Origin of the sequence: Sedimentitalea arenosa (assembly GCF_016428585.1) — a bacterium.
Classification (GTDB): Bacteria; Pseudomonadota; Alphaproteobacteria; order Rhodobacterales; family Rhodobacteraceae; genus Sedimentitalea; species Sedimentitalea arenosa.
Map to the genome: position 1 here is coordinate 1 of NZ_JAELVR010000004.1, position 109,255 is coordinate 109,255.

120 protein-coding genes (1 of these 120 cut by a window edge) are annotated in these 109,255 nt (G+C 65.6%); 73 read left to right on the forward strand and 47 right to left on the reverse strand.

All coding sequences use genetic code 11. From position 1 onward, the window contains the following. The 12 genes from JF290_RS06435 to JF290_RS06490 all read left to right on the forward strand — a co-directional run. Positions 1-119, forward strand: a 119-nt coding sequence (locus JF290_RS06435; protein ID WP_199023609.1) for an EF-Tu C-terminal domain-related protein, incomplete at its 5' end; no start/stop codon positions are given. Between the two features lie 163 nt (positions 120-282). Then, a complete protein-coding gene (rpsJ, locus tag JF290_RS06440; RefSeq protein WP_008756422.1) occupies positions 283-597 on the forward strand; it encodes a 30S ribosomal protein S10 in 315 nt (104 codons plus the stop codon). Between the two features lie 18 nt (positions 598-615). Next, positions 616-1,458: a 50S ribosomal protein L3 gene (gene rplC / locus JF290_RS06445; RefSeq protein ID WP_199024025.1), complete on the forward strand. Its 843-nt coding sequence runs from the start codon at positions 616-618 to the stop codon at positions 1,456-1,458. Further along, positions 1,455-2,072 (forward strand): 50S ribosomal protein L4, encoded by a 618-nt coding sequence (rplD, locus tag JF290_RS06450; protein WP_199024026.1) that lies wholly within the window; start codon positions 1,455-1,457, stop codon positions 2,070-2,072. The genes rplC and rplD overlap by 4 nt, the downstream gene beginning before the upstream one ends. Beyond that, complete coding sequence (locus JF290_RS06455) at positions 2,069-2,365, forward strand: 50S ribosomal protein L23 (RefSeq protein ID WP_199024027.1); 297 nt, start codon at positions 2,069-2,071, stop codon at positions 2,363-2,365. Before rplD ends, JF290_RS06455 begins: the two co-directional genes overlap by 4 nt. Positions 2,366-2,598: 233 nt before the next feature. Further along, the gene (locus JF290_RS06460; RefSeq protein ID WP_199024028.1) at positions 2,599-3,198 is read left to right on the forward strand and encodes a PEP-CTERM sorting domain-containing protein; all 600 of its coding nucleotides are present in this window, start codon (positions 2,599-2,601) and stop codon (positions 3,196-3,198) included. Positions 3,199-3,528: 330 nt separating this feature from the next. Continuing rightward, positions 3,529-4,371 carry a 50S ribosomal protein L2 gene (gene rplB / locus JF290_RS06465; RefSeq protein WP_199024029.1) on the forward strand — a complete coding sequence of 281 codons (843 nt, stop codon included), beginning with the start codon at positions 3,529-3,531 and terminating at the stop codon, positions 4,369-4,371. Positions 4,372-4,374: 3 nt separating this feature from the next. Further along, positions 4,375-4,653 carry a 30S ribosomal protein S19 gene (gene rpsS, locus JF290_RS06470; protein WP_106609258.1) on the forward strand — a complete coding sequence of 93 codons (279 nt, stop codon included), beginning with the start codon at positions 4,375-4,377 and terminating at the stop codon, positions 4,651-4,653. Between the two features lie 3 nt (positions 4,654-4,656). Further along, complete coding sequence (rplV, locus tag JF290_RS06475; protein WP_199024030.1) at positions 4,657-5,037, forward strand: 50S ribosomal protein L22; 381 nt, start codon at positions 4,657-4,659, stop codon at positions 5,035-5,037. After that, positions 5,037-5,744 carry a 30S ribosomal protein S3 gene (rpsC, locus tag JF290_RS06480; RefSeq protein WP_199024031.1) on the forward strand — a complete coding sequence of 236 codons (708 nt, stop codon included), beginning with the start codon at positions 5,037-5,039 and terminating at the stop codon, positions 5,742-5,744. Before rplV ends, rpsC begins: the two co-directional genes overlap by 1 nt. Positions 5,745-5,757: 13 nt before the next feature. Then, a complete protein-coding gene (rplP, locus tag JF290_RS06485; RefSeq protein WP_199024032.1) occupies positions 5,758-6,171 on the forward strand; it encodes a 50S ribosomal protein L16 in 414 nt (137 codons plus the stop codon). Positions 6,172-6,372: 201 nt separating this feature from the next. Further along, entirely contained in the window at positions 6,373-6,990 is a 618-nt protein-coding gene (locus JF290_RS06490) for a 2OG-Fe(II) oxygenase family protein (protein WP_199024033.1), read from the forward strand. Positions 6,991-7,195: 205 nt separating this feature from the next. Here JF290_RS06490 and JF290_RS06495 read toward each other — a convergent pair whose 3' ends face one another. Next, positions 7,196-7,522, reverse strand: a complete 327-nt coding sequence (locus tag JF290_RS06495) for a hypothetical protein (RefSeq protein ID WP_199024034.1) — start codon at positions 7,520-7,522, stop codon at positions 7,196-7,198. 284 nt (positions 7,523-7,806) lie between these two features. Here JF290_RS06495 and rpmC point away from each other — a divergent pair, with 284 nt between their 5' ends. The 11 genes from rpmC to rpmD all read left to right on the forward strand — a co-directional run bounded on the left by rpmC (position 7,807) and on the right by rpmD (position 12,102). Beyond that, positions 7,807-8,013: a 50S ribosomal protein L29 gene (gene rpmC / locus JF290_RS06500; protein WP_199024035.1), complete on the forward strand. Its 207-nt coding sequence runs from the start codon at positions 7,807-7,809 to the stop codon at positions 8,011-8,013. 4 nt (positions 8,014-8,017) lie between these two features. Next, positions 8,018-8,248, forward strand: coding sequence for a 30S ribosomal protein S17 (rpsQ, locus tag JF290_RS06505; protein WP_199024036.1), 231 nt, complete (start codon positions 8,018-8,020; stop codon positions 8,246-8,248). A 71-nt stretch (positions 8,249-8,319) separates the two neighbouring features. After that, positions 8,320-8,688: a 50S ribosomal protein L14 gene (gene rplN, locus JF290_RS06510; RefSeq protein ID WP_047996064.1), complete on the forward strand. Its 369-nt coding sequence runs from the start codon at positions 8,320-8,322 to the stop codon at positions 8,686-8,688. Positions 8,689-8,690: 2 nt separating this feature from the next. After that, a complete protein-coding gene (gene rplX / locus JF290_RS06515) occupies positions 8,691-9,002 on the forward strand; it encodes a 50S ribosomal protein L24 (protein WP_199024037.1) in 312 nt (103 codons plus the stop codon). Next, complete coding sequence (gene rplE, locus JF290_RS06520) at positions 8,995-9,558, forward strand: 50S ribosomal protein L5 (protein WP_199024038.1); 564 nt, start codon at positions 8,995-8,997, stop codon at positions 9,556-9,558. Before rplX ends, rplE begins: the two co-directional genes overlap by 8 nt. An 18-nt stretch (positions 9,559-9,576) precedes the next feature. After that, the gene (rpsN, locus tag JF290_RS06525) at positions 9,577-9,882 is read left to right on the forward strand and encodes a 30S ribosomal protein S14 (protein WP_199024039.1); all 306 of its coding nucleotides are present in this window, start codon (positions 9,577-9,579) and stop codon (positions 9,880-9,882) included. Positions 9,883-9,894: 12 nt separating this feature from the next. Next, entirely contained in the window at positions 9,895-10,287 is a 393-nt protein-coding gene (gene rpsH / locus JF290_RS06530) for a 30S ribosomal protein S8 (protein WP_199024040.1), read from the forward strand. A gap of 12 nt (positions 10,288-10,299) precedes the next feature. Beyond that, a complete protein-coding gene (rplF, locus tag JF290_RS06535; RefSeq protein ID WP_199024041.1) occupies positions 10,300-10,833 on the forward strand; it encodes a 50S ribosomal protein L6 in 534 nt (177 codons plus the stop codon). A gap of 11 nt (positions 10,834-10,844) precedes the next feature. Beyond that, entirely contained in the window at positions 10,845-11,204 is a 360-nt protein-coding gene (gene rplR / locus JF290_RS06540; RefSeq protein WP_199024042.1) for a 50S ribosomal protein L18, read from the forward strand. A 127-nt stretch (positions 11,205-11,331) separates the two neighbouring features. Then, positions 11,332-11,910, forward strand: coding sequence for a 30S ribosomal protein S5 (rpsE, locus tag JF290_RS06545; protein WP_199024043.1), 579 nt, complete (start codon positions 11,332-11,334; stop codon positions 11,908-11,910). A gap of 3 nt (positions 11,911-11,913) precedes the next feature. Continuing rightward, a complete protein-coding gene (gene rpmD / locus JF290_RS06550) occupies positions 11,914-12,102 on the forward strand; it encodes a 50S ribosomal protein L30 (protein WP_199024044.1) in 189 nt (62 codons plus the stop codon). 128 nt (positions 12,103-12,230) lie between these two features. Here the strand turns inward: rpmD and JF290_RS06555 are convergent, their stop codons facing one another. From JF290_RS06555 to trpS, 3 genes are all read right to left on the reverse strand, one after another. Next, positions 12,231-12,818, reverse strand: coding sequence for a hypothetical protein (locus JF290_RS06555; protein ID WP_199024045.1), 588 nt, complete (start codon positions 12,816-12,818; stop codon positions 12,231-12,233). Positions 12,819-12,985: 167 nt separating this feature from the next. After that, positions 12,986-13,468, reverse strand: coding sequence for a VOC family protein (locus JF290_RS06560; protein WP_199024046.1), 483 nt, complete (start codon positions 13,466-13,468; stop codon positions 12,986-12,988). Positions 13,469-13,559: 91 nt separating this feature from the next. Further along, a complete protein-coding gene (gene trpS, locus JF290_RS06565) occupies positions 13,560-14,588 on the reverse strand; it encodes a tryptophan--tRNA ligase (protein WP_199024047.1) in 1,029 nt (342 codons plus the stop codon). 100 nt (positions 14,589-14,688) lie between these two features. On the opposite strand from trpS, the gene JF290_RS06570 reads away from it, so the two are divergent. Then, positions 14,689-15,375, forward strand: a complete 687-nt coding sequence (locus JF290_RS06570) for a rhomboid family intramembrane serine protease (RefSeq protein ID WP_199024048.1) — start codon at positions 14,689-14,691, stop codon at positions 15,373-15,375. Between the two features lie 39 nt (positions 15,376-15,414). Here JF290_RS06570 and JF290_RS06575 read toward each other — a convergent pair whose 3' ends face one another. The 4 genes from JF290_RS06575 to JF290_RS06590 form a co-directional block, all read right to left on the reverse strand. Then, a complete protein-coding gene (locus JF290_RS06575; RefSeq protein WP_199024049.1) occupies positions 15,415-15,609 on the reverse strand; it encodes a YgaP family membrane protein in 195 nt (64 codons plus the stop codon). A 99-nt stretch (positions 15,610-15,708) separates the two neighbouring features. Beyond that, a complete protein-coding gene (gene murJ / locus JF290_RS06580; RefSeq protein WP_199024050.1) occupies positions 15,709-17,331 on the reverse strand; it encodes a murein biosynthesis integral membrane protein MurJ in 1,623 nt (540 codons plus the stop codon). Positions 17,332-17,421: 90 nt separating this feature from the next. Beyond that, positions 17,422-20,250, reverse strand: a complete 2,829-nt coding sequence (locus JF290_RS06585; RefSeq protein ID WP_199024051.1) for a [protein-PII] uridylyltransferase — start codon at positions 20,248-20,250, stop codon at positions 17,422-17,424. Beyond that, positions 20,210-21,379 (reverse strand): penicillin-binding protein activator, encoded by a 1,170-nt coding sequence (locus JF290_RS06590; protein WP_199024052.1) that lies wholly within the window; start codon positions 21,377-21,379, stop codon positions 20,210-20,212. The genes JF290_RS06585 and JF290_RS06590 overlap by 41 nt, the downstream gene beginning before the upstream one ends. Positions 21,380-21,464: 85 nt before the next feature. Between JF290_RS06590 and rsmI the strand changes: the two genes are divergently transcribed. The 3 genes from rsmI (at position 21,465) to gshB (ending at position 23,696) form a co-directional block, all read left to right on the forward strand. Further along, positions 21,465-22,325 (forward strand): 16S rRNA (cytidine(1402)-2'-O)-methyltransferase, encoded by an 861-nt coding sequence (gene rsmI, locus JF290_RS06595; RefSeq protein WP_199024053.1) that lies wholly within the window; start codon positions 21,465-21,467, stop codon positions 22,323-22,325. Between the two features lie 4 nt (positions 22,326-22,329). After that, a complete protein-coding gene (locus JF290_RS06600) occupies positions 22,330-22,698 on the forward strand; it encodes a YraN family protein (protein WP_199024054.1) in 369 nt (122 codons plus the stop codon). 62 nt (positions 22,699-22,760) lie between these two features. Further along, positions 22,761-23,696, forward strand: a complete 936-nt coding sequence (gene gshB / locus JF290_RS06605; RefSeq protein ID WP_199024055.1) for a glutathione synthase — start codon at positions 22,761-22,763, stop codon at positions 23,694-23,696. A 3-nt stretch (positions 23,697-23,699) separates the two neighbouring features. Here gshB and JF290_RS06610 read toward each other — a convergent pair whose 3' ends face one another. The 4 genes from JF290_RS06610 to cobU all read right to left on the reverse strand — a co-directional run bounded on the left by JF290_RS06610 (position 23,700) and on the right by cobU (position 27,156). Continuing rightward, entirely contained in the window at positions 23,700-25,208 is a 1,509-nt protein-coding gene (locus JF290_RS06610; RefSeq protein WP_199024056.1) for a YifB family Mg chelatase-like AAA ATPase, read from the reverse strand. Between the two features lie 98 nt (positions 25,209-25,306). After that, entirely contained in the window at positions 25,307-25,993 is a 687-nt protein-coding gene (locus JF290_RS06615; protein WP_199024057.1) for a glutathione S-transferase, read from the reverse strand. A gap of 60 nt (positions 25,994-26,053) precedes the next feature. Beyond that, on the reverse strand, positions 26,054-26,632 hold the full coding sequence (locus JF290_RS06620; protein ID WP_199024058.1) for a histidine phosphatase family protein: 579 nt from the start codon (positions 26,630-26,632) through the stop codon (positions 26,054-26,056). Beyond that, positions 26,629-27,156 (reverse strand): bifunctional adenosylcobinamide kinase/adenosylcobinamide-phosphate guanylyltransferase, encoded by a 528-nt coding sequence (cobU, locus tag JF290_RS06625; protein WP_199024059.1) that lies wholly within the window; start codon positions 27,154-27,156, stop codon positions 26,629-26,631. The genes JF290_RS06620 and cobU overlap by 4 nt, the downstream gene beginning before the upstream one ends. Before the next feature lie 97 nt (positions 27,157-27,253). Here cobU and JF290_RS06630 point away from each other — a divergent pair, with 97 nt between their 5' ends. From JF290_RS06630 to JF290_RS06650, 5 genes are all read left to right on the forward strand, one after another. After that, on the forward strand, positions 27,254-28,132 hold the full coding sequence (locus JF290_RS06630) for an RNA polymerase factor sigma-32 (protein ID WP_199024060.1): 879 nt from the start codon (positions 27,254-27,256) through the stop codon (positions 28,130-28,132). Next, positions 28,129-28,947 carry a ChaN family lipoprotein gene (locus tag JF290_RS06635; RefSeq protein WP_199024061.1) on the forward strand — a complete coding sequence of 273 codons (819 nt, stop codon included), beginning with the start codon at positions 28,129-28,131 and terminating at the stop codon, positions 28,945-28,947. Before JF290_RS06630 ends, JF290_RS06635 begins: the two co-directional genes overlap by 4 nt. 76 nt (positions 28,948-29,023) lie before the next feature. Continuing rightward, positions 29,024-30,220 carry a bifunctional phosphopantothenoylcysteine decarboxylase/phosphopantothenate--cysteine ligase CoaBC gene (gene coaBC / locus JF290_RS06640; protein ID WP_199024062.1) on the forward strand — a complete coding sequence of 399 codons (1,197 nt, stop codon included), beginning with the start codon at positions 29,024-29,026 and terminating at the stop codon, positions 30,218-30,220. Between the two features lie 49 nt (positions 30,221-30,269). Further along, positions 30,270-30,725 (forward strand): dUTP diphosphatase, encoded by a 456-nt coding sequence (gene dut, locus JF290_RS06645; protein ID WP_199024346.1) that lies wholly within the window; start codon positions 30,270-30,272, stop codon positions 30,723-30,725. After that, positions 30,725-31,789 (forward strand): HesA/MoeB/ThiF family protein, encoded by a 1,065-nt coding sequence (locus tag JF290_RS06650; protein WP_199024063.1) that lies wholly within the window; start codon positions 30,725-30,727, stop codon positions 31,787-31,789. Before dut ends, JF290_RS06650 begins: the two co-directional genes overlap by 1 nt. Here the strand turns inward: JF290_RS06650 and JF290_RS06655 are convergent. Beyond that, positions 31,761-32,969, reverse strand: a complete 1,209-nt coding sequence (locus JF290_RS06655) for a trans-sulfuration enzyme family protein (RefSeq protein WP_199024064.1) — start codon at positions 32,967-32,969, stop codon at positions 31,761-31,763. The genes JF290_RS06650 and JF290_RS06655 overlap by 29 nt on opposite strands. 137 nt (positions 32,970-33,106) lie before the next feature. Here JF290_RS06655 and JF290_RS06660 point away from each other — a divergent pair, with 137 nt between their 5' ends. Beyond that, positions 33,107-35,119, forward strand: a complete 2,013-nt coding sequence (locus tag JF290_RS06660) for a M3 family metallopeptidase (protein ID WP_199024065.1) — start codon at positions 33,107-33,109, stop codon at positions 35,117-35,119. Next, positions 35,116-35,931: a TylF/MycF/NovP-related O-methyltransferase gene (locus JF290_RS06665; protein WP_199024066.1), complete on the forward strand. Its 816-nt coding sequence runs from the start codon at positions 35,116-35,118 to the stop codon at positions 35,929-35,931. The genes JF290_RS06660 and JF290_RS06665 overlap by 4 nt, the downstream gene beginning before the upstream one ends. Here the strand turns inward: JF290_RS06665 and JF290_RS06670 are convergent. From JF290_RS06670 to JF290_RS06695, 6 genes are read right to left on the reverse strand one after another with little or no spacing between them, the layout of a single operon-like run. Further along, positions 35,925-36,857, reverse strand: a complete 933-nt coding sequence (locus JF290_RS06670; protein ID WP_199024067.1) for a 2-hydroxyacid dehydrogenase — start codon at positions 36,855-36,857, stop codon at positions 35,925-35,927. The two genes, JF290_RS06665 and JF290_RS06670, sit on opposite strands and share 7 nt — an antisense overlap. A gap of 1 nt (position 36,858) precedes the next feature. Further along, complete coding sequence (rodA, locus tag JF290_RS06675; RefSeq protein ID WP_199024068.1) at positions 36,859-38,010, reverse strand: rod shape-determining protein RodA; 1,152 nt, start codon at positions 38,008-38,010, stop codon at positions 36,859-36,861. After that, positions 38,007-39,950 carry a penicillin-binding protein 2 gene (gene mrdA / locus JF290_RS06680; RefSeq protein ID WP_199024069.1) on the reverse strand — a complete coding sequence of 648 codons (1,944 nt, stop codon included), beginning with the start codon at positions 39,948-39,950 and terminating at the stop codon, positions 38,007-38,009. Before mrdA ends, rodA begins: the two co-directional genes overlap by 4 nt. Then, entirely contained in the window at positions 39,950-40,486 is a 537-nt protein-coding gene (locus JF290_RS06685) for a rod shape-determining protein MreD (protein WP_199024070.1), read from the reverse strand. Before JF290_RS06685 ends, mrdA begins: the two co-directional genes overlap by 1 nt. Further along, positions 40,479-41,381 carry a rod shape-determining protein MreC gene (gene mreC / locus JF290_RS06690; protein WP_199024071.1) on the reverse strand — a complete coding sequence of 301 codons (903 nt, stop codon included), beginning with the start codon at positions 41,379-41,381 and terminating at the stop codon, positions 40,479-40,481. The genes JF290_RS06685 and mreC overlap by 8 nt, the downstream gene beginning before the upstream one ends. Positions 41,382-41,439: 58 nt before the next feature. Next, positions 41,440-42,486, reverse strand: a complete 1,047-nt coding sequence (locus tag JF290_RS06695) for a rod shape-determining protein (protein WP_027263228.1) — start codon at positions 42,484-42,486, stop codon at positions 41,440-41,442. Between the two features lie 260 nt (positions 42,487-42,746). Here JF290_RS06695 and JF290_RS06700 point away from each other — a divergent pair, with 260 nt between their 5' ends. After that, a complete protein-coding gene (locus JF290_RS06700; RefSeq protein ID WP_199024072.1) occupies positions 42,747-43,325 on the forward strand; it encodes a PA14 domain-containing protein in 579 nt (192 codons plus the stop codon). A 28-nt stretch (positions 43,326-43,353) separates the two neighbouring features. Here JF290_RS06700 and JF290_RS06705 read toward each other — a convergent pair whose 3' ends face one another. Next, complete coding sequence (locus JF290_RS06705; RefSeq protein ID WP_199024073.1) at positions 43,354-44,382, reverse strand: calcium-binding protein; 1,029 nt, start codon at positions 44,380-44,382, stop codon at positions 43,354-43,356. 175 nt (positions 44,383-44,557) lie between these two features. On the opposite strand from JF290_RS06705, the gene JF290_RS06710 reads away from it, so the two are divergent. Further along, positions 44,558-45,490: a hydrogen peroxide-inducible genes activator gene (locus JF290_RS06710; protein WP_199024074.1), complete on the forward strand. Its 933-nt coding sequence runs from the start codon at positions 44,558-44,560 to the stop codon at positions 45,488-45,490. Between the two features lie 47 nt (positions 45,491-45,537). On the opposite strand, the gene JF290_RS06715 is transcribed toward JF290_RS06710, so the two are convergent. Next, a complete protein-coding gene (locus tag JF290_RS06715) occupies positions 45,538-47,112 on the reverse strand; it encodes a 2-isopropylmalate synthase (RefSeq protein WP_199024075.1) in 1,575 nt (524 codons plus the stop codon). Positions 47,113-47,408: 296 nt separating this feature from the next. Between JF290_RS06715 and JF290_RS06720 the strand changes: the two genes are divergently transcribed. After that, complete coding sequence (locus JF290_RS06720) at positions 47,409-48,074, forward strand: SDR family NAD(P)-dependent oxidoreductase (RefSeq protein WP_199024076.1); 666 nt, start codon at positions 47,409-47,411, stop codon at positions 48,072-48,074. After that, positions 48,071-49,597 (forward strand): cryptochrome/photolyase family protein, encoded by a 1,527-nt coding sequence (locus JF290_RS06725; protein ID WP_199024077.1) that lies wholly within the window; start codon positions 48,071-48,073, stop codon positions 49,595-49,597. The genes JF290_RS06720 and JF290_RS06725 overlap by 4 nt, the downstream gene beginning before the upstream one ends. A 21-nt stretch (positions 49,598-49,618) precedes the next feature. On the opposite strand, the gene JF290_RS06730 is transcribed toward JF290_RS06725, so the two are convergent. Next, on the reverse strand, positions 49,619-51,091 hold the full coding sequence (locus JF290_RS06730; protein ID WP_233155200.1) for an MORN repeat-containing protein: 1,473 nt from the start codon (positions 51,089-51,091) through the stop codon (positions 49,619-49,621). Between the two features lie 159 nt (positions 51,092-51,250). Between JF290_RS06730 and JF290_RS06735 the strand changes: the two genes are divergently transcribed. Further along, a complete protein-coding gene (locus tag JF290_RS06735; RefSeq protein WP_199024079.1) occupies positions 51,251-52,909 on the forward strand; it encodes an NAD+ synthase in 1,659 nt (552 codons plus the stop codon). Positions 52,910-52,936: 27 nt separating this feature from the next. Here JF290_RS06735 and JF290_RS06740 read toward each other — a convergent pair whose 3' ends face one another. Further along, the gene (locus JF290_RS06740; RefSeq protein WP_199024080.1) at positions 52,937-53,329 is read right to left on the reverse strand and encodes a metallopeptidase family protein; all 393 of its coding nucleotides are present in this window, start codon (positions 53,327-53,329) and stop codon (positions 52,937-52,939) included. 89 nt (positions 53,330-53,418) lie between these two features. Between JF290_RS06740 and JF290_RS06745 the strand changes: the two genes are divergently transcribed. Next, entirely contained in the window at positions 53,419-54,747 is a 1,329-nt protein-coding gene (locus JF290_RS06745; RefSeq protein ID WP_199024081.1) for an NAD(P)/FAD-dependent oxidoreductase, read from the forward strand. A 7-nt stretch (positions 54,748-54,754) separates the two neighbouring features. Here JF290_RS06745 and JF290_RS06750 read toward each other — a convergent pair whose 3' ends face one another. Together JF290_RS06750 and JF290_RS06755 are read right to left on the reverse strand one after the other, a co-directional pair. Next, positions 54,755-55,141, reverse strand: coding sequence for a RidA family protein (locus JF290_RS06750; RefSeq protein WP_199024082.1), 387 nt, complete (start codon positions 55,139-55,141; stop codon positions 54,755-54,757). 56 nt (positions 55,142-55,197) lie between these two features. Next, positions 55,198-56,124 carry an MBL fold metallo-hydrolase gene (locus JF290_RS06755; RefSeq protein ID WP_199024083.1) on the reverse strand — a complete coding sequence of 309 codons (927 nt, stop codon included), beginning with the start codon at positions 56,122-56,124 and terminating at the stop codon, positions 55,198-55,200. Positions 56,125-56,341: 217 nt separating this feature from the next. Between JF290_RS06755 and JF290_RS06760 the strand changes: the two genes are divergently transcribed. The 5 genes from JF290_RS06760 (at position 56,342) to JF290_RS06780 (ending at position 63,646) form a co-directional block, all read left to right on the forward strand. Next, positions 56,342-58,594 carry a molybdopterin-dependent oxidoreductase gene (locus tag JF290_RS06760; protein ID WP_233155184.1) on the forward strand — a complete coding sequence of 751 codons (2,253 nt, stop codon included), beginning with the start codon at positions 56,342-56,344 and terminating at the stop codon, positions 58,592-58,594. A 155-nt stretch (positions 58,595-58,749) separates the two neighbouring features. Further along, a complete protein-coding gene (locus JF290_RS06765) occupies positions 58,750-60,150 on the forward strand; it encodes a selenium-binding protein SBP56-related protein (RefSeq protein WP_199024084.1) in 1,401 nt (466 codons plus the stop codon). 2 nt (positions 60,151-60,152) lie between these two features. After that, positions 60,153-60,821: a hypothetical protein gene (locus JF290_RS06770; RefSeq protein WP_199024085.1), complete on the forward strand. Its 669-nt coding sequence runs from the start codon at positions 60,153-60,155 to the stop codon at positions 60,819-60,821. A 95-nt stretch (positions 60,822-60,916) separates the two neighbouring features. After that, positions 60,917-61,267, forward strand: a complete 351-nt coding sequence (locus tag JF290_RS06775; protein WP_199024086.1) for a RidA family protein — start codon at positions 60,917-60,919, stop codon at positions 61,265-61,267. Between the two features lie 69 nt (positions 61,268-61,336). Further along, on the forward strand, positions 61,337-63,646 hold the full coding sequence (locus JF290_RS06780; RefSeq protein WP_199024087.1) for a Tex family protein: 2,310 nt from the start codon (positions 61,337-61,339) through the stop codon (positions 63,644-63,646). Between the two features lie 7 nt (positions 63,647-63,653). Here the strand turns inward: JF290_RS06780 and JF290_RS06785 are convergent, their stop codons facing one another. From JF290_RS06785 to JF290_RS06820, 8 genes are all read right to left on the reverse strand, one after another. Beyond that, positions 63,654-64,409, reverse strand: coding sequence for a Phenylacetic acid catabolic protein (locus JF290_RS06785; RefSeq protein ID WP_199024088.1), 756 nt, complete (start codon positions 64,407-64,409; stop codon positions 63,654-63,656). Positions 64,410-64,424: 15 nt separating this feature from the next. Then, on the reverse strand, positions 64,425-65,492 hold the full coding sequence (locus JF290_RS06790) for a 2Fe-2S iron-sulfur cluster-binding protein (RefSeq protein ID WP_199024089.1): 1,068 nt from the start codon (positions 65,490-65,492) through the stop codon (positions 64,425-64,427). Between the two features lie 9 nt (positions 65,493-65,501). After that, positions 65,502-65,858 (reverse strand): nuclear transport factor 2 family protein, encoded by a 357-nt coding sequence (locus tag JF290_RS06795; RefSeq protein WP_199024090.1) that lies wholly within the window; start codon positions 65,856-65,858, stop codon positions 65,502-65,504. Between the two features lie 19 nt (positions 65,859-65,877). Further along, positions 65,878-66,336: a 1,2-phenylacetyl-CoA epoxidase subunit PaaD gene (gene paaD, locus JF290_RS06800; protein WP_199024091.1), complete on the reverse strand. Its 459-nt coding sequence runs from the start codon at positions 66,334-66,336 to the stop codon at positions 65,878-65,880. Position 66,337: 1 nt separating this feature from the next. Then, complete coding sequence (gene paaC, locus JF290_RS06805; protein ID WP_199024092.1) at positions 66,338-67,096, reverse strand: 1,2-phenylacetyl-CoA epoxidase subunit PaaC; 759 nt, start codon at positions 67,094-67,096, stop codon at positions 66,338-66,340. Then, complete coding sequence (gene paaB, locus JF290_RS06810) at positions 67,096-67,434, reverse strand: 1,2-phenylacetyl-CoA epoxidase subunit PaaB (protein ID WP_199024093.1); 339 nt, start codon at positions 67,432-67,434, stop codon at positions 67,096-67,098. Before paaB ends, paaC begins: the two co-directional genes overlap by 1 nt. Further along, positions 67,431-68,408, reverse strand: coding sequence for a 1,2-phenylacetyl-CoA epoxidase subunit PaaA (paaA, locus tag JF290_RS06815; protein WP_199024094.1), 978 nt, complete (start codon positions 68,406-68,408; stop codon positions 67,431-67,433). The genes paaB and paaA overlap by 4 nt, the downstream gene beginning before the upstream one ends. A gap of 263 nt (positions 68,409-68,671) precedes the next feature. Beyond that, positions 68,672-69,652, reverse strand: coding sequence for a DMT family transporter (locus tag JF290_RS06820; RefSeq protein WP_199024095.1), 981 nt, complete (start codon positions 69,650-69,652; stop codon positions 68,672-68,674). Positions 69,653-69,820: 168 nt separating this feature from the next. On the opposite strand from JF290_RS06820, the gene JF290_RS06825 reads away from it, so the two are divergent. The 9 genes from JF290_RS06825 (at position 69,821) to JF290_RS06865 (ending at position 78,002) form a co-directional block, all read left to right on the forward strand. Further along, a complete protein-coding gene (locus tag JF290_RS06825) occupies positions 69,821-70,750 on the forward strand; it encodes an ABC transporter ATP-binding protein (protein WP_199024096.1) in 930 nt (309 codons plus the stop codon). Beyond that, positions 70,747-71,508, forward strand: coding sequence for an ABC transporter permease (locus JF290_RS06830; RefSeq protein ID WP_199024097.1), 762 nt, complete (start codon positions 70,747-70,749; stop codon positions 71,506-71,508). Before JF290_RS06825 ends, JF290_RS06830 begins: the two co-directional genes overlap by 4 nt. 120 nt (positions 71,509-71,628) lie before the next feature. After that, entirely contained in the window at positions 71,629-72,426 is a 798-nt protein-coding gene (locus JF290_RS06835; RefSeq protein ID WP_199024098.1) for a S49 family peptidase, read from the forward strand. 168 nt (positions 72,427-72,594) lie between these two features. Beyond that, positions 72,595-73,542: a calcium/sodium antiporter gene (locus tag JF290_RS06840; RefSeq protein ID WP_199024099.1), complete on the forward strand. Its 948-nt coding sequence runs from the start codon at positions 72,595-72,597 to the stop codon at positions 73,540-73,542. A 28-nt stretch (positions 73,543-73,570) separates the two neighbouring features. Beyond that, positions 73,571-74,350: an SDR family oxidoreductase gene (locus JF290_RS06845; RefSeq protein WP_199024100.1), complete on the forward strand. Its 780-nt coding sequence runs from the start codon at positions 73,571-73,573 to the stop codon at positions 74,348-74,350. A gap of 293 nt (positions 74,351-74,643) precedes the next feature. Then, positions 74,644-76,521: an excinuclease ABC subunit UvrC gene (gene uvrC, locus JF290_RS06850; RefSeq protein WP_199024101.1), complete on the forward strand. Its 1,878-nt coding sequence runs from the start codon at positions 74,644-74,646 to the stop codon at positions 76,519-76,521. 130 nt (positions 76,522-76,651) lie between these two features. Further along, positions 76,652-77,317 (forward strand): CDP-diacylglycerol--glycerol-3-phosphate 3-phosphatidyltransferase, encoded by a 666-nt coding sequence (gene pgsA / locus JF290_RS06855; RefSeq protein ID WP_199024102.1) that lies wholly within the window; start codon positions 76,652-76,654, stop codon positions 77,315-77,317. Then, a complete protein-coding gene (gene moaD / locus JF290_RS06860) occupies positions 77,314-77,562 on the forward strand; it encodes a molybdopterin converting factor subunit 1 (protein ID WP_199024103.1) in 249 nt (82 codons plus the stop codon). The genes pgsA and moaD overlap by 4 nt, the downstream gene beginning before the upstream one ends. Positions 77,563-77,564: 2 nt before the next feature. Next, positions 77,565-78,002, forward strand: a complete 438-nt coding sequence (locus JF290_RS06865) for a molybdenum cofactor biosynthesis protein MoaE (RefSeq protein ID WP_199024104.1) — start codon at positions 77,565-77,567, stop codon at positions 78,000-78,002. 25 nt (positions 78,003-78,027) lie between these two features. Here JF290_RS06865 and JF290_RS06870 read toward each other — a convergent pair whose 3' ends face one another. Genes JF290_RS06870 through ubiA form a run of 3 tightly spaced genes read right to left on the reverse strand, consistent with a single transcriptional unit; the run spans position 78,028 to position 81,302 of the window. Beyond that, positions 78,028-78,360: a hypothetical protein gene (locus tag JF290_RS06870; protein WP_199024105.1), complete on the reverse strand. Its 333-nt coding sequence runs from the start codon at positions 78,358-78,360 to the stop codon at positions 78,028-78,030. Continuing rightward, on the reverse strand, positions 78,347-80,281 hold the full coding sequence (locus tag JF290_RS06875) for an OmpA family protein (protein WP_199024106.1): 1,935 nt from the start codon (positions 80,279-80,281) through the stop codon (positions 78,347-78,349). The genes JF290_RS06870 and JF290_RS06875 overlap by 14 nt, the downstream gene beginning before the upstream one ends. Before the next feature lie 58 nt (positions 80,282-80,339). Next, positions 80,340-81,302, reverse strand: a complete 963-nt coding sequence (ubiA, locus tag JF290_RS06880; protein ID WP_199024107.1) for a 4-hydroxybenzoate octaprenyltransferase — start codon at positions 81,300-81,302, stop codon at positions 80,340-80,342. Positions 81,303-81,314: 12 nt separating this feature from the next. On the opposite strand from ubiA, the gene JF290_RS06885 reads away from it, so the two are divergent. From JF290_RS06885 to JF290_RS06895, 3 genes are all read left to right on the forward strand, one after another. Next, entirely contained in the window at positions 81,315-82,043 is a 729-nt protein-coding gene (locus tag JF290_RS06885; RefSeq protein WP_199024108.1) for a 16S rRNA (uracil(1498)-N(3))-methyltransferase, read from the forward strand. A 39-nt stretch (positions 82,044-82,082) separates the two neighbouring features. Next, on the forward strand, positions 82,083-82,610 hold the full coding sequence (locus JF290_RS06890) for a hypothetical protein (RefSeq protein WP_199024109.1): 528 nt from the start codon (positions 82,083-82,085) through the stop codon (positions 82,608-82,610). A 62-nt stretch (positions 82,611-82,672) separates the two neighbouring features. After that, entirely contained in the window at positions 82,673-84,043 is a 1,371-nt protein-coding gene (locus JF290_RS06895) for a glutamate--cysteine ligase (protein WP_199024110.1), read from the forward strand. A gap of 36 nt (positions 84,044-84,079) precedes the next feature. Here the strand turns inward: JF290_RS06895 and plsY are convergent, their stop codons facing one another. From plsY to JF290_RS06920, 5 genes are read right to left on the reverse strand one after another with little or no spacing between them, the layout of a single operon-like run. After that, positions 84,080-84,688 carry a glycerol-3-phosphate 1-O-acyltransferase PlsY gene (gene plsY, locus JF290_RS06900; RefSeq protein WP_199024111.1) on the reverse strand — a complete coding sequence of 203 codons (609 nt, stop codon included), beginning with the start codon at positions 84,686-84,688 and terminating at the stop codon, positions 84,080-84,082. After that, positions 84,688-86,001, reverse strand: coding sequence for a dihydroorotase (gene pyrC, locus JF290_RS06905; protein ID WP_199024112.1), 1,314 nt, complete (start codon positions 85,999-86,001; stop codon positions 84,688-84,690). The genes plsY and pyrC overlap by 1 nt, the downstream gene beginning before the upstream one ends. Then, complete coding sequence (locus tag JF290_RS06910; RefSeq protein ID WP_199024113.1) at positions 85,998-86,387, reverse strand: hypothetical protein; 390 nt, start codon at positions 86,385-86,387, stop codon at positions 85,998-86,000. The genes pyrC and JF290_RS06910 overlap by 4 nt, the downstream gene beginning before the upstream one ends. Further along, positions 86,384-86,917, reverse strand: a complete 534-nt coding sequence (locus JF290_RS06915; RefSeq protein WP_199024114.1) for a hypothetical protein — start codon at positions 86,915-86,917, stop codon at positions 86,384-86,386. Before JF290_RS06915 ends, JF290_RS06910 begins: the two co-directional genes overlap by 4 nt. After that, the gene (locus tag JF290_RS06920; RefSeq protein ID WP_199024115.1) at positions 86,914-87,861 is read right to left on the reverse strand and encodes an aspartate carbamoyltransferase catalytic subunit; all 948 of its coding nucleotides are present in this window, start codon (positions 87,859-87,861) and stop codon (positions 86,914-86,916) included. Before JF290_RS06920 ends, JF290_RS06915 begins: the two co-directional genes overlap by 4 nt. 160 nt (positions 87,862-88,021) lie before the next feature. On the opposite strand from JF290_RS06920, the gene JF290_RS06925 reads away from it, so the two are divergent. The 4 genes from JF290_RS06925 to JF290_RS06940 all read left to right on the forward strand — a co-directional run bounded on the left by JF290_RS06925 (position 88,022) and on the right by JF290_RS06940 (position 94,313). Continuing rightward, positions 88,022-88,807, forward strand: a complete 786-nt coding sequence (locus JF290_RS06925; protein ID WP_199024116.1) for a uracil-DNA glycosylase — start codon at positions 88,022-88,024, stop codon at positions 88,805-88,807. Positions 88,808-88,820: 13 nt separating this feature from the next. Continuing rightward, positions 88,821-89,363, forward strand: a complete 543-nt coding sequence (gene moaB / locus JF290_RS06930; RefSeq protein ID WP_199024117.1) for a molybdenum cofactor biosynthesis protein B — start codon at positions 88,821-88,823, stop codon at positions 89,361-89,363. 93 nt (positions 89,364-89,456) lie between these two features. After that, positions 89,457-90,911, forward strand: coding sequence for an efflux RND transporter periplasmic adaptor subunit (locus JF290_RS06935; RefSeq protein WP_199024118.1), 1,455 nt, complete (start codon positions 89,457-89,459; stop codon positions 90,909-90,911). 3 nt (positions 90,912-90,914) lie between these two features. Further along, complete coding sequence (locus JF290_RS06940; RefSeq protein ID WP_199024119.1) at positions 90,915-94,313, forward strand: efflux RND transporter permease subunit; 3,399 nt, start codon at positions 90,915-90,917, stop codon at positions 94,311-94,313. On the opposite strand, the gene JF290_RS06945 is transcribed toward JF290_RS06940, so the two are convergent. Together JF290_RS06945 and JF290_RS06950 are read right to left on the reverse strand one after the other, a co-directional pair. Beyond that, positions 94,295-94,732 carry an NUDIX hydrolase gene (locus JF290_RS06945; protein ID WP_199024120.1) on the reverse strand — a complete coding sequence of 146 codons (438 nt, stop codon included), beginning with the start codon at positions 94,730-94,732 and terminating at the stop codon, positions 94,295-94,297. The two genes, JF290_RS06940 and JF290_RS06945, sit on opposite strands and share 19 nt — an antisense overlap. Position 94,733: 1 nt before the next feature. Next, positions 94,734-95,549, reverse strand: coding sequence for a protein-disulfide reductase DsbD domain-containing protein (locus JF290_RS06950; RefSeq protein ID WP_199024121.1), 816 nt, complete (start codon positions 95,547-95,549; stop codon positions 94,734-94,736). A gap of 168 nt (positions 95,550-95,717) precedes the next feature. Here JF290_RS06950 and JF290_RS06955 point away from each other — a divergent pair, with 168 nt between their 5' ends. Further along, positions 95,718-96,272: a YqgE/AlgH family protein gene (locus JF290_RS06955; protein ID WP_199024122.1), complete on the forward strand. Its 555-nt coding sequence runs from the start codon at positions 95,718-95,720 to the stop codon at positions 96,270-96,272. 13 nt (positions 96,273-96,285) lie between these two features. On the opposite strand, the gene JF290_RS06960 is transcribed toward JF290_RS06955, so the two are convergent. Next, on the reverse strand, positions 96,286-97,236 hold the full coding sequence (locus tag JF290_RS06960) for an L-threonylcarbamoyladenylate synthase (RefSeq protein ID WP_199024348.1): 951 nt from the start codon (positions 97,234-97,236) through the stop codon (positions 96,286-96,288). A gap of 124 nt (positions 97,237-97,360) precedes the next feature. Here JF290_RS06960 and JF290_RS06965 point away from each other — a divergent pair, with 124 nt between their 5' ends. From JF290_RS06965 to JF290_RS06995, 7 genes are all read left to right on the forward strand, one after another. Next, positions 97,361-99,067, forward strand: a complete 1,707-nt coding sequence (locus JF290_RS06965; RefSeq protein ID WP_199024123.1) for an acyl-CoA dehydrogenase family protein — start codon at positions 97,361-97,363, stop codon at positions 99,065-99,067. 2 nt (positions 99,068-99,069) lie between these two features. After that, positions 99,070-100,116: an MBL fold metallo-hydrolase gene (locus JF290_RS06970; protein WP_425503933.1), complete on the forward strand. Its 1,047-nt coding sequence runs from the start codon at positions 99,070-99,072 to the stop codon at positions 100,114-100,116. 4 nt (positions 100,117-100,120) lie between these two features. Continuing rightward, complete coding sequence (locus JF290_RS06975; RefSeq protein ID WP_199024124.1) at positions 100,121-100,573, forward strand: DUF6173 family protein; 453 nt, start codon at positions 100,121-100,123, stop codon at positions 100,571-100,573. 61 nt (positions 100,574-100,634) lie between these two features. Next, positions 100,635-102,479 (forward strand): glycerophosphodiester phosphodiesterase family protein, encoded by a 1,845-nt coding sequence (locus JF290_RS06980; protein WP_199024125.1) that lies wholly within the window; start codon positions 100,635-100,637, stop codon positions 102,477-102,479. Next, on the forward strand, positions 102,466-103,050 hold the full coding sequence (locus JF290_RS06985; RefSeq protein ID WP_233155187.1) for a hypothetical protein: 585 nt from the start codon (positions 102,466-102,468) through the stop codon (positions 103,048-103,050). The genes JF290_RS06980 and JF290_RS06985 overlap by 14 nt, the downstream gene beginning before the upstream one ends. 114 nt (positions 103,051-103,164) lie before the next feature. Continuing rightward, positions 103,165-103,299: an aa3-type cytochrome c oxidase subunit IV gene (locus tag JF290_RS06990; RefSeq protein WP_199024126.1), complete on the forward strand. Its 135-nt coding sequence runs from the start codon at positions 103,165-103,167 to the stop codon at positions 103,297-103,299. 13 nt (positions 103,300-103,312) lie between these two features. Continuing rightward, entirely contained in the window at positions 103,313-103,921 is a 609-nt protein-coding gene (locus tag JF290_RS06995; RefSeq protein WP_199024127.1) for a hypothetical protein, read from the forward strand. On the opposite strand, the gene JF290_RS07000 is transcribed toward JF290_RS06995, so the two are convergent. After that, complete coding sequence (locus JF290_RS07000) at positions 103,910-104,254, reverse strand: AzlD domain-containing protein (RefSeq protein ID WP_199024128.1); 345 nt, start codon at positions 104,252-104,254, stop codon at positions 103,910-103,912. The two genes, JF290_RS06995 and JF290_RS07000, sit on opposite strands and share 12 nt — an antisense overlap. Next, positions 104,251-104,967, reverse strand: a complete 717-nt coding sequence (locus JF290_RS07005) for an AzlC family ABC transporter permease (protein WP_199024129.1) — start codon at positions 104,965-104,967, stop codon at positions 104,251-104,253. The genes JF290_RS07000 and JF290_RS07005 overlap by 4 nt, the downstream gene beginning before the upstream one ends. Before the next feature lie 16 nt (positions 104,968-104,983). Between JF290_RS07005 and JF290_RS07010 the strand changes: the two genes are divergently transcribed. Genes JF290_RS07010 through JF290_RS07025 form a run of 4 tightly spaced genes read left to right on the forward strand, consistent with a single transcriptional unit; the run spans position 104,984 to position 109,132 of the window. Next, positions 104,984-105,907 carry a formate dehydrogenase accessory sulfurtransferase FdhD gene (locus JF290_RS07010; protein ID WP_199024130.1) on the forward strand — a complete coding sequence of 308 codons (924 nt, stop codon included), beginning with the start codon at positions 104,984-104,986 and terminating at the stop codon, positions 105,905-105,907. Further along, positions 105,904-106,524: a molybdenum cofactor guanylyltransferase MobA gene (mobA, locus tag JF290_RS07015; protein ID WP_199024131.1), complete on the forward strand. Its 621-nt coding sequence runs from the start codon at positions 105,904-105,906 to the stop codon at positions 106,522-106,524. The genes JF290_RS07010 and mobA overlap by 4 nt, the downstream gene beginning before the upstream one ends. Further along, on the forward strand, positions 106,521-107,012 hold the full coding sequence (mobB, locus tag JF290_RS07020) for a molybdopterin-guanine dinucleotide biosynthesis protein B (RefSeq protein ID WP_199024132.1): 492 nt from the start codon (positions 106,521-106,523) through the stop codon (positions 107,010-107,012). The genes mobA and mobB overlap by 4 nt, the downstream gene beginning before the upstream one ends. After that, the gene (locus tag JF290_RS07025; RefSeq protein WP_199024133.1) at positions 107,009-109,132 is read left to right on the forward strand and encodes a molybdopterin-binding protein; all 2,124 of its coding nucleotides are present in this window, start codon (positions 107,009-107,011) and stop codon (positions 109,130-109,132) included. The genes mobB and JF290_RS07025 overlap by 4 nt, the downstream gene beginning before the upstream one ends. Here JF290_RS07025 and JF290_RS07030 read toward each other — a convergent pair. Further along, a protein-coding gene (locus tag JF290_RS07030) for a putative quinol monooxygenase (RefSeq protein WP_328701215.1) crosses the window boundary here: on the reverse strand, positions 109,127-109,255 show its end. The gene runs 207 nt beyond the window's last position; 129 of the gene's 336 nt are visible here — the last part of the coding sequence; its start codon lies beyond the right edge, outside the window; the stop codon is at positions 109,127-109,129. The two genes, JF290_RS07025 and JF290_RS07030, sit on opposite strands and share 6 nt — an antisense overlap.

Sequence of the window (109,255 nt, forward strand, 5' to 3'; positions counted from 1 at the left end):
ACGTGAGCTTCGGCGTCGAGCTGATCGCCCCGATCGCGATGGAAAACGGCCTCCGCTTCGCCATCCGCGAAGGCGGCCGCACCGTCGGAGCCGGCGTCGTCTCCAAAATCATCGAGTAAGCGCTTGATGCGCGGTCCGCGCTGTGCGAAAGCGCGGCGCGGATCGTACAGAACCGATCTGACCTTCGGGCGGGAGTCACTCCCGCCCTTCGGGTTCGAAGAGGGCCGATGGAATGAGCCACCGGTCGTCCTATCAACTCCAAAGCCTTGAAAGGCTGACGAAATGCAAAGCCAAAACATTCGCATTCGGCTGAAAGCGTTCGACTACCGTGTGCTGGACGCCAGCACCCAGGAGATCGTGAACACAGCCAAGCGGACCGGCGCCAACGTCCGTGGCCCGATCCCGCTCCCCAACAAGATCGAGAAGTTCACCGTTCTGCGTGGTCCCCACGTCGACAAGAAATCTCGTGACCAGTTCGAGATCCGCACGCACAAGCGCCTGCTGGACATCGTCGATCCGACCCCGCAGACCGTGGACGCGCTGATGAAGCTCGACCTCGCGGCCGGCGTGGATGTCGAGATCAAGCTGCAATCGTAAGCCGGGAGGGTAATGAGAATGTTGCGCTCTGGTATCATCGCCAAGAAGGTCGGCATGACCCGACTGTTCATGGAAGACGGCAAGCAGGTTCCGGTGACGGTCCTGCAACTGGACAAGCTTCAGGTGGTCGCTCAGCGCACCGCCGAGAAGGACGGCTACAGCGCCGTTCAGCTGGGGGCTGGAACCTCCAAGGCCAAGCGGGTCAGCAAGGCCATGCGTGGCCATTTCGCCACCGCTAAGGTCGAACCCAAGCGGAAGGTCGCCGAGTTCCGGGTCGATCCCGAGAACCTGATCGAGGTCGGTGAGGAAATCACCGCCGATCACTACTTTGAAGGCCAGTTCGTCGACGTGGCGGGCACCTCGATCGGTAAGGGGTTCGCCGGTGCCATGAAGCGGCACAATTTCGGCGGCTTGCGCGCCAGCCACGGCGTGTCGATCAGTCACCGTAGCCACGGCTCGACCGGCCAGTGTCAGGACCCCGGCAAGGTGTTCAAGGGCAAGAAGATGGCCGGCCACATGGGCGCTGCCCGCGTGACCACGCAGAACCTGCAGGTCGTCCGCACGGACTCCGAGCGCGGCCTGATCATGGTCAAGGGCGCGGTTCCCGGCTCCAAGGGTGGTTGGGTCACCGTCAAGGATGCGGTCAAGAAGCCGTTCCCCGAGAACGCGATCCTGCCCGCCGCACTGAAATCCGCAGCCGAGGCCGCGGCGAAAGCGGCCGAGGAAGCCGCTGCAGCCGCCGCAGCCGAAGCCGAGGCCGAGGCCAAGCGCCTGGCCGAGGAACAGGCCGCCGCCGAGGCCGAGGCGCTGAAAGCCGCCGAGGCCGAGATCGAGGCCGAGAAGAAGGAAGGCGAGGAATGAAACTCGACGTGATCAAACTCGACGGTGCCAAAGCCGGCGATATCGAGCTCGACGCCGATCTGTTCGGCCTGGAGCCGCGTGCGGATATCCTGCACCGCGTGGTCCGCTGGCAGCGCAACAACGCGCAGCAGGGCACCCACAAGGTCAAGACCCGTTCTGAAACCAGCTTCTCGACCAAGAAGATCTATCGCCAGAAAGGCACCGGCGGCGCACGCCACGGTGACCGGAACGCACCGATCTTCCGTGGTGGTGGCATCTACAAGGGGCCGACCCCGCGCAGCCACGGTCATGAGCTGACCAAGAAGTTCCGCAAGCTGGGCCTGCGCCACGCGCTGTCCGCCAAGGCGAAAGCGGGCGAGCTGGTCATCCTCGACGAAGCGGCCGCCGACGGCAAGACCGGCGCCCTGGCCAAGCAGGTCAAGAGCCTGGGCTGGAAGCGCGCGCTGATCATCGACGGAGCATCGGTCAACGAAGGTTTCGCCAAGGCGGCGCGCAACATCGAAGGCCTGGACGTGCTGCCGACGATGGGCGCAAACGTTTACGACATCCTCAAGCGTGACACGCTGGTGATCACGAAAGCGGGTGTCCAAGCACTGGAGGCTCGTCTGAAATGAGCGCGAAACCGGAATACTACGACGTGATCCGCAAGCCGGTCATCACCGAGAAGGCCACCATGGCGTCCGAAAGCGGCGCGGTGGTATTCGAAGTGGCGATCGACAGCAACAAGCCGCAGATCAAGGAGGCCGTCGAGGCGCTCTTTGGTGTCAAGGTGAAGGCCGTGAACACGACCATCACCAAGGGCAAGGCAAAGCGGTTCCGCGGCCAGATGGGCAAGCGGAAGGACGTCAAGAAAGCCTATGTGACGCTCGAAGAGGGCAACACGATCGACGTGACGACCGGGCTGTAAGCGCGGTTTCACCCGACGGTAAAGAACCCCGGCTGCGCGAGCGGCCGGGGTTTCACGTTTTCGGGGGCGTTGGGAGGCGAGGTCCTTTGCCGGTCGAGATGCGCGCAGCGGAACTGGCCGACGCAACGTCACAACGGCCGCTGCTTGTTCCGTCCGGGAAACCGATTACGTGGGCGGCGTTGCAATTTCGATCTTGCTGCACCTGCAGCAGAAGATCGGTACGGAGTTCCATCATGTTTTACAGAGTTTTCGCGGCTGCTTTCGTTGCCGTCGCGCTTTCAACCGCAGTTGCATCGGCCGCCACGCTGATCGAGGCGGATTTCGGAGAGTTCGGCGACAGGTTCGACGTGCCGACCGATTTCACCGGGTACGACACGATCGTCGGCAGTTCGAACGAGCGTGAGGATTTCGAGTATTTCCGGTTCGATTCCTTTCTTGAAGGAACGACCAGCCTCGAATTTTCGCTGACGAACGCGGGGCAGGGCTCGAACATGCTGATCCGCTTGTCGTCCACTCCCTTCACGATGAGCGAGTGGGACTGGACGATCGACGAGTTCGAGGCGGGCAGCATGAGCGCGCGCGAGCTTTATGCAAACCAATGGGATCCCGAGGACAGGTATACCTTCGTGCTTCCGGACGGGTTTGAGGGACCGCTTTACGGATTCGTTCGCTTCTACAGCACCAATAGCGACTCGTCCTTTTCGATCAGCGCAACCGGGGCCCAAGGCGGGGGCGAGGTGTCACCGGTTCCGGTGCCGGCGGCGCTTCCGATGATGCTGGCCGCCCTAGGTGCGATGGGCGCTGTCTATGGGGCCCGCCGGCGGTCTGCCTGACGTCCGGACCGGGAGTAGGGCGGCATACGCGGCGGTAACGACGCCGGGATCCGTGCGCCCGCAGGTCTCCGCCAAGGGATTTCTTGCGGCACGGTGCTGCAGGTCTCTTTTCCGGACTGGGCCGATGGGATTATTCGGCCTTTGCCGCTTGACCCGCCCGCCAGTCCTTTATAACAGACACCATCCGCGAGGCCCCGGATTCGTCCGGGGCTTTGCCGTTGTTCCGCACCGGATGCGTCCGATCCGCGGAACGTCAAGTCGGGGACCTTCGGGGCCCTTCATACCATAGGCGGGACCTGTCCCGCCGTTCAGCAAACGGAAGACAGTAACATGGCACTCAAGTCGTACAAGCCGACGACGCCGGGCCAGCGTGGGCTGGTTCTGATCGACCGTTCGGAGCTTTGGAAAGGACGCCCCGTCAAGGCCCTCACGGAGGGTCTGACCAAGTCGGGCGGACGGAACAACACCGGGCGGATCACCATGCGTCGCACGGGCGGCGGGGCAAAGCGCCTCTACCGCGTCGTGGATTTCAAGCGCAACAAACTGGATATGTCCGCCGTGGTGGCGCGTATCGAATATGACCCGAACCGGACCGCGTTCATCGCGCTGATCCAGTACGAAGACGGCGAGCAGGCCTATATCCTCGCGCCGCAACGTCTGGCGATCGGTGACAAGGTCATCGCGGGCAGCAAGGTCGACATCAAGCCGGGCAACGCGATGCCGTTCTCGGGAATGCCGATCGGCACGATCGTGCACAACATCGAAATGAAGCCCGGCAAGGGCGGCCAGATCGCACGTGCGGCCGGCACCTACGCCCAGTTCGTCGGTCGCGATGGCGGCTATGCCCAGATCCGTCTGAGCAGCGGTGAACTGCGCCTGGTGCGCCAGGAATGCATGGCCACCGTCGGCGCCGTGTCCAACCCGGACAACAGCAACCAGAACTTCGGCAAGGCCGGGCGCATGCGTCACAAGGGCATCCGCCCATCCGTGCGCGGTGTCGTGATGAACCCGATCGACCACCCCCATGGTGGTGGTGAAGGCCGCACCTCCGGTGGCCGTCACCCGGTGACGCCCTGGGGCAAGCCGACCAAGGGTGCCAAGACCCGCAACAGAAACAAAGCGTCCAGCAAGCTGATCATCCGCTCGCGGCACGCCAAGAAGAAGGGACGCTGATAGATGTCTCGCTCTGTCTGGAAAGGGCCTTTCGTCGACGCATACGTGTTGAAGAAGGCCGAAGCGGCCCGCGAAAGCGGTCGCAACGAAGTCATCAAGATCTGGTCGCGCCGCTCGACGATCCTGCCCCAGTTCGTGGGTTTGACGTTCGGCGTCTACAACGGCAAGAAACACATCCCCGTCAACGTCAGCGAGGACATGATCGGTCAGAAGTTCGGCGAATACAGCCCGACGCGGACCTATTATGGCCATGCCGCCGACAAAAAAGCGAAGCGGAAGTAAGCCATGAGCAAGGACAAGAATCCCCGCCGCGTGGCAGACAACGAAGCGATGGCAAAACTGCGCATGCTTCGCACGTCGCCGCAGAAACTCAACCTGGTCGCCGCGATGATCCGCGGCAAGAAGGTCGATCGGGCGCTGACCGATCTGACGTTCTCCAACAAGCGGATCGCCGAGGACGTGAAGAAGTGTCTTCAGTCCGCGATTGCGAATGCCGAGAACAACCACAACCTGGACGTCGATGAACTGATCGTCGCCGAGGCCTATGTGGGCAAGAACCTGACACTGAAGCGCGGTCGTCCGCGGGCTCGTGGCCGGTTCGGCAAGATCATGAAGCCGTTCTCGGAACTGACCATCAAAGTGCGCCAGGTAGAGGAGCAAGCCTAATGGGTAACAAAGTCAATCCGATTGGCATGCGCCTGCAGGTGAACCGCACCTGGGACAGCCGCTGGTATGCCGACACCAAGGATTATGGTGATCTTCTTCTGGAAGACCTCGCCATCCGCGATTTCGTCAAGGACGAGTGCAAGCAGGCCGGCATCAGCCGCGTGATCATCGAGCGTCCGCACAAGAAGTGCCGCGTCACGATCCACACGGCGCGTCCGGGCGTCATCATTGGCAAGAAAGGCGCGGATATCGAGACGCTGCGCAAGAAGATCGCCAACATGACGGACAGCGAGCTGCACCTGAACATCGTCGAAGTGCGCAAGCCGGAACTCGACGCGGCGCTGGTGGGTGAATCCATCGCGCAGCAACTCGAGCGCCGGGTGTCGTTCCGTCGCGCCATGAAGCGCGCGGTGCAGAACGCCATGCGGATGGGGGCCCTGGGGATCCGGGTGAACCTCGCCGGGCGTCTCGGCGGTGCCGAGATCGCGCGGACCGAATGGTATCGCGAGGGCCGGGTGCCGCTGCACACGCTGCGCGCGGACATCGATTACGCCCATGTCGAAGCCAAGACCGCTTACGGGATCATCGGGATCAAGACCTGGATCTTCAAGGGCGAGATCATGGAGCACGACCCGGCGGCACGCGACCGCAAGGCACAGGAACTCCAGGACGGACCAGCACCTCGCGGTGCCGGTGGCCGTCGCTAAGGGGGAATGAAAGATGCTTCAACCAAAGCGCACAAAATTCCGCAAGCAGCACAAGGGCCGCATCAGCGGTCAGGCAAAGGGCGGATCTGACCTCAACTTCGGGACCTATGGCCTGAAGGCGTTGCAGCCCGAGCGTGTCACCGCGCGCCAGATCGAAGCTGCGCGTCGTGCCATGACCCGTCACATGAAACGCCAGGGCCGGGTCTGGATCCGGATCTTCCCGGACACCCCGGTGACCTCCAAGCCGACCGAAGTGCGGATGGGTAAAGGCAAGGGCTCGGTCGATTTCTGGGCCGCCAAGGTCAAGCCGGGCCGCGTGATGTTCGAGATCGACGGCGTCAATGACGACATCGCCCGCGAGGCCCTGCGCCTTGCCGCGATGAAGCTGCCGATCAAGACCCGCGTCGTGGTTCGCGAAGACTGGTAACCGACGGCGTCGCCGCTGTGCGCGCTCCGGTTCAGATATTGCCCCCGCCGGGACACCGGCGGGGGCTTTCCTTTTTTGCAGGGGGCGCTGCCCCCGTCGCGGCGGGCCGCGACTCCCCCGCCGTATTTGGACCAAGAAGAAGAGCCGGGTTGCGGCGTGATCTGCCCTCGTCCTCGGTGTTTCGCTGCGCTATGAGGGGGTATGGCCGAGATCGAGTCGCTTTTCGTCACCCGTCTGTACCGTGCCGCCCTGGGCGAGCGGGGCGGGATCGATGTGGCGGAGCTGGAGGCATCCTGTCTTGCGATCGCCGAGGATGACGAGGCGGGGCAGGCGTGGTGCGAGGAGAACGGCTATCCCGGCTACACGAGCTATGCATCGCTGGACGATCTGCCCTGGCGCTTTCCGATCTTCAAGGATCTGGAGGCGGTGCTGGATGCCCATGTGGCGGCCTTCGCCGAGGATCTGGAGTTCGACCTGGGCGCGCGGAAGCTGAAGCTCGACAGCCTGTGGATCAACATCCTGCCCGAGGGCGGGACCCATGCGAGCCATATCCATCCGCACAGCGTGATCAGCGGAACGACCTATGTGGCGATGCCGGACGGGGCGAGCGCGCTGAAGCTGGAGGATCCGCGGTCGGCGCGGATGATGGCGGCGCCGCCGAGGGTGAAGGCGGCGCGCCGGGAGATGCGGCCGTTCATCTACGTGACGCCGGCGGTGGGCGATGTGCTGCTCTGGGAGAGTTGGTTGCGCCACGAGGTGCCGATGAACATGGCCGAGGACGAGCGGATCAGCGTCAGCTTCAACTACGCCTGGGCGTAGGGGGACGCGGCCCGCGGTCGCGACCGCGCTTGATCCGTTACCCGAACCTTAACGCGACCGGGGCGAAAGACGCCGCGCAGCTGCGACTCGCCAGGTTAACAAGGGCGATGCGGGCGACTCCGGGTTGTGCAGGGCGTGCAGACTGCGTGCAGATCGCGTGCATACGCGCTGTGCCGATGGGGCCGGTAAACAGGGCGCGCGCCGGTCAGTCGGGCGCCTTGCAGCCGAAGGGGACGAAGGTGCTGGCCATGCCTTCGTTCATCGTCATGATCGTCAGAAGGTCGGCCAGGGCGATCTCGGCCTCGGTTTCGGCGCAGACCGTTCCCTGCGTGGTGCAGCCCGACGCGATGAAGGCGTCGTTCTGCGCCAGGAAGCCCGGGCGCAGGCCGACAGGTCCGACGGCGGCGAGGGCGTCGCTGAAGGCCTGCTGGTAGAGGTCGCATTTCTCGGCGCTCCAGTCCGCGGGAAGGGGGGCCGGGTCCTGCACGGCGAGGAGGGCGAACGGGGCTGCCGCAAGGATCAGGTCGATCATCGAGATGGGGTCCGTGCAAGGATCAGGGTCGGCCGCAAGTTACGGCCCGACCGCCGGTCTGTCCATCGCGCGGGCAGGGGCGACGACGGTCTCTGGCCGCTCATCGCGGCTGACCGCAGGGGCGTGCAAACTTTCTCTTGCCCTCATCGAGTGAGGCCCCTATAGAGCGGCATCTTGCGGGTTCCTGCCAATGGCGGGGGATTCGCGTGTCAATCTGTCATCCACCAGGTCAAGGGTGACCCGACCGTCGGGGCTCTCTGGTGTTTTGAGAAAGGAAAACGGCGATGAACGCCCAGGAATTGCGTGACAAGACGCCCGATCAGCTTCGTGAAGAGCTGGTCAATCTGAAAAAGGAAGGCTTCAACCTGCGCTTCCAGCAGGCCACCGGCCAGCTCGAGAACACGGCCCGCATGCGGGCTGTGCGTCGCGAAGCCGCGCGCGTGAAGACCATCCTGAACGAAAAGGCCGCTGCCGCGGCATCCGAGGAGTAATCAGATGCCCAAGCGTATCCTGCAAGGCACCGTCACCAGCGACGCCAACGAACAGACCGTCACCGTGTCCGTGGAACGCCGTTTCACGCACCCGGTTCTGAAGAAGACCATCCGTAAGTCCAAGAAGTACCGGGCTCACGATGAGAAGAACGCTTTCAAGGTCGGCGATTCCGTCCGCATCATCGAATGCGCGCCGCGCTCGAAAACGAAACGCTGGGAGGTTCTGGAGGCGTAAGCCTGCGGAACTGACCGTTTAATCGAAACCCTGGGGCAGGACGCCTGTCCCCAAAGGTCGGGAGACATCATATGATCCAGATGCAGACCAATCTGGATGTCGCTGACAACTCCGGCGCACGCCGAGTTCAGTGCATCAAGGTCCTGGGTGGGTCCAAGCGGAAATACGCGAGTGTCGGTGACATCATCGTCGTGTCCGTCAAGGAAGCCATCCCGCGCGGCCGCGTGAAGAAGGGCGACGTCCGCAAGGCCGTCGTCGTGCGCACCGCCAAGGAAGTTCGCCGCGATGACGGCACCGCGATCCGCTTCGACCGGAACGCCGCCGTGATCCTCAACAACGCGGGCGAGCCCGTTGGCACCCGGATCTTCGGACCCGTGGTGCGCGAGCTGCGCGCCAAGAACTTCATGAAAATCATCTCGCTTGCTCCGGAGGTGCTGTAATCATGGCTGCCAAACTCCGCAAAGGCGACAAGGTCGTCGTTCTGGCCGGCAAGGACAAGGGCAAGGAAGGCACGATCTCTTCCGTTGACCCGAAGGCCGGCAAGGCCGTGGTCGATGGTGTGAACATCGCCATCCGCGCCACCCGTCAAAGCCAGACCAGCCAGGGCGGTCGCATCCCGAAGGCGATGCCGATCCAGCTGAGCAACCTGGCGCTGCTCGATGCCAACGGCAAGCCCACGCGCGTGGGCTTCAAGACGGAAGGCGACAAGAAAGTGCGCTTTGCCAAGACCACGGGGGACGTGATCGATGCTTGATACCGCGAACTATACCCCGCGCCTCAGAACCGAGTTCCGCGAACGCATCAAGGCCGCGATGAAGGAAGAGTTCGGTTACAAGAACGACATGCAGATCCCGCGTCTGGACAAGATCGTCCTGAACATCGGCTGCGGTGCCGAGGCTGTCCGTGACAGCAAGAAGGCAAAGTCGGCGCAGGAAGACCTGACCACCATCGCCGGCCAGAAGGCCGTGACCACCAAGGCCAAGAAATCCATCGCCGGCTTCCGGGTCCGCGAAGAGATGCCCCTGGGGGCCAAGGTGACGCTGCGCGGCGACCGGATGTATGAATTCCTTGATCGTCTGATCACCATTGCGATGCCCCGCATCCGCGACTTCCGCGGCGTGCCGGGCAAGTCGTTCGACGGCCGTGGCAACTATGCCATGGGCCTGAAGGAACACATCGTGTTCCCCGAGATCGATTTCGACAAGGTCGACGAGACCTGGGGGATGGACATCATCATCGCCACCACGGCGAAAACCGACGCTGAAGCCAAGGCGCTGTTGAAGCATTTCAACATGCCCTTCAATTCATAAGCGCGGGAAGGATTACACATGGCCAAGAAAGCAATGATCGAACGCGAGAAGAAGCGGGAAGCGCTGGTGAAGAAATACGCCGCCAAGCGTGCCGCTCTGAAAGAGATCGCGAATGACGAGAGCAAGCCGATGGAAGAGCGTTTCAAGGCGCGCCTGAAGCTTGCCAAGCTGCCGCGCAACAGCTCGGCGACGCGTCTGCACAACCGGTGCCAACTGACCGGGCGTCCGCACGCGTATTACCGCAAACTGAAGATTTCGCGGATCGCGCTCAGGGATCTCGGCTCTGCCGGCCAGATCCCCGGCATGGTCAAGTCGAGCTGGTGAGGAGGGCATAAGATGAACGATCCTATCGCAGACATGCTCACCCGGATCCGCAACTCGTCGATGCGCGGCAAATCTACCGTGATCACCCCGGCGTCGAAGCTGCGGGCATGGGTTCTGGATGTGCTGGCCGACGAAGGCTATATCCGCGGCTACGAGAAGCTGACCGGGGCCGATGGCCATCCGGCGCTGGAAATCAGCCTGAAATACTTCGAAGGCGAACCCGTCATTCGCGAGCTCAAGCGGGTCTCCAAGCCCGGTCGCCGCGTCTATATGGGCGTCAAGGACATCCCGCAGGTTCGTCAGGGCCTGGGCGTGTCGATTGTCTCCACCCCCAAGGGTGTGATGTCGGATGCAGCAGCGCGCAATGCCAATGTCGGCGGCGAAGTGCTCTGCACCGTATTCTAAGGAGGTCCATCGATGTCTCGTATTGGCAAGAAACCGGTCGAACTGCCCAGTGGCGTGACCGCCTCCGTCGCGGGCCAGACCATCGAGGTCAAGGGCCCCAAGGGCACGCGCAGCTTCTCGGCCACGGATGACGTGACCCTGGCTGTCGAGGACAATGTCGTCACCATCACGCCGCGCGGCTCCTCCAAACGGGCGCGTCAGCAGTGGGGCATGTCCCGCACGATGATCGCCAACCTGGTCACCGGCGTGACCACTGGGTTCAAGAAGGAACTCGAGATCCAGGGTGTGGGCTATCGTGCCCAGATGCAGGGCAACACGCTGAAGCTGAACCTGGGCCTGTCGCATGACGTGGATTACACGGCGCCCGACGGGGTCACCGTTTCCGCGCCCAAGCAGACCGAGGTCGTGGTCGAGGGCATCGACGAGCAGCTCGTCGGGCAGGTCGCCGCGAACATTCGCAACTGGCGCCGTCCCGAGCCCTACAAGGGTAAGGGCATCCGCTACAAGGGCGAGTTCATCTTCCGCAAGGAAGGCAAGAAGAAGTAAGGACGCAAGACATGGCAAACAGCAAAAGACAACTGTTCTTGAAGCGCCGCCTGCGCGTTCGGAACAAGCTTCGCAAGGTCAACGCCGGGCGTCCGCGCCTGTCGGTGCACCGCTCGAACAAGAACATCAGCGTGCAGCTGATCGACGACGTGAACGGCGTGACGCTCGCGTCGGCCTCCACGCTCGAGAAGGACCTGGGCGTGGTCGGCAAGAACAACGTCGAGGCCGCGACCAAGGTGGGTGCGGCGATCGCCGAGCGCGCCAAGAAGGCCGGTGTGGACGAAGCCTATTTCGACCGCGGCGGCTTCCTGTTCCACGGCAAGGTGAAGGCCCTGGCCGACGCTGCGCGCGAGGGCGGACTGAAGCTCTGACGTCGCTCTGACGTCGCATGGCTGAAGGCGGCCCCGGTGGTGGGGCCGTCTCGATGATCCGGGAGCCGCGTGCTCACCTGGATTGAGACAAGAACAGGGCCGCGTGCCCGAAACCGAAGGAGGCCACATGGCCAGAGATGACAACCGCCGGGGCAACCGTCGCGACCGCGACGAGACGCCCGAATTCGCAGATCGCCTGGTCGCGATCAACCGTGTGTCCAAGACCGTCAAGGGCGGCAAGCGCTTCGGCTTCGCGGCGCTCGTCGTCGTGGGCGACCAGAAGGGCCGCGTGGGCTTTGGCAAGGGCAAGGCGAAAGAAGTGCCCGAGGCCATCCGCAAGGCCACCGAGGCCGCCAAGCGCGGCATGATCCGCGTGCAACTGCGCGAAGGCCGCACCCTGCACCACGACATGGAAGGCCGTCACGGCGCCGGCAAGGTCGTGATGCGCACGGCGCCGGAAGGAACCGGGATCATCGCCGGTGGTCCGATGCGCGCCGTGTTCGAGATGCTGGGCGTCAAGGACGTGGTCAGCAAGTCGACCGGCAGCCAGAACCCCTATAACATGATCCGCGCCACCATGGACGGGTTGAAGAAGGAACAGTCGCCCCGGTCCGTCGCGCAGCGCCGCGGCAAGAAGGTGGCCGACATCCTGCCCAAGCGTGACGAGGCCCCCACGGCGTCGGCACAAGTGGCCGAGGAGGCTTAAACCATGGCAAAAACCATCGTCGTCAAGCAGATCGGCAGCCCGATCCGCCGCCCCGCCAAGCAGCGCGCGACGCTGATCGGCCTGGGCCTGAACAAGATGCACAAGACCCGCGAACTGGAAGACACGCCGTCCGTGCGCGGCATGATCAACAGCATCCCGCACATGGTCGAGATCATCGAAGAGCGCGACTGAGCGGTTTTCGAAGGTGATTGCGAAAACGCCCCGGAGTGATCCTCCGGGGCGTTTTTTCTTTTTGATGAAGGCGTGTTTTTTCGGCGGACTATTTTGCGGCCGCGCGGGATCAATTGCACAAGGGGGTCTCAGAGAGGGAGCTCGACGATGGCGCTGCGCAGCTCTGGATGCATTTTCCAACGGCCTTCCAGGCCCGGAGTGTTCTTTTCCGGAATCCAGAGCGCGATCACGCCCGTTGGGAAGTCTTTTTCGCGAGAGCCAGATTGAGGCACACGGATCGACATGGCGTCGGCGAGCAGTCTTCCCGCTTTTCCGTAGTGTAGATTCGCGGTGGAGAAATCAGAGTAGCCACCCGATCTTGCGAGTTCAGATGCCGTCATTAATTGTTCGTCCGCCCGTGCGTGTGCCCTGAGCATGTCACGTTGGGCTTTGTGCAAATCTGCGATGCCGAGTGCTATCGCGTATTCCGCTTTGGACGGAACATGGAAGTTCATGCTTTCTTCAAATCTGCGCGCTGCTTTGGCGTCGCTATCCCGCGCGTCGAGCTTTTGGCGTATTTCGTCCAGCACCTGTTTTTCGTCAGGTGCGGATGCCTGAGCGACGATACCCGAGCCTTGCTTTGCCTTTGAGAGAAAGGCGCGCGCCTCCCAAGCGTCTCTGACGGGCATGGCCTTGATTGTATATTGCCTGAAATTGACTGTCGTTGCCTTGCGCAATGGTCGTTCCCTTTTTTCAATTCTGACGAATTGAAATCACCATTTCTGCCGCTGGAGAACAAGGCTTTGAAAAGCAGGACTTAGATGGTCCATCTTGATACTTCGACTTGAAGTGTGTTTGTGTCTTTCTCCGAATGTGAACTGGGCAGGTTCGGCTTGCAGTGATCTCACGCCTCGGCGAGCAGGGCCGGGACGTCGAGCGGTGCGTTGATCATCTGCAGTTGGCCGTCGGCATCGCGGGGCCAGTCTTCGGGGGCGCGGTCGCGGTAGAGTTCGACGCCGTTCTGGTCCGGGTCGCGCAGGTAGATCGCTTCGCTGACGCCGTGGTCGGCCGCGCCGTCGAGCGGGATGCCGGCGTCGAGCACGCGTTTCAGGGCCTGGGCCAGGGCGGTGCGATCGGGAAACAGGAAGGCGGTGTGGTAGAGGCCGGTATGGCCCGGGGGCGGGGGCGTGCTGCCGGCGCTCTCCCAGGTGTTGAGCCCGATATGGTGGTGATAGCCGCCGGCGGCGAGGAAGGCGGCCTGGCTGCCGTAGCGCTGGGTCAGCTCAAAGCCGAGCACGCCGCCGTAGAACGCGATGGCGCGGTCGAGGTCTGCGACCTTGAGGTGAACGTGACCGACGCGGGTCTGCGGGGCGATGGGATGATCCATGGTGAGGTCCTTTCGCCCACAGATATGGGCGAAGGACGCGGCCCGTGGAAGGGCGCGCGGCGCGCAGACGGGCTGCGCGCCCGCACAGGGGTCAGCCGACGGGGCCGACCATGCCGACGATGTCGAAGGTCTTGCGCAGGATCGGGGCGGTGATCTCGCGGGCCCGGTGGGCGCCGGCGCTCAGGATGCGGTCGATCTCGGCCGGGTCGGCCATCAGGCGGGACATCTCGGCCGAGATCGGCGACAGCTTGGCAACGGCGAGGTCGGCCAGCGCGGGCTTGAAGGTGCCGAAGGGCTGGCCTGCGAACTGGGTCATCACCGCCTCGGCCGTGCTGTCGTCAAGTGCTGCGTAGATGTTGACGAGATTGCGCGCCTCGGGCCGGTCGGCCAGCCCGTCGAGGCTGTCGGGCAGGGGTTCCGGGTCGGTCTTGGCCTTGCGGATCTTCTTGGCAATCGCGTCGGCGTCGTCGGTCATGTTGATCCGGCTCATGTCCGAGGGGTCGGACTTGCTCATCTTCTTGGTGCCGTCGCGCAGGCTCATCACGCGGGTGGCGGCACCTTCGATGACCGGTTCGGTGATCGGGAAGAAGTCGACGCCGTAGTCGTGGTTGAACTTGGTGGCGATGTCGCGGGTGAGTTCGAGATGCTGCTTCTGGTCCTCGCCCACGGGGACGTGGGTGGCGTGATAGATCAGGATGTCGGCGGCCATCAGCGACGGGTAGGCGAACAGGCCCAGCGAGGCGTTCTGGGCGTTCTTGCCGGCCTTGTCCTTGAACTGGGTCATCCGCTGCATCCAGCCCATGCGGGCGACGCAGTTGAACACCCAGGCAAGCTGTGCGTGTTCGGGCACCTGGCTCTGGTTGATCAGGATGGATTTCGCCGGGTCGATGCCGGCGGCGAGGAAACCGGCGCAGAGCTCGCGCGTGTTGCGGGTGAGCGTGGCGGGGTCCTGCCAGACGGTGATCGCGTGCAGGTCGACCATGCAATAGACGGTCTCGAAGCTGCCTGCCTCCTGCATGTCGACGAAACGCTTCATCGCGCCGAGGTAGTTGCCGAGCGTCAGCCCGCCGGACGGCTGGATGCCGGAGAACACGCGCGGCGTAAAACTGGACTCGGTCATGGGGAACTCCCGTCTGGCATATCTGGCCCGCCTCGCTTACCCATGGGGCGGGGTATCGTCAACAGGCCCCGAACGCAGGCCGCAGAAGGGATTGCACCGCATGGGAAACGATCAGAACATCAGCGCCGTCAACCCGTTGCCGCCCGTGGTCGCGGCGCTGTTTCTCGTCATCCTGGGGATCGAGCTTCTGTTCCAGCTGGGCACGCGCGGCCTGGTCGGCGGGCCCGGCGCGGTGGGCTGGCGGCTGGAGGCGATCCAGACCTATGCGTTCTCGGGCGATATCCTCGACTGGATGCGGGAGACCGGGCAATGGCCGCCGGAGCACCTGTTCCGGTTCCTGAGCTATCCGTTCGTGCACACCTCGTTTACCCATGCGCTGTTCGTTGGAGTGTTCCTGCTGGCGATGGGCAAGATGGTGGCCGAGGTGTTCGGCAGCGTCGCGTTCCTGGTGGTGTTCGTGGTGTCGGGGATCGGCGGCGCACTGGCCTATGGCGTGCTGCTGGACGATCCGGTGCCGCTGATCGGGGGCTTTCCGCCGGTCTACGGGCTGATCGGGGCATTCACCTACATGCTGTGGCGGTCGCTGTCGACGGTGGGGGCGAACCAGGCGCGGGCCTTCACGCTGATCAGTTTCCTGATGGGGATCCAGCTGCTGTTCGGCCTGCTGTTCGGGGGCAACAACGACTGGGTGGCCGATCTCGCCGGGTTCGCCACCGGGTTCGGCCTGTCGTTCTTCGTGTCGCCCGGCGGCTGGGCGCGGCTGCGCTCGCGCATCCGGCACGACTGATCCGGCGGCACGGGGGCGCGCCGGATCGGCGGTGGTCTGTCAGTTCTTGCGCATCGGGCAGGTGTTCATGCCCAGCAGCTGGTAGAGCGGGCAATAGCCGATCGCGCCGGTCAGGAGGGGCACGATCCCGATCAGGCCCCAGGCGGTCTTGGGTCCGACGAAGACCAGCGACAGCAGCACGAGCCCCAGTATGACGCGCAGCGCGCGGTCGAGCGTTCCTTCATTTCGTGTCATTCCATGTCCTTTCCTTGGCGCTTCGGAATGGAGAACATATAGCATAACGGGAATATCTTGTCGCGGCCGAAACGTGCGCCCTGGATGCGGCAATCTGTTTCAGGCGACGGGCGGCCCCGGGTCGACGGAGCGGCGGCGGCGCACCGCGTTGCGGAATTCGGACAGCTTGAAGGCGCCGATCAGCTGGCCGCAGCCGAAATAGGAGACCGCGCCGATGACGATCAGCGCCGCGAGCGCGAGGTAGCGCCAGCCATGGGTCATGAAGAGCGGCGTCATCAGCCAGGACGACAGCCAGAGCGCGCAGCCCATGACGGCGGAGGCGAGGCAGACCAGCCACAGGCGCTTGTGGAAGCGGTCGTCGAAGCGGGCGACGTCGCCCAGCGGCCGGACCCCGCGCATCAGCTGATAGACCATCGCCCAGGCCGCCACGGTGGCGCCCAGAGCGGCACCGACGAAGCCCAGCACATAGGCCATCGAAATCGCCACCACCGCGTTCACGCACATCGACACGAGCGCGAAGCGGAAGGGCGAGCGGGTGTCCTCGCGCGCGAAGTAGAGCGGTTGCAGCACCTTCTGCAGCACGAAGGCGGGCAGCCCGAAGCCGTAGACCGACACGGCGAGCGCCACCGCCGCGGTGTCCTGGGCATCGAAGGCGCCGCGCTGGAACAGGACCGAGACGAGCTGGGTCGGGATCACCACGAGCGCGGTGGCCGAGGGGATCGTCAGGGCGAGGGAGACCTCGCCCGCGCGGCTCAACGCGTATTTCGCACCGGTGTCGTCGCGGGACGCGAGGCGGCGCGACAGGTCGGGCAGCAGCACCACGGCGACGGCGATGCCGACCACGCCGAGCGGCAGTTGATAGAGCCGGTCGGCATAGCTGAGCCAGGCGATCGCGCCGTCAAAGAAGCTGGCCACCTGCCGTCCGACCAGCAGGTTGATCTGCACGACGCCGCCGGCGAGCATCGCCGGGACGGCGATGACCGCGAGGCGCTTGAGGTCGGGAGTCATCCGCGGCCATTGCAGGCGGATGTGAAAGCCGGCGCGCGATGCGGCGACCCAGAGCAGGGCGAGCTGCGCGATGCCCGCGAGCACGACGCCCCAGACCAGGAGCGTCGCGTGGTGCATCCCCGTGCGGCTGGTGCCTTCGCCGGTCTCGACCTGCATGAAGGGCGACAGCCAGCCGGATTCCGCCAGCATCAGCGCCGCGATCAGGATCACGTTCAGCAGGATCGGCGCCGCCGCCGCCGCCGCGAACCGCCCGGTGGCGTTGAGCACGCCCGAGAGCAGCGCAGCGAGCGAGATGAACAGGATGTAGGGAAAGGCGATGCGGCCGAAGAACACCGCCAGGTCGAAGCGGCTGTCGCCGATGAAGCCGCTGGCCATCGCCAGCACCAGCCACGGCATGAAGATCTGCGCCAGCACGGTGAAGACGATCAGCAGGCTGGCCAGCGCGGCGAAGGCGTCGTTGGCGAATGCCTCGGGCGCGTCGCGTTTTTCAAGCTTCTTGGAGAAGAGCGGGATGAAGGCGGTGTTGAACGCGCCTTCGGCGAAGAAGCGGCGGAACATATTGGGCAGGCTGAAGGCGACGAGAAACGCCTCGGCCACCGGGCCCGTGCCGAGCCAGCCGGCGATCAGCACATCGCGGCAGAAGCCGAGCACGCGGCTCAGGAGGGTCCAGACTCCGACCGTGAGAAAGCCGGACATCAGGCGGATCGGTTTCAAGTTCAGACCCCTCAGACGCGATGGGATTGGCCCCGCGTGCCGTAGCGTTTGCGCCGGCACTGCGCAATTCAAATCTGGCGCACCGCCCCGTCAGGTGTCGGCGCGCTCGGCGCCCTCGGCGATGGCTTCGCGCAGCTTGGCCTCGAGAAACCGCTGCTTGGATTCGGAATGGTATTTCAGCCCGAACATGTCCTTGACGTAGAAGCTGTCGACCACCTGTTCGCCATAGGTCGCGATCACCGCGTTGGCGATGTAGACGTTGGCATTGGCCAGCGCGCGGGCGAGGTCGTAGAGCAGGCCGGGCCGGTCGCGGGTATCGACCTCGATGATCGTGTAGATTTCGGAGCCGTCATTGTCGAAGCTGATATGGGTCGGGACGTTGAAGGCCTTCTCGCGCTTCTTGATCTTGTCGCGCGACTTGAACGCCTCGCGCGCGATGACCTCGCCCTTGAGCGTCTTGTGAATCATCTGCGTCAGGCGGGGCAGGCGGGCGGCCTCGAACGGATGACCTTCGCTGTCCTGGATCCAGAACGCATCGGTGATGTAGCCGTCCTTGGTGGTGTAGCTGCGCGCGTCGACCACGTTGGCCCCGACCAGCGCCAGCGCGCCGGCCAGACGCGCGAAGATGCCCGGGTGGTCGGCCATCACGAAACAGGCGCGGGTGGCGTCGCGGTCCTCGTCCGGGTGCAGGTTGATCAGGATCTCGCCCGGATCCTCCGCCGCCTCGAGCTGGCGCAGCATGTGGGCGAAATCCACATGCGCGGTGACATGCAGCCCCTGCCAGTAGGGCGGGTAGTGGCGCGATGTCTCGAGCTTGAGCGCGGCCTTGGGCCAGTCGGGCAGCGCCGCGCGCAGCGCCTTCTTGGCCTCGGCGCCGCGATTCTCGCGGTTGAGGTCCTCCATCCCGGTTTCCAGCGCGCGGCGCGTCTGCCGGTAGAGCCCGCGAAGCAGCGCGGCCTTCCAGTTGTTCCAGGTGTTCGGCCCGACGCCGCGGATGTCGCAGACCGTCAGCACCGTCAGCAGGTCGAGCCGCTTGACCGTCTGCACCGCCTTGGCGAAATCGCGCACCGTGCGCGGATCGGCGATGTCGCGTTTCTGTGCCATGTCCGACATCAGCAGGTGATAGCGCACCAGCCATTCCACGGTTTCGGAATCGGCCTTGCTCAGCCCCAGCCGGGGCGCGACCCTGCGGGCGATCTGGGCGCCGAGGATCGAGTGATCCTCGGGGCGGCCCTTGCCGATGTCATGCAGCAGCAGCGCGACATAGAGCACCTTGCGGTTCACGCCGCGCTTGAGGATGCCGGAGGCGACCGGAAGTTCCTCGACCAGTTCGGCCTTTTCGATCTGCGCCAGGTTGACGATGCACTGGATGATGTGTTCGTCCACCGTGTAGCTGTGATACATGTTGAACTGCATCATCGCCACGATCGGTTCGAATTCGGGCACGAAGGCGCCCAGCACGCCCAGTTCGTTCATGCGCCGGAGCGCGCGCTCCGGGTTGCCGTGTTTCAGCATCAGGTCGAGAAAGATCCGCCGGGCTTCCTTGTCGTTGCGCATCTCGTCGTCGATCAGGTGCAGGTTGGCGCGCACCAGCCGCATCACGTCCGGGTGGATCAGCATCCCGGTGCGCAGCGCCTCCTCGAACAGGCGCAGGAGGTTCAGCTTGTCCGACAGGAAGGCTTTGGGATCGATCACGTCGAGCCGGTTGTTGGTGACGGAATAGCCCGCCTTGACCTTGGGCTTGCGGCGGAAGATCCGTTCCAGCAGGGGTTCGGATTTCAGGTGGATCGCTTCCAGCTTGGTCAGGAAGATGCGGGTCAGGTCGCCGACCGCGGTGGCGTGGCGGAAATACTCCTGCATGAAGATCTCGACCCCGCGGCGGCCGGCGAGATCCTTGTATCCCATCCTGTCGGCGACCTCGACCTGCAGGTCGAAGGTCAGCTTTTCGGTCGCCCGCCCGGTGATCAGGTGCATGTGCGAGCGCACCGCCCAGAGGAAATCCTCGGCGGTGACAAACTGGGCGAATTCCTCGGGGCGGAACACGCCGAGCGGCACCAGTTCGGCGGCGTCCTGCACGCCGTGGATGTATTTCGCGATCCAGAACAGCGATTGCAGGTCGCGCAGGCCGCCCTTGCCCTCCTTGACGTTGGGTTCGACCATGTAGCGCTGGCCCTGCCGCTTGTGGCGCGCTTCGCGTTCCTCGAGCTTGGCCTCGATGAAGTCCTTGCCGGTGTCCGAGAACAGCTCGGCGCCGAGCCGCCGGTCGAACTCCTGGGCCAGCGGCGCGTGGCCGGCCAGGAAGCGGTGTTCGAGCAGGGCGGTGCGGATGGTGAAATCCTCGTGCCCGAGGCGCAGGCAGTCCTTGATGGTGCGGCTGGCATGGCCGACCTTCAGCTTGATGTCCCACAGCATGTAGAGCATCGATTCGATGACGCTCTCGGCCCAGGGGGTGATCTTGTAGGGCGTCAGGAACAGCAGGTCGACATCGGAGAACGGCGCCATTTCGCCCCGTCCGTAGCCGCCGACCGCGATCACCGCGATGCGTTCCTGCGCGGTCGGGTTGGGGCGCGGGTGCAGCATGGTGCTGGCGACCTGCAGCGCCGTCATCACAAGGCCGTCGGTCAGGAAGGTGTAGGAGCGCGTGACCGGGCGCGCGGCGAAGGGCTCCTCGGCGAAGGCGCCGGCGATCGCGTTGCGCCCCTCGGTCTGCATGTCGCGCAGGATGCGCACCGCTTCGGCGCGCAGGTCGGCGTTGTCGGCGGCACTGTCGCGCGCCTCCGCGATGCGGCGCTGCACGGTGTGCGCGTCGAAAATGGCCTCCGGCGCGCAGACCAGCGTGCCGGAGGCGGTCGGGTGGTACCTGTCGGGGCCGGGCGGTTCAGAAACCGGCGCCGGAAAAGCTTCTTGGGGCAGGGTCAATCACAACCACCTGTTTGTTCTGGATCGTGGCCACCGCCAGGCCGCGCTCGTTGGTGCCGTCGGGGCGCAGCCGGAAGATTCCGTTGACGCCCTGGAACCCCGCGCTTTGCGTCAGCGCGCCGCCGGTCAGCGCATCGGCCTTGCCCGCACCGACCAGGGCGCCGATGGCGGCGATGCCGTCATAGGCCAGCCCGCCGATCGGGTGCGGCGCACCGCCATAGGCGGCGGCGTAGCGCGCGTTGAACTGCTGGGTCTGGGTCGGGTCGGGCATCGCGAACCAGCCGCCCTGCACGCCCGGCAGCGCCAGGGTCTGGGGCGGGATGTCCCAGCGGGTCAGGCCGATATACTGGGTGGTCGCCGGGGACACGCCGGATTCCGGCAGCAGCTGGGTGAAGAGCGGCAGCGCGCCGGCGGTGGTCGAGGTGAGGAAGATCGAGGTCGCCGCACCGCTTTCGACCGCGCTGCGCACCTGCGGGACGGTGGCGATCACCGCCTGCTGGGACAGGTCGTAGGGCACGGTGCCGACGAGGCGCGCGCCGCTGCCGGAGATGGCGTTGCGGATCGCGTCGCGGCCCAGCTGGCCCGAGAGATCGGTGCCGTGGACGATCACGATGTCGCCCTTGCCCTGGCGCACGGCATAGCGCGTCAGGCGGTTCGCCGCGGTGTCGAAGAGCTGGCCCAGCACGAACACGTTGCCGCCGGCGATGGTGGGATTGTTGGAGAAGGACAGCACGTTGACGTTCTGGCCGCGCACCGCGAGGCCGACCGCGTTGGTGGCCTCGGCGTAGAGCGGACCAAGAATGATGCGTGCGCCGTCGTTCACCGCCTGCGTGGCCTGCGCCGCCGCCGTGGTGGCGTTGCCGCCGGTATCATAGACGCGCAGGTCGATCTGCACCCCGTTCAGATCGCCGATCGCCAGTCGCGCCGCGTTCTCGAGGCTGCGTGCCAGCAGGGCGTCGCCGGCCTGTCCCGAGTTCTGCGGCACCAGCAGGGCCACCGGAACCGGCGCGTTGGTGTTGATCGTCGGGCCTCCCACGGGGCCGGTTTCGCAGGCGGCCAGGAACAGCAGGGCGAACAGCGCGAGCCAGCGAAGCGCCACCTTGCGGGGCAGGGCGAAAACGGCAAACATGGATGGACAACTCCCTTTACTGGCGGAACGAGGCCGCAAGTCTGTCAGGTCGGGATAATAAACGTCAACAGGGGCGGGTCCAGCGTTGAATCATCAAAAGGTCAGATTGGACCCGGGGCTGCATTTCGTGGCGACGCCGATCGGGACGGCGCGGGACATCACCCTGCGGGCGCTGGATGTGCTGGCGTCGGCGGACATGATCGCCGCCGAGGACACCCGCAGCCTGCGCCACCTGATGGACATTCACGGCGTGCCGCTCGCCGGGCGGCGGGTGCTGTCCTATCACGATCACAGCGGCGCGGGGGCGCGGCGCAAGCTGCTCGACGCGCTGGGCGCGGGACAGTCGGTCGCCTATGCCTCGGAAGCGGGAATGCCGCTGATCGCCGATCCGGGCTTTGACCTTGCGCGGGCGGCGGCAGAGGCGGGCGCGCGGGTCACGGTGGCCCCGGGCCCATCGGCGGTGCTGGCGGCGCTGACGCTGGCCGGGCTGCCGACGGATGCGTTCTTTTTCGCGGGCTTCCTGCCCAACGCCAAGGCGGCGCGGCGGACGCGGCTCGAGGCGTTGAGGGCGGTGCCGGGCACGCTGGTCTTTTACGAATCGCCCAAGCGGGTGGCGGCGAGCCTTGCGGACATGGCGGAGGTGCTGGGCGCCGGACGGGCCGCCGCCCTGTGCCGGGAACTGACCAAGAAATTCGAGGAGGTGCGCCGGGGCAGCCTGTCCGAACTGGCGGCTTCGGTCGCCGAGGAGAAGGTCAGGGGCGAGATCGTGCTGGTGGTGGATCGCGGGGATTCGGAAACTGTTAGGGATTCGACGATAGAAGAGGATCTGCGGGTGGCGCTGGCGCGCGAGTCGATGCGCGACGCGGCGGATTTGGTGGCGCGGATGCACGATGTTCCGCGGCGCAAGGTGTACCAGATGGCGCTGGAACTGACGAAGGACGGGTAGCGACATGCAGAGGGTGAGCCGCGGGCGGATGGCGCAGTGCAAGGGCGACGCGGCCGAACAGGGCATCGCGCGCGACTATGAGCGGCGCGGCCACAGCATCGCGCGGCGGCGCTGGCGCGGGCGGGCCGGCGAGGTCGACCTGATCACCCGCGACGGCGACGCGCTGGTCTTCGTCGAGGTGAAGGCGAGCCGCAGCTTCGCGCAGGCCGCGCGCAGCCTCGGCGCCCGGCAGATGGCGCGGCTCTGCGCCGCGGCCGAGGAATTCATCGCTGGCGAGCCGCGCGGGGCGCTGACCGAAATGCGCTTTGACGTGGCGCTGGTCGACGCGACCGGAGCGTTCGAAATCGTGGAAAACGCTTTCGGCGCCGCCTGAACGGCATTGATCCCCCCGCGTGCCTGCGCCATGTATCATGCGCGCAACCAGGGGGCAGCCGCATGAAGATCGCCTTTCAGATGGACCCGATCGGGGCCGTGGACATCAATGCCGACAGCAGCTTCCGCCTGGCCGAAGAGGCGCAGGCGCGGGGCCATTCGCTGTTCTACTACGGCCCGGATCACCTGGCCTATCAGGAGGGGCGGATAACCGCCCGCGGGCAGGACATGACCGTGCAGCGGGTGGCGGGCGACCCCGCCAAGCTGGGCGAGATGCGCGAGGTCGACCTGGCCGGGTTCGATGTCGTCTGGCTGCGCCAGGACCCGCCTTTCGACATGCATTACATCACGTCGACGCACCTGCTGGATCGGCTGGCGCCGGATACGCTGGTGGTCAACGATCCGTTCTGGGTGCGCAACTACCCCGAGAAGCTGCTGGTGCTGGACTTTCCCGACCTGACCCCGCCCACGGCCATCGCGCGCGACCTGGCCACGATCAAGGCGTTCAAGGAGCGTCATGGCGACATCATCCTGAAGCCGCTCTACGGCAACGGGGGCGCGGGGGTGTTCCGGCTGGATGCGGATGACCGCAACCTGACCTCGCTGCACGAGCTGTTCACCGGCTTTTCGCGCGAGCCCCTGATCGTGCAGAAGTTCCTGCCGGACGTCGCCAAGGGGGACAAGCGGATCATCCTGGTCGATGGCGAGGCGGTCGGCGCGATCAACCGGGTGCCGGCGGAGGGCGAGACCCGGTCGAACATGCATGTGGGCGGGCGGCCCGAGAAGATCGGGCTGAGCGATCGGGACCGCGAGATCTGCGCGGCGATCGGCCCCCTGCTGCGCGAGAAGGGACAGATCTTCGTGGGGATCGACGTGATCGGTTCGTACCTGACCGAGATCAACGTGACCTCGCCCACCGGGATCCAGGAGCTGGAGCGGTTCGACGAGGTCAACATCGCGGCCAAGATCTGGGACGCCATCGAGGCCAGGCTGGCCTGAGCCTCAGGTCGCCTGGGTCAGCCGGAAGCTCAGCGCCTCGGCGACGTGCGGTCGGCGCACCTCCTGCGAGCCGTCGAGATCGGCGATGGTGCGCGCGACCCGCAGCACCCGGTGATAGCCGCGGGCCGAGAGGCCGAAGCGTTCGGCGACCCGGCTGAGCAGCGCGCGACCTTCGGCATCGGGCGTTGCGATCTCCTCGAGCCGGGCGCCTTCGGCATCGGCGTTCTGGCGCAGGCCGGGCTGGTCCTGAAAGCGCATGGCCTGCACCTGCCGCGCGGCGGCGACGCGCTGGGCGACCGTGGCGGAGGTTTCGCCGTCGGCGGGCAGGTCGAGATCGGTGAAGGCGACGGGCGGTACCTCGATCCGCAGGTCGAAGCGGTCCATCAGCGGGCCCGACACCCGGCCGAGGTAGTCCGCGCCGCAGACCGGCACCCGTGCGCAGGCGCGCGTCGGGTCGGTCATGTAGCCGCATTTGCAGGGATTGGCCGCGGCGATCAGCATGAAGCGGCAGGGATAGCGGACATGGGCGTTGGCGCGCGCGATCATGATCTCGCCGGTTTCGATGGGTTGGCGCAGGGTTTCCAGCACCGCGCGGTTGAACTCGGGGAATTCGTCCATGAACAGCACGCCGTTATGGGCGAGGCTGATCTCGCCCGGCTTGGCGTTGCGGCCGCCGCCGACGATGGCCGCCATCGAGGCGGTGTGGTGCGGTTCGCGGAACGGGCGGGTGCGGTTGATGCCGCCCTCGTCGAGCAGCCCGCAGAGTGACTGGATCATCGAGGTCTCCAGCGCCTCGGGCGCGGTCAGGGGGGGCAGGATGCCGGGGATGCGGGCTGCGAGCATCGACTTGCCCGATCCGGGCGCGCCGACCAGCATCAGGTGGTGCCGCCCGGCGGCGGCGATCTCGAGCGCCCGCTTGGCGCGCTCCTGTCCCTTGACCTCGCGCAGGTCGCGGTCATGCTGCGCCGGTGCGGTCTCGCCCGGTTCGGCCGGGGGGATCGGAGCCTGTCCGGTGAAGTGGCGGACCACGTCGCCGAGGGTTTCGGCGCCGATCACCTGGGCGGCGCCGACCCAGGCGGCCTCGGCCCCGCAGGCGCGGGGGCAGAGCAGGCCGCGGTCTTCCTCGGCCGCCGCCATCGCCGCGGGCAAGGCCCCCAGCACCGGCACCAGCGAGCCGTCGAGCGACAGTTCACCGAGCGCCACGGTGCCTTCGATCTCGTCCGCCGGCACGATTTGCAGCGCCGCCAGCAGGGCCAGCGCGATGGGCAGGTCGAAATGGCTGCCCTCCTTGGGCAGATCGGCGGGAGACAGGTTGATGGTGACGCGCTTGGAGGGCAGCGCGATGGCCATCGCGCTGAGCGCGCTGCGCACCCTGTCGCGGGCCTCGGAGACGGCCTTGTCGGGCAGGCCGACGATGGAGAAGGCCGGCAGGCCCGGGGCGACCGCGCATTGCACCTCGACCAGCCGGGCGTCAACCCCCTGAAAAGCCACCGTGTAGGCGCGCGCGATCATTCGAACCCCTGCCCATCCCTGCAATGGTTAACGGGTAGCGGGTTCGTGGTTGATAAACTGTTAACGGAGACCGGGAAAGCGACCGGGAAAGCGCGGGCTCAGTCCCATTCGGGCCAGGGCCGGGTCGGCAGGTCGAGCGCGTACGGGTCGGGATCGTAGCTGACCTGCTGCGCCAGCCGCCGCCACTGCTGCACCGGCGGGTCGGACAGGAGTGCCGCGCAATAGGCCTGCGCCGTGTCGCCGACCGGCAGGCCGTAGCCGATGATCCGCGCCGCGACCGGCACGAAGAAGGCATCGGCGGCGCAATAGGCCCCGAAGAGCCAGGGCGTGTCGCTGCCGGACAGCGCGCGGGCATGCGCCCAGAGCTGCTGCAGGCGGTCGAGATCGGCCAGCACGCCCTGTCCGGGGGCAAAGCCGACATGGCAATGCCGCAGCTGCATTGGGCAGTCCGACCGCAGGGCCGAGAAGCCGGCGGCCATCTCGGCGCAGAGCCAGCGCGCGGTCGCCCGCGCGTCGGGCGCCGTCGGCCACAGCCCGGCTTCGGGATGGCGTTCGGCCAGCGTCTCGGCGATGGCGAGGCTTTCGCCGACGATCGTGCCGTCGGGCGTGCGCAGCGTCGGCACGAGCCGGGCCGGGGCCAGCGCCGCCATGTCCTGCGCCATCGTGCCGGAATAGAGGCCCACCATGTGCACCCGATGGGCGATGGCGAACCGTTCCAGCAGCAGCCAGCCGCGCAGGGACCAGCTGGAGAACATCCTGTCGCCGATATAGAAATCATAGGTCATGGCGCGGAGGGTAGCCCGGCCGGTCGTCCGGCGACCACCGAATTTTCGTGCGCAGCCGCATCACGGGCGGTGATTGATCCGCCCGATCCGCCAGCCCGCGGTCCCCGCCCGCATGTCGGTGACCGAGAGGTTGTCGATGCGGTGGCCGAAGGTGTCATAGGCGGCGAGGCCCGTGGCGCGTTGCAGCTGGGTCAGGATCACGCCGAAATGGGCCACGACGATCACGTGCCGCCCGTCATGGGCGCGGATCAGCCGATCGATGGCGGCGTCGACGCGGGCGCGCACCTCGTTCCAGCTTTCGCCGCCGGGCGGACGGATATCGCCGGGAGTTTCCCAGTAGGCGCGGATCAGTGTCGGATCTTCCGCCTCGATCTCGGCGGCGCGGCGCAGTTCCCAGGCCCCGAAATTGATCTCGCGCAGGTCGGGATCATGCGGCAAGCGTTCGCGGCTGTCCTGGATCGCGTCGGCGGTGTGCGCGGCGCGGGACAGGTCCGAGGAGATCACCACCGCGTCCGGCGGGAGATGTCCCGACAGGCGGCGCAACGTTTCCGTGTCGCTGAGATCGGCAGGCAGGTCGGACCAGCCGACCATCGATTTCGCATGAGTCGGGCCATGCCGGACGAGGTGCAGCGTGGTCACAGCGGGGCGCCCTTGAGGATCAGCGGCAGGCCGGCGACCACCTGGATCACGCGGTCGGACCGGGCGGCGAGGGCGATGTTGAGTCGCCCCTGCGCGTCGCGGAACCGCCGTGCCAGCGCATTGTCCGGTACGATTCCCTGCCCGACTTCATTGCTGACGACGACCAGTTCGGCGGCACAGCCCGCGAGCGCGGCCAGAAACTTGTCCTGGGCGGTGGCAAGATCGTCCTCGGCGAGCATCCGGTTGCTGAGCCACATGGTCGCGCAATCCAGCAGGCAGACCTGATCGGTGTGCAAGCCGGACAGGGCCGGCGCGACATCGTGCGGGGCCTCGAGCGTCGTCCAGTCGGGGCCGCGCTGATCGCGGTGGCGGTCGACCTTGGCGCGCATCTCGTCATCGAACGCCTGCGCGGTGGCGAGGTAGACCCTCGGTTTTCCTGTCGCCATCACCAGCGTCTCGGCAAAGGCCGATTTGCCGGATGCCGCCCCGCCGAGCACCAGGGTCAGGGTTTGCCGCACGTGCATTTGACCTTTGAGTGATCCAGTTTCCGTTAACCTGCGTAAACGTCACAAAAGCGCAAGACAAGACGCGCTTCCGAATGACAACGACTGGGGGTACCTGATGGCACTGGATGCGTCTCGAGAAGTCTCATTGTCACGCAAGGCGATGAAGGCCGAATTGCTGGATGCGGAGACCGAGTTGAGGCTGGCCTACGCTTGGCGGGACCAGCGCGACGAGGCGGCCCTGCATCGCCTGATCACCGCATACATGCGACTGGCGATCTCGATGGCGGCCAAGTTCCGCCGGTACGGTGCTCCGATGAACGACCTCGTGCAGGAGGCCGGGCTCGGGCTGATGAAGGCCGCGGACAAGTTCGACCCGGATCGCGGTGTGCGGTTCTCGACCTACGCGGTCTGGTGGATCAAGGCGTCGATCCAGGATTACGTGATGCGCAACTGGTCGATGGTGCGCACCGGGTCAACCTCGTCCCAGAAATCGCTGTTCTTCAACATGCGCCGGGTGCAGGCGCGGCTGGAGCGTGAGGCGGCCGCGCGGGGCGACAAGTTGGACCGGCACCAGTTGCACCAGATGATCTCGACCGAGATCGGCGTGCCGCTGCGGGATGTCGAAATGATGGAAGGTCGCCTGTCGGGGTCGGATTTCTCGCTCAACGCGACCCAATCGGTCGAGGACGAGGGCCGCGAGTGGATCGATGCGCTGGAAGACGACAGCGCGCAGGCCGCAGAACTGGTCGAAGACACTCATGACCGCGAGCAGCTGCGCGAATGGCTGCTGGCCGCGATGCAGACGCTGAGCGATCGCGAGCGATTCATCGTGCGCGAGCGCAAGCTGCGCGACCAGGCGCGCACGCTGGAGAGCCTCGGCGACGAGCTGGGCCTGTCCAAGGAGCGGGTGCGCCAGCTCGAAGCGGCGGCGTTCCAGAAGATGCGCAAGAGTCTTGAAAGCCAGTCGCGCGAAGTGCAACACTTTCTCGCATGAGATCCTTTCGCAACATCCTGATCGCCCTTGTGGCATGTGTGGCCGCCCCGAGTTGGGCGGCCTCTTTGTCTGATGACCTGTTGGAGCGGATGTCAGAGGCGGACGTGGTCCTGCTGGGTGAAATCCACGACAACCCGGCCCATCACGAGACCCAACGCGCGGCACTGGCCGCGTTGCAGCCCAAGGCGGTGGTCTGGGAGATGCTGACCGGCGTGCAGGCCGGCCGGATCGGCGCGCAACTGATCAACCGTCCCGAGGAAATGGCGCGCATTCTGGACTGGGCCGAATCCGGCTGGCCGGCCTTCGCCATGTATTACCCGCTGTTCAAGGCGGTGCCGGGCGCCCGGATCTATGGCGGCGCGGTCCCGCGCGAGGCGGCGATGGCGGCGATGCAGGCGGGCGAAGCGGTGGCCTTCGGAGCGGATGCGGCGCGCTACGGGCTGACCGTCGATCTGCCGCCCGCGGAGATGGCGGAACGGGTCGAGCTGCAATTCGCCGCCCATTGCGAGGCGATCCCGCGCGACCGCTTGCCGGCCATGGTCGGGATTCAGCGCCTGCGCGACGCGGTTCTGGCGCGCGAGGTGCTGATGGCGCTGGAAGAAACCGGCGGGCCGGTGGCGGTGATCACCGGCAACGGTCATGCGCGCCGGGATTGGGGCATCCCGGTCTATCTCGACCGGGTGCGTCCGGGCCTTGCCGTCTTCGCGCTCGGCCAATCCGAGAACGGTGGCATCGACGGGGTGTTCGACGCGGTGCTGGACAGCCCGCCGGTCGAGCGCGACGATCCCTGCCTCGCCTTCACGCGCAGCAACTGAGCCGGCGCGGATAAGCGCTGGCGGATCGCAAGTGCCGCGCCTATGGTCGGGGCGGTTCGGACCGGAGACGTGCGCCATGCTGGCTTCAAAACGCATTCTGCTGATCATCGGCGGCGGCATCGCCGCCTACAAGACGCTTGAACTGATCCGGCGGTTGAAGGACGCGGGGGCCGCCGTGACGCCGGTTCTGACCCGCGCCGGGGAGGAATTCGTCACGCCGCTTTCGGTGGCGGGGGTGGCCGGTCACAAGGTGTATCGCGACCTGTTCGATTTGGGCGACGAGGCCGAGATGGGCCATATCCAGCTGTCGCGCAGCGCCGATCTGGTGGTGGTGGCCCCGGCGACCGCAGACCTGATGGCGAAGATGGCGACGGGGCTGGCGAACGATCTGGCCTCGACGCTGCTGCTGGCCACCGACACGCCGGTGCTGATCGCGCCGGCGATGAACGTGCGGATGTGGGAGCACCCGGCGACACGGCGCAACCTCGACCGCTTGCGCGGGGACGGCGTGCGGGTGATCGGGCCGAACGAGGGATCGATGGCCTGTGGCGAGTTCGGCCCCGGCCGCATGGCCGAACCGGCGGAGATCCTGGCCGCGATCGACGCGGGGCTGTCGGACGGGCCGCTGGCGGGGCGGCGGGTGCTGGTGACCTCGGGGCCGACGCACGAGCCGATCGACCCGGTGCGCTACATCGCCAACCGCTCCTCGGGCGCGCAGGGCACCGCGATCGCGCGGGCGCTCGCGGCGTTGGGGGCGGAGGTGATCTTCGTGACCGGTCCGGCCTCGGTGCCGCCGCCCGAGGGGGTGGAGATCGTGCCGGTGCAGACCGCGCAGGAGATGGCCGACGCGGTGCAGGCGGCGCTGCCGGTCGACGCGGCGGTGTTCGCGGCGGCGGTGGCCGACTGGCGCATGGCGCAGGCTTCTGAGCGCAAGCTGAAGAAGACGCGCGACGGGATGCCGGTGCTCAGGTTCGCCGAGAACCCGGATATCCTGGCGGGCGTGGCGCAGATGGAGCAGGGCCGCCCGGCGCTTGTCATCGGATTCGCCGCCGAGACCGACGACGTGGTGGCGCATGCCACCGCGAAACGGGTGCGCAAGGGGTGCGACTGGATCGTCGCCAACGATGTCAGCCCGGCGACCGGGATCATGGGCGGGAGCGAGAACGCCGTGGTTCTGATCTCGGCGGATGGTGCTGAGACCTGGCCGCGCATGGGCAAGGATGCGGTGGCGCGACAGTTGGCCGAGCGGATCGCCGATGCCTTGAGCGGGTGACGCCGCCTTCGGCGAGAGTATTTTCGCAAAGATGAAGCAGGTTCAGGACATGGTTTCGATCCGGGTGACACGTGAGGAGGGGGCGGATGAGAGCGTCGCCCTGCCCAGCTATGAGACCGCCGGCGCGGCGGGCGCGGACCTGCGTGCCAACTTCGCCGATCGCGGTGTGATGCGGCTGGCCGCGGGGGAACGGGCGCTGGTGCCGACCGGGCTGCGGCTGGAGATTCCGGCGGGCTACGAGGCGCAGATCCGGCCGAGATCCGGGCTGGCGCTGAAGCACGGGATCACCTTGCCGAACGCGCCCGGCACCATCGACAGCGACTATCGCGGGCCGCTGGGGGTGATCCTGATGAACGCCGGGGAGGCGCCGTTCGAGGTGCGTCATGGCGACAGGATCGCGCAGATCGTGATCGCCCCGGTGGTGCAGGCGCGGTTCGACCTCGTGGCGGAGCTGGGCGGTTCGGCGCGGGGCGCCGGCGGGTTCGGATCGACGGGACGGTTCTGATGCTGCTGGTTCTGGCACTTGCCGCGCTACTCTGGGGACTGGGCGCGTTGATGAAGGCGCCGCGGCGGGCGCGGTTCGTGATGATCGCGATCCTGTTCGGGGGCGTGCTCTTGCTGCAGCTGGTTCTGCCTGACGGGCACCCGGTGCGGCAGGCGACCGGGGAGTCCCCCGCGTTGTGGCTGATCCTGGGTGGGTTCGCGCTGATCGGTGTCGGCTATGGGCAGGTTCTGAAGCGGCTGAGGCGGCGGGCGGAGGCGAGCGAGGCACCGCCCGCCGGGGCGACGGTCGGCGCGTTTTCCGAGACCGAGCTGAACCGCTATGCGCGCCACATCGTGCTGCGCGAGATCGGCGGGCCCGGGCAGAAGCGGATGAAACAGGCGCGGGTTCTGGTTATCGGGGCCGGCGGTCTGGGCGCGCCGGCGCTGCAGTATCTGGCGGCGGCCGGGATCGGCACGATCGGGGTGATTGACGACGACGTGGTCGAGAACGCCAACCTGCAGCGGCAGGTCATTCACCGGGACCGGGATATCGGCATGCCCAAGGTGTTTTCCGCGCAGGCGGCGATGGAGGCACAGAATCCGGCGGTGATCGTGCGGCCCTATCACCGGCGGCTGACCGGGGAGATCGCCGCCGATCTGTTTTCGGATTATGACGTCATCCTCGACGGCACCGACAATTTCGACACCCGCTACCTGTCCAACGCGACCGCCGTGGCGGCAGGCAAGCCGCTGATTTCGGGCGCGTTGTCGCAATGGGAGGGGCAGTTGAGCGTGTTCGACCCGGCGCATTCCGGCCCCTGCTATCAATGCATCTTCCCGGAAGCCCCGGCGCCGGGGTTGGCGCCGTCCTGTGCCGAGGCGGGGGTGATCGGCCCGCTGCCGGGTGTGATCGGCGCGATGATGGCGGTGGAGGCGATCAAGGTGGTGACCGATGCCGGCGCGCCCTTGCGCGGGCAGATGCTGATCTACGATGCGCTTTACGGCGAGACCCGCACCATCCGGTTGAAGCCGCGCGCCGACTGCCCGGTTTGCGGCGTCACAACGCGCGGTCAAGATCCGCGATGAGATCCTCGGGGTCTTCCAGACCGACGGACATGCGGAAGATGCCGTCGCCCGCATAGGCGCGGTAGTCTTCCTGCGAGGCGCCTGTCAGGCGGAAGGAGGTCTCCATCAACCCGGCGGTTTCCATCCAGAACATCAGGCTGCGGTGATGGCCGAGCGAGACGGCGTAGTGGATGACCTCGAACCGGTCGATCATCTGCTGGGCGATGCGCTCTCCGGTGGCCGCGTCGCCGACCTGGAAGCTGAGCATGCCGGAGCAGTTGGACATCTGCCGCTGCGCCAGGTCGTGCTGCGGGTGCGTTTCCAGTCCCGGATAGATCACCTTGGTGACGGACGGGTGGGTTTGGAGCCATTCGGCCACCGCCTGGGCGCCGGCAGCGTGCGCCTTCATGCGCAGGGGCAGGGTCGCGGCGCCGCGGGCGATGAGCCACGCGTTGAACGGTGACAGGATGCCGCCATGGTGGATCGAGGCTTCGAGCCGCATCCGGCGGATCAGCTCGGCCCGGCCCGCGACCGCGCCGCCGACCGCGTCGCCATGCCCGCCGACATATTTGGTGGTCGAGTGCATCACCAAGTCGACGCCGAGCGCGCCGGTGTCCATGCCAAGTGGCGACGCGAAGGTGGCATCCGTCGAGTGGAGCGCGCCGGCGTCATGGGCGAGCCTGGAAATCGCGGCGAGGTCGGTCAGGCGCATGATCGGGTTCACCGGGCTTTCGCTGTGCAGAAGCCTGGTGTTCGGCCGGATCGCGTCCGCGACGGCGGCCGGATCGGACATGTTGACGGTGGTGACCTCGATGCCCAGCCGGGGCAGCGTATCGCGCGCCAGTTCGCCGACGCCGGCATAGGAGACATCGGAAATGACCGCGTGATCGCCTGCCGACAGGAAGGTGAAGAAGATCGCGCTGGCGGCCGCCATGCCCGAGGCGGTGGCGAGGCACTCCTCGGTGCCCTGCATCGCGGCGATCTTGGTTTCCAGCATCGCAGTGGTCGGATTGGCCCAGCGGGCATAGGCATAGGGGCTGTCGGGCGTCAGGTCATGGGCGGAAAAGCCGGAAACGTCGCCCGAGACGAAGGTCGAGGACATGTGGATCGCGGGTGCCGAGGCGCCGTTCGCGGGATCGGGGCTTTCACCGGCGTGAATGGCGGTGGTCATCGGTCCGTGCGATGCGTTGCGACGGCTCATGTGGGGCTCCTTTCTGACATGTCGCGGCACCGTGGCGGCGCCACAGGCCTGTTGCAACCTGTTTTTGCTCGTGTCGCGACCGCTGGCACTGGACCCCGGTCGGGTGCGCGCCTAGCTTGGGCGCAAAGGAGATCCGCATGACAAATCCGATCCTGTCCGACTGGGCGACACCGTTTGAGATCGCCCCGTTCGACGACATTTCCGATGACGATTTCGCGCCGGCGCTGGACGAGGCGCTCGCCGCCCACGAGGCCGAGATCGACGCCATCGCGAACAATCCGGACGCGGCGAGTTTCGCCAACACGGTCGAGGCGCTGGAGGCCGCGGGCCGGCAGCTCGACAAGGTGTTGTCGGTGTTCTTCACGGTGGCGGGCGCTGACAGCAACCCTGCGCGGGAGGCCTTGCAGCGCGAGTTTTCGCCGCGTCTCGCGGCGCATTTCTCGGCGATTTCGTCGAACAAGGTGCTGTTCGCGCGGGTTGCCGACCTGTGGGAGCGGCGCGACAGTCTCGACCTGACCGAAGAACAGGCGCGGGTGCTGATGCTGACCCATCGCGGCTTCGTGCGCGCGGGGGCTGCGCTGGACGGGGCCGAGGATGCGCGGATGAAGGAGATCAAGAGCGGTCTTGCGAGCCTTGGCACGCAGTTCACCCAGAACCTTTTGGCGGATGAGCGCGACTGGCACATGGAGCTGAGCGAGGCCGATCTGGAAGGGCTGCCGGGCTTCGTCGTCAATGCCGCCCGCACGGCGGGCAAGGAAAAGGGGCTGGACGGTCCCGTGGTCACGCTGTCGCGGTCGATCATCGTGCCGTTCCTGCAATTTTCGCCGCGCCGCGACCTGCGCGAGAAAGCCTATCTTGCCTGGGCCGCGCGCGGGGCCAATGGCGGCGACACCGACAACAGGGCGATCGCGGCAGAGACGCTGGCACTGCGCGAGGAACGCGCGGCGTTGCTGGGTTATGACAGTTTTGCCGACTACAAGCTCGAGACCGAGATGGCGCGCGAGCCCGCCAAGGTACGCGAGTTGCTGATGGCGGTCTGGGGGCCGGCCAAGGCACGGGCGGATGCGGATGCCGAGGTGCTGACCCGGATGATGCAGGAGGACGGCATCAACGGACCGCTGGAGCCGTGGGACTGGCGCTATTATGCCGAGAAGCGGCGCAAGGCCGAGCATGACCTCGACGAGGCGGCGCTGAAACCCTACCTGCAGCTCGATCGGATGATCGAGGCGGCGTTCGCCTGCGCCAACCGGTTGTTCGGGCTCGAGTTCAGGCAACTGGACATCCCGCTCTACCATCCGGATTGCCGGGCCTGGGAGGTGACCAGAAACGGCGCGCATGTGGCGGTGTTCATCGGCGACTATTTCGCGCGCGGCAGCAAGCGGTCGGGCGCGTGGTGCAGTGCGATGCGCAGCCAGGCGAAGTTTCCCGCGGTGCAGGCGCCGGTGGTCATCAACGTGTGCAATTTCGCCAAGGGCGATCCGGCGCTGCTGTCCTACGACGACGCGCGGACGCTGTTTCACGAGTTCGGCCACGCGCTGCACCAGATGCTGTCGGATGTGACCTATGAGAGCATTTCCGGCACCTCGGTCGCGCGGGATTTCGTCGAACTGCCGAGCCAGCTCTACGAACACTGGCTGGAAGTGCCCGAGGTGTTGCGCGAATTCGCCACTCATGCCGAGACCAGTGAGCCCATGCCGCAGGACATGTTGGACAAGGTGCTGAAGGCCGCGAATTTCGACATGGGGTTCCAGACGGTGGAATACGTCGCCTCGGCGCTTGTCGACCTGGCCTTTCACGAGGACGCGGCCCCGGCCGATCCGATGGCCAGACAGGCCGAGGTTCTGGCCGATCTGGGCATGCCGCACGCCATCGGGATGCGCCACGCCACGCCGCAATTCGCGCATGTGTTTTCCGGCGACGGCTATTCCAGCGGCTACTACAGTTACATGTGGTCAGAGGTGATGGACGCCGATGCCTTTGCCGCGTTCGAGGAAGCCGGCGGTGCCTTTGACGAGGAGCGCGCGCGGGCGTTGGAGACCCACATCCTGTCGACCGGCGGATCGCGCGAGCCCGACGTGCTCTACACCGCGTTTCGCGGCCGGCTGCCGGGGGTCGAGGCGCTGCTCAAAGGCCGCGGGCTGGCGGCATGAGCGATGGATCGGAACCCGGCGCGGACGCGCGGGAGGTGCCGCCCGACCGCGCCTTGCCCAGCGATCCGCCCTTCGAGATGTATGTCGATCTGATGGCGAAATGCCTGACCGACATGATCTATGGCGCGGACCGCCCGATCGTGCGGCGCGGCAAGCGGGTGCAGTTCGATGCCAGGAAGCGGTTCCAGGGGCGCGATTGGCCGGTCGTGGGGCACAGCATGGCCGGGATCAAGCGGTTGCAGAACGTGGCGCACCTGACCGACCGGGCGATCGCCGAAGGCGTCCCCGGGGATTTCATCGAAACCGGCGTTTGGCGCGGGGGCGCGTCGGCGATGGTGCGCGGGGTGCTGAAGTTTCGCGGCGTGACCGACCGCAAGGTCTATCTGGCCGACAGTTTCGAAGGCCTGCCGCCGCCCGACGAGGCGGCGTTTCCCGCCGACACGGGCAGCCGCTATCACACGCGGGGTCGGCTGGCGGTCGGGGTCGAGGCGGTCCGGAAGACCTTCGAGGCCTACGATCTGATGGACGAGCAGGTCGAATTCGTCGTTGGCTGGTTCAAGGACACATTGCACAAGCTGGACGTGCCGCAGTTCGCGCTGATCCGGCTGGATGGCGACATGTATGAATCCACGATTCAGGCGATCACCGCGCTTTATCCCAAGCTTGCGCCGGGCGGGTTCGTGATCGTGGACGATTACGGCGGCATCAAGGCCTGTCGCGCGGCGATCGAGGACTACCGCGCGGCCGAAGGCATCGCCGCGGAAATCCACCGCATCGACCACACCGGCGTGTGGTGGCGCAAGCCTCAGTAGCCGAGGTCGCGATTCACAAGATGCAGGAGCGGTTCGCCCGCCTCGCCCCGGCGGACGTTCTCGGCGATGACACGGCTGGCGCTGTCCGCCCGTGTCGCCGAAGCGATATGCGGCGTGACGGTCACCTTGGGATGCGCCCAGAACGGATGCACGGGCAGCAGCGGCTCGGTGCGGAACACGTCGAGCGTGGCGTGGCCCAGCCGGCCGCTGTCGAGCGCCTCGATCAGCGCCGTGTCGTCGATCAGCGTGCCCCGCCCGGGGTTGATCAGGACGGCCCCCTCGGGCATCTGGGCCAGCCTGTCCGCATTCACGAGGTCTGTGGTATCGGGCGTGTCGGGCAGGAGCAGCACGAGGATGTCCGCGCGGGACAGGGCCTCGGCGAGGCCGTCATCGCCGTGGTAGGTGGTCACGTCGGGCAGGCTCTTGGCGCTGCGGCTCCAGCCCGAGACCGGAAAGCCCAGCCGGGCGAGGCTGTCGGCGCAGGCGCGTCCCAATTCACCCAGCCCGAGGATCGTGACGCGCCGATCCTGCGCGAGAGGCGGCACCTCGGTGCGCCATTGCCCGTCCTGGCCGAGGATATGTGCGTCCATGCCGAGGTGATGGCGCAGCACGTGGCCCGTCACCCATTCGACCATGCCCTGCGTCAGACCGTGATCGACCATGCGGGCCAGCGGCACGCTCAGCGTCGGGTTGAAGACCACGTCCTCGACCCCGGCCCAGAGGTTCAGCACCGCCTTGAGCCGGGTGTAGGGCTTGAAGTCCTGCACTTCGCTGTTGGGCGCATAGACGATGTAATCGACCTCGTCGGGCGGGAAATCGGTGCGCAGGTCGAAGGCGACACCGGCCTCGCGCAGCGCTTCGGACAGCGGTGTTTCGTATTCGGCCCAGCGGTTCGCCGTGGCCGCGAAAAGGATATTGGCGGTCATTTCAGAGTCCCTGTTGACGGGGGCGGTGGATATGCGCGCTGTGAACGAGGCCGAAGGCGACCATCAGGACCAGCATGGCAGAGCCGCCATAGCTGACCATCGGAAGCGGTACGCCGACCACGGGCGCAAGGCCCATCACCATCGACATGTTCACCGCGAAAAACAGGAAGAAGTTGATCGCGATCCCCAGCGTGACGAGCGACGAGAACCGGTCGCGCGTGGCCAGCGCCGTGGCGATGCAGAAGACGATGATGAGCGTGTAGAGCGTCAGCAGGGAGAAACCGCCGACGAAACCGAATTCCTCGGCCAGGGTCGTGAAGATGAAATCGGTGTGCTTTTCAGGCAGGAAGTTCAGCCGCGACTGGGTGCCCTGCATGAAGCCCCGCCCTGTCCAGCCGCCGGAGCCGAGCGCGATCTTGGACTGGGTGATGTGATAGCCGGCGCCCAGCGGGTCGGTCGAGGGGTCGAGGAAGGTGTCGATGCGGCGATACTGGTAGTTCTTGAGCAATTGCCAGTCGGTGCCGCGGCTCTGGAACACCGCCGTGACGAGGCCGACGCCTGCGGCGATCACCGCGGCGAAATAGGCCCAGTGCACCCCGGCGAGGAACATCAGCCCGCCGCCCGCCGCCAGCAGCAGGATCGAGGTGCCGAGATCGGGCTGCCGCAGCACGAGAAACGTGGGAAACAGGATCATCAGGACCGGGATCAGCACCCAGAACGGGCGCGAGGTGCGCCGGGCCGGCAGCCAGTCGTAATAAGCGGCCAGCAGCATCACGAGGGTGATCTTCATCAGCTCGGACGGTTGCAGCCGCATGAACCCGAGGTCGATCCAGCGCTGCGCGCCCATGCCGACCGTGCCCATCACCTCGACCAGGATCAGCAGCAGCACCGACACGCCATAGGCGACGACGGCCATGTTGCGCCAGAACCAGATCGGCACCATCGCGACAAGGGTCATCACGAAGAGCCCGAGCGCGAAACGTTCCATCTGTGGTTCGGCCCAGGGCGTGAAGGAGCCGCCCGCGACCGAGTAGAGCATCAGGAAGCCAACCGAGGCGACGCTGATCAGAAGCAGCGTCAGCGGCCAGTTCATGTGCAGCAGCTTGCGCAGACCCGTCGGGGTCGACTTGAGATTATGCTCGAGATAGCTCATGCGCGGTCGCTCACCGGGGCGCCGATATTGGGATGCTCGCGGTGCAGCCGCTCCTGCTGGGCCTTGATCGCGCTGCGGTCGCCGGCGGGATAGGCCGACAGCGGCGGGGTGCCGCCGTAAAGCGCCTGCAGCATCACGTCGCGCGCGATCGGGGCCGCCGCGGTCGAGCCGCCGCCGCCATGTTCGACCACCACCGACACAGCGTAGCGCGGGTTCTCGAAAGGCGCGAAGCTGACGAACAGCGCGTGATCGCGCCGCTCCCAGGGCAGGTCGCTGTTGCGGATCACGCCTGCGGCGCGCTCGGCCTTGGTGATGTTGCGCACCTGGCTGGTGCCGGTCTTGCCGGCCATGCGCAGATCGTCCGCGATGATGCGGCTGCGATAGGCGGTGCCGCGCCGGTCGTTGCAGACCGCGTACATGGCGCGGCGGATCTTGCGCAGGTTGTTTTCGTTCATCCCCATCGAGATGCCGGCGCCGCTCGGCTGCTCGATGCCGTTGATCGTCTTGACCAGGCGCGGGGCGACGTCGCGGCCGGTGGCGATCCGCGCGGACATCACCGCCAGTTGCAGCGGCGAGGCCAGCATGAAGCCCTGTCCGATCGAGGCGTTGGCGGTGTCGCCGACGCGCCAGACATCGCCATGCACGCGCTCTTTCCAGGCGCGGTCGGGGGTCAGCCCCTGCGCCACCGCCGACATCGGCACGTCATGGCGCACGCCCAGACCGAAGCGGTTGGCCATTTCCGAAATCTTGTCGATCCCGACCTTGAGCGCGAGGTCGTAGTAATAGACGTCGCAGCTCTGCTTGAGCGAGTTCAGCAGGTCCATATGCCCGTGCCCCGCGCGTTTCCAGCAGTGGAAGCGGCGGCCCGACACTTCCAGATGGCCCGGGCACCAGACGGTTTCATCCGGCCCCACAAGGCCGTTTTCAAGGGCCGCCATGGCGGTGATCATCTTGAAGGTCGATCCCGGCGGGTAGGTGCCCTGCACGGTCTTGTTGGCCAGCGGGCGATAGGGATCCTCGGTCAACGCGCGGTAGTCCGCGACCGAGATTCCGCGCACGAAGAGGTTCGGGTCGAAGCTGGGCGAGGAGCAGATCGCCGCCAGGTCGCCGTTCTCGCAATCCATCACCACCGCGGCGGCGCTTTCGGTGCCGAGCCGCGCCTGCACATAGCCTTGCAGGTCGGCATCGACTGCCAGTTGCAGGTCGGCGCCCGCAACGCCCTCGCGCCGGTCCAGTTCGCGCATGACGCGCCCCGTCGCGTTGACCTCGACCCGCTTGGCCCCGGCGACGCCGCGCAACACGTCTTCCCGCTTGGATTCCAGCCCCACCTTGCCAATCTGGAAGCGCGGAATCCGCAGCACCGGTTCCGGATCCTCGAGCTGGCTGAGATCGTAGTCGCTGACCGGGCCGACATAGCCGACCACATGGGCAAGGTCCGCGCCGCGCGGATAGACGCGCGTCAGGCCGACTTCGGGGGTAACGCCGGGCAGGGCGGGGGCGTTGACGGCGACCTTGCTGATCGCGTCCCAACTGACCTGGTCGGCGATGGTGACGGGCAGAAAGGGCGCGCTGCGGCGCATTTCGGTCATCGCCCGGTTCAGGTCTTCTTCGTTCAGTTCGACGAGCCGTGACAGATCGGCGATGGTCTTGTCGACATCGCCCGCGTCCTCGCGCACGATCACGATACGATAGCTGGGAGAGTTGCGCGCAACGATGGTTCCGTTGCGGTCGAACACCTCGCCGCGCGCCGGCGGGATCAGGCGGATGTTGATCCGGTTCTCCTCGGCCAGCAGGCGGAACTGGTCGGCCTGGTCGACCTGCATGTAGCGCATCCGCAGCCCGAGCGCGCCCACGAAGGCCAGTTGCACCCCGCCCATCAATGCCGCGCGGCGGCTCATGGTGCGGTGGGTGGCGTCCAGTTCGCGAGGATTGCGGCGCATCAGCGGGCTCCCAGGGTTTCGGCGTCACTGGGAGACAGGCGGCGCACTCCCATGACACCCTGGGTGATCAGCACCACGAGTGGATAGACCAGCATGGTCAGCGCCATCTGGATCAGGTTGAGCACGAACGGGGCCTGGTCGACCAGCAGCAGGCTGAGGGCCAACCGGTTGAGCACCGTGATCGCCACGAGAACGAGGCAGACCGAGGCCCATTCGCCCGCGAAGCTGGTCTCGCCCGGGGTCGTGGCGCGCGATTTCAGGTACTCGCTGCCCAGCAGCACCAGCAGCGCCATCAGCCCCGGCGGGCGCTGCAGCAGCAGATCGGCCGTCAGCATGACCGCCGCGATGCTGGCCGCGGGCACGAAATCGGGCCGGCGGATCGCCCAGGCGAAGGTGAAGGCCAGCAGCAGGTCCGGTGGCGCCCAGCGGCGCGGCTGGGTGTCCAGCGGCAGCAGGTGGAAGAACAGGATCAGCAGGGCCAGGCCGATGAACCAGACCCGCATGAGCCAGACATGGGGAGAGGTCAGCCTATCCATCGGTGGGCTCCTCTGTCGACAGGGGAACCGCAGCCGTGGCGGGCGCGACGATGGTGCCGGGATCGGTGATCCCCTCGGTACCGTGATGGCGCAGAACGCGCAGGAACTCGAGCCGCTCGTAGTCGGCCGACAGCCGCACGCGCAGCCGCCCGGACGGATCGGCCGCGACCTGCCCGATCAGTAGACCCGCGGGAAAGACGCCGCCGTCGCCGGAACTGATCACCCGGTCGCCCGGGCGCACGAGGTCGGGGCTTTCGAGAAAGTCCAGGATCGGCGCGGCCGAATTGTCCCCGGCGACCAGCGCCGACTGTCCCGACGGCTGCACCTGTGCGGGCACCGAACTGGCCGGATCGGTCAACAGGATCACCCGCGCGGTCGTCTGCCCGGTGCCGGAAATCCGGCCGACCAGGCCGATCCCGTCCATCGCGGCCCAGCCATCCATGATGCCGTCGCGCGCCCCGACGTTCAGCAGCACCGATTGCCGGAAAGGCGAGCCCGAATCCGCCATCACGACGCCGGTGACATAGGTCAGGCGCGGGTCCAGCCGGACATTGTTGAGGTCGAGAAGGCGGGCGTTTTCCTGTTCCAGTTGCAGGGCGGCCTCTTTCCAGGCCTGCATCTGGCGCAATTCGCTGCGCAGGTCGCGATTCTGTTCGGACAGGCGCTGGTAGCTCTGGAAATCGCGCACGAGGTTGATGACCCCGGTGACCGGCGCCATCGCCCAGTCCATCCGCGGCACGACCGCGTCGGTCACGCGCGCGCGAAACTGTTCGACACGCGGACTGTCGATGCGCCAGACGAGGAAGATCGCCAGCAGACACAGACAGAGCGCCCCGAGCAGCAGCCGCCGCAGGGGGCCGGTATAGTCATCACGCTGTGATCGGTTCTTGGCCAATGGACCCTCGTTTGCCGCGCCGGGACGCGGATTACCCGATGATCAAAGGGTGCGCGCCCTAGCTGTCGTAGTCAATCGCGTGGCGCAGCTGTTTTTCGTATTCCAGCGCCTTGCCGGTTCCGAGCGCGACGCAGTTCAGCGACTCGTCGGCGATCGACACGGCGAGGCCGGTCTGCTCGCGCAGGGCGAGGTCGAGATCGCCCAGCAGCGCGCCGCCACCGGTCAGCATGACGCCCCGGTCGACGATGTCGGCGGCGAGGTCGGGCGGCGTGGTCTCGAGCGCGGTCATCACCGCCTCGCAGATCTGTTGCACCGGTTCGGCAAGCGCCTCGGCGACCTGAGCCTGGCTGATCTCGATTTCCTTGGGCACACCGTTCAACAGGTCGCGGCCGCGAATCTGCATCGATGCGCCGCGTCCGTCATCGGGCATGCGCGCGCTGCCGATGCTGGTCTTGATCCGTTCCGCGGTGCTTTCCCCGATCAGCAGGTTCTGCTGCCGGCGCAGGTAGGAGATGATCGCCTCGTCCATCCGGTCGCCACCGACGCGGACCGAGCGGGCATAGACGATGTCGCCCAGCGACAGCACCGCGACTTCGGTGGTGCCGCCGCCGATGTCCACGACCATGTTGCCGGTGGGATCGGTGATCGGCATGCCTGCCCCGATGGCCGCCGCGATCGGTTCGGCGATGAGGCCGGCCTTGCGGGCCCCCGCGGACAGGACCGACTGGCGGATCGCGCGCTTCTCGACCGGGGTGGCGCCATGGGGCACGCAGACGATGATCTTGGGCTTGGAAAAGGTGGACCGCTTGTGCACCTTGCGGATGAAGTGCTTTATCATCTCTTCGGCGGTGTCGAAATCCGCGATCACGCCTTCGCGCATCGGGCGGATTGCCTCGATGCTGCCGGGGGTGCGCCCGAGCATGAGCTTGGCGTCCTCGCCCACGGCCAGCACCTTCTTGACCCCGTCCTTGACGTGGTAGGCGACGACCGATGGTTCGGACAGGATTATCCCGCGCCCTTTGACGTAGACCAGGGTGTTTGCCGTGCCGAGATCGATCGCCATGTCGGCCGCGAAGAGTCCGCCAAAATTTCCAAACCAAGACATGCGATCGATCCTGTAGACAACTGCCATTGGGCCTGCGACTCGGGGAGCCGAAGGCCGAGGCTGTTATAGGCTTCTGACCAGGTGGGTGAAAGCAGGTAATGGCCACCGGTAAGCGCCATTTCGCCAGACTGCCCGGTCTTGCGCGCGTGTTCCGGCGTCAGCTTGCGGACTCGGGTCTGTTCGAATGCCGTGGCGCTTGCTAGGCTGAAATCGGGCCGGCGCAGGTTCTTGCGCCGTAAGTTGCAAACGGAGAGATCGCAATGAAAACCGGGATGATCGCGATGGTTGTCGCCTTGGCGACGCTCTGCGCTTCGGTGCTGTCGGCGGCACCGCTGAAACTGACCCCGGCCAATCCTCAGCCGGGGTCGGTCAAGAGCGGGTTGGACGTCAGGTACGGCTATGCGTCGGACAAGTTCAAGTCGATCGATCTGGCGCGGAGCATCTACAACTCGGGCCAGAAGAAGGCGGGTCCGCCGCTGTCCGGACTGGACTATCGCGACACCGATTTCGGCGATATGACGCTGACCTCGACCGCCGCGTGGTACATGACGGCGCAGATAAACGGTTACTACTATTTCCCCGCCGCAGGGGTCTATGACATCGAGTTCTTCGTGAATGACGGGCTGGATGCGCGCATCGGGGGCCAGCGGGTCGGGTATTTCGATGGCATCCAGGGGTGCGAGAGCACCGTCGTGACACAGGTCGAAGCGCCGCAGGCCGGATGGTATGACCTCGACATCTTCTATTACCAGAATGCCGGCACGGCCTGCCTGATGATGAAGATGGGCCCGGCCGGCGGCAAGCGTTCCTGGGTCGAGAACGCCGCCTTCGGCCGGTAGGGCGGCGCGCACGCCGCCCCGGGTGGGGTCAGATGAACACGAAGTCCGATTCGTTGAGGCTGGCGAGCGCCGTGTCTTCGAGCCGCAGAGAGTTGCCGCCGCCGAAATCGAACCGCACGTCGTCGCCGTCGCCGACCACGCGGGCGGTGGCCATCAGGTCCGAGAAGCTGGCGACGCCGACCTCGGAGGCATCGATCCAGATCGTGTCCTCGGCGCTGAAATCCTCGATCTCGTCGCGGCCCTGCGAGAAGATGAAGATGTCGCTGCCCGCGCCTCCCAGCATCTCGTCATTGCCCCGGCCTCCGTCCAGCACGTCATCGCCCGCGCCGCCGACCAGATCATCGCGCCCGGCCCCGCCGTTCAGCGTGTCGTCGCCGTCGCCGCCGGTCAGATCGTCCCGTCCACCACCGCCTTCGAGCGTGTCGTCGCCAGCGCCTCCGTTGAGGTCGTCATTGCCGGCATTGCCCCTGAGGACGTCGTCGCCGCCGAGACCGTCGATATCGTCGTTGCCACGCCGCCCGTTGATCACGTCGGCACCCGATGTGCCGGTCAGATCGTCCGCGCCGTTGGTGCCGGTGATCGGACCGGTCGGTGGCGCAGGGGGCGTGGGCGGCGTCGGAGGCGTGCCGGGACCGTCGAGAAAGACGAACTGGCTTTCATAGGACGCATCCAGTCGAACGTCTTCCAGCAAGAGGCCATTGCCGTTGCCGAAATCGATGCGGGTGCTGTCGCCACCGTCCACGATGGTCGAGGCGGCCAACAGCTCCGCGAAGGACGAGACGCCTGACCCGGCCAGGATCTCGACCGTGTCTTCCCGGCGCAGCAGGTCGATCGTGTCGAAGCCTTCTCCGACAATGAAGATGTCGGCGCCTCGGCCGCCGAACAATTCGTCGTTGCCAGCCCCTCCGTTCAGAATGTCGTTGCCGCTGCCGCCGTTGAGTTCGTCGTTCCCGGCCCCGCCGAACAACTGGTCGCGTCCACCCCGACCGTTGAGTTCGTCATTGCCGGGCGTCCCGTTCAGAATGTCGTTTCCGGGCGTTCCGTAAATCTCGTTCATCGCTTTCAATCCTTGGTTGGTCGCGCAGTCTGGCGGGAAGATCGTTCGACACCGCGTGCAGGGTTTCGGTGAAATTCAGGTATGCCGGCATCGCCGTTTTGGAATATGATTTTGCATGAGCCTCTGATCGGAATTCCCTATCGGAGACACCAGAACCGGATCGGGATGCGGGCGCATGGACACACGGATCACGCTGAAACAGTTGCGGTTTTTCCTCGCCGTTGCGCAGAAACGGCATTTCCGCAAGGCGGCCGAGAGCGAAGGGGTGACACAGCCGTCACTGAGCGCGCAGATCGCCAACCTGGAACATGAACTGGGTTTGCAACTGGTCGAGCGGGGCGGGCGAGAGATCATGCTGACCGCGCCGGGGCGCGAAATCCACGCCCGCGCACAACGCGTGATGGAAGAAGTGCGGGGTCTTGCGGATCTGTCGGTCAGTTTGCGCGCCGGAACGTCCGGCGTTCTGAATGTCGGTGTGTCGTCCACGGTCGGCCCGTACCTGATGCCGCATGTCGTGCGCGACCTGCACCGCAGCTATCCCGACATGGGCCTGTTCATCCGCGAGGGCGCGCCGCGCGCGCTGGAGGTCGAACTGCTGCAAGGCGAGCACGATATCATCATCTCGCAGCTGCCTCTGCGCAGCTCGGATGTGATGACGGTTCCGGTGTTCCGCGAACCGCTGTTCCTGGTCGTGGCCGACGATCACAGGCTGGCCGGGCAGGGCGCGGCGCAGGACAGCGACCTTGCGGGTATGCCCGTTCTTACCCTGGGGCAGGGATATGCGCTGAACGATATCGTCACATCGCTGTGCGCGGATCTCGGGGCGACCCTGATGGTGAACTACCAGGGCACGAGCCTGGACGCGCAACGCCAGATGATCGGGATGGGCATGGGCTGCGGGTTTCTACCGGCGCTCTACATAGAGTCCGAAATCCGGGGCAGGGATTCCTCCGTCGCGATCGTGCCGTTCCGGCCCGGGCGGTTGAACCGGACCGTCGGATGCGCCTGGCGGCGCTCGACCGGGCGGATGCGGTTGATCGAGCTTCTGGTAGAGCAGTTGCGCGGCACGATCCGGGACAAGTTCGGCCCCATCGTGACCGCGCTCTGATCACGGCCCACCGGGCGCGGACCAGAGCGGCCCGCGCCCGGTGGGTGTCAGGACACGTCCTTGTAGCTGATCTCGCGCGTGTCGCTGCCCGGCGCGGATTTCTCGCGCCGCACGATCAGCCGGTTCAGCGCGTTGACATAGGCCTTGGCGCTGGCGACCACGGTGTCTGTATCCGCCGACTGGCCGGTGACGATGCGCCCGTCCTCTTCCATGCGCACGCTGACGGTGGCCTGTGCGTCTGTGCCTTCGGTCACCGCGTGCACCTGGTAGAGCTGCAGTTGCGCAGTGTGCGGAAACAGGGCCTTGACCGCGTTGAAGGTCGCGTCGACCGGACCGTCGCCGGTCTGGGTGGTGGAGTGTTCGACGCCGTCGATCTCCATCACCAGGTCCGCCTTCTGCGGTCCCTTGGTGCCGCACACCACCTGCAGCGACTTGATCTTGAGCCGGTCGTTTTCCGGGTCTTCACCGACGCGCATCAGCGCGATCAGATCGTCGTCATAGACTTCCTTCTTGCGGTCGGCGAGTTCTTTGAAACGCACGAACACGTCCTTGAGCTGGTTGTCGCCCAGTTCGAACCCGAGATCGGACAGCTTCGCGCGCAGCGCCGCGCGTCCGGAATGCTTGCCCATCACCAGGTTGGTTTCCGACAGGCCCACGTCCGAGGGGCGCATGATCTCGAAATTCTCGGGGTTCTTCAGCATCCCGTCCTGGTGGATGCCGCTTTCATGGGCAAAGGCGTTCTTGCCCACGATGGCCTTGTTGAACTGCACCGGGAAGCCGCTGACGGTCGCGACACGACGGCTGATGTTCATGATCTTGGTGGAGTCGATGCCGGTGGTCCAGGGCATGATGTCGTGCCGCACCTTCAGCGCCATCACGACCTCTTCCAGCGCGGTGTTTCCGGCCCGTTCGCCGAGACCGTTGATCGTGCATTCGATCTGGCGCGCACCGCCCGCCACGGCGGCGAGGCTGTTGGCGGTCGCCATGCCCAGGTCGTTGTGGCAGTGGGTGGCGAACACCACCTCGTCGGCGCCGGGCACGGTGGCGATCAGGCGCTTGATCAGGTCGGCGCTTTCCACCGGGGCGGTATAGCCCACCGTATCGGGGATGTTGATCGTCGTGGCGCCGGCCTTGATCGCGATCTCGATCACCCGGCAGAGATAGTCCCATTCGGTCCGCGTGGCATCCATCGGCGACCATTGCACGTTGTCGCAGAGGTTGCGGGCGTGGGTCACGGTTTCGTGGATGCGGTCGGCCATCTCGTCCTGGGTCAGGTTTGGAATGGCGCGATGCAGGGGCGAGGTGCCGATGAAGGTGTGAATGCGCGGCTGACGCGCATGTTTCACCGCGTCCCAGCAGCGGTCGATATCGGCGATATTGGCGCGGGCGAGGCCGCAGATGACCGAATTCCTCGCGTTGGCCGCGATGTCAGACACGGCCTGGAAATCACCCTCGGAGGCGATCGGGAAGCCAGCCTCGATGATGTCCACGCCCATGTCGTCGAGCAGCCCTGCGATTTCGAGCTTCTCGTCATGGGTCATCGTGGCGCCGGGGCTCTGTTCGCCGTCGCGCAGGGTCGTGTCGAAGATCAGGACGCGGTCCTTGTCTGCAATCTGTGTCATGTCGGAGTCTTTCGTTTCTGTCCTATAGCCATGGCGCGCGGGCTGCATCCTCTGAGCGGGCGCGCCTGAATGGCACGCTCAGAGGCGCATTAGGAACAGCAAGCCGCACGCGGAACATCCGCAGAGCGCGGACGAAACGGCGATATGGGCGGCGTTGGTCATGGGGACAGGTTATATCGGCCATGGCACAAATGGGAAGGCCGAATTTTCTCATCATTCGGCGAGTGCGCGATCGGCACGGGGTTTTCACCGGCACGAGGCTGGACCTCGCGCCGAACCCGGTTAAGTCCAAGGGCATGGAACGTGTATTGATCATCGGAAACTCGGGTGGGATCGGTTCGGCGCTCGAGTCCGCGCTGCGCGCGCGGGGCAGCGAGGTAACCGGCCTGTCCCGGTCGCAGGACGGGTTCGACGTCACCGACGAGGCCGCCGTGGCCGAGGGGATGGCGCGGCTTGACGGAGAGTTCGATCTGATTTTCATTGCGACAGGTGCGCTCGAGATCGGGGGCGCGGGGCCGGAAAAGACGGTCAAGGCGATATCGGCAGAGGCGATGGCGGACCAGATGGCACTGAACGTCATCGGGCCCGCGCTGGTGATGAGACATGCCTTTGACCTTATGCCGCGGAATCGCCGGTCGGTCTTTGCGGCGCTGTCCGCACGGGTCGGCTCGATCGGCGACAACCGGTTGGGCGGCTGGATCAGCTATCGAGCCTCCAAGGCGGCGTTGAACCAGGTGATCCACACCGGCGCGATCGAACTGGCGCGCAGCCACAAGCAGGGGGTCTGTGTCGCCTTGCATCCCGGCACGGTCAGAACCGCCTTCACCGAGAAATATCTGGGTCGTCATCCTTCGGTCGCTGCCGAGGACGCGGCGCAGAATCTGCTGGGGGTGCTCGACGGGCTGACGCCCGAGCAGAACGGTGGTTTCTACGACTGGGCCGGAAAGCCGGTGCCCTGGTGACCCGGCTGGTTCTTGTTCTCGGCGATCAACTGTCGAAGAGCCTGTCCGCTTTGCGAAAGGCCGATCCGTCAAGCGACGTGGTGGTGATGGCCGAGGTCGCGGACGAGAGCGTCTATGTCCGGCACCATCCCAAGAAGATCGCGCTGATCCTGGCCGCGATGCGCAAGTTCGCGGCGCGACTGGAACAAGATGGCTGGCGCGTGGCCTACACGCGGCTCGACGATCCGGAGGCCGGTAGCTCGATCTGCGCCGAGATTTTGCGCCGGGCCGAAGAGCAGGGCGCAGACGAGGTTCTGGTCACCACGCCCGGAGAATGGCGCCTGATCGAGGCGCTCAGGCATTGCCCGATCAAGATTCGGTTTCACGCCGACGACCGCTTCATCGCGTCGCGCACGGATTTCGAAACCTGGGCCGAGGGGCGCAAGCAGTTGCGCATGGAGTATTTCTATCGCGAGATGCGCAGGAAGACCGGTCTGCTGATGGAGGAGGACGAGCCCGCGGGCGGGCAGTGGAACTTCGATTCCGAGAACCGCAAACCACCGCCCGAGGGGGTCGACCATTCCGGGCCCATGCAGTTCACGCCCGACGAGGTCATCGAGGAGGTGCTCGATCTGGTCGAGTCCCGGTTCTCGGATCATTTCGGTGACCTGCGCCCGTTTCACTTTGCCACCGATCAGGCACAGGCGCGCCGCGCGCTTGCGCATTTCATTCGCCACGCGCTGCCCCGCTTCGGCGACTACCAGGACGCGATGATGCGCGGCGAGCGCACACTCTATCACGCGGTGATCTCGCCCTACCTGAATATCGGGCTTCTCGACCCGATGGAGGTTTGCAAGGCGGCCGAACAGGCCTGGCGCGACGGGGATGTGCCGATCAACGCAGCCGAAGGCTTCATCCGGCAGATTCTCGGCTGGCGCGAATTCGTGCGCGGGATCTACTTCCTGCAGGGCCCGGACTATACCGGGCTGAACGCGCTTGGACACGACGCCGACCTGCCATCGGTCTATTGGGGCGGCGAGACAGGGATGCGCTGCATGGAACAGGCGGTGACCCAGACGCGCGAGGATGCCTATGCGCACCATATCCAGCGCCTGATGGTAACGGGAAACTTCGCGCTTCTCGCGGGCATCGACCCGGCGCAGGTGCATGAGTGGTATCTGGCGGTCTATGCGGATGCGTTCGAATGGGTGGAAGCGCCCAACACGATCGGGATGAGCCAGTTCGCCGATGGCGGGATCGTCGGCTCAAAGCCCTATGTCAGCAGCGGCGCCTACATCAACCGGATGTCGGACTACTGCAAGGCCTGCGACTACAAGGTGAGCGTCAAGACGGGCGAGGGCGCCTGTCCGTTCAACCTGCTCTACTGGCATTTCCTCAATCGTCACCGCGATCGCTTCGAAAGCAACCCTCGCATGGGCAACATGTACCGCACCTGGGACCGGATGGACGCCGAGCGGCGCGATACTGTGCTATCGGACGCCGGCGCGCTTCTGGCTCGGTTGAACCAAGGCGAGCCGGTGTAGGTTCGCGCGCAACGTGCGGTGTCAGCCGTCCGAGGCGGGGGCCTCGTCAGGCGCGGCCGGGGTGTCGTCCTCGGCGGCCGGCGGGGCGCCGTTCGTCAGCGCGCCGTTGTCCCAACGCCCGGTTTCCTCTTCGCCGCTGGCATAGCGCATTGTGCCCGGTCCCTGGCGTTTGCCGTTCTCGAACATGCCTTCATAGACGTCGCCATTGGCATAGGTCGCGATGCCTTCGCCGCTGATCTCTCCATCCTTCCACGTGCCCGAATAGCGAAAGCCGTCCGCCATGACGATTTCGCCCGTGCCGTCGCGCTGGCCGCGGCGGAAACTGCCGGTATAAACCGATCCGTCGACATAGGTCGCCTTGCCTTCGCCGTGTCGCTGACCGTTCTCCCACTCGCCTTCATAGCGATAACCGTCGGCATAGGTCATGACGCCCTGCCCGTGGTTCAGCGCGTTCTTGAACTCGCCCTTGTACACGACGCCATTGGCGTAGATCGCGGTGCCGCTGCCCTCGATGACGCCGGCGACCCAGTCGCCCTCGTAGGAGGAGCCGTCGGTGTAGGTGATCTTGCCGACCCCATGAGCGAGATCGTTGCGGAAATCCCCGACATAGATCGAGCCGTCCGGATAGGTGACCTGTCCGACGCCCTCGATCTGCCCATTGGTCCAGGCGCCGGTATAGACATAGCCGTCCTGGCCAGTGAAGGTACCCGTGCCTTCCCGACGGTCCTCGACGAAGCTGCCCTCGTAGACATCGCCATTGGCGTATTCGACGCGCCCTTGGCCTTGTCGCCGACCGCCGACGAATTCGCCCGTGTAGACATCGCCATTGGGCTGGGTCAGCGTTCCGGTGCCGTCGAACTGGCCGTTCTTCCAGCCGCCGGAATAGGTCACTCCATCGGGCAGGGTCAACGTGCCCTGGCCCCACCGTTTGCCATCCTGCATCTCGCCGTCATAGACAGCACCATCGGCGAAGGTGATTTCGCCCTTGCCCTGCTTGACCCCGTCGACCCAGTCGCCGCGGTATTCATAGCCCTCCGCCGTGCGCATCACGCCGGTGCCGTGATGCCCGGCATTTCGAAAGCCGCCCTCATAGCGGGAGCCATCGGCATAGATCACCGTGCCGCGCCCGTTGATGGCCCCGTCGCTCCATTCGCCGTCATAGGTGCCACCGTCTGCAAAGGTGATCTTGCCGGCGCCATGCGGTTTGCCCTTGGCGAATTCGCCCTCGTAGACCGAGCCGTTCGGGAACCAGGCAGTGCCGCGGCCCTTGATTTCGCCCTCTTCCCACTCACCGGAATAGCGGTAGCCGTTGGGCAGGGTATAGGTGCCCGTGCCATGCTGAAGACCGCCGCGGAAGGTGCCCTCGTAGACGCCCCCGACATCGTCCTGGGTGGTCAGAACCTGGCCGTTCTCGTTCTGGGCCTGAGCCGCGAGGGACCACAGGGTCAGGCCGAAGGCGGCGGCGCAAAGCCGGAATGTCGCGCTGTGCTGCATCGTCATGCGTGTCCTGTTGCCTGCTCGCGGGCATTTTGACCCGTTTGTGTTGAAATTAGGTGTTCGTGCTCCGGGGAGCAATGTCTTTTGCCCCGTCTCCCTTCCCCTCCGGCGGCGATCTGCTAAATGGCAGCAGATGGTTTTGGGCAAGAGGGCAGGATGACCGAGCGATTTCGCGTGACCTTGGCACAGTTGAACCCGGTCGTCGGCGACCTCGCCGGAAACGCCGCGCAGGCCCGTGACGCGTGGTCCGAGGGACGCGCGGCCGGGGCCGACCTGGTGGCGCTGCCCGAGATGTTCATCACCGGGTACAACGCGCAGGACCTGGTGCGCAAACCGGCGTTCCACACCGCCGCGATGGAAACCGTGCGCCAGCTTGCGGTCGACTGCGCCGACGGTCCGGCGCTGGCCATCGGCGGGCCCTGGGTCGAAGGCACGGGTCTGTTCAACGCCTACATGATCCTCAAGGACGGGCGGATCGCCAGCACGGTGCTGAAACACCACCTGCCCAACGAAACCGTGTTCGACGAGGTTCGGATCTTCGACGCGGGACCGCTCGGCGGGCCCTATTCGGTGGGCGACACCCGGATCGGCAGCCCGATCTGCGAGGATGCCTGGCACGAGGATGTAGCCGAAACGCTGGCCGAGACCGGGGCCGAGTTCCTGCTGGTGCCCAACGGATCTCCCTACTACCGCGGCAAGTTCGACACCAGGCTCAACCACATGGTCGCAAGGGTGGTCGAGACCGGTCTGCCGCTGATCTACCTGAACATGGTCGGCGGGCAGGATGACCAGGTGTTCGACGGTGGCAGTTTCGCGCTCAATCCGGGCGGTGCCCTGGCGGTGCAGATGCCGCTGTTCGACCGTGCGATCACCCATGTCGACCTGGAACGCGGCGATGACGGCTGGCGCATCGTGCCGGGAGTCGAGCACAGGCATCCCGATCCGTACGAGCAGGACTATCGTGTCATGGTGACGGGGCTGCGCGACTACGTGGCCAAGTCGGGCTTTCACAAGGTTCTGCTGGGCTTGTCGGGTGGGGTGGACAGCGCCATCGTCGCGGCCATCGCTGTCGACGCGCTGGGGGCCGAGAATGTGCGCTGCGTGATGCTGCCGTCGGAATACACCAGCCGTGAGAGCCTCGCCGATGCCGAGGCGGTCGCCGAGGCGCTGGGCTGCCGGTATGACCACGTCCCGATCACCAAGGGCAGGGCGGCGATCACCGAAACGCTGGCGCCGCTGTTTGACGGGCTCAAGCCGGACCTGACCGAGGAAAACATCCAGTCCCGCCTGCGCGGGCTGCTGCTGATGGCGTTGTCCAACAAGTTCGGCGAGATGCTTCTGACCACGGGCAACAAGTCCGAGGTGGCGGTCGGCTATGCCACGATCTACGGCGACATGGCGGGCGGCTACAACCCGATCAAGGATCTCTACAAGACACGGGTGTTCGAAACCTGCCGCTGGCGCAACGCCAACCATCGCGACTGGATGATGGGGCCCGAGGGCGAGGTGATTCCGCCCAACGTGATCTCCAAACCGCCGACGGCGGAACTGCGCGAGGATCAGAAGGACAGCGACAGCCTGCCGGATTATCCCGAGCTGGACGCGATCCTCGAGATCCTCGTGGATCGGGACGGGTCGATCGCCGATTGCGTCGCTGCGGGCTTCGCGCGCGAGACCGCGCAGAAGGTCGAGCGGCTGATCTATCTGAGCGAATACAAGCGGTTCCAGTCGGCACCCGGGCCGCGCCTGACCAAGCGAGCGTTCTGGCTGGATCGCCGGTATCCCATCGTCAACCAGTGGCGCGATCCCAGCTGATGATGACGAGCGTGCCCTGACCGGCGCTCACTCCCACCAGCGATCGATTCGGGCGATGTCGTCGTCCGACCAGCCGAAGTGGTGCGCGAACTCGTGAATCGTCACGTGGGCGATCAGGTCGTCCAACTCCACATCCCCGCGCGAGCGCCACTCGGCCAGGATAGGTTCGCGGAACAGCCAGACCGTGTCCGGCCCCATCGGCTGGTCCCAGACCGATTTCTCTGTCATCGGCACGCCTTCATACAGGCCGGTGAGATCCAGCGGATGCGCGACGCCGAGCTCGCGCAGAATCTGCCGGTCGGGCCAGTCCGCCACGCGCAGTGCGACCTCGCGCGCCGCCGGAAGGAAGGCGGATGGCAGCGCATCGACGGTGGTGCGGGCCACGGTCTCGAAATGGGCGAGCGATTTGTCCGGTGTCATGGTTCGCATATGGGCCAATCCGGTGCCGTCGAAAAGGGCTGTTTGCGCCGGGGCTTTACGTCGTCCGGCACCCGTGTCTAGGTGGTGCCATGCCCGGTCCGGCCCTTACCCCCTTTCACAGCGATCCATCCCTGCCCGCGCGGGTTGACGTGGTCGTGATCGGTGGCGGCATCATCGGCGTCAGCACGGCGCTGGAACTGGCCGAGCGGGGGCAGTCAGTTCTGCTTTGCGAGAAGGGCCAGATCGGCGGCGAGCAATCCAGCCGCAACTGGGGCTGGGTACGCATCTCGCGTCGAGATCCGCGAGAGATCCCGATGATGATCGAGGCGATCCGGGCTTGGGACGACATGGATCGCCGCACCGGGCGCAAGACCGGCTATACCCGCACCGGTATCCTGTTCACCGCGCCGACCGACAGGACCTATGCCCAGTTCGATCGCTGGACGCGGCACCTTGCTCCCCACCAGATCGAATGCCGCATGGTGTCGGGCGACGAGCTCGACCGCCTGTTGCCGGGACACCGGATGACGGTAAAGGGCGCGCTCTACACGCCGCTCGACGGGCGGGCCGAGCCGCAATGGGCCGCACCTGCCATCGCCGAGGCGGCCCGTGCGGCGGGCGCTTCGGTTCTGACGGGCTGTGCGGTGCGGTCGCTCGACATGGTGGGCGGTCGCGTCGCCGGCGTGATCACCGAGCGCGGACGGGTGGCCTGCGACGCGGTGGTGCTGGCGGGCGGTGCGTGGTCGCGGCTCTTTGCCGGCAACGCGGGGATCGACCTGCCGCAGCTCAAGGTGCTGAACACGGTCATGCGCACGACGCGGGTCGAGGGGCCGGAGACCTCCGTCTGGGCCGACGGCTTTGCGCTGCGCAAGCGCGCCGACGGAGGCTATACCGTCGCCTCGGGCACCGAGAATACGGTCGATCTGGTCCCCGACAGTTTCCGCCTTGCGCGGCGTTTCCTGCCCGCGTTGCGCGAGGATTGGCGCAGCCTGCGTTTTCGGCTGTCTTCGCGCTGGCGCGAAGAGGCGCGCGAGCCGCGCAGTTGGCGGCCCGACGAGGAAACCCCGTTCGAGCGTACCCGCGTGCTCGACCCCGCCCCCAGCCAGCGCGCGCTGCGACAAAGCTGGGCCGACGCCGGACGCGCGTTCCCGTTCCTCGCACAGGCTGAAGTCGTGCAGAGCTGGGCCGGGCTGATCGACGTGACGCCGGATGCGATCCCGGTCATATCGACCATTGATGCGCTGCCCGGCCTGCATATCGCGACCGGCTTTTCCGGTCACGGCTTTGGCATCGGCCCCGGCGCGGGGCGGCTGATGGCCGACCTGGTGACGGGTGCGCCGCCTATCGTAGACCCGGACCCATTCCGGTTTTCGCGATTCCTCGATGGCAGCGTCGTGCGGCCGGATCACGGGTTCTGAGCCGGGCTCAGCCCTGCGCCGCTGCCGTGACGGCGATTTCGACTTTCCAGTCGGGGCTTGCCAGACCGCAGATCAGCAGTGTCGAACACGCCATGTGACCTTCGAGCATCCGGTCGCGCACCTGGCGGAAGATCGGCACCCCGGCCGGATCGCTGACCATCGCCAGTACATCGACGATATCGGTCTTGGTCATGTCGGCGGCCGCGAGAATGGCGAAGATGTTGATCCAGGCCTGTTCGTGCTGCGCTTCCGCATTGGCCGGGAGTGTGCCGTCTGTGGAGACGCCGACCTGGCCCGAGACGCGCAGCGTGCGTGCGCCTGCCGGGACTTCGACGGCCTGGCTGTAGGCGGAAAACGATGCCGGCGCGTTCGGGGTCTTGATGGTCCTGTTCATTCCGTCGCCTTTCAGGGGGGGGCGAGTCCGCGCTGCGGTCTCGCCCGGTGGTCGCGTCAGAGAAGCAACTGGTAGCTGTGCGGCGTGTAGTGATAACCATCGCCTTGGGTTTCGACATAGCCGATCCCGGGCCAGGGCATGTGGTAGCCGATCATCGGCACGTTGTCGGCGGCCAGCATGTCCAGCAGTTTGCGCCGCGTCTTGGCCGCCGCCTCCTTGTCGCGGTCGAACTTGACCTCCCAGTCCGGATGCGCCAGCGACCACACGTAGTGGTTGGTGAAATCCGCGCCGATCAGCAGCTGCTTGCCGTCGTTGTCCAACATGTAGGCCATGTGACCGGGCGTGTGGCCGAACGCCTCGACCGCCGTGATGCCGCTGGCCACGTCGGTTCCGGGATCGATCATCGTCGTCTGTTCGGCCAGGGGGCGCATCTGCGCCTCGAAGGTTTCATTGCCGGACATGTCCCAGGCATCGAACTCGGCCGCGCCTGTCACGTAGCGCGCGTTGGGATAGGTCGGCGCTCCCTCGTTCATCAGGCCGCCGATATGGTCGCCATGCATGTGGGTGATCACCACAACGTCGACCATGTCGGGCGTATATCCCGCCGCCGCCAGCGCCGCCGTCGTGCCCGCGGCACTGAGCCCGGTGTCGAACAGCACGAGTTCGGAGCCGGTATTGACCACGGTGGGGGTAAAGAAGAACTGCGCCTGGTCGGTCGGCAGGTTGGCCGCGGTCGACACCTCGGCGAATTCTTCGGGCGTGGCGTTCATGCCGAAAATGGTCTGCGGGTCCGGAACCGCCCGAGTGCCCGCCAGGATGGTCGTGACGTCGAACTCGCCAAGCTTGACCCGATTGTAGGGAGCGGACCCCGCGTCCATCATCGGGGCCGCGGCCTTGACGCGGCTCGCCGTCGCCGCGAGGGGCAGGGCGGCCGCCCCAGCGAGGGCTGCGCGTCGGGTGAGTTTGGCACGTATGAGGGACATTCTGGGACCTCCTGTTACTTCCTTCATGCGCCGAAGTTAGCACGGCCGTTGAAAAAGGCGACACGCCCGATGCAAAAGCCTCGCACAATCGCTGTGCACGGAACACTGCGAGTCACTTCCCGCGTGAAATAGGCGACGCCGGGGTGTATCAAGGTCATGGAGTGAATGCATTGCGGTCCGGCGCTGTTACGAACACGGATCGCGTTGGAGGTGAGCGATGGAATCCAAGGATGCAATGCGGACGCAGGTGACATCAAGCCATTGGGGGGCGTTCGAGGTCGATGTCGAGGACGGCCGCATCATTGCGACACGTCCCTTCGCCGAGGACCCGCATCCCAGCGCGATACCCGCGATCCTGCCGGAGGCCGTGCACCACAGATCCCGCATCGCGCGTCCGTCGGTGCGGCGCGGATGGCTCAAGTCCCGCGACCGTGGCGGGCGGGGCAGCGACGACTTCGTCGACCTGCCCTGGGACGAGGCGCTCGACATCGCGGCGGACGAGCTCGACCGGGTGCGCAAGACCCATGGCAACGAGGCGATCTTCGGCGGCTCCTATGGCTGGGGCTCGGCCGGGCGGTTCCACCATGCACAGAGCCAGGCGCACCGGTTCCTCAACAAGATCGGTGGCTATGTCGCATCGTTCGGCAGCTATTCGACCGGCTGCGCCCAGGCGATCATGCCGCATGTTCTGGGCGGCCCGTTCCTGAAGTTCCTCTACGAGCACCAGGACGGATGGGAGACCATCTGCGAGCACACGGAAACGCTCGTGATGTTCGGAGGGATCAATCCGAAGAACGCGCAGGTCAGCATGGGTGGTGTCACACGGCACGAAACCGCACACTGGTTCGACCGCTTCGCCGAAAAGGGCATGCGCTGCATCAACGTTTCGCCGCAAAGGACCGATGCGCCGGAGGGCTGCGAGTGGATACCGGTCACGCCCGGATCGGACACCGCCCTGATGCTGGCCCTCGCGTATGTGCTCGAGACAGACGGGCTGACCGACCGGTCTTTCCTCGATCGCTGCACGGTCGGCTTCGACCGGTTCCGCCCCTACTTGATGGGCCAGAGCGACGGCGCGCCCAAGTCACCGGAGTGGGCGGCCCCGCTCTGCGGCGTCGACGCCCAGACGATCCGGGCGCTGGCGCATCGGATGGCGTCAACCCGCACGCTGATCACCGTGGCGTGGTCGTTGCAGCGGGCCGAGCATGGCGAGCAACCCTACTGGATGTCCGCGGTGTTGGCGGCAATGCTGGGACAGGTGGGGTTGCCGGGTGCCGGCGTCGGATATGGCTATGGTGCCATCGGCGGCGTTGGAAAGTCGTTCAAGGGGCTGCGGGGCATGACCTTTTCGCAGGGTGAAAACCCGGTGCAGACAGTCATACCGGTCGCGCGGATCGGGGACATGCTGCGCAATCCGCGGCAGCCCTATGATTTCAACGGGCGGCGCGAGCCCTATCCGGATATCAAGCTGATCTACTGGGCCGGCGGCAACCCGTTTCACCATCACCAGGACCTGAACGCGCTGCACGACGCCTGGACGCGTCCGCAGACGATCATCGTGCATGATCCGTGGTGGACGGCGACGGCGAAACGCGCCGACATCGTGTTCCCGGCGACCACGCCCTATGAGCGCGCTGATATCGGGCGCGCGAATCTCGACGATTACATGTTCCACATGCCGCAACTGATCCCGCCGGTCGGCGAGGCCCGCGACGACTACGAGATTTTTGCAGCCCTTGCCGAGCGGTTGGGGCATGGCGAAGAGTTCACCGAGGGCCGCTCGTCCGCGGAGTGGATAGAGCTGCTCTACGAAGAGTTCCGCGGCCTTGCGCGCGAGGAAGGGGTCGATGTGCCTGACCTCGACACGCTGAGGGAACGCAACTGGATGCGGCTCCCGATTGCCGCCAGGGGGCCCAACCGCACGCTGCTGGCGCCGTTCCGCGAAGACCCCGAGGCGCACCCGCTGCAGACTCCTTCGGGCAGGATCGAGATATTCTCGGAAACGATCGAAGGCTTCGGATATGCCGATTGTCCGGGCCATCCGGTCTTTCTGCCCCCGGGCGAGTGGCGTGGAACCGCGACGGGCGCCGCCCCGCTGCACCTCGTGTCGCCGCAGCCCGGCGACAAGCTGCACAGCCAGCTCGAAAGCGCGCTGGCCGATGTCGCGGGCGCGCGCCCCGAATCCGTGATCATCCATCCGGCGGATGCCGCGGCCAGGGCGATCACCACGGGAGATCTTGTGCAGGTGTTCAACGCCCGCGGCGCCTGTCGCGCCCGCGCGGTCCTGTCCGAAGACATCCTGCAGGGCGTCGTTGCCTTGCCGACCGGCGCCTGGTTCGGCGATCCGGGCGACAACATCGACCCGCATGGCAACCCGAACGTGCTGACACGCGATGTCGGAACGTCGCGGCTGGGCCAGGGATGCAGCGCGCACTCCGCGCTGGTCGATGTCGCACCGCTGAACGACTGATGACGGTATTGATCGGTCGGCTGATCCAAAGGGCGTGCCGCTCCCTTTGGATTTGTTGACGGCCGGCGGACGAATCGCGCTACTGTTCGGAAAAAGTCAGTTTCGAGGGACGAGTGACAACAGGCGGCAGGATGCCGCTGGGAGGAGACTGCGACATGAACCTGAGACCCGATCCGACCTTTCATGCAACTCCGAAACTGGCCATGGCGGCGCCGCCGGAAACGCTTGCCTTCACCCTGATGCTCAGTCCCGACGGCGCGCAGCCCGACGGTCTTGCAGTGGTCGACGTGAACCCGAACTCCGACACTTACGGCCAGATCGTCCACAAGGTGATCATGCCAAACACGGGCGACGAGTTTCACCATTTCGGTTGGAACGCCTGTTCCTCGGCGCTGAGTCCGCTGACCGGCCACGCCTTTCTGGAACGCCGCTACCTGATCATTCCGGGCATCCGGTCCAGCCGCATCTACATCATCGACGTCAAGGAGCCGCTGAAGGCGAAGATCCACAAGATCATCGAACCCGAGGAGGTCTTTGCCAAGACCGGCTATTCGCGGCCGCACACGATCCATTGCGGTCCCGAGGGCATCTATGTTTCGACGCTGGGCGGAAGAGGCGAAGACGGCACCGACGGGCCTCCGGGCATCTTCATCATGGATTGCGAGACCTTCGACATCCTCGGACGCTACGAGATGGATCGTGGCCTCCAGGACAAGCACTATGATTTCTGGTGGAACCTGCCACGCGACTACATGGTCAGCAGTGAATGGGGGCTACCGCCGCAATTCGAGAACGGGATCGTCGCCGAGGACTTGCTGAGCAACAAGTACGGCCACAGCATCCATTTCTGGGATTTGCGCGGCCGCAAGAACATCCAGACCATCGACCTGGGCGAGAATCACCAGATGGCGCTGGAGATCCGCCCGGCGCATGATCCGGCCAAGCAGTACGGCTTCTGCGGCGTGGTCGTGGACACGACCAACCTGCAGGGCGCGATCTTCACCTGGTGGCGCAACGAGGATGGCAGCTTCGAGACCAGGAAGACAATCACCATCGATCCGCAACCCGCTTCGGCCGACGACCTGCCCGACCTGCTCAAGGGGTTCGAAGCGGTGCCGCCGCTGGTCACCGATATCGATCTCAGCCTCGATGACCGGTTTCTCTACGTCTCCTGCTGGGGCACGGGCGAGATGCATCAATACGACGTGTCCGACCCGATGAACCCGAAACTGGCCGGCAAGGTCGAGATCGGCGGAATCGTCAAGAAGACGCCGCACCCCAACGGCAAGACCTTCGGGTACGGTCCGCAGATGGTCGAGATCAGCCGCGATGGAAAGCGGGTCTATTGGACCAACTCGCTCTATTCCACTTGGGACGATCAATTCTATCCGGGCGACCGGGGCGGGGCGATGGTCATGGCCAACGTGGGTGACGATGGCGGTTTGACCCTGGCCGAGGATTTCTGGGTCGAGTTCCCGAAAGGCTATCGCAGCCACCAGATCCGGCTTGAAGGGGGCGACTGTTCGACCGACAGTTTCTGCTATCCCAACACCTGACCGTGGCGGCCGAACCTTCGCTGGCGGCCCTGTGGTGGGCCGTCATCGGCGTCGGGCTGTTTCACGGGGCCAATCCCGGCATGGGCTGGCCCCTGGCGGTTTCCGCCGCACTCATGGAACAGCGCCGCAGCGCGCTGCTCATCGCGCTGATGATGCTCGGCCTCGGGCATTTCCTCGCGATGGCGGTTATCCTGGTCCCGTTCTCGGCGATGTATGCCCTGGTCGAATGGCAACGTGAGATCAGGATAGGTGCCGGTGCGCTCGTCATGGCCGTCGGCGTGTATCTCCTGATCAGCCGCCGTCACCCGCGGTTTCTGGCGCGGATCAAACCCGAACGGCTGGCGCTCTGGTCGTTCCTCGCGGCGATCGCCCATGGCGCGGCGCTGATGCTGGTGCCGATCTATCTGGGCCTTTGCCGCCTTGACGAACTGGATGCGGGGCATCGCGCCGCCACCGGCCTGATGGCCGAGAATTTCAGCACGGCGATCGCGGTCGCGATGGTGCACACCGCCGCAATGACAGTTGCCGGCGGCGTGATCGCGGTTGGGGTCTATGCGTGGATGGGCCTGAGCGTGTTATCGCGCACCTGGTTCAACCTCGACGTTCTGTGGGCGTTGAGCCTGATCCTCGTCGGGGCGCTCGGCATCTGGCCGGCCGTCCAGGCGACGTGATCCGCGCGCGCGATCGCCCGTTGTGACCCCGCATCCGCCACGCTAGCGTGGCCGCACACGTGCAATCCGTCGCGCCAGACCCCAAGGAGACCGACATGACAGATATCATTCGCGCCCATACCAACGACCGCATGAGCCAGATCGTGCGACATGGCGACACGATCTATCTGGCAGGCCAGGTCGGAACACCGGGGGCCAGTGTCACCGAACAGACGCACGATTGCCTGCAAAAGGTCGAAACACTGCTTGCCGAGGCCGGCAGCGACAAGACTCGGATCCTCCAAACCACGATCTGGCTGGCCGACATGGCGGATTTCGCTGAAATGAATGTGGTTTGGGACGCGTGGGTGCCCAAGGGTCATGCCCCGGCGCGGGCCTGCGGCGAGGCGAAACTGGCCACCCCGGACTACCTTGTCGAATTCATCGTGGTCGCCGCCCGCACCTGAATTTGCCGTCTTGGCGTCGCCGATGCACGGCGGTATGTCTCGGGTCCCCAACCCGAGCAGGAGGCCGCCTTGGATACCGAAACGCGCATCTCGCACCTCATAGCGACCGAAATCGGCGCCCGTCCCGAGCAGGTGGCAGCGGTGATCGGATTGCTCGACGATGGTTCCACGGTTCCTTTCGTGGCGCGGTATCGCAAGGAGGCGACCGGTGGGCTGGACGACACGCAGCTGCGAACCCTGTCGGACCGATTGACCTACCTGCGCGAGCTGGAAGCAAGGCGGGCGGCGATTGGCGAGTCGATCCGCGCGCAGGACAAGATGACCGACGATCTCGCACGCGCCATCGCCGGTGCGACCACAAAGGCCGAGCTCGAGGACATCTATCTTCCGTTCAAGCCCAAGCGGCGCACCAAGGCGATGATCGCGCGCGAGAATGGGCTCGAGCCGCTGCTCGACGCGATCCTGGCCGATCGCGAAGCCGACCCCGAAGTTCTGGCCGCGCCCCATGTCGGTGGCCCGCTCGCCGACGTGAAGGAGGCGTTGACCGGAGCGCGTGACATCCTTTCCGAGCGCCTGTCGGAAAACGCCGCCCTGCTGGGTGATCTGCGCGCCTTCATGCAGCAGGAGGCGATCCTGACCTCGCGCGTGGTGCCGGGGCAGGAACAGGCGGGTGCGAAATTTTCGGATTACTTCGATCACCGCGAGGCTTGGGCCAAGGTCGCCTCGCACCGGGCGCTGGCGATGCTGCGCGCTTCCAAGGAAGGGGTCGTGACGGTCGATATCGCTCCAGACCCCGACACCGGTGCCGCACGGGCCGAGGCGATCGTCATGCGCCATATCGGCATCTCGGGGCAGGGGGCAGGTGACACCTGGCTGCGCGCCGCTGCCGGATGGACCTGGCGCGTCAAGCTGGCCACGACGATGATGATGGATCTGTTCGGTGACCTGCGCGCGCGCGCGCATGAGGACGCAATCACCGTCTTCGCACGCAACCTCAAGGACCTCTTACTTGCCGCCCCTGCCGGGCCGCGCCCGACGTTGGGACTCGATCCCGGCATCCGAACCGGGGTCAAGGCGGCGGTGGTCGATGCCACCGGCAAGGTGGTCGCGACCGAGACACTCTATCCGTTCCAGCCCAAGAACGATGTGAACGGCGCGAAATCAGCGATTCTGCGGCTGATCGCCCAACATGGGGTCGAGCTGGTTGCCATCGGCAACGGCACCGCCAGCCGCGAGACCGAACGATTGGTGGGCGAAACGCTCAAGGCCCTGCCCAAGGGGCGCAAGGCGCCGGCCAAGGTGATCGTGTCCGAGGCGGGGGCGTCGGTCTATTCGGCCTCGGAACTGGCGGCACGCGAGTTTCCCGATCTCGACGTCAGCCTGCGCGGTGCTGTGTCGATCGCCCGCCGGCTGCAGGATCCGCTGGCGGAGCTGGTCAAGATCGAGCCCCGCTCGATCGGGGTGGGACAGTACCAGCACGATGTCGACCAGCACCGGCTGGGCCGGTCGCTCGAGGCGGTGGTCGAGGACGCGGTGAACGCGGTCGGCGTCGACCTGAACACCGCCTCGGCGCCGCTGCTGTCGCACGTATCGGGTCTCGGTCCGGGCTTGGCAGAGGCCATCGTCGCGCATCGGGATGCAAACGGCGCGTTCCGCTCGCGCAAGCAACTGCTCGATGTGGCCCGATTGGGGCCGCGTGCATTCGAGCAATGCGCGGGCTTTCTGCGGGTGCGGGAAGGCGACGAGCCGCTCGACGCCTCGGCCGTGCATCCCGAGGCCTATGGCGTGGCACGACGGATCGTGGCGGCCTGCGGGCGCGATCTGCGCGACATCATGGGCGATGCCACGGCCCTGCGCCGAATGCGTGCCGAGGATTTCGTCGACGGCGAATTCGGCTTGCCGACCGTGCGCGATATTCTCTCCGAACTCGAAAAGCCCGGACGCGACCCGCGCCCCGACTTCAGGACCGCGCAATTCGCCGACGGGGTCGACGACATCAAGGACCTGAAGCCCGGCATGATGCTGGAAGGGACGGTCACCAACGTCGCGGCCTTCGGTGCTTTCGTCGATATCGGCGTGCATCAGGACGGGCTGGTCCACGTCAGCCAGTTGGCGGACCGGTTCGTCAAGGATGCACATGAGGTCGTCAAGGCGGGCGACGTGGTGCGGGTGCGCGTGACCGAGGTGGACGTGCCGCGCAATCGGATCGGTCTGAGCATGCGCAAGGAGCGCGAAACCCCTCCGCGCGACACGCGCGGCGACAGGGGCGCTGCGCCAAAGGGCAAGGCCAACGGTGGTGTGGCGAAACCAAAACCGGCCCGTCGCGAGGAGACCGGCGCTTTCGGTGCGGCGCTGCGCGACGCGATGAAGCGCAGCTAGGACCGCGTCAGGCGGACAGGTCCAGCCGGGCGAGGGCGTCGTCCAGCCGCGACTCCCATGTCGCGCCGAGCGTGGCATTCGGCGTCCGGCGCAGGCCCCATGCCTTGAGCTGCTCGAAACGGTCGCGCGCGCCCTCGCCGAAGACGGCGGCGACGCGTGGGCGCCAGTAGGTCACGGCCGCAACGGCGGCGGGGCCACCGCCCTGCGCGATCAGCTTTTGCAGACCTTCCTCGGCCAGTTCGGTGTGGCGCGCTTCGACCGGGGTGATCTTGCGGATGGCCTCGGCGAAAGGCTGGTAGGAGGACGTCAGGAATTCGTCGAGCTGCACACCGACGGCCAGCCCCATGCAGAGGTTCATCGTGACCGCATCGACCCAACCGTCCAGTGGGTAGTTGAGCACCGAGAGCCGCATGTCATGGGCATTGCGCGCGGTCCCGGGCGGGGTGTCGCGGGGAAGCCGGTCCGTCCAGGGATGATGATTGGCATATCGGTCCGTGTTCGCGCCGAACTCGCCCATCAGGTTCAGCACAGTGTCGGCGTTGTCGGTCTTTTCCAGCACGATGCGGGCGGCCGCGATGCGTTCCTTGATGCCGGGACCCGCGTTGATCACGTCGGCGAACCCGGCTGCCCCGGCCAGTTCGCTGTCCACGAAGGTGGCCATGATCTTGAGCAGTTCGGCGCGGTAGCGTGGCGGCACGTTGGTCGGGTTGGTCAGCTTGCCGCCCTGGGCCAGATAGCTGTCGATGGTCATGTCCTGTGCCATGGTCGGCCCCTTTTCTTAGTGGTCGTAATCGACAACGATCCGGTCGGTCAGCGGGTAGGATTGGCACGACAGGACATAGCCCTGCTGCACCTCGTAATCCTCGAGAGCGTGGTTCGCCACCATCTCGACCTCGCCCTCGATCACCTTGCAGCGGCAGGTCGAACAGACGCCGGCCTTGCAGGCAAAAGGCGCGTCCAGCGCGTTTTCGAGTGCCGCGTCGAGCACGGTCTGATCCTTGTCCATCGTGAAGCTGCGGGAGGCGCCGTCCATGGTGATGGTGGCCTCGGTGGACTTGGCCGCGGCAGTGCTGGCAGCGCTGCCGGCCTTGCGCTTCAGCCGGCCGGGTTGAGCGCTCGCGAACAGTTCGAACTTGATCTGATCGTCGCTCAACCCGTGGTCGCGCAGAGCCGCGGAGATGCCCAGCATCATCGGTTCCGGTCCGCAGATGAATGAGGTGTCCACGCTGTCGATATCGATCCAGTGGGTGAACAGCGCCTTGCACTTCTCGGCATCCATCCGCCCGGTGAAAAGATCGATATCCTGCGCATCGCTTTCCAGGATATGGATCACCGTCAGCCGGCCCATATGGAGGTTCTTGAGGTCTTCGAGTTCTTCGCGGAACATGATCGTGTTCACGCCCCTGTTGGCATAGACCAGCGTGAAGGTGCTGCGCGGTTCGCGTGCCAGCACCGTTTTCATGTTCGACAGCACCGGCGTGATGCCCGAGCCGCCGGCGAAGCCGAGATAGTTCTTTGCCTGCCGCGGATCGATCGGCGTATGAAAGCTGCCCATCGGCTCCATCGCCTCGATCACCATGCCGGGGGCAAGAGTCTCGTTGGCCCAGGTCGAAAAGGCACCGCCTTCGACCTTCTTGATGCCGACCTGCAACACGCCATCGTCCTTGCCAGCGCAGATCGAATAGGAGCGACGCACCTCGATGCCGTCGAATTTCTGCCGAAAGGTCAGGTACTGGCCCTGGATGAAGTCGAAGTCGCCGCCGTTCACGGGCTTCAACGTCACGACGACCGCATCGCGGATTGTCTTGGTGACGTCAGTGACGGTCAGGTCATGAAAATGGGCCATCGCAGTGCCTCAATAATGCCGGAAGAGTTTCGAGATGATGCGCCAATTGCCGTCATCAATCTGAATCAGATGGAAATGGTTGGAAAACGAAACGCCCAGAAGGTTGGTCTCGTCGACCTGTGCCGTGGCAATTCGGTCGGTTTGCACGACAGAGACGACAGTACCCGTGTAGTTCTGGCCGACCTCGTTTTGCTCAAGCTCCTGAAAGAATGGCCCCGGCCCGCCGACCCCCAAACTGCCGTCAAACCAACCGGTCATTACTGCGTCATCATGAAAAAGCTGTTTGAGCAGGGCGATATCCCGGTTGCGCGTGCCCTCGATATAGGCATCTACGGTGGCGCGCGGACTGCAAGTCGGGCTGGTCACGGGCGGTTCCTCTTCGGGATCAGATACATTTGAAATAGTCGAAAGGTTCGAGGCAGTCCGCACAGCGCCACTGCGCCTTGCAGGGGGTCGAGCCGAACTGGCTGATGCGGGTGACATTGGTCGACTTGCATCGAGGGCAGCATTCCGGCCCGCCCGCCGCGCGCGGCGGCGCAATGCCGTAATCCATCAGTTTGGCGCGCCCTTTCTCTGACAGCCAGTCGGTCGTCCAGGGTGGGCTGATCCGGGTCTCGATGTGCACGTCGCCGATGCCTCGGTCGTGCAGCGCCGTTTCGATGTCCAGCGAGATGATACGGGTGGCGGGGCAGCCCGAATAGGTGGGGGTGACGGCCACCTCCAGCGTGTCTCCGTCCCAGGCCACATGCCGCACGATGCCCAGGTCCACCACCGAGATCACCGGGATCTCCGGGTCGGGCACCTCGTCCAGCCAGGTCCATATTTCCGCTACCGACGGTTTCATCCTACCAGGTCGCGTCCGGATAGGCCCTTTGCAGCCATTGCATCTGCGTCAGCATGTGCCCGAGATGTTCGGAATGGCGCATGCCGCTCTTGCCGCCCTTGTGGGCGAACCCGCTGTCGGGGATCGTCAGGGTCGCTTCGGTCATCACTTCGGCGAGGCGGGCATCGTAGGTCGCACGCAACTCGCCCGGGTCGGGCGCGATCCCGGCCTCGGACATTTGCGCGTCGATGTGGTCGGGCACGAACATCTCGCCGACATAGGGCCACAGCAGATCGAGCGCGGCCTGCATGCGGCGGTGACTTTCGGAAGTTCCGTCGCCCAGCCCGATCACCGTGTCACCGGAGCGTTCGACGTGATACTGCACCTCCTTCACTGACTTGGCCGCGATCGCCGCGACCCGGTCATGGGACGATCCGCTCAGCGCCTTGAGCATCTCGAGGTGCCAGAGGTCGAACAGGAACTGCCGCATCATGGTCTGGCCGAAATCGCCGTTGGGCTGTTCGACCAGCAGGATGTTGCGGAAATCCCAGACGTCGCGCCGCATCGCGAGGTCGTCCGCACTGCGTCCCTTGCCCTCGATCTCGCCCGCGAGGCCCAGCCACATCTGGGTCTGACCGATCAGGTCCAGCGCGGTGTTGGCCAACGCGATATCCTCTTCCAGCACCGGCGCATGACCGCACCATTCGCTGACCCGGTGCCCCAGCACCAGCGTGTTGTCTCCCATGCGGCAGAGAAACTCGAACAGCGCGTCATCGCTCATCACATCGCTCCCACTTCGTCGGGAATGTCGAAGAAGGTCGGGTGGCGGTACACCTTGCTTTCGGAGGGCTCGTAAAGCGGGCCTTTTTCAGACGGCGAGGACGCCGCGATATGGCGGGCCTCGACCACCCAGATGCTGACGCCTTCGTTGCGGCGGGTATAGACATCGCGGGCATTCTTGATCGCCATCTCTTCGTCCGGCGCATGCAGCGAGCCCACGTGGCGGTGGCTCATGCCGTGCTGGCCACGGATGAACACTTCCCACAGCGGCCATTCGTGACGCTTGGGCCGGGTCTGCGTTTCGGGCGTGTCGGGATATGCGGAATTGGGAGAGCTCATTCTGCTGCGATCTTTCTCATGCTGCGTTTCTCGGCGTGCGCCAGAAGCCCGTCGCGCACCCACTTGCCGTCGTCCCACGCCTTGTTCCGCGCGGCGAGGCGTTCGGTGTTGCAGGGGCCATTGCCTTGGATCACCTCGAAGAACTCCTTCCAGTCAGGTTCGGCAAAGTCATAACCGCCCTTCTCCTCGTTCCACGTCAGGGTTTCGTCAGGTACGGTCAGGCCAAGATATTCGGCCTGCGGCACGGTCTGATCGACGAACTTCTGACGCAGCTCGTCATTTGTGTTCATCTTGATCTTCCAGGCCATCGACTGTGCCGAATGCACGCTGTCCTTGTCGGAGGGTCCGAACATCATCAGGGACGGATACCAGAAGCGGTTCAGCGCATCCTGCGCCATGCGCTTCTGCTCGGGCGTGCCCCGGGCCATCTTCATCATGATGTCGTAGCCCTGGCGCTGGTGGAAGCTTTCTTCCTTGCAGATGCGGATCATCGCGCGGGAATAAGGGCCGAAGGATGTTCGCTGCAGCGGCACCTGGTTCATGATCGCCGCGCCATCGACCAGCCAGCCGACCGCGCCCATATCGGCCCAGGTCAGGGTCGGGTAGTTGAAGATCGAACTGTACTTCATGCGGCCATCCAGCAGCATCTCGGTCAGCTCATCGCGGCTGACGCCCAGCGTTTCCGCCGCGCAGTAGAGATACAGCCCGTGCCCGGCCTCGTCCTGCACCTTGGCCAGCAGGATCGCCTTGCGCTCGAGCGTCGGCGCGCGGGTTATCCAGTTGCCTTCGGGCAGTTGGCCGACGATTTCGGAATGCGCATGCTGGCCGATCTGGCGGATCAATGTCTTGCGATAGCCGGCGGGCATCCAGTCCTTCGGTTCAATCTTCTCGCCGGCATCGATCCGCGCCTGGAACGTCGCCAGCTTTTCGGGGTCTTCCTGCGTCGCTTCCGACTTCACCATCTGTGCATACATTGGTCGCTCCTTTCGTCGCGTCAGGGCCGCGATCTACGCATCGCCTGGAAATGTTACCACATAGCCTCCCGCCACGGGTAGTCCCGGCGTCGCATTCCCGCACAACATTGCTGACCGCCTGGTCGGTATATTGCGGACGCCGATTCCCTACAAGAAAAAGTTACAAATTTCGAGATCACAAGAAATTTGGTAACGTTTTGCCTGGCAAATCTGTCTTCGTACAAGCTCCGGCGCCGCGTGAAGACAACCCAAACCTTTCCGGGTCAGTATCGCGCCTTGATCGCGGCGCGCGCGACACGGCGGGCCTTCTGCTTTTCCCGCAGGAACACGAACAGTCCCGACCCGACGATCAAGATCATGCCCAGCCAAACCGCCGGATCCGGCAGTTCGGACCAGATCAGCCAGCCCCAGACCACGGCCATCGGCAAGAGCGCGTATTCGAAAGGGGCCACCGTGGCCGCGTCCGTGAGGCGATAGGCTTGCGCCAGGCAATAGCCGATTACAGCCGAGTTCAGGCCCAGACCGATCAACATCGGCCAATCCTCCGGTGCGGGCCGAATCCAGGCCCTGAGCAGGAACTCTATGCTGGGTGAGTCGGTGCCTTCGGCGAAGCGTCCATCTCCGGCCACGAGCCAGAAGCCGAGCGACACAAGGATGAACATCGCCTGGATGTAAACCGACAGGGCCGAGGCCTTGCTGGTCGCGCCCAGCTTGCGGGTCATCAGCTGCATGATCGCATAGGTCAGCGCGGCGAAGACTGGCAGCAGCAAAACGAGTCGATTGGCGTCGAGCGACTCGGCCGCAGCCCAAGGGCGCTGCATGATGAGAACCCCGGCGAACCCCACCAGAACCGCCCCGATCCGCAGCGGGCCGACCTTCTCGCCCAGGATCGGGATCGACAGCAGCGTGATGAACAGCGGTGCGGCGAAAAACAGCGCGGTGGCATCGGCCAGCGGGATCACGGCGAGGGCCACGAAAAAGGCCATGTTCGAAACGATCACCAGCAGGCAGCGCAGGATATGCGCGCCCGGCTGGCGCGTCTTGAGGATCGACCAGCCGCCCTCCATCTGCACGAGGGCCAGGCTGAAGATCAGCCCGATCGCGGACCGGGTAAAGACGATCTGGTGCAGGGGATAGCCGCCGGACAACTGCTTGATCAGCATGTCGTTGATCGAAATCGCGACCATTCCGGCCAGAACGAACAGGATGCCGGCGGTCGAGCGGTCAAGCGAGGGCGCTGTCATTGACGATCTCCTGCTGGGCGGCATGCTCCGCTTCTTTCCCTTTCGCTATCACAGGAGCCTTCATTGTCCATACGCGACCTGCGCGCTGCCGCAGCCCCCAATGTGCAGGCCGGCTCTGGCGGGGCGGTTCGCGCGCAGCTAGGGTCCTCGGGAGAGAGGAGAGATGCTGTGACTGCAATCCTGACCATCACGGACCTGAAGAAGACCTATGATGACGGCTTCAAGGCTCTCAAAGGCGTGTCGCTCACGATCGAGCGCGGCGAGATCCTCGCCTTGCTGGGTCCGAACGGCGCGGGCAAGACGACCTTGATCTCTACCATTTGCGGTATGGTGACTCCGACCAGTGGGACCGTCACCGTCGACGGGCATGACACCCAGGCCGACTACCGCGCAGCGCGGGCCATGATCGGACTTGTCCCACAGGAAATCGCGCTGCAGCCATTCGAAACGGTCATCAACACCGTGCGGTTCTCACGCGGGCTGTTCGGAAAGGCACGCAATGATGCGCATATCGAGTCGGTGCTGCGCAAGTTGTCGCTCTGGGACAAGAAGGACACGCAGATCACCGCCCTGTCAGGCGGGATGAAGCGACGCGTTCTGATCGCCAAGGCGTTGAGCCACGAGCCGCGCATCCTCTTCCTCGACGAACCGACTGCCGGCGTCGACGTCGCGTTGCGCAAGGACATGTGGGACACGGTCGCGGACCTCAAGGCCGATGGCGTCACGATCATTCTGACCACGCACTACATCGAGGAGGCCGAGGCCATCGCCGACCGGGTCGGGGTGATCACGCACGGCGAGTTGCTGTTGGTGCAGGACAAGGAAACGCTGATGGCACAGATGGGCAAGAAGCAGATCGAGGTGCAGTTGGGCGAGGCGATCAAGGCGATCCCCGAGTCGTTGGCGCGCTTCGACGTCAAGCTGGGGGAGGGCGGTGACAGCCTGGTCTATACCTATGATACCCACGGCGAGCGGACCGGGATCACCGGACTCCTCGTCGCCCTCGCCGAAGCCGGTCTGGTGCTGCGCGACGTGCAAACGCGGCAAAGCAGTCTCGAAGACATCTTCGTGGACCTCGTCGATGGAGAGCCGGCATGAACTGGACGGCAATCTGGGCGATCTACAAGTTCGAGATGCAGCGGTTCTTCCGCACCCTGATGCAGAGCTTCCTGTCACCGGTCCTCTCGACCTCGCTGTACTTCGTGGTCTTCGGCGCGGCGATCGGCAGTCGCATCGACGAGGTCGAGGGGGTCAGCTATGGTGCATTCATCGTTCCGGGACTGATCATGCTGTCGGTCATCACGCAGGCGATCTCGAACGCGTCCTTCGGCATCTACTTTCCCAAGTTCACCGGCACGATCTATGAATTGCTGTCCGCACCGGTCAATTTCCTCGAGATCGTGTTCGGATATGTCGGCGCGGCTGCCACGAAGGCCTTGTTCATCGGTGTGGTGATCCTGTTCACAGCACAGTTCTTCGTCGACCTGACCATTGCACATCCGCTTGCGATGGTGCTCTTCCTGCTGCTGACATGCCTCAGCTTTGCGCTGATGGGGTTCATCATCGGGATCTGGGCGGAGAATTTCGAGCAGTTGCAGCTGGTTCCGCTCCTCATCGTGACGCCACTGATCTTTCTCGGCGGGTCGTTCTATTCGATCTCCATGCTGCCGCCGGTCTGGCAGACGATCACGTTGTTCAACCCGGTCGTTTACCTCATCTCTGGGTTCCGGTGGTCGTTCTTCGGTCTTGCCGACGTTCCGATCGGATTGAGCCTTCTGGCAATCGCCGGGTTCACGGCGCTCTGCCTCGGCTTCATCTGGTGGATCTTCAAGACGGGATGGCGCATTCGCGCCTGAACCGGCGCGATCGTGGCCCGTGGCAAATATACCCTGACGCAAGGTCAATCGTGGTGCGCGCGCGTTTCAAGCCATGCCGACGCCTTGTTTGTCGCAGAGCGGCGTTCTACATCGGATCGCATGAAACTGCGTATCCCCTTCGTCAAGAACGCGCCGGTCGTCTCGGTGGTTCGTCTCACCGGCGCCATCGGAATGGCGACGCGCGGCGGATTGAACGACCACGCCATCGCGCCCCTGCTCGAGAAAGCCTTTCGCAAGGGCAAGCCCGACATGGTCGCTCTCGAGATCAATTCCCCCGGCGGCTCGCCGGTGCAGTCTTCGTTGATCGGGTCACGCATCCGACGCCTGTCGGAGGAGACCAAAGTGCCGGTCGCCGCCTTCGTCGAGGATGTCGCGGCGTCCGGCGGATACTGGCTGGCCGCGGCGGCTGACGAGATCTGGGCCGACGACAGCTCTGTCATCGGCAGCATCGGCGTGATCTCGGCCGGGTTCGGCGCACATGTGTTCCTAGCCCGGCAGGGCGTGGAGCGGCGCGTCTACACGGCCGGAAAGTCGAAATCCACGCTTGATCCCTTTCAACCCGAGAAAGAGGAAGACGTCGCCCGGCTCAAGGTGATCCTGGGAGATATCCACGACAACTTCATCGCCCACGTCAAGGACCGCCGCGGCGACAAGCTCGACACCACACAGGACATCTTCAACGGCGAGTTCTGGCTGGCCCGCCGCGCCGCCGACCTGGGTCTGATCGACGGGATCGGGCATCTCAAGCCCAAGATGCAGGCCCGCTTCGGTGACAAGGTGCAGTTCCGCAGATACGCCCTGCGCCGCCCTTTCCTTGCGCGGTTCGGTACGCAGATCGTCGACGACGCGGTGGCCGGTTTCGAAGAACGCGCGGCGTTTTCCCGGTTCGGCCTGTGACGTGATTGTCAAGATCGTCTCCCTGTTCCTTGTGGCCATCGCAGTGCTCGCGATGTTCGGAAAGCTGCGATTTCCGGGCAGCAGGAAACTTGCTTCGGCGAAGTGTCCGGGGTGCGGTCGGTATCGCATCGGCAAGGGGCCGTGCTCCTGCGGCCACGGAGGGCGTGGATGACGGAATGGCTGCTCTCGGGGCTCGGACTGGTCATCCTCCTGCTGGCCGGGGATGCGCTGGTGCGGGGGGCCGTGAATCTCAGCCTGCGATTGGGCGTGCCGGCACTGATCGTCAGCCTGACCATCGTCGCCTTCGGAACCTCGGCGCCCGAGCTTCTCATCGCGATCAGCGCCGTGCAGGACAACGCACCGGGCATTGCGCTCGGCAACGTTGTGGGCAGCAACACCGCAAACATCCTTCTGGTTCTTGGGATTCCGGCGCTGCTTTCCCCTCTGCACACGAGCGAATGCCACACGCGCAAGACTTACGTCATCATGCTGGCCGCGTCGGTCGTGTTCATTGCCCTCGCCTTCCGTGGGGTGTTCACCTTCGGCACCGGTCTGATCCTGCTCGCCATGCTGGCGCTGGTGCTTGCGGATGCCTTCCGGGACGCTCGCGCTCACCAGAAGGCCGGCGAGACCGCCGAGCTGGAGGAGATCGAGGAAGCCGACCCGAACATGCCCTATTGGCGTGTGGCGTTCTACCTCGCGCTCGGTCTGGTCGGGCTGCCGCTGGGGGCGCATGTCCTGGTCGAGAACGCGTCCCTCATCGCGCAGACCTACGGGGTCAGCGACACGGTGATCGGCTTGACGCTCGTGGCCGTCGGAACTTCGTTGCCGGAACTTGCGACAACGGTCATGGCGGCGCTGCGCCGGCAGGCGGACGTGGCACTCGGCAACGTGATCGGGTCCAACATGTTCAACCTGTTGGCTATCGTCGGCGTCGCGACCTTTTTCGGCCCCATTCCCGTCGATCCCTCGTTCCTGCGCTTCGACCTCTGGGTGATGCTGGGCGCATCGCTGATGCTTATCCCGTTCGTGTTCTTCCGTGTCGATATCACCCGCATCTGGGGTTTCGTCTTGACCGCGCTCTATCTGGTCTATGTTGCGATCATACTGACCTGAGTTCATCGCGGCAGAAGAGAACAGTCCAATGACACGCAGCCTCGTCACCGGTGCCGGGCATCGCCTTGGGCGCGCTATGGCCCTTTACCTCGCGCATCGTGGCCATGATGTCGTCGTGCACTATGCCCACTCCGCTGAGGCCGCGGAGAGCGTCGCGGCCGAGATCCGCGCACTGGGGCGGGCATCCTTTGCACTCGGCGCTGACCTTCTTGAGGATGAGCAGACCACCGAGCTGTTCCAGGCGGCGGTCGACCGGCTTGGCGGGCCGATCACCTGCCTGGTCAACAACGCCTCCATTTTCGAATTCGACACGATAGAGACCGCAACCCGGGACAGCTGGGATCGCCACATGGGCAGCAACCTGCGCGCGCCATTCGTGCTGACGCAGGCGATGGCGGCCCAGGGGCTGGACCCGGTGATCGACGATCAGGGCGAACCGCTCGCTGCCGGTCTGATCGTCAACATGATCGATCAGCGGGTGCGCAAGCTGACCCCGGATTTCACCACCTACACGCTCGCCAAGTCCGCGCTGTGGACGTTGACGCAGACCGCGGCGCAGGCGCTCGCCCCGGCGCTGCGGGTCAACGCGATCGGACCGGGCCCGACATTGCGGGGCGGGCGCCAGACGCCGGTCCAGTTCGCCGCACAGCGCGCCGCTACACCGCTCGCCCGCGGCGCGAGTCCGGCGGACATCACGGCGGCGCTCGGCTACTTGCTCGACGCGCCGTCCGTGACCGGACAGATGCTCTGCGTGGACGGCGGTCAGCATCTCGCATGGCAGACTCCCGACGTGGTTGGGACCGAATAAGAGGTGCCCCCGGGTCAAGTTTTGCACCGGTCGCGGTTGTGTTACCAATGCGTTACAAAATAGTCTTGTTTATCATTGGCTTGCGCGAAGAAAAAGAAAATTTCATTTGAAAACAGGGGCTTGAGGATTTGCCTAAAAAATATGCAAATCGGAGAAAGCGCCTGAATCTAACGGAAAATCCGACAGCCCCCAAAGATATCGCCAGACTTATCCACACTTTCCGTGGATTTGTTTGGTCTTGAACCCGCCGGTGCAAGATTGCAGCCCCAGACCGAGAATCATATCTGTTCCCCATGAGTGACCGCAGCGACGCAACTCCCGAGAACGGGGGAACCGGATATGGGCGAATTCAGGGCTACCTGAAAACGCTGGACAGTTCTCCGGGTGTCTACCGGATGCTGGATGCAGAAAGCCGTGTTCTCTATGTCGGCAAGGCGCGCAACCTGCGCGCGCGCGTGTCCAATTACAGCCGACCGGGAGGGCATAGCGGTCGGATCGACCGGATGATCCGCGAAACCGCCAGCATGATGTTCCTGACCACGCGCACCGAAACCGAAGCGCTGCTGCTTGAACAGAACCTGATCAAACAACTCAAGCCCAAGTACAATGTCCTGCTGCGCGACGACAAGAGCTTTCCCAACATCCTCGTCGCCAAGGATCACGCCTTTCCGCAGATCAAGAAGCATCGCGGCGCCAAGAAGGAAAAGGGCGCGTATTTCGGACCCTTCGCCAGTGCCGGCGCCGTCAACCGCACCCTGAACCAGCTGCAGAAGGCCTTTCTGTTGCGCAACTGCTCGGACGCGATGTTCGACAGCCGCACCCGGCCCTGCCTGCTCTACCAGATCAAGCGCTGCTCGGCCCCCTGCACCGGCCTGATCAGTGCCGAGGCCTATGCCGAAAGCGTGCGCGACGCCGAGCGGTTCCTGTCTGGCCGCTCGACCCGGGTGCAGGAAGACCTTGCGGCGCAGATGGCCGAGGCTTCCGAGGCGATGGAATTCGAACGCGCCGCCGGTCTTCGTGACCGCATCCGCGCGCTGACCCAGGTACAGTCGAGCCAAGGGATCAATCCGCGCGGCGTCTCCGAGGCCGATGTGATCGCGCTGCACCTGGATGGCGGACAGGCCTGTGTGCAGGTGTTCTTCATCCGTGCCAACCAGAACTGGGGCAACCGCGATTTCTATCCCCGTGTCGGGCCCGACGTGGCCGCAGCGGAGGTGATGGAAGCGTTTCTCGGCCAGTTCTACGACAACAAGGAGCCGCCCCGGCAACTGATCCTGTCGGATGCGATCGAGAACGAAGACCTGATGGCCGAGGCACTGGCCGGCAAGGCGGGGCGAAAGGTCGAGATCCTCGTGCCGCAGCGGGGCGAGAAGGCCGAACTCGTGGCCGGAGCCCTGCGCAACGCGCGCGAATCGCTCGCCCGCCGCATGTCCGAGAGCGCGACTCAGGCTAAGCTGCTGCGCGGCTTGGCCGAGGCCTTCGATCTCGACGCGCCGCCGCAGCGGATCGAGGTCTATGACAACAGCCATTTCCAGGGCACCAACGCGGTCGGCGCCATGATCGTGGCCGGCCCCGAGGGCCTGATGAAGAACAGCTATCGCAAGTTCAACATCCGCGGCGAGGACCTGACTCCGGGCGATGATTTCGGCATGATGAAGGAGGTTCTCTCGCGCCGCTTCGCGCGCCTCAGCAAGGACGACCCGGATCGCAGCAAGGGGCAATGGCCCGATCTGCTGTTGATCGACGGTGGCGCCGGGCAGGTGAGCGCGGTGGCCGAGATCATGGCCGCACGCGGGGTTGGAGACATTCCTATGGTCGGCGTGGCCAAGGGAGTCGATCGGGACGCCGGCAAGGAGGAATTCTACCGTCCCGGCAGGCGTCCCTTCGCGTTGCGCCACAACGATCCGGTGCTGTACTTCATCCAGCGCCTGCGGGACGAGGCACATCGCTTTGCCATCGGCACCCACCGCGCCAAGCGCGCCAAGTCCATCGGCGCCACGCCGCTGGACGACATCCCCGGTGTCGGAGCCACCCGCAAACGCGCGCTGCTGGCGCATTTCGGCAGTGCCAAGGCGGTCAGCCGCGCCAACCTCGCCGATCTCAAGGCGGTGGATGGCATTTCCGGGACATTGGCGGAAACCATCTATGATTTCTTTCATGACCAGGGCTGAGCCGGCCGCTGCCGACTGGTGCGAGATGCTTCCGTCGGTGGCGTTGCGTGCAACCCAAATCGGCGCTTCTGCATGGCGTTGGCGCGAACATGCGCTTTCATGTTCCAAACCCGCGGGGTAGGGTCCGTGCATGAGGTGGAACCTGCCAAATATCCTGACTGTGCTTCGGCTGTTCGCGGCGCCGGGTCTGGCCGTGATGTTCCTGTATTTCCACCGTCCCTATGCCGATTGGTTCGCGTTGCTCCTCTTCGTTTCGGCCTCGGTGACGGACTGGTTCGATGGCTATCTCGCCCGCGCGTGGAAGCAGGAGACGAAGCTGGGTGCGATGCTAGATCCGATCGCCGACAAGGCGATGGTGGTGATCGCGCTGATGGTGATCGTCGGGTACTCTTCGATGTCGCCCTGGTTGGTGCTGCCGGCGACCGTCATTCTGTTCCGCGAGGTCTTTGTCTCGGGACTGCGCGAGTATCTTGGCACCACGGCCGGGGTGCTCAAGGTGACGCCGCTGGCAAAGTGGAAGACGACGGCCCAGATGGTGGCCATATCCGTGCTCTTCGCGCAGGGTATTTTCGAGCACTACCTTGGCATCGCGGCATGGGGGATGGACCCTCAGGTGTTCAACGATGTGCTCACCGGGGCGCAGCCGGATCTCCACGGGCTGCGCTGGAAGATGGCGGGCATGGAATGGGCCGGACGCATCGGCCTGTGGCTGTTGTGGTTGGCGGCGGCACTTACCCTGCTGACGGGCTACGATTATTTCCGCAAGGCACTGCCGTTTCTGAAGGAGGTGCGATGATGGACGTTCTGTATTTCGCCTGGGTGCGCGAAAGGGTCGGGCTGCCGCGCGAGACAGTGGAAACGTCGGCCGTCACGGTTGCCGAACTCGTCGAGGAACTGCGCGGGCGCGAGGAGCGCTACGAGGCGGCCTTCGCAGACCTGTCGGCGCTGCGCGTCGCGATCGACCAAGAGCTGAGCGATTTCGACGCTCCGCTCGCCGGAGCGCGCGAGGTGGCCTTCTTTCCGCCGATGACCGGGGGCTGACGATGCGCATCGTCGTTCAGGAGGCGCCCTTCGACGGGCTGGGCGAAGTCCGGGACTTCGGCGGCGCGGATACCGGCGCAATCGCAACCTTCACCGGCGTCGTGCGGAACACGGCGGAGGGCGATCTGCAGGCGATGGAGATCGAGCACTATCCCGGGATGACCCAATCCGCCTTGACCGCCATCGCGGAGGAGGCCCGCACGCGCTGGTCGCTGGACGACGTTCTCGTGATCCACCGCCACGGTCGGCTTGTTCCCGGCGAGCAGATCATGATGGTCGCAACCGCCGCGCGCCACCGCAAGGACGCGTTCGAAGCGGCAGAGTTCCTGATGGACTACCTGAAATCCCGCGCGCCCTTCTGGAAGAAGGAGATCGGTACGCGCGGCGCGGATTGGGTCGCCGCCCGCGATGAGGACGAGGACGCGCTCGGCCGGTGGTAGGCTTGCAGTTCGTCAGGCAGGCCTGTCAGCTGCGCCCGGCCTTCATGCGGTCGACATAGCCGCGCAATTCTTCGGCTTCGTGACGCGCCTCGCGCAGGCCTTCCATGGCCGCGCGCAACTCTGCCTCGGTCTGGGTCAGCTGGTTTGTCAGGTCCGCTTCGCGCTGCTGCATGTAGGTGATCGCCTGATCGCGGGTTTCCTCTGCCTCATGCAGTTCCTGGCTCATCCGGTCGAGATCGGCCACGTCGCTCTGGCGCACGCGGGTGAACCGGTGCAGCAACCAGTTCGCGAACCATCCGGTGGCGAAAGCCACGAACAGGATAACGGCGGTGGCGATGATGAACTCAGTTCTGTTCATTGTCCGATCCTTCCTCGGGAGCGTCGGGCGACCCTGCGTCGGCCTCTCCATCCTGATCTTCCACCGGATCGGCGGCAACCGCGTCCAGCGTGGTTTGCGTTTCCGGGATCGGTTCCGGCCGGATCAGGCGAAATTCGATGCGCCGGTTCTCTTCCCGGCCTTCTTCGGTATCGTTGGTGGCGATCGGCGTGGTTTCGCCATAACCAACCGCGACATAGCTGGCGGTCAGCACCCGCCGGGCGCGCAATTCGTTCAGCACCGATTGCGCGCGGGCCTGGCTGAGTTGCTGGTTCATCGATTCGCGGCCCTGGCTGTCGGTGTGCCCCTGGATTTCGAGCCGGATCTCGCCGCAGCGATCCAGGACCTCGGCGATGTCGTCCATCGTGCCGCGCGACTCTTCCGCGATGGTGGCCGAGCCGGGTTCGAACTGGATTTTGCTCTGCTGTTGGATCGCGACCAGTTCGGCTTCGCATTCCTCGGGAGTGGGCGGAATGTCGGCCGGCGGTGGTGGCGGGACATAGGCGACGTCGAGTTCGAAGGTTTCGGCCTCACCCAGCTTGTCCGACAGCAGGCCGGAAATGCGCGCGTTGACGTTCTCGCGCGCGCTGACACCGCGCACCACGACGGTTTCGGGCGAAACCACGACCGCACCCTGGCTGAGCAGGGACAGCGCCTCGAGACCAGCCAGCACCCGCACCGCCCAATCCGGCGGCAGGTCGTTGACCAGACGGGTCGCCGTGTAGACGCTGTCGGTTCCGAACCGCGCCTTGGCATAGCTGTCCGCCGCACGTCGCAGGTCGCCCGAATTCAGGCGTCCGCGCAGCTGCACGAGGCCCTCGGGGCTGAGGGTGGCGACGAATTCGGGCGGCCCTCCATCCGCACGGTTTTCCGGTTCGGGAAGTACCGCGTGCAGGGCGAAGACGTCCGGCAGCGCGGTTTCAAGCTCTCCGACGATCCGGTCGAAGATCGCGGGATTCGTCTCCTGCGCGGCGACCAGCGTCACGTCGGCATCTGCGAAGGTGACCGATCCCGCGCCAAGTTCGGCCACCGCGCCGATCGCCACTTCGACTGCTCGCGCCCAATTGGGCGATGGCACGCCGAGCCCGATGGTGCAGACCTCGTTGCCCGAGAGGCCGGCCCTGAAAGCCGCGTCGAGAATTCGGCTGCGCGTCTTCTCGCTGTCGGCCGAGCACGCGTCGAACCGGGCGCCCTTGTCGTCGATCAGGAACCGCAGCGTGAAGGGCGTGATGACCGGGCGCGGCGCCGAGATGTCGAGCCCGATCCGCAGGCCCGGCGGTGCGGCGCGGCTCAACTGCTGTTCAAGTTCGGCCTTGGCTTCCGGGGTCTCGGACAGCGCGGTGATCCTCACGAGGCCCGCCTCGACGGACAGTTTCGACCGCGGCAAGCGGTCGAGCGCGATAGCCGAGAACGCCAGCGCATCCTCCCACCCGGGTGGAACGGGGTAGTCGGCGATGTCCAGCAGGTCGGTGACCGGGTCCGGATCCGCGATCTCGGCCAATCGCCCGATCAGTTCCTCGCGGTCGGTGGCGGCGGGGAGCAGACCGATTATCGAGATGCCACTGTCATTGCGCAGGATTTCGAGCGAGAATCTTGGGGCCGCGATACCGGCGGAAGGGGTCACCTCCATCGCGTTGATGATCCGCGCCGCGTCGACCTGCGTGGCGACTTGGCTGACCGCGTCGAACCGCGCGGCTTCGGTCGGTGCGGTCCCGGTCAGGATCACCTGCAAGCCGTCGGCCTCGACCTCGGCCCAGTCATGGCCAGTGGTGTCCAGAACCTCGCGCACAGCGATTTCCGAACCATCCTCGACCGCCGTCACGGCAAACCCGGCCGCCACGAAACTCAGCGCCGCGCCACACAGGAAGCTGATCAGAACAAAGAAGAGCGAGGACAGTTTCATGCGGTGCCGGCTTCGTGTTGGATGGCCGGTTCATACCTGTCCGGGCCACGGGGTTCAATCAGACGAACAGGGCGAGCACAAAGAAGATGAGCGGAATCAGGCCGGTGTCTCGATTGGCGCGGAACAGCTGCAGCATCTTGGCGTCGTCCGTTTGATCGAACCCGCGCAATTGCCAGGCCATGTGCCAACCCATGGCCCAAGGCCCGGCCAGAGCCAGCACCAGCGCCATGAACGATCCGGTCGGCTGCACCGCCAGGATCACGGCGAGGCCCATCAGCGCGACAGTGGCGGCGAGGAAATACTTCAGCCATTTCGCCGTGTCGTCGCCGAACAGGCGCGCGGTGGATTTCACACCTATCAAAGCGTCATCCTCGGTGTCCTGGCACGCATAAATCGTGTCGTAGAACACGGTCCAGCAGATGCCCGCGAGATAGAGCACGACGGCCGGCCAGCCGAGGCTGCCCGCATGGGCGGTCCAGATCATCACCGCCCCCCAGTTGAAGGCGAGGCCCAGAAAGATCTGGGGCCACCATGTGAAGCGCTTGGCGAATGGATAGATCGTCACCAGCAGCAGCGACAGAACCCCCAGCGCGATGGCGGCCCGGTTGAACGTCAGCAGTATTCCGAAGGCCAGCAACGCCTGCACGCACATCCACAGGATCGCCCCGCGCAGGCTGACCTGACCCGACGGGATCGGACGGGATCGCGTGCGCGCTACGCTGCCGTCGATGTGGCGGTCGGTGATGTCGTTCCAAGTGCAGCCGGCGCCACGCATGAGGAAGGCGCCGATGGCGCAGCCGATGGCGATCCACGCATCTTCCCATCGCGGCGACTGGTCCGCCAGCATCGCGAGTGTCAGGCCCCACCAGCAGGGCAGCAGCAACAGCCAGGTTCCGATCGGGCGGTCCGCCCGCGACAGGCGCAGATAGGGCCGGGTCTCTGCCGGAGCGTAGTGGTCGACCCAGTTGTCTGCGGGCGCATCTGCGACCTGACCGTCTGGTGTTGGGGCGTTGCCTTGCATATGTAAGCTTTCATGACTGCAAAGATCAGGCTGTATGTAGAGCACCCGTTGGGGGAGGGGCAAACGGTTCCTTTGAACCGGGACCAGGCGCATTACCTCTTCGGCGTGATGCGCCAGGCGGTGGGCGCGCCGGTCCTGCTGTTCAACGGGTGCGACGGGGAATGGCGGGCCGAGGTCAGCGAGGCTGGCAAGCGGGGCGGGGCGCTTCGATGCGTCGAACGCACCGCCGATCTGCGCTTGCCACCCGATCTCTGGCTGATCTTCGCCCCGATCAAGAAGGCCCGGACCGATTTCATCGTCGAGAAGGCCGCCGAGATGGGGGTGGCGCGGATCGTCCCGGTGCAAACTGAATACACCAACGCGGATCGCATCCGGCAGGACCGGCTGCGGGCCCATGCGGTCGAGGCGGCGGAGCAATGCGGCGGCACGTTCGTGCCCGAGGTCGCCGACCTGATCCGGCTGGACCGACTGCTGGCGGACTGGCCGCCGGAGCGCCGCCTGCTGTTCTGCGACGAATCTCTGGCCGGCCCGTCGTCGGATTTCGAGACGCGATCAAAGGGAGAGCCGTGGGCGGTCCTGATTGGGCCCGAAGGCGGCTTTTCCCCGAATGAGCGTGAGCGCCTGTCGTCCGCACAGTTCGCACAGTCGGTCAGCCTGGGCCCGCGCATTCTGCGCGCCGACACGGCGGCGGTGGCCGCGCTGACCCTTTGGCAACAGGCGTTGGGAGACTGGCGTGACTGATCTTGCATGTCGTCGCGCGACGCTGGCGCAGGAACGATCGTGAGTTTCATCCGCCCGGAAGCGCGCGCCGGTCTCTGGCGGTGGCGCGAAGTCCTGAGCGGCGCGGCGGTATCCTGCCTTGGCCTGTGGTGGGCCATCGGGCCGGGCGGCTTGCTGGGATGGGTCGGCGGGGCGCTCTGCCTTGCTGGCCTTGCGCTCTGTGTCGTCGGGCTGCAGCGAGCGCGGTTCCGGGCCGGCGACGGCGGGCCGGGCGTGGTGCAGGTGGACGAAGGCCAGATCACCTATTTCGGGCCGCTGGATGGCGGCACCGTGGCCGCAGGCGAACTGGCGCGGCTGGTGCTCGATCCGACCGCCCACCCGGCGCATTGGCTGCTCGAGCAACCCGGCGCACCCGCGCTGGCCATCCCGGTCAATGCCGAGGGGGCCGATGTGCTGTTTGACGTGTTCGCCGCGTTGCCCGGTATCCGCACAGAGAGGATGCTGGCCGAGCTGCGCGGACGTGCAGCACACCCGGTCGTGATCTGGGAACGTCATGGCACGCGCCGCGACCACCAAAGGCTGGATTGACACCCCGGCCAATTCGCCGCACTTCTGACCGCCAATGCGACACGGAAGGATCGGAGCGAGCAATGTCCATTCCCCAGTCCGGCGGCGGACCGATCGAACGGCACGAACAGCTTGCCGAATACCTGGCGGATGGCTGCAAGCCGAAGCAGGACTGGCGCATCGGCACCGAGCATGAGAAGTTCGGCTATTGCAAGGACACGCTGAAGCCGATCCCCTATGACGGCCCGCGCTCTGTCAGGGCCGTGCTCGAAGGATTGCGCGACGCGCATGGATGGGCGCCTGTCGAGGAAGGCGGCAATCTGATCGGGTTGGAGAAGGACGGCGCGAACGTCTCGCTCGAACCCGGCGGACAGCTCGAACTGTCCGGCGCGCCGCTCGAAACCATCCACGAGACCTGCGACGAGGTGAACGAACACCTGCGCGAAGTGAAGGACGTGGCCGACAAGGTGGGCGTGGGCTTCATCGGTCTTGGCGCTGCGCCGATCTGGCGGCACGAGGACATGCCCCTGATGCCCAAGGGGCGCTACAAGCTGATGGACAGTTACATGCAGAAGGTCGGCACCATGGGCACGACCATGATGCGGCGCACGTGCACGGTGCAGGTGAATCTCGATTTCGCCTCCGAGGCCGACATGGTGCAGAAGCTGCGGGTCGCGATCGCCCTGCAACCGGTGGCGACGGCCCTGTTCGCCAATTCACCGTTCCTCGACGGCAAGCCGAATGGTCACAAGAGTTGGCGGTCGCGGGTCTGGCGCGACCTAGATGCGGACCGCACCGGCATGGTGCCCTTCGTCTTCGAAGACGGGTTCGGGTTCGAGCGCTGGGTCGAATACGCGCTCGATGTGCCGATGTATTTCGTCTATCGCGACGGCAGGTATGTCGATGCGCTGGGACAATCCTTCCGCGATTTCCTGAAAGGCGAGTTGCCAGCGCTGCCAGGTGAGAAACCTCAGTTGAGCGACTGGGCCGATCACCTGACGACGCTGTTTCCCGAGGCACGGATCAAGAAGTTCATCGAGATGCGCGGCGCGGATGGCGGGCCTTGGCGTCGGCTTTGTGCTTTGCCGGCGTTCTGGGTCGGGCTGATGTATGATCAGGGCGCGCTGGATGCGGCCTGGGACCTGGTCAAGGACTGGGATGCCGAGACCCGCGAGGCGCTGCGCGTCGCGGCGAGTGAACAGGGGCTTCAGGCCGAGGTCGGGTCCGTCCGCATGCACGATCTTGCGCGCGAGGTCGTGGCGATCGCCGATGCGGGGCTCAACGCGCGCGCCTGTCCCGGCGCGGGCGGCATGGTCCCCGACGAGACACATTTCCTGAATGCGCTCCGCGACAGCATCCAAACCGGCCAGGTGCCGGCTGACGAGTTGCTGCAGCGCTACAACGGCGACTGGAACGGCGATCTGAGCCGGATCTACGGGGATTTCAGCTACTGAACCCTGCGCGCCCGATCCCGACTCGGGGTTGGGCCGTCACCCCTTCTGGCCGATGCGGCTCTCGGTGCCGGCACGAATGCGAGCGATGTTTTCGCGGTGCCGCCAGAAGATCAGCAGCGTCAACACGATGCTCAACGCCAGCGCCGTGCCGTGGCCGAGCATCACTGCCCAGATCGACGAGAAGGCGGCCGCCGCCAGCGCTCCCATCGAGGAAATGCGGCTGACCGCTGCCGCGGCGAGCCAGGTCGCACAGCAGGCGACGCCCACAGGCCAGGCGAGCGCGAGCCAGATGCCGAGGAAGGTCGCGACGCCCTTGCCACCGCGGAACCCCAGCCAGACCGGGTAGCAATGGCCGAGGAAGGCGGCCAGCGCGGCCAGTTGCACCGCGTCCTCGCCGGCAAAGCCGCGTGCCAGCAGCACCGCCACGGCCCCTTTGCCGCCATCCAGCAGCAGGGTCAGCGCTGCGGCCAGCTTGTTGCCGGTGCGCAGCACGTTGGTCGCCCCGATATTGCCCGATCCGATCGCGCGCAAGTTTCCGAGTCCCATGAGTCTCGCGAGGATCATGCCAAAGGGGATCGAGCCGAGCCCGTAGCCGAGGAGGCCCCAGAGGATCAGTTCGAAGGCGGTGGAGTCGAAGGTCGGCATCAGTCTCTCCTGAAGACCGGCGCGCCGGCGACATAGGTTGCGATCACGCGCCCCTGCATCCGGGCGCCGTCAAAGGGCGTGTTGCGTGACTTCGAGCGCAACGTCGTGCGGTCGAGCACGAAGGGCACATCCGGATCGAACAGCACGAGATCTGCGGGCGCACCGGGGGCAAGCCGGCCACAGGGCAAGCCGAGGCGCTTGGCCGGGTTCAGCGACAGCGCGGCGAAAAGCGTCGGCATGTCGACCTGCCCGGCATGGAAGAGCCGCATCGCCGCGGGCAGCAGTGTTTCAAGCGCCACCGCGCCGCTCGCGGCTTCCTCGAACGGCAGGCGTTTGGATTCCTCGTCCTGCGGGGTATGCATCGAGCTGATGATGTCGATCAGCCCATCGCGCAGCGCCTCGATCACCGCGATCCGGTCGTCCTCGGCGCGCAGCGGCGGCTTGACCTTGAAGAAGGTGCGGTAATCGGCGACGTCCAGATCGTTCAGCGTCAGGTGATGGATGCTGACACCTGCCGTGATGTCCAGCCCGTTGCGCTTGGCGCGTTGCAGGGCGGGCAGAGCACGGGCAGTGGTGATCTGGTCGGCGTGATAGCGCGCCCCGGTCATCTCGAGCAACGCGATGTCGCGGTCCAGCCCCATCCGCTCGGCCATCGGCGAGACTGCGGGCAGTCCCCTGAGCGAGGCGAACTTGCCCGAGGTTGCGCAGGCGCCATCCGACAGGATCGGTTCCTGCGGGTGGGCGATCACCAGCGCTCCGAGCGCGCGCGCATAGGTGAGGGCACGGGCGAAGACCTTGGTGTTCTGCACCACGTGGTCGCAATCGGTGAAGGCGACGGCACCGGCATCCATCAGGAAGCTGATCTCGGTCATCTCGCGCCCGGCGCGTCCCTTGGTCAGGGAGGCCATCGGCAGCACGTTGACCGGCGCGGCGGCATTCGCCCGCCGGGTCACGAATTCCAGCGTTTCCGGGCTGTCGATCGCCGGGACCGTGTCGGGTCGCGTCACCATGGTCGTGACACCGCCCGCGGCAGCGGCCAGCCCGGCCGAACGATAGCTTTCCTTGTGCCGCTCGCCGGGTTCACAGACCTTGACGCCGATATCGACGATGCCCGGGGCGAGGCACTTGCCGTTGCAGTCGATCACCTCGAGCGTCCCGGGTGGCAACTTGAGCGCGTTTGCGATTGCCGCGGGCGTCTCGGCCGATTCGGGCGGGGCCGCGATTGCTCCGTTACTGACCAGCAGCATGCCGGGCTGGTCGGTCCGGGCCTCGGGGTCGATCAGGCGGGCGTTGATGAAGAGTTGAACAGTCATGGACGCGCCTTTTCTATCGCGGCGATGGTCGCTGCAGGATCGGCCTGGTAGCGGATCAGGTGCTTGTGGCCATCGGTCGTGACGACCTGCACGAAACTGGCCATGCTCCGCAGGGTGGCGATCTGTGCCAGCGGAACGCGCTGTCCCATTGGGCCGACCAGCGCATCGTCCTGAAGCTCCCAGACTTGCGACAACTGTTCGGAGGCCATGTACCAGCCGCGCAAGGCAATTGCCGCCAGCCCCGCGACCGCGCCGGTCCAGATGTGGGGATCTCCCAGCAGCCAGAGGATCAGCATCGCCGCCGCCATGGCGAAGGCGGCCAGCTTGACGTGGCTTTGTACATAGGCGTCGCGGTCGGCCGGAAAACGCACGACGGTGCCGCTCATCGCAGCACCAGGTAGACGACCGCCGCGATCAGCAACATGAACGCCGCGAAGATTCCGCCACCGATCTGGCGAGCGCGCTGTCGCGCGGCGCGGGGCGAGCGCGGCGCATCCGTGTTGGGCCGCGCGCTGGCGGTCTCGATCGGCGTGGCGGTCCAGTCGAGCGGCGGTTCCTCGTAGGTGGCGACCAGTCGGATGTCGGAGGTCGGGTGCAGAGTCACGGCACGCCCCCCGAAGGCGCGGCTGAGCACCAGCATGACGTGGCCTTTCAGCGACTCGAGCCTGGCGCGGTCCGGCGCGACCTGCTCGGCGGGGATGCCGCAGCCTTCGACGAGATAGCCCGCGAGGCCCAGCTGTTCGAGATCCTCGACCGGGAAGATCTCGACATAGGCGGGATCGACCTGCAACACGCCGAGCACCCCGTCCGGACCGCCCGGCTGACGCAGGTCCTCCGCGCAGTCCTCGGGCATGTTCAGTTCGAACACCCGGACCTTGCCGGTCTCGTTGGCGGGGATGATCAGAGGTTGGGTCATGCGGCGTCCGGGCGGCTGGACAACAGGTTGCGGGCCAGAAGCTCCATCGCAGCCATGCGCACGGCGACGCCCATCTCGACCTGGTCCTGGATTACCGAGCGGTTGATGTCGTCCGCGAGCGTGCCGTCAATCTCGACCCCGCGGTTCATCGGCCCGGGATGCATCACGATCGCATCCGGTTTCGCGAGGGCCAGTTTCTCGAGGTCCAGGCCGAAGCGATGGTAATACTCGCGCTCGGACGGAATGAAGCCGCCATCCATGCGTTCGCGTTGCAGGCGCAGCATCATCACCACGTCGGCATCGGCGAGACCCGCATGCATGTCGTCGAAGACTTCGACGCCGAACTGCTCGATCTGGCTGGGCATCAGGGTCGGCGGGCCGATCAGCCGAATGCGGTTCTCCATCTTGCCCAACAGCAGGATGTTGGAGCGTGCAACGCGCGAATGGGCGATGTCGCCGCAGATCGCCACCGTCAGCCGGTGCAGCCGCCCCTTGGCGCGGCGGATCGTGAGCGCGTCGAGCAGCGCTTGGGTCGGATGTTCGTGCCGCCCATCGCCGGCATTCAGGACCGCGCAATTGACTTTCTGCGCGAGCAGGTCGACCGCGCCCGATTGCGGATGGCGCACCACCAGAAGATCGGGGTGCATCGCGTTCAACGTGAGGGCGGTGTCGATCAGAGTCTCGCCCTTCTTGATCGAACTTGCCTGCATCGCCATGTTCATCACGTCTGCACCGAGCCGCTTGCCGGCGATCTCGAAGGAGGCCTGGGTGCGGGTCGAGTTCTCGAAAAACATGTTGATCTGCGTGAGGCCCGCCAGCACGTCGGAATGCTTGGCCGACTGACGGTTCAGCGTCACGTAGTCTTCGGCCAGGTCGAGGATCGTGGTGATGTCCTGCGGGCCAAGCTGTTCGATTCCCAGCAGGTGGCGATGGAGAAAGGACATGGGCGCTCCGGTGATGATCACCGCCTTATAGGAGGCTGCTAGAGGGCCGGCAAGAAGCCCGGGCACCCGGTGTGCGAGACGGGACGGAATCTGGCGATATTTGACCGGAAAGACGCGGTGGAGGTTTTCGTGCCCCCGTGAAGCGACTAGCGTCCCTAGAATGGATTCGGTGAAGGACATGGACACGGCCCGCGCACTTCTGGCGTGGCAGATCGAACTCGGCGCGACCGAGGCGATCGCGGATGCGCCCATCGACCGTTACGCGGCACCGGCCCGCGCCCCCTGGCTCGCGCAGCCGGCGGTGCAAACAGCGCCCGCGGCGGCCGCGATGCACGTCGCCGCAGAAGCCGTGGACCCTGTCGATGACGCGCGCAAGGCAGCGAAGGCGGCATCGGATCTCGACCAGTTGCAGGCGGCCCTGGGCGCCTTTCCCCATTGCGAGTTGAAGAAGGGTGCCCGCAACCTGGTGTTCTGCGACGGCGTGCCGGGCGCGCGCGTGATGATCATCGGCGAGGCGCCCGGACGGGATGAGGACCGCGAGGGGCGGCCGTTCGTCGGACGTGCCGGGCAGTTGCTCGACCGGATGCTGGCGGCGATCGGTCTCACGCGCGACAGCTCGGTCTATATCACCAACGTGGTGCCCTGGCGTCCGCCCCAGAATCGGGACCCGAAGCCCGAAGAAATCGCGATGATGCGCCCGTTCCTGCAGCGTCACGTGGACCTTGCCGCGCCGGATGTGCTCATCTGCATGGGAAATGTCAGCTGCGATGCCGTTCTTGGGCGGCGCGGCATCCTGCGCCTGCGCGGAAACTGGGCCGAGGCCTGGGGCCGCCCGGTCCTGCCAATGACGCATCCTGCCTACCTGCTCCGCACGCCGAGCGCCAAGCGCGAGGCCTGGGCCGATCTGCTGGAGTTGCAGGCGCGGCTGCGGGAGCAGCGAAATTGACGAGGATCTGATCATGTCACGCATTGATGAAACCATGGAATTCATCCCGGTCCGGATCGCGGTTCTGACCGTGTCCGACACCCGGAGTATCGAGGAGGACCGGTCGGGCCAGGTCCTGGTCGACCGGTTGACCGAAGCAGGACATCTCCTGGCGGATCGCAAGATCATCCGGGACGAGCGCGCCGAAATCTCCGCGCAGTTGCGCGCCTGGATCGAGTCGTCCGACATCGACGTGGTCATCAGCACCGGGGGCACCGGTCTGACCGGGCGTGATGTGACCGTGGAAGCCCATCGCGACGTCTACGAAAAGGAGATCGACGCCTTTGGGACCGTCTTCACCATGGTGTCGATGGCCAAGATCGGCACCAGCGCCGTGCAGTCGCGCGCGACCGGCGGCGTGGCTGGCGGGACCTATCTTTTCGCGCTGCCCGGCAGCCCCGGTGCCTGCAAGGATGCCTGGGACGAGATCCTCGCCCGGCAACTGGATTATCGCCACCGGCCCTGCAATTTCGTCGAGATCATGCCGCGACTGGACGAGCACCAACGCAGAAAGTGACGCAGAGCCGCCAGAGCCGTTCCATCTTGGCATTTTCCGCAGTGCCGCTAGGTTAGAACACAGGGCGCGACATGCGCTTTCGAGGTTTCCGGGATGCGGTTCTTGCGACAGAGTCTGGTTGGGGTCTTCCTGGCGTCCGTGACGCTGGCCCTTCTGGTCTATGCGGCCAGCCTGGTAGTGTCGGCGGTCCAGACGCGGATGAACGACGACCGCTCGCCCCCGCCGGCGCGTGAACGGGTCTTCGCCGTCAACCTCGTGACTGCGAAACTCGAGACCGTCGCACCGCTCATGCAGGCCTTCGGTCAGGTTCAGAGTCGCCGCACTCTGGAGCTGCGCGCGGCGATCGGCGGCCGGATCGTCGATCTTGCGGACAATTTCGAAGAAGGCGGCGAGGTGCGCGCCGGCGAGGTGCTGATCCAGATCGATCCGGCAAACGTGCAATCCGAGTTCGATCGGGTCGAAAGCGACCTGATGGATGCGCAAGCCGAAGGCCGCGACGCGCGGCGCTCGCTCGATCTGGCACGCGACGAACTGGTTGCGGCCGAGGATCAGGCCAAGCTGCGGGAAACCGCCTTCCAGCGTCAGAAAGATCTTGAATCCCGCGGGGTCGGTACCGCCGCGGCCGTCGAGATCGCCGAACTGGCAGCAGCGTCGGCCCGACAGGCGGTGCTGTCACGCCGTCAGGCGGTTGCGCAGGCCGAAGCGCGGGTCGATCAGGCGGCCACGCGCCTTGCGCGCGCCCGGATCGCGCTGGCGACGGCGCAGCGCGACCTGACCGAAACCACTGTCTCGGCTCCCTTCGATGGCACTTTGAGCGAGGTCGACCTTGTCGAGGGTCGGCTGGTCTCGCCGAACGAGAAGCTGGCTCTGCTGGTCGACCCAACGGCGTTGGAAGTGGCCTTCCGGGTGTCGACCGCCCAGTACGCGCGCCTGCTGGACGCGTCCGGCGTGCTGATCCCGGCCGAGGTCACGGTTTCGCTGGATGCGGCGGGTGCGGACCTCATGGCAACGGGGAGCATCAGCCGCGACAGCGCCGCAGCGGGCGAGGGGCAATCGGGTCGGCTGATCTTTGCGCAGCTGCAGACCGCGCCGGGGTTCAAACCCGGTGATTTCGTCACCGTCGCGGTGCAGGAGCCGCCGGTCGCCGATGTCGCCCGCCTGCCAGCCTCGGCTCTGGACGCTTCGGGAACGGTGCTGGTGATCGGGCCGGACGATCGCCTGGAGGCGTTGCCGGTGACACTGGTGCGCCGGCAGGGCGATGACGTTCTGGTGCGCGGCGAGGGGCTTGCGGGGCGAGACGTGGTGGTCGGGCGCACGCCGCTTCTGGGCGCGGGCATACGGGTCCGGCCGTTGCGGGACGAGGCGCAGGCCGAGCCGGACCAGGCGATGCTGGAACTGACCGAAGATCGCCGCGCGCGGCTGGTGGCGGTGGTCGAGGCCAATGACCGGATGCCGTCCGAAGCCAAGGCAAGGGTGCTCAACCAGCTGGGCGAAACGCGCGTGCCCGCGCAACTGGTGCAACGGATCGAATCGCGAAGCGGGGGCTAGGCCGTGGCGCGCGACATACCCCGCGCGGCCGGTGGCGTGCTGTCCTATTTCACGCGGCATCGCACGGTCGCGAACCTGTTGCTCGTCGTCATGCTGGTGTTGGGCGCGGCGGCGATGCCGAACATGCGGGCGCAGTTCTTTCCCGACGTGATCGTCGACAACGTCACCGTTTCGGTCGAGTGGGAGGGTGCCGGGCCCGAGGATGTCGATGGTGCCATCGTGCAGGTGCTGGAGCCGACGCTCCTGTCGGTCGACGGGGTCGAAAGCAGCGAAGCGACCTCGCGCGAGGGGCAAGCCAACATCACGCTGGATTTCGAGCCCGGCTGGGACATGTCGCGCGCCGCGGACGACGTGCAGGCGGCGGTCGATGCGGTCACCACCCTGCCCGAGGAGGCCGAAGAACCGTCAGTGCGGCGCGGAGCGTGGCGCGATCGGGTGACGGACGTGGTCCTGACCGGCCCCATCGCGCCCGAGCAGTTGGCGCTGTTCGCCGACGAACTGGTGACACGCCTGTTCAGGGTCGGTGTGACGCGCACCACGATTCGTGGGGTCGCGGCGCCCGAAACGATCGTCGAAGTGCCCTCGGCCAAGCTGATCGCCAACGATATCGGGATGACCGACATCGCCGAGGCCATTGCGGCCGAAGTCAATGCCGACCCGGCCGGGGACGTGACCGGCGCCAACGCGCGGGTGCGGACCGGCACCGAAAAGCGCAGCGCCGAGGATATCGCCGGGATCGTTCTGCGCTCCAATCCAGATGGCTCCAAGCTGACGATCGGCGACGTCGCCGAGATCAGGGTCGAAGGCGTCGACCGCAAGCGCAGCTATTTCGTCGGCGCGAACCCGGCGATCTCGATCCGGGTGGACCGGTCCGACCAGGGCGACGCCATCGGCATTCAGCGCACGGTCGAAGAGGTCGCAGAGCAGATGCAGGCCAGCCTGCCCGCCGGCGTGACCATCGAGCTGATCCGCACCCGCGCCGAAGCGATCAGCGGGCGGCTCGATATCCTGATCGACAACGGCCTGATGGGACTGGGGCTGGTGATCTGTCTGCTGTTCCTGTTCCTCAACGCGCGCATCGCCTTTTGGGTCGCCGCGGGCATCCCGGTCGCGATGTTCGCGGCGATCGCGCTGATGTATGTGGGGGGGCTGACTCTCAACATGGTCAGCCTGTTCGGCCTGATCATCACCTTGGGCATCGTGGTCGACGACGCCATCGTCGTGGGCGAACATGCGGACTACCGCGCAAGGCGGCTCGGCGAACACCCGGTGCAGGCAGCCGAGAACGCGGCACGGCGCATGGCCATGCCGGTCTTCGCCGCAACCCTGACGACGGTGATCGCCTTTTTCGGGCTGACGTCCGTGGGCGGACGGTTCGGGGACCTGATCAAGGATATCCCCTTTACAGTGATCGCGGTGCTTCTGGCGTCGCTGGTCGAGTGTTTCCTGATCCTGCCCAACCACATGTCCCATGCCATCGCCCACTCGGCCAAGCAGCATTGGTACGATCTGCCCAACCGGATCGTGAACCGGGGTTTTCGATGGGTACGCGACACCTTGTTCCGCCCATTGATGGGCTTGGTGGTTCGGGGGCGTTACGTGGTCATCGCGGCGGTTCTGGCGGTGCTTGCCGGCCAGCTTGCGGTGTTTATCCGGGGCGACGTGCAATGGCGCTTTTTCAACGCGCCCGAACGCGGATCGGTCACCGGGAATTTCGCCATGGTCGAAGGGGCTTCCCGCGACGACACGCTCGAGATGATGCGCGAGATGCAGCGCGCGACCGAGGCTCTGGGTCAGGAATACGAGGCGCGCTACGGTCTCAATCCGCTCGATTATGTTATGGCCGAGATCGGCGGCAATTCCGGCGGTGGGCTGGCAGGTGTCGAGACCAAGGACACCGACCTCCTGGGTGGTATCTCGATCGAGCTGATCGACGCCGATCTGAGACCCTATTCCAGCTTCGCTTTCGTGGCCGAGCTGCAGGAAAGCGTGCGCAATCACCCGCTGGTCGAGACGGTCTCGTTCCGTGGCTGGAGGTCTGGTCCGGGCGGGGATGCGCTCGACGTGCAGTTTTTCGGTGCGCGCGTGCAGACGCTCAAGGCGGCAAGCCAGGACCTGCAGACGGCGTTGCTGCGCTATCCCGAGGTTTCTGCGGTGCAGGACAACCTCGCCTACGACAAGGAAGAGCTGATTCTCGACCTGACCGCGCAGGGCCAGGCACTCGGCTTCACTATTGACTCGCTGGGCCGCGCTCTCAGGGCGCGGCTGAACGGGATCGAGGCGGCGACCTATCCCGACGGTCCGCGCAGCGCCGCGATCCGGGTCGAGTTGCCCGAGGGCGAATTAACGGCGGATTTCCTCGAACGCACCTATATGCGCACACCGGGTGGTGTCTATGCGCCTCTCGCCGACATCGTCAGCGTCGAACGGCGCAGCGGCTTTTCCACCGTCCGGCGCGAGAACGGGCTGCGCCTCATCTCGGTCACCGGCGACATTTCCGAAGACGATCCGGCCCGCGCGCAAGAGATCCAGACCGCGCTCGAGACCGAGATCCTGCCCCGGATCGCCAGCGAGCGGCAGGTGGAATGGCGCCTGTCGGGACTCAGCGAACAGGAGGACGACTTCCTCAACGATGCGCGCACGGGTCTTATCCTGTGCCTGACAGGGATCTATCTCGTGCTGGCCTGGGTCTTCGCCAGCTGGACGCGGCCTTTCGTGGTTATGGCGATCGTCCCGTTCGGTCTGGTCGGCACGATCTATGGCCATAATGTCTGGGAGGTGCCGCTCAGCATGTTCACGGTCGTCGGCTTGCTCGGCATGACCGGTATCATCATCAACGATTCGATAGTCCTGGTCACGACGATCGACGAATACGCCAAGGAGCGGGGCCTGATCCCGTCGATTATCGATGGCGCGACCGACAGGCTGCGCCCGGTGATGCTGACCACCCTGACGACGGTGCTTGGTCTCGCGCCTCTGCTCTATGAGCAGAGCCAACAGGCGCAGTTCCTGAAACCGACGGTGATCACGCTGGTTTATGGCCTTGGTTTCGGCATGGTTCTGGTGCTGCTGGTGGTTCCGGCGCTGGTCGCGATCCAGAACGATGTGCGCCGCCCGCTGATCGCCCTGCGGCGCGCTCTGCACAGCCCCAACCGCCCGCTGCGGGGGCTGGTCGCGGGGGCAGGGGCGCTTGTGCTCTTGTGGATGGGAGCGACGATGGGCTTCGCCATGGTGACCGGCCGCCTGCTGCCGGGACTCGAAGGACTCGCGCCGGGACTCGCGGCCACGGGCGCGCTCCGCGCTGCGTTGGCGCTCTTTGTGCCGGGCGCTTTTCTGATCACTCTGCTGGCTTTCCTCGTGGCGGCGGTGGGTCTTGGCCGCGCTCAGTCGCGCCGGGCCTGAAGCCGCAACAGCGCCTGTTCCGCAAGCGGCAGCACCCGGTCACTGGTAACGAGGCCACCTGCGCGCAGGCGCGCCAAAGGCACCCAGGTTGCCTCAGTCACATCATCCGCCGGCATCGGCGTGCCCCGCACATAGCGGCACAAGACAGCGGCCAGAAGGTAGTGGACGGTAACGCGGCCCTCCGCACCGTGGCGTACGACGTCGATATTGGTCAGATACTCGAGCGGTTCGGCTGTGATTCCGGTTTCCTCGAACACCTCGCGCGCGGCAGCGTCCAGCGCGCTTTCGCCCAGTTCGACGTGGCCGCCCGGAAAACCCCAGAGACCGGCGTCCGGCGGATTGCGGCGGCGTGCCAGCAGGACATTTTCGCCGTCGAACAGGACCGCGATCGCCCCGAGCCGTGGTGCCGAAAGAGTCATGTCATCCGGGGCTGCAGCCGACGATATCCACCGCGTGACGTTTGCCCAGCACCGTGATGCGGATGGCCGAGCGATCCAGCGCCAACGGACCGTTCTTGACATGAACGAGGTCGCTGGCGGCGAACAGCACGTTGCCTTGCCTGCGGGTCTCGGCAGGCGACGCCCAGATCAGCGCGCTGCCCGGTTCGATCACGGCGACTTCCGTCCCGCCCGAGGATGGCATCGTGATCCGCGCCTCGATCCGCATGCCGTCACTGGTCGGGCTCAGACGGCAGGTGGCTGCGCTGACGCCGGCTTCGCCGCGGCTGTAGGGGCGCTGCGCCATCGCCGCGGCAATGGCCGGGTGGCGGCCAGCCTTGGCGTCAAGCGTATGGTCGACCGTCAGCGTGCCCGGGATGCAGACATCCTTGCAGAGGCCGATCTCGACGGTTCCCTTCAGGCGCACCGGTTGGGACGGATCGCGTGGCGTGACCTCGACGGGCAGAACCAGTTGCCGGTCATATCCGATGGACTGCACGCCGTTCTGATCGAACACGTGCGGGGTCGGCCAGTGATAGCTGACCTTGCCGATATTGCTCGATCCGCTCCAGTCGAATTGCGGCGGAATGCCCGCGTCGCCGGGCGCGCGCCAATAGGTCTTCCACCCGTCCGAAAGGACCAGCCGAAGTGCGCTCATATAGGTGCCGCTTCCGGTCTGCCCGCCGTCCAGCACATGGACCCGCACGAGATCGTCCATCGCCACTTGCGCGCGAAGCCCAGTCGGCGAGAGCGAAACGGCGGCGACAACGGCCAGAAGAGCTGCGATACGGTTCATCATTCAGGATACATGCGGCTTTCGCGATGAAATGCCAAGTCACGTTCCGGTCAATGCTGCGCCTATTCTGTCGCGCCTCGGGGGTCTTGCACGACGCGGACTGCGCGGCCATGTTGGAGACACCCGGTTGGACACGGCTCCGTGACCGGTGTGGTGCAACAGGGACGACGTATGGATCTGACGGGAAAACTCTTGATCGCGATGCCCGGGATGGGTGACCTGCGGTTCGAGCACTCCGTCGTGTTCCTGTGCAGCCACGGGGACGATGGCGCCATGGGGCTGATCATCAACAAGCCGGCCGAGGACGTGCGCCTGTCGCATCTTCTGGAACAGCTCGACATCAGCCCGACTCCCCCTGGCCAGGACATGCCGGTTCATTTCGGCGGTCCGGTAGAAAGCGCCCGGGGATTCGTGCTGCATTCCTCCGAATACGCCTCGAGCCTGCAGTCGATGCCGGTCAGCGACGAGTTCAGCATGACGGCAACGCTCGACATTCTCGAGGATATCGCGACCGGCAGCGGACCCGACAAGGCTCTGATGATGCTGGGCTATGCGGGCTGGGGGCCAGGCCAACTGGAAAGCGAGATCGCCCTGAACGGCTGGCTGACGGCGGATGCGGATGCGAACCTCGTCTTCGATGCGGCGGATAGCGAGAAATGGGGCGCGGCCCTGCAATCGCTGGGCGTCGATCCGCTGACCCTGTCGGCGAGCGCCGGTCACGCCTGAGACGCGGGGCGGTTCAGTCCCGCGGAGCGGCCGCGCGGCGCAGCCTGTCGTTGATCGCCAGTCCGAGGCCTTGCACAGGGACCGGCGCGACCGCGATCGGACGGCCGGTGGCATCCAGACGATGCAGATGATCGAACAGGTTGGCGGCGGCCTCAGCAAGGTCTCCCGTGGGCGAGAGGTTGAGGTCGCAGTCCATGGGGCCGAAGCCGAGCAGCACCTCGCCAGTCCGCGCAGCATTTGCGTTCAGGCGGACGGCGGCGGCCGGGGCGTAGTGTGACAGCATCTGGCCCGGCGCCGACAATCCTTCGCTGTCCTCGCGTTGCCTCAGTGTCTCGCCGAGCAGGTCTTCGATCCGTTCGGTGGCGAGCCCGCCGGGGCGGAGCAAGACCGGTCCCTCCGACGCGATTCCGAGAATCGTGGATTCCAGCCCCACAGTGCAGGGGCCGTCATCGAGAATCGCCGCGACTCGCGGGCCCAGACCGGCCGCCACATGCAACGCCGTTGTTGCACTGATCCGTCCTGACGGGTTGGCCGAGGGGGCGGCGACAGGACGGTCGACGGCTCGCAGCAAAGCCTGCGAAGATGGCTGCGCCGGAACGCGAACGGCCAGTGTCTCCAAGCCCGCCGTCACCAGCGACGCGATGCCGTGATCTGGCGCAAGCGGCAACACCAGGGTCAGCGGACCCGGCCAGAATGCGCCTGCCAGACGTTCGGCCATGTTGGACCAGACGACATGGCGTCGGGCGGCCTCGGCGTCGGCCACGTGGACAATCAGCGGGTTGAAACTGGGCCGGCCCTTGGCGGCGTAGATGGCGGCGACCGCAGGTCCAGAGGTGGCGTCGGCACCAAGCCCATAGACGGTTTCGGTCGGGAACGCGACCAGTTCGCCCGCGCGCAGCAGCCTCGCGGCACGCGCGATGCCCGCCTCGGTCGACGGCAGGATGAGCGGGTCTGGACTGTCCATGGCTGTGACGCGGCGTTTCGGTTGCGTGGCGGAGCGGTGTGGTTTGGAATGGGTTGGCATTCTTTCCATAGCGGCGGTACCAGCCGAATCCAAGTCCGCTCGCGCCCAGCCCAAGAGGTTACCCATGCCCTATCGTGCGCCGGTTTCAGACTACGAGTTCTTGTTCGACAAGGTGGTCGGATTCCAGCAGGTCGTCGCCACAGAAAGGTTCTCGGACGCCACGCCCGACGTGGTCGGAGCCATCCTGACCGAAGCGGGCAAGATGTGCGAGGAAGTCATCGCGCCGTTGCAGCGCAATGGCGACCTGCACCCGGCGCGACTTGAGAACGGCATCGTTCGCACCTCACCGGGCTTCGCCGAGGGCTGGCGCGCCATCGCCGAAGGTGGCTGGATCGGCATCAGCGGTGATGTGGAGTATGGCGGAATGGGCCTGCCGATGACCGTGACCACCGCGGTCAACGAGATGATGGCCGCGGCCTGCATCGCATTGCAACTGGCCCCGCTGATGAGCCAGGGGCAGATCGAGGCGCTCGAGCATCACGCCAGCGACGAGCTGAAGGCCCTGTATCTGCCCAAGTTGATGTCGGGCGAATGGACCGGGACGATGAACCTGACCGAGCCGCAGGCCGGGTCGGATGTCGGGGCGCTGAGCACCAAGGCCGAGCCCAACGGGGATGGCACCTATGCGATCACCGGGCAGAAGATCTATATCAGCTGGGGCGATCACGACGTCGCGGACAATGTCTGCCACCTCGTCCTTGCGCGTCTGCCCGACGGTCCCAAGGGCACCAAGGGGATCTCGTTGTTCCTGGTGCCAAAGCGCATTCCCGATGCAGATGGCAAGGCGGGCGTCGCCAATTCGCTCAAGGTGGTGTCCCTCGAACACAAGATGGGCCTGCATGGCTCGCCCACCGCCGTCATGCAGTATGACGGCGCGACCGGCTGGCTGATCGGCGAAGAGCATGACGGCATGGCGGCGATGTTCACGATGATGAACAACGCGCGGCTTGGAGTCGGCGGGCAAGGCATCGGCGTTGCCGAGGGCGCCTACCAGCATGCCCTGGCCTATGCGCTCGACCGCAAGCAGGGTCGGTCCTATCACGGCTACACGATCGCTGCCCATGCCGATGTCCGCCGGATGCTGACGACGATGAAGGCCGACATCTTCGCGGCGCGCGCCATCGCCTTGTCCTGTGCCGTCGCGATCGACATGGAAACTGCCACTGGCGAGCCCGACTGGGCGGCGCGCGCGGCGCTGCTGACGCCGATCACAAAGGCTTTCGGCACCGATACCGGCGTCGACCTGGCCAACATGGGCGTGCAGGTGCATGGCGGTATGGGCTTCATCGAGGAAACCGGCGCGGCGCAATACGCGCGCGACGTGCGGGTGACCACGATCTACGAAGGTACCAATGGCATCCAGGCGATGGATCTGGTCGTGCGCAAGATGATGGATGGCGGCGAGGCTGCGTCGCAGTTGCTGGACGAGATCGAAGCCCATGCCGAAGCTGCCCGCGATGTGCTCCCCGAAATGGCAGAGGCGGTCTGGCAGGCCAAGGAAACGCTGCGCGAGGCGACCGAATGGCTGGTGGCGCAGGATGACGTGAACGATCGCTTCGCGGGCGCCGTGCCCTATCTGCGCGCCTTTGCGCGGGTTCTGGGCGGGCATTTCCACTTGATGGCGGCGATGGCCGACAAGGGCGGGCCGCGCGAACACCTGGCCCGTTTCTACATCGAACGCATGTTGCCCGAACATGTCGGCCTGCTGGCCCATGCGCAGCGTGGCTCGGACGGGATCTATGCGCTCAGCCTCGACGACCTGGTGGCGTGAGCGTGGATGCCGACGTTGCGCCGATCCTGAGATATCCCTGGGAAACGCCCCCCGCTCAGAGGGAGGCGACAGAGGTGGCGCCGGGCGTGTTGTGGATGCGCCTGCCGCTGCCGATGAAGCTCGATCACGTGAACATCTACGCGCTGGATGATGGCGACGGATGGACCGTGATCGACACCGGGTTCGACACTGGAACGACACGGCGGATATGGGGCGACTTGCTGGCCGGCCCCCTCGCGGGCAAACCGGTTCACCGGGTCGTGGTGACGCATCACCATCCCGACCACGTGGGTCTCGCCGGATGGTTCCAGGCCGAGCACGGGGCCGAGTTGATCACGACGCGCACAGCCTGGCTGTTCGCGCGGATGCTGCTACTGGACGACCAGACGCGCCCGCCGCCCGAAACCCTCGCCTTCTGGCGCAGCGCGGGGATGGATCCAGAGATCTACGCGCAGCGTGCGGCGGAAAAACCGTTCAACTACGCCGACATCGTCGCGCCAATGCCGCTGGGCTTCACGCGGGTGAAACAGGGCGACGTGATCGAGATGGGCGGGCGTCGCTGGGATGTGCATATCGGCAACGGACATGCCCCCGAACACGCCACCTTCTGGAGCCGCGACGATCATCTCGTGATCTCGGGGGACCAGATCCTGTCGTCGATCAGTCCCAATATCGGCGTCTACGCCACCGAACCCGAGGCCGATCCGCTGGAAGGTTGGCTTGAGGCCTGCGAGCGCTTTCAGCCGATGGCGCGCGAGGATCATCTGGTCCTCGGCGGGCACAAGCTGCCCTTTACCGGTCTGCCGTTCCGGTTGCAGCAGTTGATCGAGAACCACCACGGCGCGTTGCGACGGCTGACCGAACTGCTGAGCGAGCCGAAGCCCGCCTCGGCCTGCTTCACGACGCTGTTCAAGCGGCGCATCGGGCCGGGAGAGTACGGGCTCGCGCTGGTTGAAGCGATTGCCCATGTCAACCATCTCTACAAGCAGGGACGGGTCAGCCGCACCCGCCGCGATGACGGGGCGTGGCTCTATCAACGCAGGGAGTGAGCCGATGGACGAGAAGATCAGCACCACCGCCGAAGCGATCGAGGCCGACGTCTTGCCGAAGATGCGCGAGGTTCATGCCGATCCCGACGATTGCGCAGGCCCCTCGGCGGTGCCCAACCGTCTGAAACAGCCGGTCGACGGTAAGAGCCCGGCGCAATGGGCCTATGAACGGCTGATCCTGTACATCCAGAACTTCGAACAGCAACTCGACGCTGAGCACGAAGTGGCGATGGGCTTCGCCGGCGGCGACGCCGGTGTCCTGCGGATCCAGGGGCTCGGATACTATGATCCCGACATCGTGACCTTCTATGGTACGGATGCCTCGGGTGTGCGCACGCAACTGGTGCAGCATGTCAGCCAGCTGAGCGTTTTGCTGCGCGCACTGCCCAAGCCGCTCGAGGATGCGCCCGCCACGCGCATCGGGTTCAGGTTGGCGGCCGGGCTGGAAGAGGACTGACCCCTTGTGCTGAGACCGTCCGCCCCCTTTTATGGGACCGGACACAAGGGAGGTCTCGATCATGACGGCCGTTTCAGCAGTTCTCGGCGCATTCACGGATGCGTGGAGCCGCCGCAGGGTGATCGTGGGCGTCTACCTCGCGCTGCGTCTGGTCAGCTATTCCGTCCTCGCACCGCTTCTGGCGGCGCTCATCGGCTTTTCGGTCTCGCTCTCGGCGCAATCGGCACTGACCGACCAGGATATCGCCGGGTTCATCCTGAGCCCTGCGGGATTCGTCGCCGCGGTCTTGGTGCTGAGCCTGCTTTTGGTCGTCGAGGTTCTGGGCTTCGCGCTGATGACGGCGATCTGGCGATCCGGCGCCCAGGAACGGTTCGAGACTGTGCGCACTGCGGTTTTCGCCGTCGCGCATCGGGGCTGGCCTCTACTGCAATTCGCCGTGCTCTTCGTGCTCCGGGTGTTGGTGCTGGCGGCGCCTTTCGTTCTGGCCGGGCTGCTGGTCGCCTGGATGCTGCTGAGCGACTATGACATCAACTACTACCTGACCCAAAAACCGACAGAGGCGTTGGTGGCCGCTGCGCTGATCGGGCTTCTGGTGCTGCTGTTGGCCGCGCTGCTGCTGGTGCAACTGACCGGCTGGGCGCTGTCGCTGCACCTCGTGCTCTTTGCAAAGACCGCGCCGACGGCAGCCTTCCGTGAAAGTGCGGCGCTCATGGCAGGCAAGAAGTTTCGGTTGCAGCGCAAGATTCTGGTCTGGCTGCTTCTGCGTTTCCTCATGCTCAACGCCGTGGCGCTGCTGGCGGGGCTGATCCTGAACCTGATCCCCTTCGACCTGGAATCGGGCTTGCGCGGGGTGCTGACCGTCACGCTGGCGGTGGCGGCCCTTTGGATGCTGGCCCGGCTGGTGATTTCGGCATTGGCGTTGGCCGCTCTCGCCCGGGTGATCGACGGGCTCTATGCACCCGACGCGGCGCTCGAGGTGCCACCGGCCCCGCGCGCCAAGGGCGTCAAGGCGCGCCTGCTTGGCGCCATCGGTGTTCTCGCAGTTGTGGTTGGTGTCGGGTTCTGGGCCGGGGCGCGCATCATCGATGGGATTTCGACAAAGGACAATGTCGAGATCATCGCCCATCGCGGCGCTGCCGGAATCCGACCCGAGAACACGTTGGCCTCGGTCGAACAGGCGCTCGAGGACGGGGCCGACTGGGTCGAGATCGACGTGCAGGAAACCGCGGACGGGCAGATCGTCGTGGTCCATGACAGCGACTTCATGAAACTGGCCGGCGTCGATCTCAAGGTCTGGAACGCCACGATGGAGGACCTGGCCGAGATCGATATCGGGGGCTGGTTCGATCCGGTCTATGCCGACCAGCGCACCCCGCTGCTGCGCGAGGTTCTGGAACGCGCCCGGGATAGGGCGAAAGTTCTGATCGAACTCAAGTATTACGGGCACAACGAGAACCTTGAACATCGCGTGATCGAGATCGTCGAGGACCTGGGCATGCAGGACCAGGTCGCCACCATGTCGCTGAAATACCCGCTGGTGCAGAAGATGCTGGAGCTGCGGCCGGACTGGCCGAGCGGCGTTCTGGCCGCCACGGCGGTCGGGGATCTCTCGGGGCTGGATGGCGATTTCGTCGCGGTCAGCGCGGGCAGGGCGAGCCCCTGGCTGGCGCGTTCTCTCGAGAACCGCGGCAAGGCGCTGTTCGTCTGGACGGTGAACGATCCGCTCGAGATGTCCAAGATGATATCGATGGGTGCCGACGGGCTGATCACGGACGAACCGGCGCTCGCCCGCAAGGTGGTCGCCGCACGGGCGGACCTCAGCACGCCCGAACGGCTTGTTCTGTGGTTGACCGAGGAACTGGGCATCGCGCTCAACGACAAGGCCTATCGCGATGGCTCGCCCTAGAACTGTGCCGCGAGTCGCGGCCCTCGTGGTGCTGGTGGCCGGTCCGGTGCTGGCGCAGGAGCCCGAAACCGGGCTGACCCGGACGCTGGAACTGCGCGCGCACCAGGCGCTGATCGACCGGATTGCCCGGCCCGATACCGGGCTCGCGCCATTTGAAACCGATGGGTGCAGCGGCGGGCTGTCGCAGGTCTGGGGCATGGTCTCGGCCCGGTTTCCCGAGTTTGCCGAAACCTATAAGGCCGCGCCGCCATGGGAAGCCTGCTGTTTCACGCATGACCGCGCCTATCACGCCGCCGCCGAGGCCTCGACGGCGGAGGAGAGTTATGACGCGCGCGTTCTGGCCGACGCCGAACTGCGCTCTTGCGTCAACGAGACCGGCCGGTTGCGCCGGAGCGAACTGGCCGAGCAATATGGCGTGACACCCGACCGGGTCGAGTTGGCATACGGCCTGATCGCGGATGCGATGCATCTTGCCGTCCGGTTCGGTGGCGGGCCGTGTTCCGGTCTGTCCTGGCGGTGGGGGTATGGCTATCCCAACTGTTCGGTGCTGCAGACGCTGACAGGCGATTGATCCCGCGTTGCCTGTCCATGATTGACGTCGCGCGGCCTGCGCGCGATTGACGTGGTGACATGGATTTGCGAATGCGCTAATCAGGCCAAAACCAACGCGAACGGGAAAACTGACATGGCGGAACACAAGCACGGCGAGATGGACATCAAGGTCCAGACCGAGACTTTCGACGGGTTCATGAAGTGGACCACCTGGGCGGTGATCGTCATTCTGGCCGTTCTCGTCTTCCTCGCCATTTTCGCTCGCTGACAGATCGCCTGACATGCGGCGTTTCCTGATCGCGGCAGCCTTGCTGCTGACCGTAGCTGGTTGCGCGACCCAGCAGCCCTATGCTTCGGACGCCGAAGTCTTGGCTGCTTCCTACAGGGAGCCGGGGCCGAAGTCGCTGACCGTCTACACGATGATCAACAACCGTTCGGGCGAGGGTGCCCATACCGCGATGCTGATCAACGCGTCCGAGCAAGTGATCTTCGACCCCGCCGGCTCCTTCTATTCCTCCGCTGTGCCCGAGCGGGACGATGTGCTGTTCGGTATCACTCCCGGCATGGAAAAGGCCTATCGCAGCGCGCATGCGCGCAGCACCTACCACGTGGTCAGCCAGACAGTGCAGGTCACGCCCGAGCAGGCGGAAACGGCCTATCGCCTTGCCCTGTCCAACGGTGCCGTGCCGGGCGCCTTCTGCACCAGCGCGACCTCCAAGCTGCTGGCCAACGTGCCCGGGTTCGAAAACGTCAGCACCACGATGCGCCCGAAGAAGCTGATGGCACAGCTCGAAGAGATGCCTGGCGTCGTGACCACGCGTTATTACGAGAACGACAATCCCGACCTGCAACTCGCACTGGCCGAAGCCGATGCGCGATCATCCGAGTAGGTAGAGAAGTCCGAACAGCGTCACCGCACCGCTGAAAATCGCTGCGACCACGTTCCGTGTCAGCAAGCCGACAGCCAGCGTCATGCCGGCGGCGGCCATGCGTGCGGCATCGGGTTCGCCGCCCGTCGCGGCAGGCCAGATCACCAGCGGCGTGACCAGCGCGGGCAGGATCGCGACCGCGGTGTAGCGCAGGTGACGCAACAGCCATGTCGGCATCGCCCGATTGCCGACCAGCCCGATGAACACGAAGCGCAGCGCGAAACTGCCGATCGCGAGCCCTGCGATCACGGTCCAGAGCGTGGCCTGGTCGAACGCCTGAACGGTCTCGGTCATCGGGTCCGGGCCTTGCGCTCGAGCGCCAGTTCCGCCTGTGCACCGGCCATCATACCGGCGAACCCGGCGATCAGCAGGCCGAGGTTGTAAGGCACGCCGGCAGCCAGGATCGCGGTCACGATCGAAACCAGCGCCGCGATCACATGCGCCGGCGTGCGCAGCATCGGCGCGATCATCGCGAGGAACGCGATCGGCAGCGCGAAGTCGAGCGCCCAGCTTTCGGGAATTTGCGCCCCCATCATCGCGCCGGCGAGGGTCGCCAGGTACCAGAGTGGCGCGATCAGGCCGACGGTTCCGGCGAAATAGGCCATGCGCTGCGCGATCGTCATCTCGGGTTCGAGTTCGAAGCGCACGATGGAGAGGGCATAGGATTGATCGACCGTGAAATAGGCGGCAAGGGTCCGTTGCCACAGTGGCGCCGCCCCGAGGTAGGGCGTCAGCGAGGCGGAATACATCGCTACGCGCAGGTTGACCGCCAGAGCCGAGGCCAAGACGATCAGGGTGGGCGTGTTCTCCTGCATCAGCTGCAGCGCCGTGAACTGGGCCGCACCGGCGAACACGGTCATCGTGAAGGTCATGGTCTCCAGCAGGTTCAATCCGGCCTCGACCGCAAGCACGCCAAACAGCAAACCGAACGGACCAGCCACGAACACGAAAGGCAGGCTGTCGCGAATGCCCCGCCAGAAGTACGAATTCGGTGTGGTCGCCGTCATGCAATGCCCCTAGGATATGCTCGCCCGCACTATCGGGGATCGGGAGGCGTTTCAATTGGCGACATCAGAGGACAGGTCGGATTTCATCATCGCGCCCGACCCGCATGCCCCGCGCCTGACCCGTGCGGTCGAGGGCGTGGATCAGAATGGTGAACGGTCCAGGATTTCTGTGGTCGAGGAGCGCCCGCTGACGATCTTTCTGAATGCGCAGGAGATCGTCACCGCGATGACGATCGGGGATTACCCGGAATACCTGGCGCTCGGCTTCCTGCGCAATCAGGGTATGTTGTTGCAGGACGACCGGATCACCGCGGTCGACTATGAAGAAGATCTCGAAACCGTCGTCGTGCGCACCCTGCGGCAGACCAGTTTCGAGGACAAGCTGAAGAAGAAGACCCGCACCAGCGGTTGTGCCGTCGGCACGGTCTTTGGCGACATGATGGAGGGGCTCGAAGGCGTCAGGCTGCCGCCGGTCCCGGTCCGCACCAGCTGGCTCTATGCCCTGGCCGCGCGGATCAATCGCACGCCGTCTCTCTATCTCGAGGCGGGCGCGATTCACGGCACCGTTCTGTGTCACGAGGACCGCCCGCTCGTCTATATGGAGGATGTCGGGCGGCACAACGCCGTCGACAAGATCGCCGGCTGGATGCTTCAGACGGACACGTCGGCGGGCGACAAGATCCTCTACACGACAGGGCGGCTCACCTCCGAAATGGTGATCAAGACGGCGATGATGGGCATCCCCGTGCTGGCGTCGCGTTCGGGCTTCACGGCGTGGGGGGTCGAGATCGCCCGCGAGGTCGGTCTGACCCTGATCGGCCGGATGCGCGGACAGCGGTTCGTGTGTCTATCGGGAGAGGATCGGCTGGTGCGCGACGTCGATCCGTCGACCGTCGCCTCGGAAGATCGCAAACATCGTCGCAAGAGCGCCGAGGCATGACGCGACCGCTCGGTGTCATACTCGCCGGCGGTCTGGCCAGTCGGATGGGCGGCGGCGACAAGGGCTTGTTGCGCCTTGGCAATCGGACCCTCATCGCGCGTGTGATCGACAGGCTGGGCCCACAGGTTTCGGGATTGGCCCTGAACGCGAACGGGGACCCGGCCCGGTTCGAGAGTCTCGGCCTTCCGGTCCTGTCCGACAGTATCGACGGGTTCGTCGGTCCGCTGGCCGGAGTTCTCGCAGGGCTCGATTGGGCGGCAACGCAAGGCGCGGACAGCATCGTGACCGCCGCCGCCGATACACCCTTCTTTCCTGCGGACCTGGTGACCCGGCTGCAAACGGCCTCGGAGGGCATGGGCGCCCCTTTGGTTCTGGCCGCCACGCCCGATCCCGAGCGGGGCCAGGCGCGCCACCCGACCTTCGGGCTCTGGCCGGTGTCACTGCGCGATGACTTGCGCGCGTCGCTGCAGGACGGGTTGCGCAAGGTCGTGCTCTGGACCGACCGGCACGACGGGCGCACGGCGCTCTTCCCGGTCGGTCGCGTCGATCCTTTCTTCAACGTGAACACGCCCGAAGACCTGGCCCGTGCCGAGGCTCTGCTGTCGGAGTCCGCATGAGGATTTACGGTGTCACTGGGTGGAAGAACACCGGAAAGACCGGGTTGATGGAGCGGCTGGTGACTGAGTTCACCGCGCGCGGCCATTCCGTCTCGAGCGTCAAACATGCCCATCATGCCTTCGACGTGGATCAGCCGGGGCGCGACAGCCATCGCCACCGCGTCGCCGGCGCCCGCGAGGTCATGCTGGCCTCGGGAAAGCGGTGGGCCTTGATGCACGAACTGCACGACGAGGAAGAGCCGCCGCTTGCTGCATTGCTCGCCCGACTCTCGCCTGTCGATCTGGTATTGATCGAAGGCTACAAGCGGGAACCCCACCCAAAGATCGAAACCCACCGCAAGGCGGCGGGCACGCCGCTGATCGCAACGGACGACCGGACGATCCGGGCCGTGGCCAGCGACGTTGCCGTTTCGATCGACCGGCCGGTGTTCGATCTCGACGACACCGCGGCCATTGCCGAATTCATTCTGCAGGAGGTCGGATTGTGAGCGGGTTCGACACGGTTGTCATCGTCGATTGGTCGGCGGGCAAGCGGGCGCCGAAGCGGCCAACGAAGGACGCGATCTGGATCGGGATTGCGCGTGGCAGTGGCGAGGAGGAGCCTCTCTACTTCCGCAGCCGGATCGAGGCCGAGGCCTGGATCACCCATTTCCTGCAAACGGAAAACGCGGCCGGGCGACGGGTGTTGATGGGGTTCGATTTCCCCTTCGGCTATCCCAGGGGCACGGCGCGCGCCGTGACGGGGTCGAATGATGTCTTTGCGTTGTGGACGTGGCTCGAAAGCCGCATCCGGGACGATGACGCGGGCGAGAACAACCGGTTCGACGTGGCCGAGGAGATGAATCGCTGTTTCGAAGGGCTTGGGCCGTTCTGGGGCAAGCCGTCGCGGGACATGTGGCCCGACGTGCCTTACCGCAAGGCGGGGATCGCTTTTGAGCGCATCGCCGAACGCCGCAGCGCGGACGTGCGTGCGAATGCGGCGTCGAGCTGTTTCCAACTGGCTTTTCCTCCGACGGTCGGCAGCCAGGTCCTGATGGGCCTGCCGATGCTGGCGCGGCTGCGCCGCCTGCCCGGCGTGGCGGTCTGGCCGTTTGATGCGTGGGACGACGCGCAGACGGTGTTGGCGGAAATCTGGCCGGGTCTCATCGAACCGGCGGTCAGACAGGCGTTGGACGCCGCCGATCCACCGATCCGTGACCGCGAACAGGTCCGCCTGCTGGCGCGCGCCGTTGCGGGCCTGACACCCGATCGCCTTGCCGTGATGATGCAAGACTTCCCCGAGGAGGCAAGGGAGGAGGCATGGATCCTCGGCGCGGGGCACGCGGAGGAACTTCGCGCGCTCGCGGGGCCCGTGCCGCTGGCGCCGCCGCCGTTGCGCAACGATTGCTTCTCCTTGCCCGCCGGTGTCGACTGGACACCCGTGGACGAGGCGCTGGCCTTGCTGCGCACGAGGCTGACCTGCACGGTCGGCAGCGAGGTTGTCGACATCGGCGCAGCCCAGGGAAGGGTTCTGGCGCAGGACGTGATCGCCGTGCGCTCGAACCCGCCGCAGGCCAATTCCGCAGTTGACGGGTATGGGTTCGCAGGCGGGGTGCCGGAAGGCGACCATGTCCTGCCGCTCATCGAGGGTCGCGCGGCCGCCGGGGTGCCGTTTGACGGCGCGGTCCCGTCGGGCCACGCGATCCGTATCCTGACCGGGGCTGCCCTGCCTGAGGGCGTGGACACGGTCCTGCTCGAAGAAGATGTGGCATCGGACGGTCAAAGGATCGCCTTTCGCGGGCCGCTCAAGATGGGGGCGAACGCGCGGCGCGCGGGAGAGGACGTGGTCGAGGGCGCAACGGCCTTGCGAGCGGGGCGCGTGGTAACGGCGGCAGACCTCGCCCTGTTGGCGGCGGTGGGTGTCTCGCGCGTGATGGTGCGGCACCGCCTGCGCGTCGCCATCCTGTCGACCGGCGATGAGCTTGTCGAGCCGGGCCAAGCAGCCGGGCCGGGACAGATCTTCGATGCCAACCGTCCCATGCTGCTTGGCATGATCCGCGCCTTCGGGTTTCAGCCGGTCGATATGGGCCGGGTCGCGGATGACCGCGCGGCCTTGCGCGCGCGGCTCGAGTCGGCGGCCCGGCAGGCCGACGTGATCCTGACCAGCGGCGGTGCCTCCGCCGGGGACGAAGACCATGTCTCGGCCCTTCTGAGAGAGACCGGCGCGATGCAGGAATGGCGCATCGCGGTCAAACCGGGTCGGCCGCTGGCACTGGGGCTCTGGTCGGGGACACCGGTTTTCGGTTTGCCTGGCAACCCGGTGGCGGCCATGGTCTGCACTTTGATCTTCGCGCATCCCGCGATGGCGTTGCTTGCCGGAGCCGCGTGGCAGGCTCCGCAGGGGTTCGACCTGCCGGCGGCCTTCGAAAAACGCAAGAAGCCCGGCCGGCGAGAATACCTGCGGGCGCGGGTACGCGACGGGCGCGCCGAGGTGTTCAAATCCGAAGGCTCGGGCCGGATCAGCGGGCTGAGCTGGGCCGAAGGGCTGGTCGAGATCGGCGACGGCGAACGGCATATCCGCCCCGGCGACATGGTGCGCTTCATCCCCTATGGCAGTTTCGGGCTATGAGCGGATCACCTCGGGAAACGTCCTGACGGATTTGCCGCGCACCAGATCCGTGACCGCCACGTCGAATTCCTTGAAATGCGCTGTGCCCAGATGCGCCTGGAACGCTTCGGCATCCGAATAAAG

Excerpts from the sequence above, each read along its gene's own strand:
- JF290_RS06925 (WP_199024116.1), top strand. The coding sequence starts at position 88,022 with ATGGATTCGGTGAAGGACATGGACACGGCCCGCGCACTTCTGGCGTGG.
- uvrC (WP_199024101.1), top strand. The coding sequence starts at position 74,644 with ATGAGTGACCGCAGCGACGCAACTCCCGAGAACGGGGGAACCGGATAT.
- JF290_RS06885 (WP_199024108.1), top strand. The coding sequence starts at position 81,315 with ATGACTGCAAAGATCAGGCTGTATGTAGAGCACCCGTTGGGGGAGGGG.
- JF290_RS06785 (WP_199024088.1), bottom strand. The coding sequence starts at position 64,409 with ATGGCACAGGACATGACCATCGACAGCTATCTGGCCCAGGGCGGCAAG.
- JF290_RS06830 (WP_199024097.1), top strand. The coding sequence starts at position 70,747 with ATGAACTGGACGGCAATCTGGGCGATCTACAAGTTCGAGATGCAGCGG.
- JF290_RS06975 (WP_199024124.1), top strand. The coding sequence starts at position 100,121 with ATGGACGAGAAGATCAGCACCACCGCCGAAGCGATCGAGGCCGACGTC.
- JF290_RS06750 (WP_199024082.1), bottom strand. The coding sequence starts at position 55,141 with ATGAACAGGACCATCAAGACCCCGAACGCGCCGGCATCGTTTTCCGCC.
- JF290_RS06755 (WP_199024083.1), bottom strand. The coding sequence starts at position 56,124 with ATGTCCCTCATACGTGCCAAACTCACCCGACGCGCAGCCCTCGCTGGG.
- coaBC (WP_199024062.1), top strand. The coding sequence starts at position 29,024 with ATGCTGGCTTCAAAACGCATTCTGCTGATCATCGGCGGCGGCATCGCC.
- JF290_RS06590 (WP_199024052.1), bottom strand. The coding sequence starts at position 21,379 with ATGTTTGCCGTTTTCGCCCTGCCCCGCAAGGTGGCGCTTCGCTGGCTC.
- JF290_RS06740 (WP_199024080.1), bottom strand. The coding sequence starts at position 53,329 with ATGACACCGGACAAATCGCTCGCCCATTTCGAGACCGTGGCCCGCACC.
- JF290_RS06710 (WP_199024074.1), top strand. The coding sequence starts at position 44,558 with ATGGACACACGGATCACGCTGAAACAGTTGCGGTTTTTCCTCGCCGTT.
- rplP (WP_199024032.1), top strand. The coding sequence starts at position 5,758 with ATGCTTCAACCAAAGCGCACAAAATTCCGCAAGCAGCACAAGGGCCGC.
- rodA (WP_199024068.1), bottom strand. The coding sequence starts at position 38,010 with ATGAGCTATCTCGAGCATAATCTCAAGTCGACCCCGACGGGTCTGCGC.
- JF290_RS06915 (WP_199024114.1), bottom strand. The coding sequence starts at position 86,917 with ATGACCCAACCTCTGATCATCCCCGCCAACGAGACCGGCAAGGTCCGG.
- JF290_RS06635 (WP_199024061.1), top strand. The coding sequence starts at position 28,129 with ATGAGATCCTTTCGCAACATCCTGATCGCCCTTGTGGCATGTGTGGCC.
- JF290_RS06745 (WP_199024081.1), top strand. The coding sequence starts at position 53,419 with ATGCCCGGTCCGGCCCTTACCCCCTTTCACAGCGATCCATCCCTGCCC.
- JF290_RS06695 (WP_027263228.1), bottom strand. The coding sequence starts at position 42,486 with ATGTCTTGGTTTGGAAATTTTGGCGGACTCTTCGCGGCCGACATGGCG.
- JF290_RS06870 (WP_199024105.1), bottom strand. The coding sequence starts at position 78,360 with ATGAACAGAACTGAGTTCATCATCGCCACCGCCGTTATCCTGTTCGTG.
- rpsJ (WP_008756422.1), top strand. The coding sequence starts at position 283 with ATGCAAAGCCAAAACATTCGCATTCGGCTGAAAGCGTTCGACTACCGT.
- mrdA (WP_199024069.1), bottom strand. The coding sequence starts at position 39,950 with ATGCGCCGCAATCCTCGCGAACTGGACGCCACCCACCGCACCATGAGC.
- JF290_RS06600 (WP_199024054.1), top strand. The coding sequence starts at position 22,330 with ATGCAGAGGGTGAGCCGCGGGCGGATGGCGCAGTGCAAGGGCGACGCG.
- JF290_RS06835 (WP_199024098.1), top strand. The coding sequence starts at position 71,629 with ATGAAACTGCGTATCCCCTTCGTCAAGAACGCGCCGGTCGTCTCGGTG.
- JF290_RS06775 (WP_199024086.1), top strand. The coding sequence starts at position 60,917 with ATGACAGATATCATTCGCGCCCATACCAACGACCGCATGAGCCAGATC.
- rplD (WP_199024026.1), top strand. The coding sequence starts at position 1,455 with ATGAAACTCGACGTGATCAAACTCGACGGTGCCAAAGCCGGCGATATC.
- rpmD (WP_199024044.1), top strand. The coding sequence starts at position 11,914 with ATGGCAAAAACCATCGTCGTCAAGCAGATCGGCAGCCCGATCCGCCGC.
- JF290_RS06650 (WP_199024063.1), top strand. The coding sequence starts at position 30,725 with ATGCTGCTGGTTCTGGCACTTGCCGCGCTACTCTGGGGACTGGGCGCG.
- JF290_RS06735 (WP_199024079.1), top strand. The coding sequence starts at position 51,251 with ATGACCGAGCGATTTCGCGTGACCTTGGCACAGTTGAACCCGGTCGTC.
- JF290_RS06655 (WP_199024064.1), bottom strand. The coding sequence starts at position 32,969 with ATGAGCCGTCGCAACGCATCGCACGGACCGATGACCACCGCCATTCAC.
- JF290_RS06765 (WP_199024084.1), top strand. The coding sequence starts at position 58,750 with ATGAACCTGAGACCCGATCCGACCTTTCATGCAACTCCGAAACTGGCC.
- JF290_RS06455 (WP_199024027.1), top strand. The coding sequence starts at position 2,069 with ATGAGCGCGAAACCGGAATACTACGACGTGATCCGCAAGCCGGTCATC.
- rpsS (WP_106609258.1), top strand. The coding sequence starts at position 4,375 with ATGTCTCGCTCTGTCTGGAAAGGGCCTTTCGTCGACGCATACGTGTTG.
- JF290_RS06610 (WP_199024056.1), bottom strand. The coding sequence starts at position 25,208 with ATGATCGCGCGCGCCTACACGGTGGCTTTTCAGGGGGTTGACGCCCGG.
- JF290_RS06990 (WP_199024126.1), top strand. The coding sequence starts at position 103,165 with ATGGCGGAACACAAGCACGGCGAGATGGACATCAAGGTCCAGACCGAG.
- gshB (WP_199024055.1), top strand. The coding sequence starts at position 22,761 with ATGAAGATCGCCTTTCAGATGGACCCGATCGGGGCCGTGGACATCAAT.
- rplN (WP_047996064.1), top strand. The coding sequence starts at position 8,320 with ATGATCCAGATGCAGACCAATCTGGATGTCGCTGACAACTCCGGCGCA.
- JF290_RS07005 (WP_199024129.1), bottom strand. The coding sequence starts at position 104,967 with ATGACGGCGACCACACCGAATTCGTACTTCTGGCGGGGCATTCGCGAC.
- JF290_RS06820 (WP_199024095.1), bottom strand. The coding sequence starts at position 69,652 with ATGACAGCGCCCTCGCTTGACCGCTCGACCGCCGGCATCCTGTTCGTT.
- JF290_RS06945 (WP_199024120.1), bottom strand. The coding sequence starts at position 94,732 with ATGACTCTTTCGGCACCACGGCTCGGGGCGATCGCGGTCCTGTTCGAC.
- paaC (WP_199024092.1), bottom strand. The coding sequence starts at position 67,096 with ATGAGCGATGACGCGCTGTTCGAGTTTCTCTGCCGCATGGGAGACAAC.
- JF290_RS06845 (WP_199024100.1), top strand. The coding sequence starts at position 73,571 with ATGACACGCAGCCTCGTCACCGGTGCCGGGCATCGCCTTGGGCGCGCT.
- JF290_RS06895 (WP_199024110.1), top strand. The coding sequence starts at position 82,673 with ATGTCCATTCCCCAGTCCGGCGGCGGACCGATCGAACGGCACGAACAG.
- pgsA (WP_199024102.1), top strand. The coding sequence starts at position 76,652 with ATGAGGTGGAACCTGCCAAATATCCTGACTGTGCTTCGGCTGTTCGCG.
- JF290_RS06935 (WP_199024118.1), top strand. The coding sequence starts at position 89,457 with ATGCGGTTCTTGCGACAGAGTCTGGTTGGGGTCTTCCTGGCGTCCGTG.
- JF290_RS06615 (WP_199024057.1), bottom strand. The coding sequence starts at position 25,993 with ATGACCTATGATTTCTATATCGGCGACAGGATGTTCTCCAGCTGGTCC.
- rpsC (WP_199024031.1), top strand. The coding sequence starts at position 5,037 with ATGGGTAACAAAGTCAATCCGATTGGCATGCGCCTGCAGGTGAACCGC.
- JF290_RS06790 (WP_199024089.1), bottom strand. The coding sequence starts at position 65,492 with ATGGCCCATTTTCATGACCTGACCGTCACTGACGTCACCAAGACAATC.
- trpS (WP_199024047.1), bottom strand. The coding sequence starts at position 14,588 with ATGACCGAGTCCAGTTTTACGCCGCGCGTGTTCTCCGGCATCCAGCCG.
- rpmC (WP_199024035.1), top strand. The coding sequence starts at position 7,807 with ATGAACGCCCAGGAATTGCGTGACAAGACGCCCGATCAGCTTCGTGAA.
- JF290_RS06630 (WP_199024060.1), top strand. The coding sequence starts at position 27,254 with ATGGCACTGGATGCGTCTCGAGAAGTCTCATTGTCACGCAAGGCGATG.
- rpsQ (WP_199024036.1), top strand. The coding sequence starts at position 8,018 with ATGCCCAAGCGTATCCTGCAAGGCACCGTCACCAGCGACGCCAACGAA.
- JF290_RS06495 (WP_199024034.1), bottom strand. The coding sequence starts at position 7,522 with ATGATCGACCTGATCCTTGCGGCAGCCCCGTTCGCCCTCCTCGCCGTG.
- JF290_RS06995 (WP_199024127.1), top strand. The coding sequence starts at position 103,313 with ATGCGGCGTTTCCTGATCGCGGCAGCCTTGCTGCTGACCGTAGCTGGT.
- rplB (WP_199024029.1), top strand. The coding sequence starts at position 3,529 with ATGGCACTCAAGTCGTACAAGCCGACGACGCCGGGCCAGCGTGGGCTG.
- dut (WP_199024346.1), top strand. The coding sequence starts at position 30,270 with ATGGTTTCGATCCGGGTGACACGTGAGGAGGGGGCGGATGAGAGCGTC.
- JF290_RS06685 (WP_199024070.1), bottom strand. The coding sequence starts at position 40,486 with ATGGATAGGCTGACCTCTCCCCATGTCTGGCTCATGCGGGTCTGGTTC.
- rplC (WP_199024025.1), top strand. The coding sequence starts at position 616 with ATGTTGCGCTCTGGTATCATCGCCAAGAAGGTCGGCATGACCCGACTG.
- JF290_RS06720 (WP_199024076.1), top strand. The coding sequence starts at position 47,409 with ATGGAACGTGTATTGATCATCGGAAACTCGGGTGGGATCGGTTCGGCG.
- JF290_RS06700 (WP_199024072.1), top strand. The coding sequence starts at position 42,747 with ATGAAAACCGGGATGATCGCGATGGTTGTCGCCTTGGCGACGCTCTGC.
- rplR (WP_199024042.1), top strand. The coding sequence starts at position 10,845 with ATGGCAAACAGCAAAAGACAACTGTTCTTGAAGCGCCGCCTGCGCGTT.
- JF290_RS06715 (WP_199024075.1), bottom strand. The coding sequence starts at position 47,112 with ATGACACAGATTGCAGACAAGGACCGCGTCCTGATCTTCGACACGACC.
- JF290_RS06950 (WP_199024121.1), bottom strand. The coding sequence starts at position 95,549 with ATGATGAACCGTATCGCAGCTCTTCTGGCCGTTGTCGCCGCCGTTTCG.
- JF290_RS06965 (WP_199024123.1), top strand. The coding sequence starts at position 97,361 with ATGCCCTATCGTGCGCCGGTTTCAGACTACGAGTTCTTGTTCGACAAG.
- JF290_RS06575 (WP_199024049.1), bottom strand. The coding sequence starts at position 15,609 with ATGACACGAAATGAAGGAACGCTCGACCGCGCGCTGCGCGTCATACTG.
- rplF (WP_199024041.1), top strand. The coding sequence starts at position 10,300 with ATGTCTCGTATTGGCAAGAAACCGGTCGAACTGCCCAGTGGCGTGACC.
- rplX (WP_199024037.1), top strand. The coding sequence starts at position 8,691 with ATGGCTGCCAAACTCCGCAAAGGCGACAAGGTCGTCGTTCTGGCCGGC.
- cobU (WP_199024059.1), bottom strand. The coding sequence starts at position 27,156 with ATGCACGTGCGGCAAACCCTGACCCTGGTGCTCGGCGGGGCGGCATCC.
- JF290_RS06705 (WP_199024073.1), bottom strand. The coding sequence starts at position 44,382 with ATGAACGAGATTTACGGAACGCCCGGAAACGACATTCTGAACGGGACG.
- rpsN (WP_199024039.1), top strand. The coding sequence starts at position 9,577 with ATGGCCAAGAAAGCAATGATCGAACGCGAGAAGAAGCGGGAAGCGCTG.
- JF290_RS06840 (WP_199024099.1), top strand. The coding sequence starts at position 72,595 with ATGACGGAATGGCTGCTCTCGGGGCTCGGACTGGTCATCCTCCTGCTG.
- rpsH (WP_199024040.1), top strand. The coding sequence starts at position 9,895 with ATGAACGATCCTATCGCAGACATGCTCACCCGGATCCGCAACTCGTCG.
- JF290_RS06920 (WP_199024115.1), bottom strand. The coding sequence starts at position 87,861 with ATGTCCTTTCTCCATCGCCACCTGCTGGGAATCGAACAGCTTGGCCCG.
- paaD (WP_199024091.1), bottom strand. The coding sequence starts at position 66,336 with ATGAAACCGTCGGTAGCGGAAATATGGACCTGGCTGGACGAGGTGCCC.
- JF290_RS06955 (WP_199024122.1), top strand. The coding sequence starts at position 95,718 with ATGGATCTGACGGGAAAACTCTTGATCGCGATGCCCGGGATGGGTGAC.
- JF290_RS06760 (WP_233155184.1), top strand. The coding sequence starts at position 56,342 with ATGGAATCCAAGGATGCAATGCGGACGCAGGTGACATCAAGCCATTGG.
- JF290_RS06910 (WP_199024113.1), bottom strand. The coding sequence starts at position 86,387 with ATGAGCGGCACCGTCGTGCGTTTTCCGGCCGACCGCGACGCCTATGTA.
- JF290_RS06730 (WP_233155200.1), bottom strand. The coding sequence starts at position 51,091 with ATGCAGCACAGCGCGACATTCCGGCTTTGCGCCGCCGCCTTCGGCCTG.
- JF290_RS06660 (WP_199024065.1), top strand. The coding sequence starts at position 33,107 with ATGACAAATCCGATCCTGTCCGACTGGGCGACACCGTTTGAGATCGCC.
- JF290_RS07010 (WP_199024130.1), top strand. The coding sequence starts at position 104,984 with ATGCTCGCCCGCACTATCGGGGATCGGGAGGCGTTTCAATTGGCGACA.
- JF290_RS06560 (WP_199024046.1), bottom strand. The coding sequence starts at position 13,468 with ATGGATCATCCCATCGCCCCGCAGACCCGCGTCGGTCACGTTCACCTC.
- JF290_RS06460 (WP_199024028.1), top strand. The coding sequence starts at position 2,599 with ATGTTTTACAGAGTTTTCGCGGCTGCTTTCGTTGCCGTCGCGCTTTCA.
- moaD (WP_199024103.1), top strand. The coding sequence starts at position 77,314 with ATGATGGACGTTCTGTATTTCGCCTGGGTGCGCGAAAGGGTCGGGCTG.
- mobA (WP_199024131.1), top strand. The coding sequence starts at position 105,904 with ATGACGCGACCGCTCGGTGTCATACTCGCCGGCGGTCTGGCCAGTCGG.
- rpsE (WP_199024043.1), top strand. The coding sequence starts at position 11,332 with ATGGCCAGAGATGACAACCGCCGGGGCAACCGTCGCGACCGCGACGAG.
- JF290_RS06865 (WP_199024104.1), top strand. The coding sequence starts at position 77,565 with ATGCGCATCGTCGTTCAGGAGGCGCCCTTCGACGGGCTGGGCGAAGTC.
- pyrC (WP_199024112.1), bottom strand. The coding sequence starts at position 86,001 with ATGACTGTTCAACTCTTCATCAACGCCCGCCTGATCGACCCCGAGGCC.
- JF290_RS06570 (WP_199024048.1), top strand. The coding sequence starts at position 14,689 with ATGGGAAACGATCAGAACATCAGCGCCGTCAACCCGTTGCCGCCCGTG.
- JF290_RS06875 (WP_199024106.1), bottom strand. The coding sequence starts at position 80,281 with ATGAAACTGTCCTCGCTCTTCTTTGTTCTGATCAGCTTCCTGTGTGGC.
- JF290_RS06960 (WP_199024348.1), bottom strand. The coding sequence starts at position 97,236 with ATGGACAGTCCAGACCCGCTCATCCTGCCGTCGACCGAGGCGGGCATC.
- JF290_RS06670 (WP_199024067.1), bottom strand. The coding sequence starts at position 36,857 with ATGACCGCCAATATCCTTTTCGCGGCCACGGCGAACCGCTGGGCCGAA.
- moaB (WP_199024117.1), top strand. The coding sequence starts at position 88,821 with ATGTCACGCATTGATGAAACCATGGAATTCATCCCGGTCCGGATCGCG.
- rplE (WP_199024038.1), top strand. The coding sequence starts at position 8,995 with ATGCTTGATACCGCGAACTATACCCCGCGCCTCAGAACCGAGTTCCGC.
- ubiA (WP_199024107.1), bottom strand. The coding sequence starts at position 81,302 with ATGCAAGGCAACGCCCCAACACCAGACGGTCAGGTCGCAGATGCGCCC.
- JF290_RS06490 (WP_199024033.1), top strand. The coding sequence starts at position 6,373 with ATGGCCGAGATCGAGTCGCTTTTCGTCACCCGTCTGTACCGTGCCGCC.
- mobB (WP_199024132.1), top strand. The coding sequence starts at position 106,521 with ATGAGGATTTACGGTGTCACTGGGTGGAAGAACACCGGAAAGACCGGG.
- JF290_RS06985 (WP_233155187.1), top strand. The coding sequence starts at position 102,466 with ATGGCTCGCCCTAGAACTGTGCCGCGAGTCGCGGCCCTCGTGGTGCTG.
- rplV (WP_199024030.1), top strand. The coding sequence starts at position 4,657 with ATGAGCAAGGACAAGAATCCCCGCCGCGTGGCAGACAACGAAGCGATG.
- JF290_RS07000 (WP_199024128.1), bottom strand. The coding sequence starts at position 104,254 with ATGACCGAGACCGTTCAGGCGTTCGACCAGGCCACGCTCTGGACCGTG.
- paaA (WP_199024094.1), bottom strand. The coding sequence starts at position 68,408 with ATGTATGCACAGATGGTGAAGTCGGAAGCGACGCAGGAAGACCCCGAA.
- paaB (WP_199024093.1), bottom strand. The coding sequence starts at position 67,434 with ATGAGCTCTCCCAATTCCGCATATCCCGACACGCCCGAAACGCAGACC.
- JF290_RS06980 (WP_199024125.1), top strand. The coding sequence starts at position 100,635 with ATGACGGCCGTTTCAGCAGTTCTCGGCGCATTCACGGATGCGTGGAGC.
- JF290_RS06665 (WP_199024066.1), top strand. The coding sequence starts at position 35,116 with ATGAGCGATGGATCGGAACCCGGCGCGGACGCGCGGGAGGTGCCGCCC.
- plsY (WP_199024111.1), bottom strand. The coding sequence starts at position 84,688 with ATGCCGACCTTCGACTCCACCGCCTTCGAACTGATCCTCTGGGGCCTC.